Source organism: Halomicrobium sp. HArcht1-1, from assembly GCF_058933285.1.
In genome coordinates, this window is record NZ_JBZYDL010000001.1 from 1,754,597 (window position 1) to 1,866,073 (window position 111,477).

108 protein-coding genes, 1 tRNA gene and 2 pseudogenes (2 of these 111 only partly in view) are annotated in these 111,477 nt (G+C 66.5%); 52 read left to right on the top strand and 59 right to left on the bottom strand.

Annotation, left to right across the window (positions count from 1 at the left end; all coding sequences use genetic code 11):
- The 3 genes in view from AC5FRZ_RS09245 to AC5FRZ_RS09255 are tightly spaced (at most 58 nt apart) and all read left to right on the top strand, a layout consistent with a single transcriptional unit that may run on beyond the window.
- Positions 1-226, top strand: the 3' end of a protein-coding gene (locus AC5FRZ_RS09245; RefSeq protein ID WP_493564439.1) for a pentapeptide repeat-containing protein. Its footprint begins 1,889 nt before the window's first position; 226 of the gene's 2,115 nt are visible here — the last part of the coding sequence; its start codon lies beyond the left edge, outside the window; the stop codon is at positions 224-226.
- Positions 227-284: 58 nt separating this feature from the next.
- On the top strand, positions 285-551 hold the full coding sequence (locus AC5FRZ_RS09250; RefSeq protein WP_170094430.1) for a hypothetical protein: 267 nt from the start codon (positions 285-287) through the stop codon (positions 549-551).
- Positions 552-553: 2 nt separating this feature from the next.
- Positions 554-1,150, top strand: coding sequence for a DUF8108 domain-containing protein (locus AC5FRZ_RS09255; RefSeq protein ID WP_170094431.1), 597 nt, complete (start codon positions 554-556; stop codon positions 1,148-1,150).
- Here the strand turns inward: AC5FRZ_RS09255 and AC5FRZ_RS09260 are convergent, their stop codons facing one another.
- The 3 genes from AC5FRZ_RS09260 to AC5FRZ_RS09270 are packed head-to-tail and all read right to left on the bottom strand — an operon-like array spanning position 1,151 to position 3,900.
- On the bottom strand, positions 1,151-1,618 hold the full coding sequence (locus AC5FRZ_RS09260) for a DUF2617 family protein (RefSeq protein ID WP_170094432.1): 468 nt from the start codon (positions 1,616-1,618) through the stop codon (positions 1,151-1,153).
- The gene (locus tag AC5FRZ_RS09265; RefSeq protein ID WP_170094433.1) at positions 1,615-3,210 is read right to left on the bottom strand and encodes a spermine/spermidine synthase domain-containing protein; all 1,596 of its coding nucleotides are present in this window, start codon (positions 3,208-3,210) and stop codon (positions 1,615-1,617) included. The genes AC5FRZ_RS09260 and AC5FRZ_RS09265 overlap by 4 nt, the downstream gene beginning before the upstream one ends.
- Before the next feature lie 3 nt (positions 3,211-3,213).
- Positions 3,214-3,900: a hypothetical protein gene (locus AC5FRZ_RS09270; protein ID WP_170094434.1), complete on the bottom strand. Its 687-nt coding sequence runs from the start codon at positions 3,898-3,900 to the stop codon at positions 3,214-3,216.
- Positions 3,901-4,036: 136 nt separating this feature from the next.
- Between AC5FRZ_RS09270 and AC5FRZ_RS09275 the strand changes: the two genes are divergently transcribed.
- Complete coding sequence (locus tag AC5FRZ_RS09275; RefSeq protein WP_493564440.1) at positions 4,037-5,806, top strand: MutS-related protein; 1,770 nt, start codon at positions 4,037-4,039, stop codon at positions 5,804-5,806.
- A gap of 93 nt (positions 5,807-5,899) precedes the next feature.
- Positions 5,900-6,208 (top strand): DUF6199 family natural product biosynthesis protein, encoded by a 309-nt coding sequence (locus tag AC5FRZ_RS09280; RefSeq protein ID WP_153553541.1) that lies wholly within the window; start codon positions 5,900-5,902, stop codon positions 6,206-6,208.
- Positions 6,209-6,360: 152 nt separating this feature from the next.
- On the opposite strand, the gene AC5FRZ_RS09285 is transcribed toward AC5FRZ_RS09280, so the two are convergent.
- Positions 6,361-6,669 (bottom strand): hypothetical protein, encoded by a 309-nt coding sequence (locus AC5FRZ_RS09285; protein WP_170095360.1) that lies wholly within the window; start codon positions 6,667-6,669, stop codon positions 6,361-6,363.
- Positions 6,670-7,447: 778 nt separating this feature from the next.
- Here AC5FRZ_RS09285 and AC5FRZ_RS09290 point away from each other — a divergent pair.
- Complete coding sequence (locus tag AC5FRZ_RS09290; protein ID WP_493564441.1) at positions 7,448-8,497, top strand: halocyanin domain-containing protein; 1,050 nt, start codon at positions 7,448-7,450, stop codon at positions 8,495-8,497.
- 72 nt (positions 8,498-8,569) lie between these two features.
- Entirely contained in the window at positions 8,570-9,829 is a 1,260-nt protein-coding gene (locus AC5FRZ_RS09295; RefSeq protein ID WP_372478875.1) for an HAD family hydrolase, read from the top strand.
- Between the two features lie 24 nt (positions 9,830-9,853).
- Here the strand turns inward: AC5FRZ_RS09295 and AC5FRZ_RS09300 are convergent, their stop codons facing one another.
- From AC5FRZ_RS09300 to AC5FRZ_RS09340, 9 genes are all read right to left on the bottom strand, one after another.
- Entirely contained in the window at positions 9,854-10,153 is a 300-nt protein-coding gene (locus AC5FRZ_RS09300) for a hypothetical protein (RefSeq protein WP_170094439.1), read from the bottom strand.
- A gap of 55 nt (positions 10,154-10,208) precedes the next feature.
- The gene (locus AC5FRZ_RS09305; protein ID WP_170094440.1) at positions 10,209-11,252 is read right to left on the bottom strand and encodes a zinc-dependent alcohol dehydrogenase family protein; all 1,044 of its coding nucleotides are present in this window, start codon (positions 11,250-11,252) and stop codon (positions 10,209-10,211) included.
- Between the two features lie 121 nt (positions 11,253-11,373).
- Positions 11,374-11,781: a PIN domain-containing protein gene (locus tag AC5FRZ_RS09310; protein WP_170094441.1), complete on the bottom strand. Its 408-nt coding sequence runs from the start codon at positions 11,779-11,781 to the stop codon at positions 11,374-11,376.
- Positions 11,778-12,008, bottom strand: a complete 231-nt coding sequence (locus AC5FRZ_RS09315) for a DUF7557 family protein (RefSeq protein WP_170094442.1) — start codon at positions 12,006-12,008, stop codon at positions 11,778-11,780. Before AC5FRZ_RS09315 ends, AC5FRZ_RS09310 begins: the two co-directional genes overlap by 4 nt.
- Positions 12,009-12,286: 278 nt before the next feature.
- A tRNA-Glu gene (locus AC5FRZ_RS09320) sits at positions 12,287-12,361 on the bottom strand.
- Between the two features lie 89 nt (positions 12,362-12,450).
- Positions 12,451-13,617 (bottom strand): helix-turn-helix transcriptional regulator, encoded by a 1,167-nt coding sequence (locus AC5FRZ_RS09325; protein ID WP_372478872.1) that lies wholly within the window; start codon positions 13,615-13,617, stop codon positions 12,451-12,453.
- A gap of 151 nt (positions 13,618-13,768) precedes the next feature.
- The gene (locus AC5FRZ_RS09330; protein WP_493564442.1) at positions 13,769-16,840 is read right to left on the bottom strand and encodes an FAD-binding and (Fe-S)-binding domain-containing protein; all 3,072 of its coding nucleotides are present in this window, start codon (positions 16,838-16,840) and stop codon (positions 13,769-13,771) included.
- 218 nt (positions 16,841-17,058) lie between these two features.
- The gene (locus AC5FRZ_RS09335; RefSeq protein WP_493564443.1) at positions 17,059-17,604 is read right to left on the bottom strand and encodes a DUF7504 family protein; all 546 of its coding nucleotides are present in this window, start codon (positions 17,602-17,604) and stop codon (positions 17,059-17,061) included.
- A gap of 13 nt (positions 17,605-17,617) precedes the next feature.
- Positions 17,618-18,202 (bottom strand): response regulator transcription factor, encoded by a 585-nt coding sequence (locus AC5FRZ_RS09340; protein ID WP_170094446.1) that lies wholly within the window; start codon positions 18,200-18,202, stop codon positions 17,618-17,620.
- 201 nt (positions 18,203-18,403) lie between these two features.
- On the opposite strand from AC5FRZ_RS09340, the gene AC5FRZ_RS09345 reads away from it, so the two are divergent.
- Complete coding sequence (locus tag AC5FRZ_RS09345; protein WP_493564444.1) at positions 18,404-18,979, top strand: MBL fold metallo-hydrolase; 576 nt, start codon at positions 18,404-18,406, stop codon at positions 18,977-18,979.
- Between the two features lie 32 nt (positions 18,980-19,011).
- Here the strand turns inward: AC5FRZ_RS09345 and AC5FRZ_RS09350 are convergent, their stop codons facing one another.
- From AC5FRZ_RS09350 to AC5FRZ_RS09360, 3 genes are all read right to left on the bottom strand, one after another.
- Positions 19,012-19,275 carry a DUF5827 family protein gene (locus tag AC5FRZ_RS09350; RefSeq protein WP_153553551.1) on the bottom strand — a complete coding sequence of 88 codons (264 nt, stop codon included), beginning with the start codon at positions 19,273-19,275 and terminating at the stop codon, positions 19,012-19,014.
- 129 nt (positions 19,276-19,404) lie between these two features.
- The gene (sod, locus tag AC5FRZ_RS09355) at positions 19,405-20,016 is read right to left on the bottom strand and encodes a superoxide dismutase [Mn] (RefSeq protein WP_015763492.1); all 612 of its coding nucleotides are present in this window, start codon (positions 20,014-20,016) and stop codon (positions 19,405-19,407) included.
- 157 nt (positions 20,017-20,173) lie between these two features.
- Positions 20,174-21,574, bottom strand: coding sequence for a cryptochrome/photolyase family protein (locus tag AC5FRZ_RS09360; protein ID WP_493564445.1), 1,401 nt, complete (start codon positions 21,572-21,574; stop codon positions 20,174-20,176).
- A 97-nt stretch (positions 21,575-21,671) separates the two neighbouring features.
- On the opposite strand from AC5FRZ_RS09360, the gene AC5FRZ_RS09365 reads away from it, so the two are divergent.
- The 3 genes from AC5FRZ_RS09365 to AC5FRZ_RS09375 all read left to right on the top strand — a co-directional run bounded on the left by AC5FRZ_RS09365 (position 21,672) and on the right by AC5FRZ_RS09375 (position 24,014).
- Positions 21,672-22,463 carry an enoyl-CoA hydratase/isomerase family protein gene (locus AC5FRZ_RS09365; RefSeq protein ID WP_493564446.1) on the top strand — a complete coding sequence of 264 codons (792 nt, stop codon included), beginning with the start codon at positions 21,672-21,674 and terminating at the stop codon, positions 22,461-22,463.
- A 59-nt stretch (positions 22,464-22,522) separates the two neighbouring features.
- Positions 22,523-23,425: a ferritin family protein gene (locus AC5FRZ_RS09370; protein WP_493564447.1), complete on the top strand. Its 903-nt coding sequence runs from the start codon at positions 22,523-22,525 to the stop codon at positions 23,423-23,425.
- Positions 23,426-23,492: 67 nt separating this feature from the next.
- Positions 23,493-24,014, top strand: a complete 522-nt coding sequence (locus AC5FRZ_RS09375) for an Lrp/AsnC family transcriptional regulator (RefSeq protein ID WP_170094451.1) — start codon at positions 23,493-23,495, stop codon at positions 24,012-24,014.
- On the opposite strand, the gene AC5FRZ_RS09380 is transcribed toward AC5FRZ_RS09375, so the two are convergent.
- Entirely contained in the window at positions 24,011-24,292 is a 282-nt protein-coding gene (locus AC5FRZ_RS09380) for a UPF0058 family protein (RefSeq protein ID WP_015763487.1), read from the bottom strand. The genes AC5FRZ_RS09375 and AC5FRZ_RS09380 overlap by 4 nt on opposite strands.
- 84 nt (positions 24,293-24,376) lie before the next feature.
- Positions 24,377-24,595 (bottom strand): ribbon-helix-helix domain-containing protein, encoded by a 219-nt coding sequence (locus tag AC5FRZ_RS09385; protein WP_015763486.1) that lies wholly within the window; start codon positions 24,593-24,595, stop codon positions 24,377-24,379.
- 295 nt (positions 24,596-24,890) lie between these two features.
- On the opposite strand from AC5FRZ_RS09385, the gene menD reads away from it, so the two are divergent.
- Positions 24,891-26,633 carry a 2-succinyl-5-enolpyruvyl-6-hydroxy-3-cyclohexene-1-carboxylic-acid synthase gene (menD, locus tag AC5FRZ_RS09390; RefSeq protein ID WP_493564448.1) on the top strand — a complete coding sequence of 581 codons (1,743 nt, stop codon included), beginning with the start codon at positions 24,891-24,893 and terminating at the stop codon, positions 26,631-26,633.
- Between the two features lie 4 nt (positions 26,634-26,637).
- Here the strand turns inward: menD and AC5FRZ_RS09395 are convergent, their stop codons facing one another.
- On the bottom strand, positions 26,638-27,576 hold the full coding sequence (locus AC5FRZ_RS09395) for a J domain-containing protein (protein ID WP_493564449.1): 939 nt from the start codon (positions 27,574-27,576) through the stop codon (positions 26,638-26,640).
- Between the two features lie 67 nt (positions 27,577-27,643).
- Positions 27,644-28,717, bottom strand: a complete 1,074-nt coding sequence (gene gfo6 / locus AC5FRZ_RS09400) for a D-xylose 1-dehydrogenase Gfo6 (RefSeq protein WP_493564450.1) — start codon at positions 28,715-28,717, stop codon at positions 27,644-27,646.
- Positions 28,718-28,827: 110 nt separating this feature from the next.
- Here gfo6 and AC5FRZ_RS09405 point away from each other — a divergent pair, with 110 nt between their 5' ends.
- Positions 28,828-29,319, top strand: a complete 492-nt coding sequence (locus AC5FRZ_RS09405; RefSeq protein ID WP_372478863.1) for a hypothetical protein — start codon at positions 28,828-28,830, stop codon at positions 29,317-29,319.
- Between the two features lie 86 nt (positions 29,320-29,405).
- On the opposite strand, the gene AC5FRZ_RS09410 is transcribed toward AC5FRZ_RS09405, so the two are convergent.
- The 9 genes from AC5FRZ_RS09410 to AC5FRZ_RS09450 all read right to left on the bottom strand — a co-directional run bounded on the left by AC5FRZ_RS09410 (position 29,406) and on the right by AC5FRZ_RS09450 (position 38,923).
- A complete protein-coding gene (locus tag AC5FRZ_RS09410; RefSeq protein WP_372478861.1) occupies positions 29,406-30,416 on the bottom strand; it encodes a 3-oxoacyl-ACP synthase in 1,011 nt (336 codons plus the stop codon).
- A complete protein-coding gene (locus AC5FRZ_RS09415) occupies positions 30,413-31,609 on the bottom strand; it encodes a branched-chain amino acid ABC transporter permease (RefSeq protein WP_493564451.1) in 1,197 nt (398 codons plus the stop codon). Before AC5FRZ_RS09415 ends, AC5FRZ_RS09410 begins: the two co-directional genes overlap by 4 nt.
- Before the next feature lie 67 nt (positions 31,610-31,676).
- On the bottom strand, positions 31,677-32,714 hold the full coding sequence (locus AC5FRZ_RS09420) for a branched-chain amino acid ABC transporter permease (RefSeq protein ID WP_493564452.1): 1,038 nt from the start codon (positions 32,712-32,714) through the stop codon (positions 31,677-31,679).
- Positions 32,711-33,409 carry an ABC transporter ATP-binding protein gene (locus AC5FRZ_RS09425; RefSeq protein WP_153553563.1) on the bottom strand — a complete coding sequence of 233 codons (699 nt, stop codon included), beginning with the start codon at positions 33,407-33,409 and terminating at the stop codon, positions 32,711-32,713. Before AC5FRZ_RS09425 ends, AC5FRZ_RS09420 begins: the two co-directional genes overlap by 4 nt.
- 1 nt (position 33,410) lies before the next feature.
- Positions 33,411-34,211, bottom strand: a complete 801-nt coding sequence (locus tag AC5FRZ_RS09430) for an ABC transporter ATP-binding protein (RefSeq protein WP_170094459.1) — start codon at positions 34,209-34,211, stop codon at positions 33,411-33,413.
- Position 34,212: 1 nt separating this feature from the next.
- On the bottom strand, positions 34,213-35,628 hold the full coding sequence (locus AC5FRZ_RS09435; protein WP_170094460.1) for an ABC transporter substrate-binding protein: 1,416 nt from the start codon (positions 35,626-35,628) through the stop codon (positions 34,213-34,215).
- A 65-nt stretch (positions 35,629-35,693) separates the two neighbouring features.
- The gene (locus AC5FRZ_RS09440) at positions 35,694-36,395 is read right to left on the bottom strand and encodes a helix-turn-helix domain-containing protein (RefSeq protein WP_170094461.1); all 702 of its coding nucleotides are present in this window, start codon (positions 36,393-36,395) and stop codon (positions 35,694-35,696) included.
- A gap of 169 nt (positions 36,396-36,564) precedes the next feature.
- Positions 36,565-38,127, bottom strand: a complete 1,563-nt coding sequence (locus AC5FRZ_RS09445) for an AMP-binding protein (protein WP_493564453.1) — start codon at positions 38,125-38,127, stop codon at positions 36,565-36,567.
- Positions 38,120-38,923, bottom strand: coding sequence for an alpha/beta fold hydrolase (locus tag AC5FRZ_RS09450; RefSeq protein WP_493564454.1), 804 nt, complete (start codon positions 38,921-38,923; stop codon positions 38,120-38,122). The genes AC5FRZ_RS09445 and AC5FRZ_RS09450 overlap by 8 nt, the downstream gene beginning before the upstream one ends.
- Before the next feature lie 239 nt (positions 38,924-39,162).
- Here AC5FRZ_RS09450 and ppc point away from each other — a divergent pair, with 239 nt between their 5' ends.
- The 3 genes and pseudogenes from ppc (at position 39,163) to AC5FRZ_RS09465 (ending at position 44,192) form a co-directional block, all read left to right on the top strand.
- On the top strand, positions 39,163-41,859 hold the full coding sequence (gene ppc, locus AC5FRZ_RS09455) for a phosphoenolpyruvate carboxylase (RefSeq protein WP_493564455.1): 2,697 nt from the start codon (positions 39,163-39,165) through the stop codon (positions 41,857-41,859).
- 325 nt (positions 41,860-42,184) lie between these two features.
- Positions 42,185-42,919: pseudogene (locus tag AC5FRZ_RS09460) on the top strand (ABC transporter ATP-binding protein); the annotation flags it as partial.
- An 820-nt stretch (positions 42,920-43,739) separates the two neighbouring features.
- Positions 43,740-44,192 (top strand): universal stress protein, encoded by a 453-nt coding sequence (locus tag AC5FRZ_RS09465; protein ID WP_208625800.1) that lies wholly within the window; start codon positions 43,740-43,742, stop codon positions 44,190-44,192.
- Between the two features lie 19 nt (positions 44,193-44,211).
- Here the strand turns inward: AC5FRZ_RS09465 and AC5FRZ_RS09470 are convergent, their stop codons facing one another.
- From AC5FRZ_RS09470 to glpA, 3 genes are read right to left on the bottom strand one after another with little or no spacing between them, the layout of a single operon-like run.
- Positions 44,212-45,597, bottom strand: a complete 1,386-nt coding sequence (locus AC5FRZ_RS09470) for an anaerobic glycerol-3-phosphate dehydrogenase subunit C (protein ID WP_170094468.1) — start codon at positions 45,595-45,597, stop codon at positions 44,212-44,214.
- Positions 45,594-46,862: a glycerol-3-phosphate dehydrogenase subunit GlpB gene (gene glpB, locus AC5FRZ_RS09475; RefSeq protein WP_170094469.1), complete on the bottom strand. Its 1,269-nt coding sequence runs from the start codon at positions 46,860-46,862 to the stop codon at positions 45,594-45,596. The genes AC5FRZ_RS09470 and glpB overlap by 4 nt, the downstream gene beginning before the upstream one ends.
- Positions 46,852-48,570, bottom strand: coding sequence for an anaerobic glycerol-3-phosphate dehydrogenase subunit GlpA (gene glpA / locus AC5FRZ_RS09480; protein ID WP_170094470.1), 1,719 nt, complete (start codon positions 48,568-48,570; stop codon positions 46,852-46,854). Before glpA ends, glpB begins: the two co-directional genes overlap by 11 nt.
- 307 nt (positions 48,571-48,877) lie before the next feature.
- Here glpA and AC5FRZ_RS09485 point away from each other — a divergent pair, with 307 nt between their 5' ends.
- The 4 genes from AC5FRZ_RS09485 to AC5FRZ_RS09500 all read left to right on the top strand — a co-directional run bounded on the left by AC5FRZ_RS09485 (position 48,878) and on the right by AC5FRZ_RS09500 (position 55,456).
- Positions 48,878-51,379, top strand: coding sequence for an extracellular solute-binding protein (locus tag AC5FRZ_RS09485; RefSeq protein WP_493564456.1), 2,502 nt, complete (start codon positions 48,878-48,880; stop codon positions 51,377-51,379).
- A gap of 125 nt (positions 51,380-51,504) precedes the next feature.
- Entirely contained in the window at positions 51,505-53,037 is a 1,533-nt protein-coding gene (glpK, locus tag AC5FRZ_RS09490) for a glycerol kinase GlpK (protein ID WP_493564457.1), read from the top strand.
- Between the two features lie 3 nt (positions 53,038-53,040).
- Positions 53,041-54,126 (top strand): DUF7973 family transport facilitator, encoded by a 1,086-nt coding sequence (locus AC5FRZ_RS09495; RefSeq protein WP_170094473.1) that lies wholly within the window; start codon positions 53,041-53,043, stop codon positions 54,124-54,126.
- Positions 54,127-54,277: 151 nt separating this feature from the next.
- Positions 54,278-55,456 (top strand): Cdc6/Cdc18 family protein, encoded by a 1,179-nt coding sequence (locus tag AC5FRZ_RS09500; RefSeq protein WP_170094474.1) that lies wholly within the window; start codon positions 54,278-54,280, stop codon positions 55,454-55,456.
- Between the two features lie 12 nt (positions 55,457-55,468).
- Here AC5FRZ_RS09500 and AC5FRZ_RS09505 read toward each other — a convergent pair whose 3' ends face one another.
- From AC5FRZ_RS09505 to kdgK1, 3 genes are all read right to left on the bottom strand, one after another.
- Positions 55,469-56,431 carry an ROK family protein gene (locus AC5FRZ_RS09505; protein WP_153553578.1) on the bottom strand — a complete coding sequence of 321 codons (963 nt, stop codon included), beginning with the start codon at positions 56,429-56,431 and terminating at the stop codon, positions 55,469-55,471.
- 141 nt (positions 56,432-56,572) lie between these two features.
- Positions 56,573-58,318, bottom strand: a complete 1,746-nt coding sequence (gene pyk / locus AC5FRZ_RS09510) for a pyruvate kinase (RefSeq protein WP_493564458.1) — start codon at positions 58,316-58,318, stop codon at positions 56,573-56,575.
- Between the two features lie 114 nt (positions 58,319-58,432).
- Positions 58,433-59,386 (bottom strand): bifunctional 2-dehydro-3-deoxygluconokinase/2-dehydro-3-deoxygalactonokinase, encoded by a 954-nt coding sequence (kdgK1, locus tag AC5FRZ_RS09515; protein ID WP_493564459.1) that lies wholly within the window; start codon positions 59,384-59,386, stop codon positions 58,433-58,435.
- Between the two features lie 199 nt (positions 59,387-59,585).
- Here kdgK1 and AC5FRZ_RS09520 point away from each other — a divergent pair, with 199 nt between their 5' ends.
- The 4 genes from AC5FRZ_RS09520 (at position 59,586) to AC5FRZ_RS09535 (ending at position 64,985) form a co-directional block, all read left to right on the top strand.
- Entirely contained in the window at positions 59,586-61,469 is a 1,884-nt protein-coding gene (locus AC5FRZ_RS09520; RefSeq protein WP_170094477.1) for a HAMP domain-containing protein, read from the top strand.
- A 991-nt stretch (positions 61,470-62,460) separates the two neighbouring features.
- The gene (locus tag AC5FRZ_RS09525) at positions 62,461-62,985 is read left to right on the top strand and encodes a hypothetical protein (RefSeq protein ID WP_493564460.1); all 525 of its coding nucleotides are present in this window, start codon (positions 62,461-62,463) and stop codon (positions 62,983-62,985) included.
- 549 nt (positions 62,986-63,534) lie between these two features.
- On the top strand, positions 63,535-63,951 hold the full coding sequence (locus AC5FRZ_RS09530) for a DUF5805 domain-containing protein (RefSeq protein ID WP_153553582.1): 417 nt from the start codon (positions 63,535-63,537) through the stop codon (positions 63,949-63,951).
- Positions 63,948-64,985 (top strand): tyrosine-type recombinase/integrase, encoded by a 1,038-nt coding sequence (locus AC5FRZ_RS09535; protein ID WP_170094480.1) that lies wholly within the window; start codon positions 63,948-63,950, stop codon positions 64,983-64,985. The genes AC5FRZ_RS09530 and AC5FRZ_RS09535 overlap by 4 nt, the downstream gene beginning before the upstream one ends.
- A gap of 232 nt (positions 64,986-65,217) precedes the next feature.
- Here the strand turns inward: AC5FRZ_RS09535 and AC5FRZ_RS09540 are convergent, their stop codons facing one another.
- The 9 genes from AC5FRZ_RS09540 to AC5FRZ_RS09580 form a co-directional block, all read right to left on the bottom strand.
- Positions 65,218-67,092 carry a molybdopterin biosynthesis protein gene (locus tag AC5FRZ_RS09540; protein ID WP_493564461.1) on the bottom strand — a complete coding sequence of 625 codons (1,875 nt, stop codon included), beginning with the start codon at positions 67,090-67,092 and terminating at the stop codon, positions 65,218-65,220.
- Complete coding sequence (locus AC5FRZ_RS09545; RefSeq protein WP_170094482.1) at positions 67,089-68,303, bottom strand: molybdopterin molybdotransferase MoeA; 1,215 nt, start codon at positions 68,301-68,303, stop codon at positions 67,089-67,091. Before AC5FRZ_RS09545 ends, AC5FRZ_RS09540 begins: the two co-directional genes overlap by 4 nt.
- A 112-nt stretch (positions 68,304-68,415) precedes the next feature.
- Positions 68,416-69,423 (bottom strand): GTP 3',8-cyclase MoaA, encoded by a 1,008-nt coding sequence (moaA, locus tag AC5FRZ_RS09550; RefSeq protein ID WP_170094483.1) that lies wholly within the window; start codon positions 69,421-69,423, stop codon positions 68,416-68,418.
- A 128-nt stretch (positions 69,424-69,551) separates the two neighbouring features.
- Positions 69,552-70,196, bottom strand: coding sequence for an alpha/beta hydrolase (locus tag AC5FRZ_RS09555; RefSeq protein ID WP_170094484.1), 645 nt, complete (start codon positions 70,194-70,196; stop codon positions 69,552-69,554).
- A 138-nt stretch (positions 70,197-70,334) separates the two neighbouring features.
- Complete coding sequence (locus tag AC5FRZ_RS09560; RefSeq protein ID WP_493564462.1) at positions 70,335-71,231, bottom strand: phosphoribosyltransferase HisG-related protein; 897 nt, start codon at positions 71,229-71,231, stop codon at positions 70,335-70,337.
- Positions 71,232-71,346: 115 nt separating this feature from the next.
- Positions 71,347-72,543, bottom strand: coding sequence for a hypothetical protein (locus AC5FRZ_RS09565; protein ID WP_170094486.1), 1,197 nt, complete (start codon positions 72,541-72,543; stop codon positions 71,347-71,349).
- Positions 72,544-72,615: 72 nt separating this feature from the next.
- A complete protein-coding gene (locus AC5FRZ_RS09570) occupies positions 72,616-73,449 on the bottom strand; it encodes an MBL fold metallo-hydrolase (RefSeq protein WP_493564463.1) in 834 nt (277 codons plus the stop codon).
- Between the two features lie 52 nt (positions 73,450-73,501).
- Entirely contained in the window at positions 73,502-74,173 is a 672-nt protein-coding gene (locus tag AC5FRZ_RS09575) for a flagellin (protein WP_170094488.1), read from the bottom strand.
- A 442-nt stretch (positions 74,174-74,615) separates the two neighbouring features.
- Positions 74,616-75,014, bottom strand: coding sequence for a YlbF/YmcA family competence regulator (locus tag AC5FRZ_RS09580; protein WP_153553592.1), 399 nt, complete (start codon positions 75,012-75,014; stop codon positions 74,616-74,618).
- 88 nt (positions 75,015-75,102) lie between these two features.
- Between AC5FRZ_RS09580 and AC5FRZ_RS09585 the strand changes: the two genes are divergently transcribed.
- The 4 genes from AC5FRZ_RS09585 to aglJ all read left to right on the top strand — a co-directional run bounded on the left by AC5FRZ_RS09585 (position 75,103) and on the right by aglJ (position 79,187).
- A complete protein-coding gene (locus AC5FRZ_RS09585) occupies positions 75,103-75,237 on the top strand; it encodes a hypothetical protein (RefSeq protein WP_015763443.1) in 135 nt (44 codons plus the stop codon).
- Positions 75,238-75,389: 152 nt separating this feature from the next.
- Complete coding sequence (gene dph2, locus AC5FRZ_RS09590; RefSeq protein ID WP_170094489.1) at positions 75,390-76,436, top strand: diphthamide biosynthesis enzyme Dph2; 1,047 nt, start codon at positions 75,390-75,392, stop codon at positions 76,434-76,436.
- Between the two features lie 125 nt (positions 76,437-76,561).
- Positions 76,562-78,112 carry an ATP-binding protein gene (locus tag AC5FRZ_RS09595; protein ID WP_493564464.1) on the top strand — a complete coding sequence of 517 codons (1,551 nt, stop codon included), beginning with the start codon at positions 76,562-76,564 and terminating at the stop codon, positions 78,110-78,112.
- Between the two features lie 43 nt (positions 78,113-78,155).
- Positions 78,156-79,187 carry an S-layer glycoprotein N-glycosyltransferase AglJ gene (gene aglJ, locus AC5FRZ_RS09600; protein WP_493564465.1) on the top strand — a complete coding sequence of 344 codons (1,032 nt, stop codon included), beginning with the start codon at positions 78,156-78,158 and terminating at the stop codon, positions 79,185-79,187.
- Here the strand turns inward: aglJ and AC5FRZ_RS09605 are convergent.
- Both AC5FRZ_RS09605 and AC5FRZ_RS09610 read right to left on the bottom strand, forming a co-directional pair.
- The gene (locus tag AC5FRZ_RS09605) at positions 79,184-79,513 is read right to left on the bottom strand and encodes a DUF5789 family protein (protein WP_372478840.1); all 330 of its coding nucleotides are present in this window, start codon (positions 79,511-79,513) and stop codon (positions 79,184-79,186) included. The genes aglJ and AC5FRZ_RS09605 overlap by 4 nt on opposite strands.
- 119 nt (positions 79,514-79,632) lie before the next feature.
- Complete coding sequence (locus AC5FRZ_RS09610; protein WP_170094492.1) at positions 79,633-79,989, bottom strand: winged helix-turn-helix transcriptional regulator; 357 nt, start codon at positions 79,987-79,989, stop codon at positions 79,633-79,635.
- A 136-nt stretch (positions 79,990-80,125) separates the two neighbouring features.
- Between AC5FRZ_RS09610 and AC5FRZ_RS09615 the strand changes: the two genes are divergently transcribed.
- Positions 80,126-81,808: a rhomboid family intramembrane serine protease gene (locus tag AC5FRZ_RS09615; RefSeq protein WP_493564466.1), complete on the top strand. Its 1,683-nt coding sequence runs from the start codon at positions 80,126-80,128 to the stop codon at positions 81,806-81,808.
- 8 nt (positions 81,809-81,816) lie between these two features.
- Here AC5FRZ_RS09615 and AC5FRZ_RS09620 read toward each other — a convergent pair whose 3' ends face one another.
- Together AC5FRZ_RS09620 and AC5FRZ_RS09625 are read right to left on the bottom strand one after the other, a co-directional pair.
- Positions 81,817-82,440, bottom strand: coding sequence for an METTL5 family protein (locus tag AC5FRZ_RS09620; protein ID WP_153553599.1), 624 nt, complete (start codon positions 82,438-82,440; stop codon positions 81,817-81,819).
- Between the two features lie 67 nt (positions 82,441-82,507).
- On the bottom strand, positions 82,508-82,762 hold the full coding sequence (locus AC5FRZ_RS09625) for a hypothetical protein (RefSeq protein ID WP_170094494.1): 255 nt from the start codon (positions 82,760-82,762) through the stop codon (positions 82,508-82,510).
- A 156-nt stretch (positions 82,763-82,918) separates the two neighbouring features.
- Between AC5FRZ_RS09625 and AC5FRZ_RS09630 the strand changes: the two genes are divergently transcribed.
- A complete protein-coding gene (locus tag AC5FRZ_RS09630) occupies positions 82,919-83,980 on the top strand; it encodes a S1C family serine protease (RefSeq protein WP_493564467.1) in 1,062 nt (353 codons plus the stop codon).
- A gap of 115 nt (positions 83,981-84,095) precedes the next feature.
- Here AC5FRZ_RS09630 and AC5FRZ_RS09635 read toward each other — a convergent pair whose 3' ends face one another.
- From AC5FRZ_RS09635 to AC5FRZ_RS09645, 3 genes are read right to left on the bottom strand one after another with little or no spacing between them, the layout of a single operon-like run.
- Positions 84,096-84,998, bottom strand: coding sequence for a DNA replication complex GINS family protein (locus AC5FRZ_RS09635; RefSeq protein ID WP_170094496.1), 903 nt, complete (start codon positions 84,996-84,998; stop codon positions 84,096-84,098).
- Complete coding sequence (priS, locus tag AC5FRZ_RS09640; RefSeq protein WP_493564468.1) at positions 84,995-86,173, bottom strand: DNA primase small subunit PriS; 1,179 nt, start codon at positions 86,171-86,173, stop codon at positions 84,995-84,997. Before priS ends, AC5FRZ_RS09635 begins: the two co-directional genes overlap by 4 nt.
- Before the next feature lie 57 nt (positions 86,174-86,230).
- Complete coding sequence (locus AC5FRZ_RS09645; RefSeq protein WP_170094498.1) at positions 86,231-86,710, bottom strand: GNAT family N-acetyltransferase; 480 nt, start codon at positions 86,708-86,710, stop codon at positions 86,231-86,233.
- Between the two features lie 119 nt (positions 86,711-86,829).
- Between AC5FRZ_RS09645 and AC5FRZ_RS09650 the strand changes: the two are divergent.
- Positions 86,830-87,924 (top strand): annotated as a pseudogene (locus AC5FRZ_RS09650) (DoxX family protein).
- 19 nt (positions 87,925-87,943) lie between these two features.
- On the opposite strand, the gene AC5FRZ_RS09655 reads toward AC5FRZ_RS09650, so the two are convergent.
- On the bottom strand, positions 87,944-88,381 hold the full coding sequence (locus tag AC5FRZ_RS09655; protein ID WP_493564469.1) for a type IV pilin: 438 nt from the start codon (positions 88,379-88,381) through the stop codon (positions 87,944-87,946).
- An 83-nt stretch (positions 88,382-88,464) separates the two neighbouring features.
- Between AC5FRZ_RS09655 and AC5FRZ_RS09660 the strand changes: the two genes are divergently transcribed.
- The gene (locus AC5FRZ_RS09660; protein ID WP_493564470.1) at positions 88,465-89,331 is read left to right on the top strand and encodes an eIF2B alpha/beta/delta subunit family protein; all 867 of its coding nucleotides are present in this window, start codon (positions 88,465-88,467) and stop codon (positions 89,329-89,331) included.
- Between the two features lie 196 nt (positions 89,332-89,527).
- Here the strand turns inward: AC5FRZ_RS09660 and AC5FRZ_RS09665 are convergent, their stop codons facing one another.
- A complete protein-coding gene (locus tag AC5FRZ_RS09665; protein ID WP_153553608.1) occupies positions 89,528-89,725 on the bottom strand; it encodes a DUF8106 domain-containing protein in 198 nt (65 codons plus the stop codon).
- 143 nt (positions 89,726-89,868) lie between these two features.
- Here AC5FRZ_RS09665 and AC5FRZ_RS09670 point away from each other — a divergent pair, with 143 nt between their 5' ends.
- The 12 genes from AC5FRZ_RS09670 (at position 89,869) to AC5FRZ_RS09725 (ending at position 102,465) form a co-directional block, all read left to right on the top strand.
- Positions 89,869-90,879 (top strand): mechanosensitive ion channel family protein, encoded by a 1,011-nt coding sequence (locus AC5FRZ_RS09670; protein ID WP_493564471.1) that lies wholly within the window; start codon positions 89,869-89,871, stop codon positions 90,877-90,879.
- 253 nt (positions 90,880-91,132) lie between these two features.
- On the top strand, positions 91,133-91,708 hold the full coding sequence (locus AC5FRZ_RS09675) for a hypothetical protein (RefSeq protein ID WP_153553610.1): 576 nt from the start codon (positions 91,133-91,135) through the stop codon (positions 91,706-91,708).
- The gene (locus AC5FRZ_RS09680; RefSeq protein WP_153553611.1) at positions 91,705-92,352 is read left to right on the top strand and encodes a QcrA and Rieske domain-containing protein; all 648 of its coding nucleotides are present in this window, start codon (positions 91,705-91,707) and stop codon (positions 92,350-92,352) included. The genes AC5FRZ_RS09675 and AC5FRZ_RS09680 overlap by 4 nt, the downstream gene beginning before the upstream one ends.
- A complete protein-coding gene (locus tag AC5FRZ_RS09685; RefSeq protein ID WP_493564472.1) occupies positions 92,352-93,752 on the top strand; it encodes a cytochrome b in 1,401 nt (466 codons plus the stop codon). The genes AC5FRZ_RS09680 and AC5FRZ_RS09685 overlap by 1 nt, the downstream gene beginning before the upstream one ends.
- Positions 93,745-93,927 carry a DUF8120 family protein gene (locus AC5FRZ_RS09690; RefSeq protein WP_493564473.1) on the top strand — a complete coding sequence of 61 codons (183 nt, stop codon included), beginning with the start codon at positions 93,745-93,747 and terminating at the stop codon, positions 93,925-93,927. The genes AC5FRZ_RS09685 and AC5FRZ_RS09690 overlap by 8 nt, the downstream gene beginning before the upstream one ends.
- Positions 93,920-96,781 (top strand): nitrate reductase subunit alpha, encoded by a 2,862-nt coding sequence (gene narG, locus AC5FRZ_RS09695; RefSeq protein WP_493564474.1) that lies wholly within the window; start codon positions 93,920-93,922, stop codon positions 96,779-96,781. Before AC5FRZ_RS09690 ends, narG begins: the two co-directional genes overlap by 8 nt.
- Positions 96,778-97,854, top strand: a complete 1,077-nt coding sequence (gene narH / locus AC5FRZ_RS09700; RefSeq protein WP_170094506.1) for a nitrate reductase subunit beta — start codon at positions 96,778-96,780, stop codon at positions 97,852-97,854. The genes narG and narH overlap by 4 nt, the downstream gene beginning before the upstream one ends.
- Positions 97,855-98,009: 155 nt before the next feature.
- A complete protein-coding gene (locus tag AC5FRZ_RS09705; RefSeq protein ID WP_493564475.1) occupies positions 98,010-98,852 on the top strand; it encodes an ethylbenzene dehydrogenase-related protein in 843 nt (280 codons plus the stop codon).
- The gene (locus AC5FRZ_RS09710) at positions 98,852-99,526 is read left to right on the top strand and encodes a molecular chaperone TorD family protein (RefSeq protein ID WP_372480777.1); all 675 of its coding nucleotides are present in this window, start codon (positions 98,852-98,854) and stop codon (positions 99,524-99,526) included. Before AC5FRZ_RS09705 ends, AC5FRZ_RS09710 begins: the two co-directional genes overlap by 1 nt.
- On the top strand, positions 99,523-100,350 hold the full coding sequence (locus AC5FRZ_RS09715; RefSeq protein ID WP_493564476.1) for a DUF8068 family protein: 828 nt from the start codon (positions 99,523-99,525) through the stop codon (positions 100,348-100,350). Before AC5FRZ_RS09710 ends, AC5FRZ_RS09715 begins: the two co-directional genes overlap by 4 nt.
- Entirely contained in the window at positions 100,347-101,213 is an 867-nt protein-coding gene (locus tag AC5FRZ_RS09720; protein WP_493564477.1) for a HEAT repeat domain-containing protein, read from the top strand. The genes AC5FRZ_RS09715 and AC5FRZ_RS09720 overlap by 4 nt, the downstream gene beginning before the upstream one ends.
- A 1-nt stretch (position 101,214) precedes the next feature.
- Positions 101,215-102,465, top strand: coding sequence for a P-loop NTPase (locus AC5FRZ_RS09725; protein ID WP_493564478.1), 1,251 nt, complete (start codon positions 101,215-101,217; stop codon positions 102,463-102,465).
- 50 nt (positions 102,466-102,515) lie between these two features.
- On the opposite strand, the gene AC5FRZ_RS09730 is transcribed toward AC5FRZ_RS09725, so the two are convergent.
- Both AC5FRZ_RS09730 and AC5FRZ_RS09735 read right to left on the bottom strand, forming a co-directional pair.
- On the bottom strand, positions 102,516-102,809 hold the full coding sequence (locus AC5FRZ_RS09730) for a hypothetical protein (protein ID WP_493564479.1): 294 nt from the start codon (positions 102,807-102,809) through the stop codon (positions 102,516-102,518).
- Between the two features lie 14 nt (positions 102,810-102,823).
- On the bottom strand, positions 102,824-103,348 hold the full coding sequence (locus tag AC5FRZ_RS09735) for a DoxX family protein (protein ID WP_493564480.1): 525 nt from the start codon (positions 103,346-103,348) through the stop codon (positions 102,824-102,826).
- Positions 103,349-103,459: 111 nt separating this feature from the next.
- Here AC5FRZ_RS09735 and AC5FRZ_RS09740 point away from each other — a divergent pair, with 111 nt between their 5' ends.
- Positions 103,460-103,762 (top strand): hypothetical protein, encoded by a 303-nt coding sequence (locus AC5FRZ_RS09740; protein WP_493564481.1) that lies wholly within the window; start codon positions 103,460-103,462, stop codon positions 103,760-103,762.
- A gap of 200 nt (positions 103,763-103,962) precedes the next feature.
- Positions 103,963-105,726 (top strand): methyl-accepting chemotaxis protein, encoded by a 1,764-nt coding sequence (locus AC5FRZ_RS09745; protein ID WP_493565082.1) that lies wholly within the window; start codon positions 103,963-103,965, stop codon positions 105,724-105,726.
- Between the two features lie 9 nt (positions 105,727-105,735).
- Here AC5FRZ_RS09745 and AC5FRZ_RS09750 read toward each other — a convergent pair whose 3' ends face one another.
- The gene (locus tag AC5FRZ_RS09750) at positions 105,736-106,140 is read right to left on the bottom strand and encodes a universal stress protein (RefSeq protein WP_170094515.1); all 405 of its coding nucleotides are present in this window, start codon (positions 106,138-106,140) and stop codon (positions 105,736-105,738) included.
- A 122-nt stretch (positions 106,141-106,262) separates the two neighbouring features.
- On the opposite strand from AC5FRZ_RS09750, the gene AC5FRZ_RS09755 reads away from it, so the two are divergent.
- The 6 genes from AC5FRZ_RS09755 to AC5FRZ_RS09780 all read left to right on the top strand — a co-directional run bounded on the left by AC5FRZ_RS09755 (position 106,263) and on the right by AC5FRZ_RS09780 (position 109,662).
- Positions 106,263-106,502 carry a DUF5816 domain-containing protein gene (locus AC5FRZ_RS09755; RefSeq protein WP_153553626.1) on the top strand — a complete coding sequence of 80 codons (240 nt, stop codon included), beginning with the start codon at positions 106,263-106,265 and terminating at the stop codon, positions 106,500-106,502.
- Positions 106,503-106,593: 91 nt separating this feature from the next.
- The gene (locus tag AC5FRZ_RS09760) at positions 106,594-106,893 is read left to right on the top strand and encodes a DUF7116 family protein (protein ID WP_493564482.1); all 300 of its coding nucleotides are present in this window, start codon (positions 106,594-106,596) and stop codon (positions 106,891-106,893) included.
- Between the two features lie 199 nt (positions 106,894-107,092).
- The gene (locus AC5FRZ_RS09765; protein WP_493564483.1) at positions 107,093-108,022 is read left to right on the top strand and encodes a metal-dependent hydrolase; all 930 of its coding nucleotides are present in this window, start codon (positions 107,093-107,095) and stop codon (positions 108,020-108,022) included.
- Between the two features lie 43 nt (positions 108,023-108,065).
- A complete protein-coding gene (locus AC5FRZ_RS09770; protein ID WP_493564484.1) occupies positions 108,066-108,683 on the top strand; it encodes a hypothetical protein in 618 nt (205 codons plus the stop codon).
- A complete protein-coding gene (locus AC5FRZ_RS09775; RefSeq protein WP_170094519.1) occupies positions 108,680-109,339 on the top strand; it encodes a DUF2238 domain-containing protein in 660 nt (219 codons plus the stop codon). The genes AC5FRZ_RS09770 and AC5FRZ_RS09775 overlap by 4 nt, the downstream gene beginning before the upstream one ends.
- 122 nt (positions 109,340-109,461) lie before the next feature.
- Positions 109,462-109,662, top strand: coding sequence for a dodecin (locus AC5FRZ_RS09780; RefSeq protein WP_015763403.1), 201 nt, complete (start codon positions 109,462-109,464; stop codon positions 109,660-109,662).
- A 3-nt stretch (positions 109,663-109,665) separates the two neighbouring features.
- Here the strand turns inward: AC5FRZ_RS09780 and AC5FRZ_RS09785 are convergent, their stop codons facing one another.
- The 3 genes in view from AC5FRZ_RS09785 to hisD are tightly spaced (at most 43 nt apart) and all read right to left on the bottom strand, a layout consistent with a single transcriptional unit that may run on beyond the window.
- Positions 109,666-110,031: a HesB/IscA family protein gene (locus tag AC5FRZ_RS09785; RefSeq protein ID WP_015763402.1), complete on the bottom strand. Its 366-nt coding sequence runs from the start codon at positions 110,029-110,031 to the stop codon at positions 109,666-109,668.
- 43 nt (positions 110,032-110,074) lie between these two features.
- Positions 110,075-110,569 carry a GNAT family N-acetyltransferase gene (locus AC5FRZ_RS09790; protein WP_493564485.1) on the bottom strand — a complete coding sequence of 165 codons (495 nt, stop codon included), beginning with the start codon at positions 110,567-110,569 and terminating at the stop codon, positions 110,075-110,077.
- Positions 110,570-110,583: 14 nt separating this feature from the next.
- Positions 110,584-111,477: the 3' portion of a histidinol dehydrogenase gene (gene hisD, locus AC5FRZ_RS09795; protein ID WP_493564486.1), read on the bottom strand. Its footprint extends 381 nt past the window's final position; 894 of the gene's 1,275 nt are visible here — the last part of the coding sequence; its start codon lies off the right edge, out of view — the gene reads right to left on this strand; it ends in the stop codon at positions 110,584-110,586.

The following is a 111,477-nucleotide window of genomic DNA, read 5'->3' on the forward strand; positions in this document are numbered from 1 at the left end:
GACGATCCCGGCGATTTCTGGTGCCCCAAGTCTGTTCTCTCCCGAGGGACTGTCGATCCTCTATCGGAATATTCACTTTAGCTACATCACGTTTCTCACTATCGGCTACGGTTACATCGGCCCGGAGGGTGCCGCCGCGAGAGCGATGGCCGGGATGGAAGTGTACGTCAACGTCATCCTCTCGGGGCTGGTGTTGTACTGTCTGATCAAACGCTCAGAGATATAGGGCCCCCGGGGTGCGCTACGGGAAAAGACCTTTTCGAGTCCTCGCCGAACGCTCGATCATGACGGAACGAGTGAGCGGAGAAGACGTGATCGTCGAACACGCAACCGAGGATGTCGTCGTCGAGTCGGCCGAAGATGTACACGTAGACGCCGGTCGCATCGAGGGGAAACTGGTCATCAAGTCGGCCCAGGACGTGATCGTCGAGAACAGCAGTGAGGTCCACGTCGAACAATCCGAAGACGTGACCCTCGATTCCGGAACGGTAGAAGGCGACGTCAACGTCGACAACGCACAGGACGTGTCCGAAGACGACAGTTTCCTCTGAAGATGGGCGGGAACTCCGAGCTACGGGTCGTCGGCACGCGCAAATCCCGGTCACTGGGGGAAGTGGGAGGCACGATCTCCGTCGAGAGCGAGCGCGGATCGGTCGAGTTCACTGCGACCGACGACGTCGTCCTGACTGTCGGCGGCGAACGGAACTCGGTCACGGCACACGGAAGCGGTAGCACCGTCCGTCTCAGTATCGACGGCGACCGAAACAGTGTCTCGATCGCCCGGTCGCTCGACCTGGAGATCCACGACGACGAAGGCGTGGCGAACTCGATCGATCGTCACGGCGAGGAACAGAGCGGCCCCGAACTCGTGCGAACCGACCGAGCGGAGGCCTACGCGGATCTCGGGTTGTTCGACTATACGATGGTGTCCTACCAGACCAACGCCACCGAGCGAGAGTTCTGTCACAACTGCGGCCGCGACGCCGAGACGATCGTCCGACGACACGAAGAGACGGTACTCGCCGTGTTCGGGTTCACCGTCACGCTCGGGGAACGAACGGGGTCGGACGAGTGTCCCGAGTGTACACCCCACGTCCCCGACGAAGACGTGGAACTCACCGAAGCAGAGCGACGCGAGATCTTCCGCTGATCATCCCGTTTCGGGCCGTCCCCCGAGTCGCTCGAACAGGGTTTCGGTAAAGACGGCACAGTCGTGTTCCGGATACGTGTGCCACGTCTCGTAGCCACTGTCGACCGCGTCGACGGCGGTTACTGCACGGTCCGAAAAGTCGTAGCGTAGATCGAACGATCGCGTGGTCGGGAAGCGCTCGATCGGGTCGACGCGGATCTCCGTCGTACACGCGACCCGTTCAGTTTCGTACGAGACGCAGCGAGCGTCTCGTCGGCGAAGGTCGATCGTTCGACTCCCAGTGACGGTTCGCTCGTCGCAGGACGCGATCTCTGCGAACCCGAGCGACTGGGCACGAACGCAGTGAGAGCTACCGATGACGGCAGCGGCGAAATCGACGCCGTCGACGGTCACTGTCGTCTCCTCGTAGACGTTCAGCCGGTCCGGATCTGTGAGTTCGTATCCAAAGTGAAGCAGTTCGTGGTTCATACGTAGCCGATGACGATGTCGTAGTTGGGATCGAAGATGCTGTTTGGCTCGACACCCCGATATCGATCGATCGCGCGCCACTCTCGGCGTTCGTAGGCAGACTGCACTCGTTCCGTTCGAGCGTTTCGTGCTGTTTCGAGTGTCAGTTTCTCGCTCGGGCTCGGGGAGAGCAAGTAGAACTGTTCTCCACGCTCTAACTGTCCGTCCCGATCGAAGTCGCCGTATGTGCTGTAGTCGACGTAGCCACGAAAGCCGGCCTCGCGGACAGTGTTGGCGTAGGCCATGTGGTGGTTCGCAAACTTGTGCCGGGAGTACACCCACGTCGCCACCATCCCGTCGTCGGTCACGTGTTGTCGTAACTGCGTGTAAAATTCCGTCGAGTACAGCGGTAGTGCGTCGTCGGAACGCGCACCTGGCAGGTCCAGCAAGATCAGGTCGTACTGTCGATCTGTCGAGCGGAGGTACGTTCGAGCGTCTGCGACGTGTGTCGTCAGTCGGTCGTACTCGTAGGCGTCGTTGTGGTACTGCTCGAAGAACGGGTGGTCTCTCGTGTAGTTCATGAACTCCCCGTCGATGTCGACGTGGTCGACGGTGACACCGTACTCTCGGAGGTGATCAACGGCGATCCAGTCACCGCCACCGATCAACAGGACGCGTGTCTCGGACCCGTTCTCGAACTGGGACATCGGCACGTCGACCAGTCCCTCGTGGTAAGAATCGACCCACCGGTCACAGAGCTGGACGGCCATATCGAGCCGTAAACACGTATCAGTGCCAGGCACGTCAGTGAGCTGTCGCTCGTACAGAACGGCGTCCTGATACTTGGTGGTGTGGCGTTCGGTCACGTCGACCGACGCCGTGCCGGGCGGATACTCGCTCTCGATCGCCCCCTCGACGTAGAAGTCGGTCAACGAGTCCTCGACCTGCTGCTCGTTGGCCAGCACGCCGGCGTACGTGCCGGTAAGGAGGAGACCGACTAGCAGCAGTGCCTTGCTGCTCTCGGTGAAACGTACTGCGAACGACAGTGCCGCGACGGCGTTGAGCAGGCCCAGAACGACGATCGCGGTGATCAAACCCATCGACGGGTAGAGGAAGAGTGCGTAGACCACCGTCCCGACGAGGCTTCCGAAGTAGTCGACGCCCAGCACCTCGCTGAACGCCGAGCGCTCGCTTGTCACCATCGAGGACAGGAACGGAATCTCCAGTCCAGAAAGCACGCCGACTGCGATAATCGGCAGGTGAGAGGCGACGAGGACAGCGGTGTCTTTCGCCGGAAAGCGAACGTCTGGAACGCTGTTGAGCAGGATCATCACCAGTAGCCCCAGCGGTCCGACGACGGCCAGCAGTACCTCGATCCTGAAGAAGTTCGTCTCCGCTTCGCCGACGTAGTTGTACAGGAAGGCACCGACCCCCAGCGAGAACAGGTACAGGCCGATCGTGATCGAGTATCGTAGGACTGTTCCGCCAAAGAGGACTCGCAGCATCTCCGAGTAGATCAGTTCGTAGACGATGCTACAGAAGGCAACGACCAGCGTCAGGCCGAGCAGGAGCGCTCGATCGGACCGCAGTGACGAACGGAAGTGTGAGAGCACGCGTTACAGGCGCGGTGAAACTTTCCACGGGTTCTCGATCTGGTAGCCCGTCCCCTCTTCGGTGACCTCGAAGTCGATCGCTTCCCAGCCAAAGTCGTGTGTTCCCTGGTCGGCTTCGAGTTTGGACCCGACACGGAACCATCCGGGGCGAACGTTCTCGTAGGTCAGGGTCTGTTTGCTGGGATCGGACCAGGTTTCGTCCCAGTCGACGGGACCCGGTCCTGGTGGATCGTCGGAGTACTGATCGTCGGACCCGAGATACGCGAGCCCCACTCGCTGGTGAGCGGCCTGGTACTGCTCGATCTCGTCACGGTGGTCTTCGCGCCACTCGTCGTCGTCGTCGTCTCCATGGTAGATCGCCCGACCGTGATGGCCGTGCGGTGCCGCCGCGTATCCCCCGGCACCGCGTCCCGTCGCACCGCCACCTCGTCCACCGCCTTTCTGTCCTCGTGCCGTCCCGACTATCGAGCGTCCACTGCCCGCGATGTCGAGACTCGCTTCCACATCTGCTCGTGACTCGACAACTGGCTCCTCGACCAGCGGTACTTCTAACGTCCCGGAGCTGACTCGCAGCTCGTCGAAGACGTCCGATTCTCTGGGAGGGGTCGACGTGGAGCCGCTACAGCCTGCGAGGGAACCAATTCCGGCGAGGCCAAAGACACTCGCGCGGACGAACGATCGTCGGCGCATATTTCACGCACTATCTGTTTGGGACAATGAAAGTTGCGAAAGCAACGCACCACGCGAAAAGCGGTGGTGGCGGCCGGCAGACGGTGGGACCTGCTCGGCAGAAACGACTAAACCCGGCCCCCGACAGGGGACACACATGCGACTGGAGGAATACTGGGGTATCGGGCCGAAGACGAGCGCGCTGCTCTCGTCGGAGCTTGGGGTCGATCGTGCGGTTGCGGCCATCGAATCTGCCGACACCCGCGAACTGACGAAGGCGGGGCTCTCTCGGGGCCGAGCGACGCGAATCCTCAGACGGGCGACGGGAGCCGAGGCGATGGATCTGCTGGCGACCCGCGACACCCGCGACGTGTACAAGGCGCTGCTGGACCTCGCCGAAGAGCACGCGGTCACGGAGCACGCGGCCGACCGAATCCGAGTGCTGACGCCGCTGCCGGACCGGGCGGCGATGGAAGAGCGACTCTCGTCCGTCCTCGACGCGCGCGACGCGTGGGCCAGCACCGACGAGGCGACGCGCGACGACGTGCTGGCGGCGTTCGACCGCTACGACAGCGTCGACGGGGGCGAGCTGTCCGCCGTCCGGACGGCGCTTGCGCTACAGGAGACCGGCGTCGACGACGGGGTGTTCGAGCCGATCGCGACGCTGGAGGGCGACCGACTCGACGACGCGGCGCGTGCGCTGGCCGGGTTGCGGGGCGACGGCGACCGGGTCGGCGACGGTGCCGACGACCAGCTCGACGGACTGCGAGACCAGCTCGGACAGGTGGAGGATCTCGTTGCGACCTCGCCGGAGGTCGTCGAGGAACTCCAGTCCGAGGCCCGCCGGCCCGACGAGTTTCGGGACGCGCTCACTCGCTACCTGACCAGCGAGACCGGCGTCGACGCCGCGCGCGTTCGGGACGCGGTTCCGCAGGAGGCCGCCGACGCACGGGACTTCGTCGAGAGCGCGCTCCGGTCGCTCGCCGGCGATCTCCGCAGTGCGGTAGACGAACGCGAAGCGACCGTCGCCGCGACCCTAGAAGAGGATCTCGCGGCCGCCCGCGAGACCGTCGACGCGGCCGTCGAGGCGGTTGACGACGCCGCGCTGTACGTCTCGCTGGCACGCTTCGCGCTGGCGTACGACCTCACCCGTCCGACGTTCGTCTCGGACCGGGAGACCATCGCCGTCCGTGGCGCGCGCAACCTCGCGCTACAAGACGCCGGAGACGACGTACAGCCGGTGACCTACGCCGTCGGCGACCACGACCTGCCCGCGGGCCGGGAGCCCCCGACCGGTGACCGGGTCGCCGTCCTGACTGGCGCGAACTCGGGCGGGAAGACGACGCTGCTGGAGACGCTGTGTCAGGTGCAGCTGCTGGCCCAGATGGGGCTGCCCGTGCCGGCCGAGGACGCCGAAGTGGGGCTCGTCGACGCGATCGTCTTCCACCGCCGTCACGCGTCGTTCAACGCGGGCGTTCTGGAGTCGACGCTCCGATCCGTGGTCCCGCCGCTGACCGACGCCGGACGAACGCTGATGCTGGTCGACGAGTTCGAGGCGATCACGGAACCGGGCAGCGCCGCCAACCTCCTGCACGGACTGGTGACACTGACCGTCGAGCGCGACGCGCTCGGCGTGTTCGTCACGCATCTCGCGGACGACCTGGAGCCACTCCCCGAGGCCGCACGGACCGACGGGATCTTCGCCGAGGGGCTGTCGCCGGACCTCGATCTCGAAGTCGACTACCAGCCGCGTTTCGAGACGGTCGGCAAGTCGACGCCGGAGTTCATCGTCTCTCGACTGGTCGCCAACGCCGCCGATCCGGTCGAACGCACCGGCTTCGAGACGCTGGCACAGGCCGTCGGCGAGGAGGCGGTCCAGCGGACTCTCTCCGACGCCCGCTGGTCCGAGGGCGACAGCGACGACTGACACTGTCGTCGTCGTTGTTTTATCCGCGATCTCAGGTTCGACGACGATCGACACAGCGGGATATTGACAAGGCAGGGGGCACAACTGTCGGTGATGGCAATCCAAAAGCTGCTGCCGGTAACGTACGCGTGGCTCGTCGTTCAGGGACTGCTGGCGTCGCTGCTGCCCAAGCAGGCGATCGAGCTGAACTCGCGCCTGACGCTCTCGGGGTTCGAGAATCCCGGTGACCTGGAGCCCAAGGCCTGGTACGTCAGAGCGACTCGCGTCGCCGGAGTCGGCATGCTGACCGCCGGTCTCGCCGGTCTGCTGTCGGTGTCTCAGCTGGAGGACGACGACGCCGAGACTGCGGAGTCCACCGAGTCCGCCGACCCGATCGAAGTCGACATCGAACCGGACGACTGAGGCGGAGTATCGTCTGTCCCGGATCGATCGACGCCGCCGCGCGACCGGGCAAACGACGACAACCGTCCGGCTCGTACTGCCGGCTGTCCGTCTGTAACGAATGTTGCGACCCCGTGGTCACAAATATCTCGAAACAGTGACAGCCGGCAGTATCAGGCGTCGTCCGCCAGGACCAGTCCGTCGACGGCGACGACGCCGAAGCCGTCTTCGAGTTTTGCTTCGAGGACCGACGCGGGATCCGTCCCGTCGACCGTCGCGGTCACCGCCACGTTCACGTCGACGCGGATGTCGGTCCAGGTCGGGTCGACGCCAGTGACACGGTCGATCGTCACCGCGTCGACGGCGTCGACACCGGCGAGTACCGCCGCGGCACCGGTTTCGAGGTCTCCGGACTCACCGCGCGGGACGCGCAGTGAGACGCTGGCCGTTGCATCGACCGTGGGTGTCGCTGTCAGCGACATAGCACTTCGCCGCGAGTCGAACGCGGAGCGGCCGAGGGCCGCCTGGTACCGACCAGCGAAGCGGTGATCCATCCGACGGCGTCGAGCGCCAGCGATGCCTCTGTCTGGCACCTGCGGTCGTCGACGCCGAACTGCCGGGCACCACGGCGGTGCCACCACGACGCGGCGTCGTGGATTTGAGCGTCTCACCGGGGGTCGAACCCGCCCGTCAGACCGAACGGTGGTCGACGGGAGTCCAGCACTGTGAGACGAGAGCGCGGGTCACGGACAGACGGGACGCCGCCCGTCGTGACTGTGGAGAGTCCAGAACCGTGGCCCGCGCCGGTCGCCTACGCGGCGATCGATGCGGGCCGACGATCCCAGGTGTCCACGCGAGCGCCCAGCGCCACCGGAATAGGGGACCGCAGTGCCCGGATCGCTGCCCCGGGATTTGCGGCGGACTCGCAGCCGGCGAGGTGTGCGAGCGTGGTGGTTGTGAGCGGATTGAGCATTTGGAACACCGTGGGCCGTCGTTCGTGTCACTTCCTACAGGAGGATATATATTAAATCTTTATCACGAATGGCAGGACGTACCACGGGTTGTGGTACCGCATCTAACGGTACGGAGAGACGGTTGATACTGAGGGTATATAAATAAGTGGGGCGTTCCCGGTGGTTGAAAAGCCGCTGTCCGACTTATGTGTCGGAGACGCTACGGTCGATACATGGCACGAGACGCTCGACACGGAGACTGGGCGACGATCACGAGAGCCGCGTTCGTAGTCGGGGGTGGTGTTCGATGACCGACGCCGACGTGACCCGCCGACGCCTGCTGCAGGGTGCGGCCGGGCTCACCGTCGCGGCTGCCGCCCGTCCCGCAGTCGCGCAGTCCGACGGGCCGGAGTTCGGGGGCTGGTTCGACAACGTGGGCAACTACGACGGCGTGGTCGACGAGACCGGTAGCGGCGAAGTGACGGTCTCTGTCGGCGCAGACGCCAACGGCGGTGCCTTCGGGTTCGGCCCCGCAGCCGTCGAGGTCTCGCCGGGAACGACGGTCGTCTGGGAGTGGACCGGGAGCGGCGGCTCACACAACGTCGTCGCCGAAGACGGCACGTTCGAGAGCGAACTCACGAAAGAGAGCGGCCACACCTTCGAGTACACGTTCGAGGAGACGGGCACCTACAAGTACGCCTGTACGCCCCACCGCTCGATGGGGATGAAGGGTGCCGTCGTGGTCAGCGAGGGCGGCAGCTCTGGGACCGAGACGGCCCAGAGCGAGGAGAGCGGCGGATCGGAGCCGGAGTTCGGGGGCTGGTTCGACAACGTGGGCAACTACGACGGCGTGGTCGACGAGACCGGCAGCGACGAAGTGACGGTCTCTGTCGGTGCAGACGCCAACGGCGGTGCCTTCGGGTTCGATCCGGCGGCCGTCGAGGTCTCGCCGGGGACGACGGTCGTCTGGGAATGGACTGGGAGCGGCGGCTCGCACAACGTCGTCGCCGAAGACGGCACGTTCGAGAGCGAACTCACGAAAGAGAGCGGTCACACCTTCGAGTACACCTTCGAGGAAGCGGGCACCTACGAGTACGCCTGTACGCCCCACCGCTCGATGGGGATGAAGGGTGCCGTCGTCGTCTCGGAAGCCAGTTCCGGTGCCAGCGGTGACGGGGGCGGCGAAAGCGGCGGTGGCTCCGGTGGCTCGGGTGGCGACCCGTTCTCACCGGGTGCCAGCGCGCTCGGCATCTCGCTGCTGATCGCGTTCCTCTCTCCGCTCGGACTGGCTGCGTTCCTCCGACGACGCGGGGCTGACGAGCCAGGCTCGGGCGGTCGCCCACGCGCTGGCGACTGATCGCACGACCGGGCGGGCGTGGCCCCAGCGGCCAGCAGCCACCGTTATCTGCTTCCCGCTCGACGCTCGCGTATGAAGCAGTACGACAGACTCTACCGACTCTACGACGACTTCGATACGGCGTCGTTGCGTGCCTATCAGGAGTTCGTCGACCTCTTTCCGCCGGTCGATTCGCGGGTCGCACTGGACCACTGGCAGGACGCCAGCGACGAACTGGACGAGCGAAAGCGCGAGATCCGGGAAGCGTACCCGACGACTGGCGAACGCTACGCGGCGATCGCGGCGTACCTCGAACGAGATCAGGCCTTTACGGCGCTGGATCTGGCGACCGAGTACGGCCGGCCGATCAACGCGCTCGTGCTCGACGTCGACGAGACGCTGCGCAGTGCCGGGACGACCGACAACGAGATCCCCCGAGAGACGCTCCACCTCCTCGATCTCCTCCACGAGGACGGCATTCCGATCGTCGTCTGTACCGGACAGACCCTGGAGAACGTCAAGGGATTTCTCATCCAGGGGCTCGGCAACGCCTTCGTCCACTCGGGTGACGTGAGCATCGTCTACGAGTCGGGCAACGGCGTGTTCACGCCCCGCCACGGCAGCCAGACCAAGCGGCTGCTGTACGAATCGCTGGACGAATCGATCACGAACGTCTTCGACACCGTGCGTTCGCGGATCCTCGCCGACGCCCCCGACGCCGTCGCACGAGGCTGTCACCTCCAGGGCAACGAGTTCAACGTCACGCTGAAGCCAAACGCCGAGAACGGCACCCGCAAGGCGGTCGAGATCATCGACGACGGCCTGCTGTACCTGCTCGATCTCCTCGGCGAGACGGTCGCGAGCGAGGTCGACGCCGACGTGGACGAGCCCGGCGAGTGGGCGCGGGCGTACTACGCGTCCGATCCCGAGATCCGCGCGGTCATCGAAGACGCGGGCGAGGGACAGGAAGCCAGTCCCGACGAGACGCCGCCTGCCCTCCGGTCGCTGTTCGACCGCATCGACGTGGGGTACTACGAGGGTGACGCCGCGGAGATCGTCAGCCTCGAACTCGACAAGCCGACCGGGGTCCGGGCCGCCTTCGACGTACTCGACATCGACGACCCGTTCGCGCTCGTGATGGGCGACAGCAAGAGCGACCTGCGGGTCATGGAGTGGCTCGAACGAGACGACGCCGGCATCGCCGCCGCGCCGGAACACGCCTCGCGGGACGTGCTCGATCACGTCGTCCGGACGAACGAACTCCTCTTCGACGAGGGCGACGCCGCTGCGGTGCTGGCGGTCGTCTACGGCCTGAACCGACTCGTCACGAGCGCCGACGAGACGGACGCGTGAGCGCGGCGACAGCCGCCCGAACGGTCAGGACTGGGAGTGTGCGGCCTCGACGTGTGCCAGTGCCTCCTCGGGCGTCATCCCGCGGACGCCACAGGAACACGAGCGCAGTTCCGGATCGGTGAGTTCGTCGACTTCGACCGTCCGAGCGCGCTGGAGCCCCTCGTCTGGGTCGTAGTCGTAGTAGAGCCGGTAGTTCACCTGCGTGACGCCCTCGATGCGATGGTCGGCGTCGGGATCGGGATTCTCGATCGCGTCCTCGTGTTCGGCCTGCATCTCCGCTTGCCACTGTTCGAGCGTCGCCTCCGGATCGCGGTCGTCGGTCATACCTCGTCCTCGCCGCGACGCCTGAAAAATCTCCGGCCCGTGTCCTCGTTCGCGATCAGGGCTCGACGAGCACTTTGATCGCGTCGCGTTCGTCCATCGCCCGGTAGCCCGCGGCGATCTCCTCCAGCGAGACGGTCTCGGTGAAGATCGGCGACGGATCGAGCGTCCCGCCGAGCACGTCTTCGAGTAGCTCGTCGGCGTACGCTCGCACCGGCGCGACGCCGCCCCGGAGAGCGACGTTGTCTCCGAACATATCGAAGATGGGCACACCGGCGTCGTCGACGCCGTGGGGGACACCAACGTAGCCGACGGTACCGCCCGGCCGACAGACCTCGACGGCCTGCTCCATCGCGCTGGCGGCACCCACGCATTCGAGCACGTGCTCGGCACCGCCGTAGGTCAGTTCGCGCACCCGATCGACGACGTCGGTGCCGTCGCCGCCGAGCACCGTCTCGGTCGCCCCGAACTCGGCGGCCAGCTCCAGCCGATCGGGGTGGTGTCCGACGGCGACGATCCGGGACGCTCCCAGTCGTCGCGCCGCCAGGACACCACAGAGCCCGACCGCACCGTCTCCGACGACCACGCAGGTGTCGCCCGCGTCGACGCCCGCACTGACCGCCGCGTGGTGGCCCGTCCCCATCACGTCGGTCAGCGGGAGCACGGATTCGAGCACGTCCTCGTCGTCGGCGTACCGATCCGGGACGCGGACCAGCGTCCCGTCGGCGTGGGGCGAGCGGACGTACTCGCCCTGCGCGCCGCCGTTGTCCCCGCCCCAGCTGTCGCCGTTGACACAGGAGGTGTGGAGTCCGCGACGGCAGTACTCGCAGTAGCCACAGCTGACGACGAAGGGCGCGAACACGCGATCACCCGGCCGAACGCTGTCGACGTCGTCGCCGACGGCCTCGACGATCCCCATCGGCTCGTGACCGACGCGTGAACCCGCCTCGCGGTCGCTCTCGCCGCGGTAGAACCAGAGGTCCGAGCCACAGACCGCGGTGTGTGTCACGCGGACGATGGCGTCGCCGGGGGCTTCGATCTCCGGCCGCGGTACGTCCTCGACGCTGATCTCGCCTGGTCCGTCGTAGATGGCAGCACGCATGTGTACTCGCACGGCGACGAGGCCCTAAAGTGGGACGCCTACGCGCCCCCGCACCTGGCTGCGAGGGCCACCTTTCGTCTCGCATCTTTCTCCGTCGCTTCGTTCCGCAGAAGAGTGTTCTTCACCGATACGTTTCGACGGCGACGCCCGGAATGTTCTCGAAGTGGCTGTCGCCAGCGAGCACCGGTTCGTCACGCTCCAGCGCCGTCGCCGCGATCGTGGCATCCCCCTTTCCGATTCCAGGCCCCTCGTCCTCGTCTGCCTCCGCCATGCGTTCCCCGAGAAGGCGTCCCGCGCGACGGGCAATGCTCGGGGTCGTGTCCACCACCGGGTAAGAATCGAGTACGGCTTCCACCGCTCGATGCTCCTGGCGAGTGTTCGCTGCCTTCCCGACGCCGATATAGAGCTCCAAAACGGTCGTCGACGGGATTACTAACGGGACGCTCTCGGCTTCGAGTTCCCGTTCTTTCCTAACGGCGGCGTCAACGTCGTCGATGACATCTAGAACAAAACTCGTATCGACGATCATTCGAAGCGCTCCGCGACCTCTCGAACTTCGTTGCGGTCATCTCGGTCGGCAGCATCGATCGCAGCACGCATCTCACTGACTTGCTCGTCGTCGAAGACATCGCGCAGGTCACGGAGCGAGTGGCCACCGATGAGCCGCTCGACCGCGTCGCTGAACGACTCGTCGTCGCGCTTGCTCGCTTTGATACGCTCGTACACGTCGTCTTCGAGTCGTACCTGATGGGACATCCTTGTTGACAGTGTTGACGTTCAACGGGAATGAAGATTCTGATCGGATGGGTGACAATCCCGACGAAAAGCGCTCTCGACGCCGAGGAGGCTATCCGAAACGGGCCGGCTGCACACTGCTCCAAACGAAACACGATCGGACGAAAACTACAAGACGGGCGGTTCTGTGGATGCTCCGTCAGGGATTCGAACCCGATGCCAGACCTCCCGAAGATCGGTCTGCCGTGATTCGAGTCTGTGTCTGTCGCGTTCGCTCCTCACGTACGTTCGTCGCAGAATGCTCCGTCAGGGATTCGAACCCTGGTCCTTGCCGTGAGAGGGCAAGATGATTGGCCGGACTACACCAACGGAGCGCACCTCAACGTATCGGGGAGATACGTATAATGGTTGCGTTTTGGCACCGCCCTGTGTGGGTTACGCATGCAAGCACGCCCCCTCACCGTCACTCTTCGTCGTCGAACGGCGAGCCGGCGGCGTCGGGTTCGTGGCCGGCGAGACTGATGATGTTCTCGCGGCCGACGCGGAGCTTGCTGATCTCGCCGTCCTCCTCCATGTCCGAGAGGAGCATGCTGACTTTGGACTTCGACCAGTCGGTCTCCTCGACGATGTTGACCTGCTTCATGCGCCCGCCGTTCGATTCGAGGAGCTTGACGACGCGGTCGCTGTCCGAGAGCAGTTCCTCGTCGGGGATCGGCGTCTGGCTGTCCGTCGCCGAAGCGGCTGTCTCCGACGTGGTGTCGGTGTCGCTGGCGGTGCTCGCGGTGTCGCCGGGCAGCGAGACCGAACCGTTTCGGTACGCGATCGCGCTGCCGACGCCGAGCACCAGGATGACGGCCCCGACGATCCAGACCATCGGGTTGTCGGTCCCGCTCGGGAGCGGTGCCGTCGTCTGCGGGCTCTGCGTGTCGTCCTCGGCACCAGAACCGCCAGCGGCGGTCGTCGCGGCAGAACGCGGTTCGAGTTCGAGGTACGGTCGCTGCTGTGCGAATTGCTGTTCGCCCTCCCAGGTGACGCTCTGGCTCTGTGTCAGCGAGTCGGGCTGGGTCTGTGAGGTCGGCGCGGGGTCGACAGTGGTGAACTGGAGCCCCTCACCGCTGACGAACACGATCGACTGGTCCGGCCCGATGTAGAAGTTCTCGCCGAACACGTCGCCGACGACGACCCGCTCTCCGTCGGTCCGGGCGAAGTGCGTCCAGGTGAACGCCAGTGCGATCGTCCCGCGGTCGTCGAAACTCGCCGTGACGTTCGTGTAGGCGTCGCGATCGAACGACGTCGCTGCCATCGGCCGGCCGGTGGCGTTGCGGCCGATCGCAGTCAGGGTCTCGGAGCGACTGACGAAGTTCCGGTACAGGTCCGTCTCCTCGCTCTCGAAGCGCTCGGCGAAGTCCCGAAACTGCCGCTTCTCGGAGTCGTTGGCCAACCGACGGTGGTGCTGGATCGACCAGCGCGCAGAGCCGTTCTCGGTGACCGTGATCTCGAACGTCGTCTGGTCGAATCCGTCGGGCTGGACCAACAGGCCACTCGACCTCGTCTCCTGGGCAGTCGTGACGGCGGCCCCGCTCACGAGCGCGGCCACGAGCAGACACCCGAGGAGGACCTGACGATGCATCTGTCATATACCACCTGAGGACAGAATAAAAACGCTGTGTTGCGCCGAACGCTCGCCCCGACGAGAGCGGAGATTCCGGTCTCGTACGGATGAGCCCCTTCGTGTGGGTGTTCGCTACCTTGCGACGGCAAACCGGTCACAGAACGGAGGGTCAGTCCGCGAGCGCGTCTGCGAGCCGCTCGACGGGATGTGACGGTGATTCGTGCCCGCGTCGATCACCGAGCTGCGTGCGACAGGACGCCCCCGGTGCGACGACGGCGTCGCCGTCGCTGTCCGCGATCTGATCGAAGAGAATCCGTCCGATCGCCTGGCTCATCGAGTAGTGTTCGGCCTCGTAGCCGAAGCTGCCGGCCATCCCACAACAGCCCGAATCCAGCGGGTCGACGGCGTAGCCCGCCCGTCTGAGGACGCCGACGGCATGGTGGTCTCGCGAGACGGCCTTCTGGTGGCAGTGGCCGTGGTAGGTCAGCGTCTCCTCGCCACCGGTCCAGTCGACGCGCTCGTCGAGGCGGAACCGATCGAGGTACTCACAGAGACCGTACGCGTTGTCGGCGACGGGGGCGGCGTCCGAACCCAGGAGGTCACGGTAGTCCGACTGGAACATCACGGCGTCGGACGGCTCGACGAGAACCACGTCCCACCCGTCGGCCACGCGGCCCTCCAGCGCGTCGACGTTCGTCCGTGCGCGCTCGCGAGCCACGTCGACGAAGCCCTTCGAGTGGGCGGCGCGGCCGCTGCTGGTCGCGTCGTCCGGGACGGCGACGTGTACGTCGGCGGCTTCGAGGACGCGGACGGCCGCACGGAGCACGTCGGGGTTGCTGTAGTTGTTGTACGTGTCGGGGACCAGCAGCGCCCGGCGCTGTGCGTCCTCTGGGTCGACGGCGGGGCCGCGCTGGGCGAACCAGTCCTCGAAGGACTCGCGCCGGAAGGTCGGGAGCGATCGCTCGCTCGCGATCCCGACCAGCCGCTCGGCCAGTACGTCACTGCCGGGTGCCCTGGCCAGCCAGTTCGACAGCGGTGCGAGTCGACTCCCCCAGGCGCTGAGGGTCTCGACGTGCGCGAACAGCTTCGACCGGAGGCTCGCACCGTGTTCCTGGTGGGAGGCGTGTTCGACCTCGGTCTTGAGCTTGGCCATGTCGACCTCGCTGGGGCAGTCTTTCGCACACCCCTTGCAGCCGATACAGAGGTCCATGATCTCGTCGACGAACGTCTCGTCTGTCGGATCTGCCGGGAGGTCGCCGCTCATCGCCTGGCGGAGGGCGTTGGCTCGCCCCCGCGTCGCGGTCGACTCCTCGCCCGCGGCCCGATAGGTCGGACACATGACGCCGCCGGTCGTCTCCTGAGGCCCGCGACAGCCCCCACAGCCGTGACACAGCTCGACCATCCCCTGGAACCCGTTCTCGTTGTCCCACTCCATGGCCGGCTCGAACGACATCTCGAACTCGTAGTCGGGATCGAACCGCAGGTCGTCGGTCATGTCGACGGCGCGGGCCCGCGCGGGGACGCCCTCGGGAATCGTCTCGTCGGCCGCGTAGCCACACACCTGTCCGGGGTTCAACAGCCACTCCGGGTCGAAGGCCGCTTTCAGCTCTCGGAACACTTCCCACACGTCCTGTCCGTACAGCTTTCGGTTCCACTGGGTGCGCGCACGCCCGTCGCCGTGCTCGCCCGAGACGCTGCCGCCGTAGGTCGTGACGAGGTCGGTCGCGCCGTCCGCGATGGCTGCCATCTGCTCGACCCCCTCGACCGTCTTCGTGTTCACCAGGGGTCGGATGTGGAGACAGCCAGGACCGGCGTGGGCGTAGAAGCTCGCGAACGTGTCGTTGTCGGCCAGCAGCTCCTGGAACTCGGCGACGTAGTCCGCGAGGTTCTCCGGCGGGACGGCGGTGTCCTCGATGAAGCTGATGTGTTTCGCGTCCGAGGTCCGACCGAGGAGAATCGGGAGCCCGCTCTTGCGGAGCTTCCAGAACCGCTTTCGTTCGCTCTCCTCGTGGGCCTCCTGTCCGTGAAACGCCTCTCGTGGCGCGTCGGTCAGCGAGTCGGCCCCGCTCTGTGCGACGCCGTCGGTACCGACGCTCCCGACCCGATCTGCGAGGAGATCCGCGACCCGCTCTTTGCCCTGCGGGTCGTTCTCGGCGTAGAACTCGACGAGCAACACCGCGCCGGTGTCCGCCGGGAGGAGCTGGTCGACCAGGTCGCCGAACTCCTCGGTGTCGGCGGCCAGCTCAAGCAACACGTCGTCGAGGACTTCGACCGCCGCGGGATCGTGTTCGAGGATCGCCGGCACGTCGGCCATCGCGTCGATGAGGTCGTGATAGGAGAGCAGCGCCAGCGACTTCGTCTCGGGGACCGGCTCCAGCGAGACCGTCGCTTCGGTCACGATGGCCAGGGTCCCCTCGCTGCCCGCGAGCAGCCGTGCGACGTTGACCGATCCGTCTTCGGCCTCCGAGAGGAGGCGATCGAGATTGTAGCCGGAGACGTTTCGCTTGAGGTCGGGAAACGCCGCGGCGACCGCCTCGTGCTCGTCGTCGACGAGCCGTGCGATCGCCCCGTATATCTGACCTTCGAGCCCGTCCCGGTCGGCCCGCGATCGCAGCTCGTCGAGCGTGACCTCGCCGAACGTCGTCACGGTCCCGTCCGCGAGGACGGCCTCGCAGTCCTCGATGTACGCGTCGGTCTTGCCGTACTTCAGGGAGTGTGCGCCCGTGGAGTTGTTGCCGATCGCGCCCCCGAGGACGCTCTTGTCGCCCCACGCCGGATCGGGGGCGAACTTCAGGTCGTGGTCGGCGAGCCTGTCGTTCAACGCCCCGAGGGTGACGCCGACCTGTGCGCGTGCCGTGCGTCCCGCCGGATCGACCGACTGGATCGCGTCCATGTGGCGCGAGCAGTCGACGACGACTGCCTCGTTGACCGCCTGTCCCGCGAGGCTCGTCCCACCGCCTCGCGGCAGGACCGGCGTTCCCCGCTCGGCGCAGTAGTCGACGACCGCTGCCACGTCGGCCGTCGAGGTCGGATAGACGACGCCGATCGGTACCACCTCGTAGGCGCTCGCGTCGGTCGCGTACAACTGTCGCGTGTACTCGTCGAACCGGACCGCCCCGTCGATGCGGTCTTCGAGGGCGGCGACGAACGCGGGGCGCTCGACGGAACCCCCCTCGTAGTCGTAGTCCGCCCGATCGTCGGTAGCCGGGTCCGGCCCACCCCGATCGTGTCGTGTTCCCATATCGGATTCTTCGACCGGACCCCGATTAAAGCACCGGGCCACCGCTCTCGCTGCCGGCTGTCAGCCCGCTCTCTGCTCTCCGGACGGGAACCGAACGGCCGCGACAATCAGAGTTCTTTCCACTCGGAGGGCTGGCTCGTGAGACCCATGACGCGGGCCTGACGGGTGCCGTCCTCCTCGCGGAACTCGATGAGGCCGTCGAACGCCTGCTTGATGACCTAGAGGGTCTGGTCGTCGTGTGCGCCGGAGTCGATCGTGAACACGCCGACGTAGCCCGCCGAGTCCAGTCGCGACGAGAGGATGTGACAGAGCTTGAACACGGTCTTCTTGTCCGTGTACGTCAGCATCGTCGACAGGGAGACCAGCGCGAGCCGTCCCTGGTCGCGCCCGCTCTTGTGGAGCCCCTCCAGTGCTTTCGTGATGCCGATACCGATGCCGGTCAGGTCGCCCGGAGAGTTCACGTGATGGATGTACGCGCCGCTCTGTGCGGCCTCACCCCCGCTGTTGTCGCCGCGGCAGTCGACGACTCCGAGCTGGGAGTCGTCCATCTCGGGTACGTCCGTTCGGAACTCGTCGACGACCGAGCTCGCCTGATCGTTCGTCGTCACGACGACCGCCCCCTCGCCGTTACCCACCCCATCTTTGAGGATATCCATCGCGAGGGCCTCTTTGCCACTCATCGCAGGTCCCGCGACGAGTAGGCTCGTCCCCGGACGAACCGAGTCCAGCGCGTCGAAGTCGAGTACGGTTGACAGGTCGTACATATTCTCTGACAGTTTATTCGTCTTCACCATTACTGAGCCCACGCAACGTTGCGATAAAGTCGGCGTCGTCGCCGATACCACCGAGTGATTCCGAGAGTTCGGATTTTAGTTCTCCGATCTCCTCCTTAAGTTCATCGTATTCGTCGCTCTCTTCCAGCTCCGCGCTGCTCTTGCTCGCTTCGAGCGTCGCTTGCTTCTCGACCAGCGAGTAGTACTCCTGCAGGAGAGTGTCGTACTCCGAGCGTTCGAGCAGGTTCTCCACTGTCTCGTGGAGCTGTTCGCTCCGGATCGGCTTCGAGAGATACGCGTCGAATCCCATCTCCAGAATGTCGAAGTCCGGTTCGACCGCCGTCACCATCGAGACGCGACAGCCGAGATCACGTTCCCGGATCCGCTCCAGTACCTCGTCGCCCGAGAGTCCCGGCATCATACGGTCGAGTAACACGACATCGACGCTGTCGTCGAGTAGGTCGAGCCCTTCGTCACCGTCGTGGGCCATCCGGACTTCGTAGCCGTTTCGGAGCCATAGCTTGTATGTTTCCGCGACGTCCGGTTCGTCCTCGACGATGAGCACGACGGGGCGATCCGATTCAGACATCTATTCTCTACACGTGGTTACTTTTTCATCATACATAGCCCTGTGGGTCTGTCAGCGCGCCGAATCAGCGGCCAGTACGTCAGTTCGGTCCCACTGTGTGGCGGCCATCCTGCGTCCCGATCGAGCCCTCGCGTCTCCGAACAGTGCCTTCCGGCGAGACAGACCAGCACACACAAGCCCGTCGGGCCCGACCTCGATCGTATGATCCGAAACCTTGCACCGTCGAGCGGGGTCTTTACCAGCAACGTCTTTCTCGTCGAGGGCGAGACGACGACGCTGGTCGACGTGGGCAACGACTTCGACGTGGTCTCCGAGGTGCGAGCCGTCGTCGACGAGATCGATCAGGTCGTCCTGACACACACCCACCGCGATCACGTCGGCACCCTCGACGCGGTCCGGGACGCGTTCGACGCGCCGGTCTGTGGCTACGACGACGGCTTCGACGGCGTCGACCGGGCGATCGCCGACGAGGCGACCCGACAGATCGGCGACGAGGAGTACGTGGCGCTCCACACGCCGGGTCACAAGGACGACCACCTCTGTCTCTACGCGGCCGAGGCGGGCGTGCTCTTCGCCGGTGATCTCGTGTTTGCCAACGGGAGTTTCGGGCGGACGGACCTCGAAGAGGGCGACCGATCGCGACTCGTCGAGAGCATCGACCGCCTCCTCGATCTCGTCGACGAGGACCTCGCCGAGATGCACGCCGGTCACGGTCCCAGCGTCACGGACGACCCGTACGGCAACATCGAACTGGCGAGGCAGGCCGCGCGGTTCTGATACTGCCGGCCCCGGCAGTCGAACACGCTCTGTCAGGCCAGCCCGTAGTAGCCCGGCTCGTCGTCGGCACTCGGCTCGGCGAAGACGAACGCGTCGGCGTGTTTGATGAGCCACGGAATGGCCCAGTCCATCAGGACGTTCTCGGTCTCGACGTCGAGTTCCGCTTCGGCTTCCAGCCCCTGGAGGAGGCGACCGATCTCGTAGATCGTGTACATCTCGTCGTCGTCCAGTACCTCCTCTGGCTCGCGAAACTCCAGCGGGCGGAGATCGTCGAACTCGTCTTTCGGTTGTGGCATGGGCGCTGGTTCCGCGCCGCCGTGCGTAAAGCCCTCGAAAGCGATACGCTGTGGTCGACGGCGAGTGTCGCCACTGATCGACGATATCGAAAGAAAGTGCGAAGCTCGGGAGCCCGCCGTCGGGCGACGTTACTCGAAGTGACCGACTGCGGTCTCGTACTGCGACGCGACCTCGTCCCAGTCGACGACCTCGAAGAAGGCGTCGACGAAGCTGCCGCGGTCCGGGCCGTAGTCGTAGTAGTACGAGTGCTCCCAGACGTCCAGCGCCATGATGGGGTGAGAGCCCCAGAGTGCGCCCTGGTCGTGCTTGTCGACCGTGACGTTGCGGAGCTGTTTGGCGACCGGGTCGTAGACGAGCAGCGCCCAGCCACCGGCGGCCGAGGCGGCTGCCTCGAACTCGCCTTTCCAGCCCTCGTAGGAACCGAAGTCCGCTTCGATCCGGTCACGGAGTTCGCCCGACGGCTCGCCGCCGCCGTTGGGGGACATGTTGTCCCAGAACAACGTGTGGAGATAGTGTCCACTGCCGTTGTGGGTGACGTTGCCCAGCGCACCGGCGCTAGATCCGAACTCACCCGACTCGCGGTTCTCCGCGAGGGTCTCCTCGGCGGCCGCGAGGCCGTTGACGTACCCCTGATGGTGGGTGTCGTGGTGCCAGGTGAGTACCTGCTCTGAGATGTGGGGCTCCAGCGCGTCGTAGTCGTACGGAAGTGGCGGCAGTTCCGGATCTGAGTGTTCGGACATGATAAATCTCCTCCATCTTTTGGGTCGGGCGGACGCCTGTTAAACGTTTAGGAGACGCACGATACCACACCGCACGCACGTGCCGACCGCCTGCTGGCCGTTCTCGGCCGGTAATTCGGGTCCCGACGCCGAGACCGTCGGCGACCCGCCGTTGGGCCTAACTCTCGCCGCGAGCAGTCTCGAACATCTCCAGGGCCTGGTCGCGTCGCTCGCTGTGGTCGACGATGGGATCGGGGTACTCCGGGGCGGCGTTGCGACGCTGGGTCGGGCTGAGATCGGGCCACTCGTGGATCACCGACGGTTCGGCGTCGCGCAGCTCGGGCACGTACGTCTTGATGTACTCCGCGTCGGGGTCGTAGCGCTGGCCCTGCGTCATCGGGTTGAAGATCCGGAAGTACGGCTGTGCGTCGGTGCCCGTCGAGGCCGCCCACTGCCACCCGCCGTTGTCGTTCGCGGTGTCGTGGTCCACCAGACGCTGTTTGAACCACTCGTATCCCGCTCGCCAGTCGATCAGCAGGTCCTTGGTGAGGAAGGAGGCGACGATCATCCGGACCCGGTTGTGCATGAACGCCTCCTGGCGGAGCTGGCGCATCCCGGCGTCGACGATCGGGTACCCCGTTTCGCCGTCCTTCCAGGCCTGGAGCGCCTCGGGGTCGTCGCGCCACTGGAGCGGCCGCTCGTAGGACTTGTAGTTGTCCGTGACGACCGACCGGTTGGCAAAGAGGACCTGCGTGTAGAACTCTCGCCAGGCCAACTGCGACTGGAACTCCTCGACGGATTCGCGCCGTTCTTCGTCGTTGGCCGCTTCCGCCGCGCTCGCAGTCCGTTCGTACACCTCTCTGATACCGATCGTCCCGAACTTGAGATGTGCGGAGAGCCGCGACGTACAGTCGTCTGCGGGGTAGTCCCGGCGATCCTCGTACCGATAGATGTCGTCCTCGCAGAACGCGTCGAGGAGATCGCGGGCCGGTTCCGTCCCAGCCGGAGGGAGCTCTGCCTGTGGTTCCTCGAAGCCCAGATCGTCGATCGACGGCAGGGGGTCACCGGACACGTCGGCCAGTTCGTCCGGGCTGGGTGCGTCGTAGGGCTCGTCTTTCTCTCGGTCGTGCCACTTCCGCCCGAAGTAGGTAAACACCGAGTACGGATCGCCGTCGTTGGTCGTGATCTCGCCGGGGCGATGGAGGACCGAATCGGAGACCGCCTCGCGTTCGACGCCCGCGTCGTCGAGGGCCTGTCGGACGGCGATGTCGCGCTCGATGCCGAGCCCGGAGTAGGCTTCGCCCCAGGTCACGCCGTCGGCTCCGAACGCCTCGGCCAGCCGCGGGATCTCGGCCGTCGGATCGCCGCGAGCGATCACGAGATCGCTCCCGCGGTCACGGTACTGTGCCCGCAGCGAGTCGAGGGCGTCCAGCATGAACGCCACACGGGGCGGTGCGGCGTGGTCGAGGACGGCGTCGTCGAAGACGAACACCGGGACGACCGGGCTGTCGGCCGTCGCCGCGGCCAGGCCGGCGTTGTCGCTCGTCCGGAGGTCGCGTCGATGCCAGTGGATTCGCATACGAGACAATCGGCCCGGCCCCTTCTCAAAGGCACCCCTACTCTGTTGGTGGCGACCTGACCAACGCTTTTGGTCGTCCTGGTCGTCGGTGCGGGACATGACCGGAGATCAGGTCCGCGTCGAGATCGCAGACGAGGTCGCAACGATCACACTGAACCGCCCCGAGGCACGGAACGCGCTCTCCGCGGAGGCCGCAGACGAACTCGCTGCGGCGATCGAGACCGCCGAAGACAGCGGGGCACGGTGTGTCGTCCTCCAGAGCGAGGGCGCGACCTTCTGTGCCGGCGGGGACGTGGACGCGATGCTGGAGAGCATCGACCGGGACGTGCCGCCGGCAGAGCGCGTCGAGGTCGTCGTCGGCGCGGTCAACCGCGCGATCAAGCGCGTCTACGACTGCCGGCTCCCGACCGTGGCGAAGATCGACGGTCCCGCCTTCGGGGCGGGTGCGGGGCTGGCGATCGCCTGTGACCTGCAACTCGCGAGCCCGGCGGCGAAGATCAGCTTCGGGTTCCGCCGCGTCGGGCTCGCGGTCGACTCGGGCGTTTCCTACCTCCTCCCGCGGCTCGTCGGGCTCAACACGGCCAAGGAGCTGATCTTCACGGGCGAACTGGTCGACGCCGACCGCGCCCGCGATCTCGGGCTCGTGACCCGCGTGTTCGAGGCGTCGTCGTTCGACGAGGGCGTCGAGAACATCGTCGAGACGATCGCGACGGGGCCGACGGCGGCACTGACGGCCTCGAAGCGACTGGTGAACCATCAGCCCGACTCCTTCGACGCCGCGACGGCGCGGGAAGCGAACGCGCAGGGCGTCGCCTTCTCGACCGCGGACCACGAGGAGGGCGCGCGAGCCTTCGTCGAGAGTCGCGAACCAGAGTTCGAGGGGCGCTGATACCGCCGACTTCCCGAATTCGTCAACGCTTATGTAGAGTGGGGTTTACGACACGACCAATGGCCGACAAGGCGACGTTTCGACTCGCGCTCGATCGGGAGAGCCGATCGGGACGCTACTACCGCAACGCCGTCGAACGACACTGGGACCCCGCGGCGATCGACCTCGACGACGACCGCGGGCCACTCGTCGAAGCACACCCCGCGACCTTCGACCACCTGCGCTCGACCGTCGCGAAGTTCGGTGCCGGCGAGCGCGCCGTCACGGAGGATCTCGCTCCGCTCTCGGTCGTGCTCGACGACGCCGCCGACCAGGCGTATCTCAGCACGCAGCTGTACGAAGAGGCGCGCCACCTCGATTTCTTCGAGCGATACTGGACGGCGGTGATCAACCCGGTCGAGCGCGAGCGCGACCTGCCGGTGAGTTCGCCGACCGAGGACCGGTGGGTCAACGACGCGTACGACGAACTGCTCTCCCGCACGGACGCGGCGATGCACCGACTGCTCGACGACGACACGCCCGAGCACCGCGCGATCGCGCTGTGTCACTACCACCTGACCATCGAGGGCATTCTGGCACAGACGGCCTACTGGGGGCTCCAGCAGAGCTACGGTCCCTCAGAGCCAGCCCTTCCGACGCTGCCGGGCTTTACCACTGGACTGGAACGCATCCGGAGCGACGAGGGCCGCCACGTCGGGTTCGGGATGAGCAAACTCCGCGAACTCGTCGCGGACGGCGTCGATCCACAGCTGCTACACGACACCGTCACCGAACTCCTGGGACTGGTCCAGCAGACGACGACCGACGGACTGGGCGACGGCAGCGAGGAGACGCCGGGCCCCTCCGCCGACGACCTGCAGCACTACGCGATCGAGAAACACACCGAGCGGATGGCACAGATCACGTCTCCCGAGACCAACCTGCCGGACGTGGACACGCTCGTGACTCTCGATTCACCGTGATCCGTGCCGACGACAGCGCGCGCCGAGAGATGCCAACTTCCAAGACCATAACACCGGAATGTGGGATATGAACGCGGACGAATCACCAGACTGGGAGTTCAAGGAACGCGACGTGTTGATCCTCAGAGAGCTGGCCGACGATCCGGAGCTCTCCTCGCGAGACCTGGCCGACATCCTCGAAGCGGACCACGACATCTCGGTGTCACACGTCACCGTCAGCGAATCGATCCGCAAGATGCGCCAGGAGGGGGTCTTCCGCGACACGATCGTCCCCAACGAGGAGTACTTCAACTTCGCGCTGTTCGAGTTCAAGTTCAACCCGGAGCACTTCGAGGACGGCTGGCGCGAGGCTATGACGACGATCCGCGACGACAGACACACGATGTTCTACTTCCTCTCGGACGGGGAGTACCAGTGGAAGTCGGTGATGATGTTCCCGAGCCGGAAAGCGGAGTCACGCTGGATCCACGAGTTCTACAAGGACCACGGACACGTCGTCCAGAACATCCGCAACTCCGTGATACACAACGTCTTGAAGTTCCAGACAGATCCCGAGATATTCACGGAACTCGAACAGGACGGCACTTAGAGCTTGCTCTCGGCGTCTTCCGCGAGTTCCTTCATCCGCTTGCCAACGCGGCCGGCGTCGGAGAACTCGTCTTCGCTCATCGCGGTCGCCAGCGAGTTGCCCAGCACGAAGACGGCGTGTTTGTGTTCGCTCTTGGACTTGTGAACGTCCGAGGGGCGCACGTCGAGCTCGCCGTAGGCGTCGAACAGCTCGGGGTCGACGCTGTCCATCTCGTCGCGGAAGAAACGCATGATCAGCACCATCTGTTCGTGAAGCTCGAGAAGCTCGTCTTTGTGCATCTTGCCACTAGTAGACGGTGCCAATAGTATAAGAATTGCTTGTGAACAGCTACCAGTGGTGGTTCGTCTGCTGAGCGTCGCTCGCTAGAAGACGTACTCGTCGTCGTGACCCATCATCCCGTCGTCCTCGAATCCCCCGGGGTCGTCCTCGTCGTCCATGGGCCCGCTGGTCTTGTAGGCTTTCAACCCGGTCGAGAGGAGATCCTCGATCGCTTCCTCGCGGGTGAGGAACTCGCCTTCTTCGACGAGCTGGGCGATCTGCATCTCGAGGTGTTCCGGGATCGTTATCTCTACCTGTGGCATCGGAACGTACGGAGGTTCGATAGATCCCCTTATAAATCTGGCGGGGCGAGTTACCGAACGTGAGAACAATACTGTGGCTTCCGACGACATAGGTTTTTGATATCGGAATATTTCTGTTGAATGTAGAAAACGACGACGCCCGGCCACGCGGCGGCCAGTAGCCGGCCGATCGATCACGAACGACCCGCCACTTCGTGACGATAGTCACGCTGAAGCGTCCCCCGTCCGTAGGTCGCGCCATGTGTGGAACGGGTCGTCGGGACCGACGCTGGCAGCCGAGCGAGGGTGACCGGCAGTGACCGAGCCAAACGAGAACACGCTCTGGGGACGGGTCATCGTCGAAGAACTGGTCGCGAACGGGATCGAGGCGGTCTGTGTCGCACCCGGTAGTCGGTCGACGCCACTGACCGTCGCGGTCGCACAGCACCCGGAGATACGCGTCTACTCTCACCTCGACGAGCGGTCGGCGGCCTACTTCGCGCTCGGTCGGGCACGGCGGACCGGGACGCCGACGCCGCTGATCTGTACCTCCGGCACGGCAGCGGCGAACTTCCACCCGGCGGTGATCGAGGCCAACCAGTCCCGTGTGCCGATGGTTCTGTTGACCGCCGACCGACCCCGAGAACTGCAAGACAGCGGCGCGAACCAGACGATCGACCAGGAGAAGCTCTACGGCGACGCCGTCCGTCAGTACCGCTCGCTCCCGGAGCCGGCACCGGAGCCGCGTCGGCTCCGATCGCTTCGGACCACCCTCTCTCGGGCCGTCGCGACTGCGACCGACACGCCCGCTGGTCCGGTCCACCTGAACGTGCCCGTCTCGAAGCCGCTCGAACCGACGCCGGTCGAGGGCGCGGTTCCGGACGATCTCCCGGAGCGCGCTCCGGTGGGTGCGAACGGCCGGGACGGGCCGATGGTCCGAACGACCCGCGGCGACAGGACGCTCTCGGCGTCGGAACTGTCCGCGCTCGCCGACCGACTCGACAGAGAGCGAGGTCTGATCGTCGCCGGTCCGTCGAACGGACCCACGCCCGACCGAGACGCGCTGGCAGCGCTCGTCGACGCCACGGGCTTTCCGGTACTCGCCGATCCGCTGTCGGGGCATCGCTTCGGTTCCCACGTCGTCGACCGGCCCATCTGTGGGGGGTACGACTCGTATCTCGACGCCGGGGAGTGGCCCGACCCGGATGTCGTCCTCCGGTTCGGGGCCTCGCCGACCTCGAAGACGCTGCGTCACTGGCTGCGCGACGCCGACGCCGCCCAGTTCGTGGTCGATCCGGCCGGCCAGTGGCGCGAAGCGACGTTCACCGCGACCGATCTCGTCGTGGCCGATCCGACGGGGCTGGCGACGGGGCTGGCCGAGCGACTCGACCGACCGGCCACGGCCTGGACCGAGCGGTTCGAGACCGCAGAGGCCCGCTACTGGGACCTCGCCGAGCGCGCACACGACGAGCAGTTCTTCGAGGGGACGGTCGCCGCGACGGTCGCCAGCGCCGTCCCGGATCCGACGACGGTGATGGTCTCGAACAGTATGCCGGTTCGGGATCTGGATCGGTTCGGACGGCCCCGAGCGGCCGACGTGACCGTCCTGGGCAACCGCGGGGCCAGCGGGATCGACGGGATCACCTCGACGGGGCTCGGTGCGGGCAGCGCGACCGACGACCCGTTGGTCGTGCTCACCGGCGATCTGGCCTACTACCACGACATGAACGGCCTGCTCGCGGTCGGGCGCTGTGACGTGGACGCGACGATCGTCCTCGTGAACAACGACGGCGGCGGCATCTTCCACGAACTCCCTATCGAATCCTTCGAGCCGCCCTTTACCGACCAGTTCCGGACGCCCCACGGGCTGGACTTCGAGCCGACGGGCGCGCTGTACGACCTCGAATACGACCGCGTCGAGGGTCGTGGTGCTCTCGCCGACGCCGTGGCGTCCTCGGCCGGTGCGTCCGGCACGCAGATCGTCGAGTGTCGGTTCGACAGCGAGCGGAGCCATCGGTACCGGGATCGGGTCCACGAGCGCGTTCGCGAATCGCTGTAGGGCGCTATCGACCAACGATCGAATGAGTCAAAAGCGAGAAGCCAAACGGCAGCCAGACGCTCCCGAGCGCGACGATGCCCACGAGTCCGGTCACCGGGACGCCGAGCGCGACGAGTGCGAGGGGCACCAGGAGACTCCAGGTGCCAAACACCAGGACGCCCACCGACGGCTGGGACTGGAGGTAGCCGATCAACAGCAGGGCACACAGGCCGACGGTGGCGTTGACCACCAGCGTGAACGGTGGAAACACCGTGGACGCCACCATGATCGGATAGAGGACGAACGTCAGCGCGGCGAGTGAGAGCGGTGTGTCGGCCACGAACGCCCGCAGCGAGTGGCCGCTCGAACCCACGTCGTGTCTGACGTTGTAGGTCGCCTGACGGCTCGCGGTCCCCGTCTCGTAGATCCGTTCGCGCTGGCGGCTGTCACGGGTCGAGGTACCCGTCGGCCGAGTCCGTCCCGTCGACGCGCCACTGCCGGTCGAGGTGCCCGCCGTCGTCTGTCCGGCCGCAGTCGCCCCCGTCCCCGCGTCGCGTGCGTCTCGCACGCGCTCGCTGGCCGTTCGCTCCCGGCGTCGTCGCTCCGAGGGACCCGCGTTCGTGCCCGCGGCAGTCGACTCGCTGGGACCGTCCGTCTCGCCGTCTGCCCAGCCGGCTTCGCGGGCCGCACGGGCCGCCGCGCCGCGGGCGTCGTGGTGGTGATCGCTCCCCGCCGTGTCCGCGCCGACGTACGCCTCGTGTCCGAGTCGATCGTAGCGGGCGCGCTCGTCGTCGTCGGTCAGCACGTTGCGGGCCTCGATCACGCGCTGAGTGGCCTCGTCGGCGTCGGCGTCGTCGTTGTGGTCTGGATGAGTCTCTTTCAGTCGCTCGCGATAGGCGTCCTCGATGTCGCTCGTGGTGGCATCTGGATCGACCCCGAGCACGTCGTAGAACGTCTCTGTCATCGAGCGAACACGCTTGGGGGATATCGTCGTGTGGTGATATTAACAGTTGTGTCGCGCCGATCCCACGCTACAGCGTCACGCGCTCGCCGGTCCGGGCGGACTCGACGGCCGCGCGGATCACGCGCATGTCGACGACGCCGTACTCGCCGTCTGCGAGCGGTTCGGTGTCGGCCAGGAGGTGGTGGCTGAAGTAGTCGAACTCCGCTTGCATCTGCTGGGCCTCGCCCATCTCCGGGAGGTCGTAGGTCGTGTCGATCCCATTGCGAGAGACGGTGAGTCCGGAGGGCTTCAGGAAGGCCGGCTCCAGCACGAGCTGGCCCTCCGTGCCGGTGACCCGCAAGAATCCGTCCTCGTAGCTGTTCTGACTGGCCGAGATCGACGCCAGCACGTCGTCCTCGTAGACGATCGTCGCCGCGGCGCGCTCGTCCGGCACGTCCTCGAACCCCTCGCTGCCCGAGTACATCGCCGACTGGACCGCTACCGGGTCCCGGTCGAGGACGAACCGCGTCGTGTTGATCGGATAGACGCCCAGGTCGGTGATCGACGCGCCCTGACCGGCGAGATCGGGGTTCAGCCGCCACTGGTCGCGGTCGGGAATCATCTCCAGCAGGCGCTGGGACATGTGGCCGTGGACGTGGGTCGGGTCGCCGACGAACCCGTCGGCCACCAGCTCGCGCATCCGGCGGACGGCGGGGTCCGTGTGCATCCGATAGGCCACCATCAGCGTCACGTCCTCGGCGGCCTCGGCCATCGCCTCGGCGCGCTCGACGCTGGCTTCCATCGGTTTCTCACAGAGCACGTCCTTGCCGTAGCTCGCCGCGGCTTCGACGTAGGGCAGGTGGAGCGCGTTCGGCGTCGCGACGTAGACCGCGTCGTACTGATCCGTGCCGGCACCGTCAGTGAACTCGTCGTAGGTCAGCGCCGTCTCGACGCCGTCGAACTCCTCGGCGAAGGACTCGGCCTTTTCCGCCGAGGAACTGACGACGGTCGTCGTCTCGCAGTGCTCGGACTGCTGGGTCGCGGGGACGGCGTAGTCACGCGTCCACCACCCCAGACCGACCATCGCGAAGCGGACGGTTCCGCTCACGTCGGTCTCCCAGTCGCGTCGCATGAAGTCGTCGAAATACTCGGCGAATGCCATGCGAGTAGGGTCGCCCGCGAGCGAGATAAGTGTGACCTCGACAGCCAGCGTGTGGCTCTACCACGCTCGCGGCCCCGACACTTTTTGCGCGGCCGGCTGTCGTGTATCGTATGTCCCCCAGCCTTCGGTCGGTCGCCCGGATCGTGGCCGCCCTGTTCAGTTCGGTCGTGTTGCTCGCACCGCTGACGTTCGCTCTCCTCGTCGGCGGGGCCGTGACGGTGTTCGATCTCCTCGGCATCGGGGCTCCGGAGCCGCTGGCACTCGTCGGGCCGTTCGTCGCCGGAGCGGTGGCGCTGTGGCTCGCCGTCGAGAGCGCGCTGGTCCAGCTGTACGGCCTCGGGGTGCTCGACCGCGGGCGGCCGATCCAGCGGCGGCTCCGGTACCTCGCGATCGGTGTCACCGTCGTCGCGAGCGTCGTCGCCATCGGTCGCTTCCTCGCGATGACGGTCCCCTGGGCGATCGAGACCGGATCGACGACCGTGCTGGTGCTCGCTGGCGCGCTGGTGCTCGCCGTCGTCGGGACACTCTACCGGACGGTCGCGGCCGCCAGGATCGGGTACGCGCGGGTCTCCCGACCGCGGACGGACGAGCCCCGAGAGTAGCGCGGTCATACTGCCGGCTGTACGTCTGGAAAGCATATTGCGAACCGGTGGTCGCGAACGTCTCGAAACAGTGACAGCCGGCAGTATCAGGCGCGCCACTCCAGCACCGTCGCCGCCCACGTGTAGCCCGTCCCGGCGGCGAGAAAGAGGACCACGTCTCCGTCGTCGAGCCACCCGCGGTTCCTGGCCTCGTGGGTCGCGAGCACCTGGTCGACGCTCTGGACGTGGCCGTACTCCTCCAGGTACAGCTGGTCGCGCTCGCCGAGCCCGAACTGGTCACAGAGGTGGTCGTGGAACGACCGCTTCATGTGGGTGATGGCAGCGAAGTCGACGGCGGCGCGGTCGTAGCCCGAGGCGTCGAGGGCGTCGTCGGCCACCGCGAGGAAGTTCGGCAGACTCACCTCGGCGAGTCGCGCTTTCATCGACTCGTGGTCCGGGACACGCAGGGAGTGGCGACCCTCCTCGACGGTCGTTTTCGAGGGAGGCTGGACGGTTCCACCCGCTGGGACGATCACGTCGCGCGAGAAGCTCCCGTCCGTGATCGCGGCGCTCTCCCGAACCGTCGCGAGGGCGCGCTCTCCGGCGTCCCGTTCGAGGACCATCGCGCTCGCTCCGCTCCCGAAGTTGAACATGAAGGAGGTGTCCGGGTCGTCGTAGTCGACGAGGTCCTCCTCGCGGCTCGCGGCGACCAGCAGCGCGCGGTCGATCGCTCCGGCCGCGAGCTGTGCGGTCGCCTCTCGGATCGCGATCGGCGCGCCGGCACAGAGCGCGTAGCTCTCGCTGGCGTAGGCGTCGCTCGCGCCCAGCCGCTGGGCCACGTCCGCGGCGAGGCTCCAGACGACGTGGTCTTTCAGCTCGCTCCCGTGGTAGCTGACCAGATCGAGGGCCGCGGCGTCGACGCCAGCGTCGTCCAGCGCCCGCCGTCCCGCCTCGACACAGAGGTCGCTGGGCTGCTCGTCGTGCGCGACGCGCTTCTCGCTGACGCCCATCTTCTCGACGACGACCGACTCGGGGATGCCCGAGCGTTCGGCGATCGTCGCGCCGGAGATCGTCGCTTCGGGCAGTTCGACGGCCAGACCGGTCAGGTGGACCGTCATCGGTCACCCCACAGCCGTTCCGGGAGGCTCCGGGCGACGGGTCCGCCCAGTCGCGAGCGGACCGTGCCGACGATGCCGTCGGGGACGTACAGCACGAACAGGACGAAGACGATCCCGACGTAGAGGCTCGCGTGGCCGTTCAGCGCGGCCGTGATGAACCCTTCGACCGTGAGCCCGCCGACGAGTTCGGTCGTCAGGAACGCCTCGGAAAGCGTCTGTTCCAGATACGGGAGCAGGCCGCCGCCCTGACCCCGCTTCGAGAGGAACTCCCGGACGGTCTCGTCGAACAGGTGGCCCCAGAGCGGGCCGGCGAGGGTCCCGAACCCGCCGATAATGCTGGCCAGCAGCGCGTCGCCGCTGGTCAGGAAGTAGAACCCGGACTCGGGGGTCACGGAGCGTTTGAACCCCGCGAGCAGCCCTCCGGCGACGCCGCCGAAGAAGCCGCTGATCGCGAACGCGCCCAGCTTGTAGCGGAAGGTGTCGTAGCCGATGGCCTCGGCGCGTTCCTCGTTCTCGCGGATCGCGACCATGACCCGGCCAAAGGGCGAGTGGAGGATCCGCTGCATCGCCGCGAAGCACAGGAGGACGACGATCCCCACGGCGTAGAACGAGACCGTCGTCGTCCCGAGGGTGTGGCCCGCGAGCGCCAGCGTGTCGCCGGTCAGCGTGCCCAGCGCGACGGTCAACTGATCGACGTAGGGCACCCCGAGCTCGAAGCCGCGGGCTCCGCTCAGCGCGATCCCGTCGCGGGGGTTCGAGCCGACGTAGTCCCAGTCCCGGACGAAGACGTAGAGTACCTGTGCGAAGCCGAGCGTGATCATCGCGAAGTAGACCCCGGTCAGCCTGAACGAGACCAGACCGATCACCACCGCGAGCACCGTCGCGAGGACCGCGCCGACGACGAGTGCCACCAAGAACGGCGTCTCGGGACCCAGCAGTGGGACCTTCCCGTTGGCGATCAGGAGGACGGTGTAGGCCCCGGTGCCGTAGAACGCCGCGTGGCCGAAAGAGAGGTAGCCGGTGTAGCCGCTGACGAAGTCGAACGACATCGCGAACAGCGAGAAGTACAGCACGGCGACCATCGTCTCCATCCGCGGGAGGACGGTGACGGCCACCTCGGCCAGTGGCGACTGGGTGAGGAGGTGATAGATCGCGGGGTAACACGCCAACAGCCCGACGACGACGAGATACACCTGGTGGCGCTCGACGGACGCGATCGGCCAACTGGCCCGGACACGCCGTCGGATGGAGGTGCTGGCGCTAATGGCCCCCCACCTCCTCGACGCCGTAGATCCCCTGCGGACGGACGATCAGCGCCACGACGAGGATCATGAAGATGGCGACCTCCGGGAGCCAGGTCCACTCGACGACGACGTTCTGGAACCACCAGGTCGTCGTCGCGTCGACGAGGCCGACGATCAGCCCGCCCACGACCGTCCCCCGGAACGTGCCGAGCCCGCCGATGATGACGACGACGAACGCCGGCAACAGCGACTCGGCCGCGAGCGGGACGCTCGCTCCCCAGACCGGGTCCCACATCAGGAGGGTCCCGGCGACGCCCGCGACGCCCGCCCCCAGCGCGAAGACGACGGTGAAGACGCGCCGAACGTCGATACCGAGCGCCTCGGCCATCTCGCTGTCCTCGCTCCCGGCCCTGATGAACAGGCCGTATCGCGTGCGCGTGAGGAATCCCCAGATAGCAGCGACCGTCAGTGCGCCGAGGACGATCTCGAACAGCGCGAGTCCGCGCACGGAGACCGGTCCGAGCGACTGGGACGTTTCCAGAAAGGCAGGGATCGTCCCGAGCGCGGCCTGCCACTCCGCGAGGGGCTGGAGGCCGTAGAAGCCGACGACGATCCGGGCCAGTTCTTCGAGCACGAGGGTCACGCCGAAGGTCAGCAGGATCTGGTAGATCGGCGGCCGATCGTACAGCGGCCGGATCAGGCTCACCTCGATGGAGCCACCCAGTGCCGACAGCAGGCCGAAGACGACCGCCATCGCCACGAAAAACAGCGCCAGCCGAGCCCACGGCCCCGTTCCCTGTGCCACTGTCAGGACCATGACGAGGCCGCCGAGGTACGCGCCGATCATCGTCAGCGCACCGTGGGCGAAGTTCAGCACGCCCAGCAGCCCGAAGATCAGCGTCAGCCCGGCCGCGATCATGACGTAGATCGCCGCCTTCGAGAGCCCCCGGAGGACGACCTCTGCGAACGTGCCCGGCCGGACGAACTCGGCGAGACCGTCGACGAATCCCACCTGCAAGAGGGCCTGCTGGGCCAGTTCGAGCGCGAGCGTCATGCCGACAGGTACCTCCTGAGCCGGTCGTCGTCGGCCGACACTGCGTCGGCGTCGCCCTCGTCGACCACCCGTCCGTTGTCGAGGACGTAGAAGCGATCTGCCAGATCCAGCGCCAGCGGGAGGTTCTGCTCGACCAGCAGCATCGTCGTCTCGCTGGCGGCCGCGGCCAGTGCGTCGGCCACGTCCGCGACGATCTGGGGGGCGAGCCCCTCGCTGGGTTCGTCCACCAGCAGGAGGTCGTTGTCCCCGACCAGTCCGCGCCCGAGTGCGAGCATCTGCTGTTGGCCCCCCGAGAGCGTCCCGGCCGCCTGATCGCGGCGCTGTTCGAGGATCGGGAACGTCTCGAAGGCGATCGACAGCGCCTCGGCCACGTCGTCGCCGTCGGGCACCGACACGCGGAGGTTCTCCGCGACGCTCAGCTGCGAGAAGATCCGTCGGTCCTCGGGGATCCACCCGACGCCCATCTCCGCGACCTCGTGTGTCCGGCGGCCGACGAGGTCGGTCCCGTCGTAGGTCACGCTTCCCGACCGCGGGGGCGTCAACTGGAGGATCGAGCGCAGCGTCGTCGTCTTCCCGACGCCGTTGCGACCCATCAGCGCGACCACGTCGCCGCGCTCGACCGACAGGGAGACGCCTTCGAGCACGTGGCTCTCGCCGTAGTACGTCTCGATGTCGGCTACGTCGAGCAGGGCCACGCTACGCGACCCCCTCGGGCTCGCCCGGTTCGTCGCCATCTTCGGTCAGGTCCCCGGTCTCGTAGCCGCCGAGATAGGCCTCCTGGACGGCCGGATCGGCCCGAACGGCGTCCGGTTCGCCGTCGGCGATCACCGACCCCTGGTTCAGGACGACCACGCGGTCCGAGACCTCCATCACGATGTCCATGTTGTGCTCGACGAGCAGGACCGCGTGGTCCCGGGCCACGTCCTCGATGAGCGCGACGACGTCGTCGACGCTCTCGGAGCTGACACCGGCGTTCGGTTCGTCGAGCAAGAGCACGTCCGGGTCGCCGGCCAGTGCGATCGCCACTTCGAGCTGTCGGCCCGCTCCGTGGCTGAGGTTCTGTGCGAGATCGTCGGCCCGCTCGGACAGCCCGACCCGTTCGAGGATATCGCGAGCCGCGGCCAGATCCGCCTCGTAGGCGTCGCTGGTCCGCCAGAACGTCGCCGCGTGGTCGCTGTGGGCCTGTACGGCGACCCTGACGTTTTCGAGTACCGTCGAGGTCGGGAAGACGTTCGTGATCTGGTACGAGCGGTGGACGCCGAGGCTCGCGATCTCGGCCGGCGGCGTCGCCGTCACGTCCACCCAGTCGCCGTCGTGGCGGAACTCGATCCGTCCGTCTGTCGGCTCCAGTGCGCCCGTCAGCAGGTCGAAGAACGTCGTCTTGCCCGCGCCGTTGGGGCCGATCAGCGAGCACAGCTCCGACCCGAGGTCGAAGTCGACGCCGTCGACCGCCGTGATACCGCCGAACCGCTTCGTGAGTCCCCGCGTCCTGAGCATGTTACAACGAGCAGTTCATGTCGTCGCTGTCTGCCGGAATCGTTACCTGGTCCCCGGAGATCCGGGCCAGGGGATCGCCGGGCTGGATGAGCGAGTCCCAGCTGTCGGCCCACTGGTCCTGTGTCGGAACGGGGTTGGCGACGGTCATCTCCGAACGGGCCTGGTTGTTGTACTCCTGGAAGGTGTAGCCGTTCTCGCCTTTCGGCGTGTCGGTGACAGTCATCCCTTTGAGCGCGCCCGTGATGTCGTCTGGGTCCGTCGAGCCGCCCTCGGTGACGGCCTGGTGGATCGCCGACGCGCCCGTGAACGTGCCTGCGGTAAAGAGGTCGGGAACGACGCCGTAGGCGTTCGTGTACGACTCGACGAAGGCGTCGTTGATCGGGTTGTCGTACTGGTTCCAGTGATAGCGCGTCGTGAACGGTCCCAGTCCCGCGCCCTCGATTTTCTCCTCTGTGAGCGGGTCGCCGAGCACGCGCTGCATCGTCTGGCCGACGACGGCGTTCGTGATCCGGGTGGCGAACCCGCCGAAGACGCGATAGGAGTAGTCGCCCGAGAGGAAAGCGCTGAACAGATTCGGGAGCGTCGCGACGGTGAACCCGCCGACGATCCCCTCCGCGCCCGCGTCTGCTGCGTTCTCCAGCAGCCCGTCCCACTCCGAGTACCCCTGGTTGACGAACCGCTCGCCGACGATCTCGATGCCCTCGGACTCCAGCACCGATCGGTAGTTGTTGACGACGGCCCGGCCGAAGCTGTAGTCCGCACCGAACAGGTACACCTTGGATACGTCGGTCTCGGTGGCGACGTACCGGCCGCCAGAGCGGGCGTCCATCGCCGTGTTCTCGCTGGCTCGGTACACCAGATCGCCGCAGGTCTCGCTCTCGGCGGTGATCCCCGCCGACGCCGCCGGCCCGACCATCATCGGGACCGACGACGCCTTCACGACGTTGGTGATGACACGCGAGGCCGCACCCGAGGACGAACAGCCAAAGAGCATGTCGACGCCCTCGTTGCTCACCAGATCCGTCGCGGCCGACTGCGCGCCGTCGGCGGTGAACTCCGTGTCGCGGACGATCAGCTCGTACTCCACGTCGCCGGCCGAGACTGTCGTCGTCCCGGTGCCTACGTCGGTGGGCGGATCGGCGTCGGCCTTGTACGCGAGCCCGGAGAGCAGTCCCCAGAGGCCCTGCTGGCCGTAGTACGCCAGGTCCCCCGAGAGCGGCTGGAGGACACCGATCGAGAGCCGTTGCGAACTCGACTGTGTCGTCGACGTGTCTTGCATGTTTGTCTCCGTGTCGCCGCCGTCGCCACTCGCCTCCGTGTCGCCGTCACCACCGTCGCCGGTACAGCCAGCGAGCGCGACGACGCCCGCACCACCGAGCGATCGGATCGCACGCCGTCTCGTGACAGTCAGGTCCATAACGAATAATGACTAGCTCCACAGCCACAAAGCCACGAAGGTTTACATGTTAACGAGGGCAGGCGCTACTCGATGTCGTCCAGCGCCGTGACGACGCGGTGGATCATCTTCCGTTGCCCCCGACGGAGATTCTTCGAGACCGCCGGCTTGGAGACGCCGAACTCGTCGGCCAGGCTCCCGAGGGTGGCGTCGCGCGGCGTCTCGAAGTAGCCACTGGAGACGGCGGCTTCCAGGGTCTCGCGTTCGGTGTCCGAGAGGTCCTGGCACCCCTCGATCAGCGTCATCGCCGCACCGGCGTTTTGCACCAGATCACCCATCTCCGGGAGGGAGGTGTCGGTGCGCTCGACGACCTCGTACTCGTTGTTCCGGTCGAGCTCCGAGAGGGCGCTGTCGGCCTCGCTACTCGCGTCGAATCCGACGTGCCAGACCTCGCTCCCGTCCTCGATGTAGAAGGGGCCGGTGACGTAGCCGTCGTTGCTCCTGATCGTCGCCATCGCGTCGGTCTCGGCGATGACCGTCCTGATCTGGGCGACGTTGTCGCGCCGCGCTACGAGCGAGCAGTCGTTCATGTTCCCGTGGTCGCGCAGCGTTTCGAGCCCCACGGAGAGCTCCTCTCGGTCGGCCCCCTCCACGACCATTCGCGTCTCTAGCTCCTGCGTTCGCCGATCGAAGTCCCAGTGGACGGCCGAAAAGGTGAGAGCGTGATCTGCCGTCGTATCGATGAACGGACAGTCGTACTGCTCTACGTCCATTGATAGTTCGATCATGCGACGACCTTCCGCCCTATACCTCACGCTAGATAGTGATAAACAATTCCGCCCTCGAAGGTAGTAGGGAGTTGTTACTGTGCTGATACCGTCGCCAGACCGTACTGTCGCCCGCCACAGTCTCACGACAGTCGCCGCCCAGGCGTGGCGACACTCGTCACAGACAGTATCAGGAACTGTATTCGTCAGCGACCGCGTCGCGGTCGATCTTGTCGGGACCGCTGCGGGGGAGCGAAGCGACGAAGACGAGATCTCTCGGTCGTTTGTACCGTGCGAGTCGGCCGTCCAGAAACGACGTGAGCTCTTCGAGCGTGAGCGAGTCGTCGCCGACGACGACGGCTCGGCCGACCTCGCCCCACTGGTCGTCCTCGACGGGCACGACGACCACGTCGTCGACCTTCGGATGGGCGGAGACGGCGTCCTCGACCGCTGCGGGGAAGACGTTCTCGCCCCCACTGACGTACATGTTCTTCTTGCGGCCCTCGATGCTGACGTAGCCGTCGTCGTCGATCCGCGCGAGGTCGCCGGTAGCGAGCCAGCCGTCTTCCCGGAAGGTTGCGGCGGTCGCTTCGGGCCGGTGCCAGTACTCCGTCGCGGCGTGGGGCGACCGGAGGTGGAGTTCGCCGACTTCGCCGCGAGGGAGTTCCGTGCCGGTGTCGTCGACGATCCGCACGTCGACGTGGACGTTCGGGACACCGACGGTGTCGGCCTTCTCGCTGGGCCAGTCGTCGGGCATCGCGAAGTTGTTGGGGCCACACTCGGTCAGCCCGTACCCCTGTGAGAGGTCGACGCCGCGGTCCCACCACGCCGACAGCACCGACTCTCGACAGGGGCCGCCGCCGGACTTGGCGAGTCGCAGCGTCGAGAGGTCGGTTTCGGCCCACCGTTCGTGGTCGACCATCATCCGCAACACCGCCGGGACGGCCACGAGGAGCGTGGCCGACCGCGCCTCGATCAGTTCGAGCACCTCGCCGGGATCGAACTCTCGGGCGAGGACGACGGTCCCGCCCATGTGAAAGACCGGCACCGTCAACACGTTCCACCCGCCGGTGTGGAACATCGGGAACGTCAGCGGCGTCACGTCGTCCGGCCGCAGCCCCCAGGCGGTGACGGTGTTGGTCGCGTTCCAGACGATCGCCTCGTGGCTGAGGACGGTCTCTTTGGGGGTCCCCGTCGAGCCGCCGGTGTGCAAGAACAGGTGTGGGGCTGCCGGCTCCAGCGTCGGCCCGTCGTAGGGGGATCGGTCGGCCGGCAGCGATTCGTCGAGGCGGTCCCAGGTCGTCTCGCCGGCCGTCGCCAGCGAGCGCACCGGACAGTCGATGTCGGCGTCGGCGAGGGCCTCGGCCGCGTCGTCGGCGAACGGCTCCTCGACGACGAGCAGCGACGGGGCCACGTCGTCGAGCAGCGTCCCGAGTTCCGGCGGTGCCAGGCGATGGGAGAGGGGCGCGAGCACGCCGCCGGTCTTGCCCGTCGCGAAGAACAGATCGACGAACTCGGGACGGTTTCGTGAGAGCACGGCGACGCGGCCGCCTGCGTCGGGATCTGCCCCGCCCTCGCGGGTCACGCCGTGATCGGCCAGCAAGCGCGCACAGCCGTTGGCGCGGCGGTCGAGTTCCGCGTATGTGTACTCCGTGCCGCTGGTCGCGTCGACCAGTCCGACCCGGTCGGGCGACAGCGCCCGCCTGCGTGCGCTCCAGTCACCCACCCACCGCTGGGGCCCGTGCTCAGACATCGTCGAGGAACGACTGGAGGTGTTCGTTGACGGTGTCGGCCTGTTCGATGAAACAGAGGTGCGAACCGCCGTCGACGGCCACCAGGCGACTGTGGGGAATCGCTTCGTCGAGCAGCGTCGCGTTCTCGAAGGGGATCACCTCGTCGGCGGTGCCGTGGACGATCAGCGTCGGCAGGTCGATCGCCCCGAGCCTGTCGCTCTCGTCGAAACCGACCGCGGCGGCGCTCTGCCACTCGTAGGCCTCCTCGGAGGGGTCGGTCTCCAGTCGCCACTCGACGATGCGGTCGACGACATCGGACCGATCCTCCCAGAACTCGTCCGTCACGGCCGGGCGCATCTTGTGTCGGATCGTCGCCGCCTCGTCGTACTCCTCGGGGACGTTCAACATCCGCTGCTGGGTGTCTGCCGGAATCGGGACCGCCGCCTCGCCGCCCGGCGTCGTCGCGATCAGCGTCAGCGAGTCGGCCCGATCGTAGTCGAGGACGTACTGCTGGGCGATCATGCCGCCAAGGCTCGCACCCACGACGTGGGCCGTCTCGACGCCAGCGTCGTCGAGCACGGCCTCGAAGTCGCCCGCCATCTGCTCGGTGGTGTACGGCCCCGGCGGCTCGTCGGAGTCGCCCGTGCCGCGGTTGTCCCAAACCAGCGTCTCGTAGGACTCCGAGAGCGCTTCGCGCTGCCAGCGCCACATCCAGGTGCCGTAGCTCAGCCCCTCGACGAACGCGACCGTGTCGGCGTCTGCGGGTCCCGAGCGTTCGTAGGCGAGCGTTACACCGTCGTGCGTGGCAGTCGGCATAGTTTCACTTGGTCGTGATATCCCATCAACATTGACGTTCACGTGTGAACCCTGGCTCTCCACACCGGCGGCCGCCGCGACTGTTCCGTTCGACGGAACGCCCGCTGGCGGTCGATCTGGGATCGAGCCACGACGTTCCGTGGCAAGGCAATCATAAACAATGGACGAATGCTTACAGTGGGACGACAGGCATTTTGACTTTCGCTAGAGTTTTAGGACTCCCCCGAGTCTCCACTGGTATGAATTTGCACGCCAGGGAAATAAACGAGGACGTGCGCGAGCTGGGGGAGCTCCTCGGGGAAGTGATCGAGGCACAGACATCCACCGAAGGGTTCGAGACCGTCGAGAACATCCGGACGTCGTCGATCGACTACCGCCGCGGCGACGCCGACGACCGCGACGACGTCGAACGGACGCTCGACCGTCTCTCGCCGGACATGCAGGACATCGTCGCCCGTGCTTTTACTACCTACTTCGAACTGATCAACCTCGCAGAGGAGCGCCAGCGGGTCCGCGAGATCCGCGAGGGGAGCCAGGAGGGCGTGCTCGAAGACAGCGTCACCGACGCCGTCGAGAAGCTCTCCGATCGGGGAGCAGACCCAGAGACCCTCGAACAGGTCCTCGACGACGTGCTCATCGAGCCGACGTTTACCGCCCACCCGACCGAGGCACGACGCAAGACCGTCAAGGCCAAGCTCCGGTCGGTCGCCAACGACCTCGAAGTGCTCGACGAGGTCCGGCTCACGGACAGCGAACAGGACGACATCGAAGACGACCTCGCCGCTGAGGTCACGAGCCTCTGGCAGACGCCACAGGTCCGCGACCGACGCCCGGAAGTGACCGACGAGGCGCTCAACGTCCAGTGGTACATCGAGAACGTTCTCTTCGAAGTGATCGACGAGGTCTACGACGAACTCGAAGACGCCATCGACGAGGAGTACGACGGCGAGGTCGACGTGCCAAAGCTCTACGAGTTCCGCTCGTGGGCCGGCTCCGACCGTGACGGCAACCCCTTCGTCACGCCCGAGATCACCGAGGAGACCCTGGAGCGCCAGCGAGACGTCGTGCTCCCGCTCTACCGGGACCGCCTCAAGGAGCTGTCGGGCGTGCTGAGCCAGGACGCCAGCAACATCGACACGACCGACGCCTTCGACGACCGACTCGAAGAACACAAGGAAGCGCTGCCCGGCGTCGCCAGCGAGGCCGAGGAACGCTACCCCGACGAGCCGTACCGTCAGAAGCTGAAGCTGATGCGCGAAGGCGTGCTCCGGGTGGGCGACGTTCGCTCCGGAGGCTACTCCGATTCGAGCGACCTGCTGGCAGACCTCCGCGCCATCGCCGACGACCTCCGTGCCAACGACGCCGACGTGATCGCCGAGGCCCACGTCGATCCGCTGATCCGCAAGGTCGATACGTTCGGCTTCACGCTGGCCGGACTGGACATGCGGGACCACCGCAAGATGCACACCGACGCCATCGCGGAGACCGTCGACCGCGAGGGCATCGACTACGCCGACATGGACGAAGACGAGCGCGTCGAGTTCCTCACCGAGGCCATCCTGCAGGACGGCCAGATCGTCGACATGGAAGACGTCGACGGCCTCTCGGACGACTCGGCCCGCGTCATCCGACGGTTCCGCAAGCTGGCCGACTGGCAGCGCGAGTTCGGCGTCGACGCCATCGACACCTACGCGATCAGCTGGTGTGAGGAAGCGAGCCACGTGCTGGAAGTGCTCTTCCTGGGCGACCAGGCGGGTATCGTCGACCTGCCGGGCTACTGCGGGCTCGACATCGTTCCCCTGCTGGAGTCGAAGTACGCGCTCGACGGCGCGCGACGCATCATGGGCACGCTGTTCGAGAACGACGCCTACGAGGCGGCACTGGCGGCCCGCAACGGCGTCCAGGAGATCATGCTGGGCTACTCCGACTCCAACAAGGAGAACGGCTACCTCGCCGCCAACTGGTCGCTGTACCGCAACCAGAAGCGGCTGGCGGCGATCACCGACGACTTCGACGTGGAGATGCGGCTGTTCCACGGCCGCGGCGGTTCGATCTCGCGGGGCGGCGGCCCGATGAACGACGCGATGCTGGCCCTGCCCAACGAGACCGTGACGGGCCAGATCAAGTTCACCGAGCAGGGCGAGGCCATCGCCGAGAAGTACGCCAACGAGGCCATCGCAGAGCGCAACCTCGAACAGATGCTCAACGCACAGGTTCGCTCTCGGTACAACGCCCTCGAAGAGCCCGTCGAAGAGATCCCCGAGGCCTGGGAAGAGGCCATGGAGACCGCCTCTGAGGCGGCCCGCCAGAAGTACGAGTCGCTCCTGCAGACGGAGGGATTCGTCGACTTCTTCGAGCAGGCGACGCCGATCTCGGTGATCGAGAACCTCAACATGGGCTCTCGTCCCGCCTCCCGGTCGGGCGACCGCAGCGTCGAGGACCTGCGAGCGATCCCGTGGGTGTTCTCCTGGACGCAGGCCCGCTGTATCATCCCCGGCTGGTACTCGATCGCGACGGGGCTACAGGCGTATCTCGACGACGGCGGCGACGTGGAGACTCTCCAGGAGATGTACGAGGAGTGGCCGTTCTTCCAGACCAAACTGGACAACGCGTCCCTCGCGCTGGCCCGGACGGACTTCGACATCGCCGAGGAGTACGCCGCGCTGGCCGACGACGACCTCCGAGAACGGATCTTCCCCGACATCCGCCAGGAGTACGAGGACACCGTCGACATCGTCACGGAGATCACCGGCCGTGACAGCCTCCTCAAGCGCGAGTGGCTCGAACAGAACCTCGACCGCCGGAACCCCTACGTCGACCCGCTCAACCTCCTGCAGGTGCGCCTGCTCGCACAGAGCCACCTCACGGAGACCGAGCGCCGGACGCTGCGCCTGACCGTTCAGGGGATCGCCGCCGGCATGAAAAACACCGGATAACGCCTCCCGGTCGACCGGTCGGGGTGCCGTGATACTACCGGCTGTAAATCTGTGACCGATTTCGCCACCCCAGGGTGGCGAAGATCCTCACGACGTTACAGCCGGCAGTATGAGACAGTCGCCGACCGAGACCGCTTTCGACGGAACTTCCGGCTCGGAAACTCTCGTTCTGTTTTTATACTCGACCCCAGCCACCAGTGGGTATGGCTCTCCACACTGGCCGCGAGATCGATCGTGGCATCGGCCGACCGCCCTCCAGCTCTATCGTCCTGCCGACGGTGACGCCGTCGTCAGTCCCCCACGTCGAGCGGAGGGACCGGTGACGATGCGACTCGAACTCGACGGGATCGAGAAGCGGTACGGCGACGAACACGCGCTTCGGGACGTGGACCTCGTGCTCGAACCCGGCGTCGTCGGGCTGCTCGGCCCCAACGGTGCCGGCAAGTCCACGCTCATGCGGATCGTCACGACCGTGCTCCAGCCGACCGACGGGCGGGTCCGCTGGAACGGGACCGACGTGCGCGAGGAGCCACGCGCGATCAGGGACTCGGTCGGCTACCTCCCCCAGTCGTTCGGCGTGTATCCGAGCCTGACGGCTCGGGAGTTCCTCCGCTATCTGGCGGCGATACGGGGCGTCTCGAACGTCGGCGAGCGCATCGACGACCTCCTCGCGCTCGTCAACCTCGAAGCGGCGGCCGATCGTCGCCTGGGCGGATTCTCGGGGGGCATGCGCCAGCGCGTGGGGATCGCCCAGGCGCTGCTCGCGGACCCGGACCTGCTCGTCGTCGACGAACCGACCGTCGGACTCGATCCGACAGAGCGCGTCCGCTTCCGGAACGTCCTCGCCGAACTCGCCGAGGATCGGATCGTGGTGCTCTCGACGCACATCGTCTCGGACGTGGAGGTGACCGCGAGCGACATCGTCCTCCTCAACGACGGACGCGTGCTGGCCCACGAGTCCCCGGCCGCGCTGCTCGACGAGGTCGCGGGTTCGGTCTGGGAGTGGACCGTCGGCGACGACGACCTCGCACCCGTCAGCCGCGACGGTTGCTCGACCGGCCCCGTCTTGCTGGCCGAGCTCCGGATGGCGCTTCGCGGCTATCCGCGGTGGTGGTACGCAGCAGCCGTGCTGGCCGTCCTCGCGACTGCCGTCGCGCCGATCGGTGTCGTCCGCACGCTCGTCGTCCCGCTCGCGCTCTTGCTCCCGCTCTCGGCGTGGTCGGCACTCGGGACGCGCGAACGGCGACACCGCACCACAGAGCTGGTGTTCGTCGGCAGCAGACCGACCCAGCTGCTGGGCGCGACCTACGCGTCCGGCGTCGCGATCGGGCTGTTGGTGTCCGTGCCCGCAGCTGTCCGGTTCGCCCTCTCCGGGATGGACGGCGCGCTCGTGGGGTGGCTCGTGGCCGTCCTGTCGCTGCCGGCGATCGCGCTCGCGCTGGGCGTCTGGACCGGGCGGTCCAAGAGCTTCGAGATCGCCTATCTGACGGCGTGGTACCTCGGTCCCGTGAACGGACTCGGCGCGCTCGATTACGTCGCCGCCCGGCCGTCGACGGCGTCGGCGGGGATTCCAGTCGTCTACCTGGCTCTCACGGTCGTCGCGCTCGGCGCGGCACTCGTGGGCCGGCGACGACAGTAGCTCCCCTTCACTGTTCCCACGGACGCGGGTGAGCGTTCGGACGTATCAGTTTCTGAACCATCGCGGCGTTCGTCACACGACGTGAAGTGTAAGAATTAATCTACGTTTGGCCGTCCGTGGTGGTGTTGGCGTACCGTCTGTATCAGCCACGACATCGCTCCTCGGTCGGTCTCAGCACCCCGCCTCGTCGCTTCGAAGCGGCCACCGAACGCTTTTGTACGATGGCATAGATGTCACGGACATGGCGATAGAGACAGTCATGCTGGCACTCGGACACACCGACAGCGAACGCATCGACGAACTCACCGAGACGGTCATCGACATCGCCGGAGCCACCGGCGCGTCGGTGATTCTGTCGCACGTGTTCACCCCAGAAGAGTACGACAACGCGACCGAACGACTCGACTTCAGCGATCCGGCCGACGCGGACGTCGACGAGGTGACGAGCCGACTCTCGATCGTCCGTGACGTCAAAGAGTCCCTGGAGGACGCGAAGATCGACTACCGGATCACCGGTCGAATCGGCGAACACGGCGCACGGATCGTCGACCTCGCGACCGAGGAAGGGGCCGATCACCTGATCGTCGGCGGCCGCCGTCGGTCACCGACCGGCAAGGCCGTGTTCGGATCGACGGCCCAGCACGTCCTGCTCGAATCGCCGTGCCCGGTCACCTTCGTCCGCGGCGATCACTGATACCGGCGGCTCTCCGCTCTCACTCGACCAGCGCCGCCGCGACCAGCTCGATCGGGTGGCGGATGTCGTAGCCGGTGCCGTGCTCCATCTGCATCGAGCAGGTGGGGCACTCGGTCATGCCGGTGGTGCTCTCGACGTCCTCCATGTGGTCGAACATCTCCTCACCGATGGCCATCGACTTCTCGTACTTCTCGTCTTTCCAGCCGTAGGTGCCGGAGATGCCCGAACAGGAGTCGCCCACGTCCTCGACTGCGACGCCGTCGAGATCGCGGAACAGCTCGACGGCCTGCCGTTCGAGCCCCTGGTTGCGGGCGTGACACGGCGCGTGATAGGCGAACTCTTCGGCGAGTTCGTCCCCGATCTCGGCGTCCTGGAGGGCACCGCGCACGTCCTCGTGGATCCGGAGGTACTCGATGGACTCGAACGTGTTCTCGGCCACGTCTTCGATGCCGTCGATGTCGAACAGCTCGGGATACTCCTGTCGCAGCGCCAGCGAGCACGACGTACAGGAGGCGATGGCGTCGTATCCCTCCTCGACCAGATCGGCCATCGAGGAGACGTTGACCTCGGCGTGGCGGCGGGCGTCGTCGAGCATCCCGTTGGCGAACATCGGCGTCCCCGAGCAGCCCTGTTCGGGCACGACGATCTCGTAGCCGAAGTGCTCGTACACTCGAACGAGGGCCCGCGCGACCTCGGGGGTGTTGTACTCGGAGTAACAGCCGTGGAAGTACGCGACCTTCTTGTCGGCGTCGAGGGGTTCGCCGCGGCGTTCGCGGGCCTCGCGAGCGCGCTCGCGGGAACCGGCAGCGCCGCCCTGAGCGGCCCACCACTCGGAGAACGTCTCCGTCGCGAAGGCCGGGAACTCCCGCTCGCTCGTGACACCGAGAGTCTTCTCCATGACCCAGCGGGCGGGCCCGAAGTTCATCGCGACGTTGGCGATCCGGGGGACCTTGCTCGCCAGCCACGCGGACGTGCGGTAGTTGGCGAGGATCCGGTTGCGCCAGTACTCCGTCGAGAGCTTGCTCATCTGCTCGTCGACGTACTCGCCGCGGGCCTCGTTGTGCATCTGGCTGAGCGGGACCCCCGAGGGGCAGGCGTCGTCACAGCGCATGCAGTTCGAGCAGTCCATGATGGAGTCGTCGATGGCGAACTCGTCGCCGTCGTCGGTCTGCTTGAGCCGCCACTGCTCTGGTCCCTGGAACTTCGGCCCCGGGAACTCGTCGTCGACTTCCGCGACCGGGCAGTTGGTGTCGCAGGTGCTACACTTCGTACAGGAGTCCGCGCCGGGTCGCAGGTCCATCGTCTCCTCGTCGGGGAACACCTGGACCGGCTCGAACTCCTCGCCCGTGTTCGGTTCTGTCGGTTCGAACGACTCCTCCGTCGGTGTGTCAGCTGAATCACTCATGTCAGATCCTCCGTCGCCGCTCGCCCGGCCGCGTAGCCGGTCGCGATCGAGACGCCGCTGCCGGACTTCTCGGCCGCGAAGTCGTAGCCGCCGATCGTCGCCCCAGCCGCTCTGAGGTTCTCGAACTCCACGCTTCCGCTGGCCCCACGTGGCCGCAAGTCGCTCCCGACGTCGACGCCGAAGCGCGCGAAGGCGTGGTCGTCGAAGACGCCGTCTTCGAACCAGTCGTATCGGTCTCCCGGATGCGGGACGTGACAGTCGAAGATCGGCTCTCGCACGCCCTCGCGGTCGCTCTCGACGCCCTTGCTGACCAGCCCGCCCGTCGCGAGGACGTACTGGTCGGCGCTGTAGGGGACCCGAGAGCCGTTGCGTTCGACGACCACGCGTTCGATCCGGTCCTCGCCCTCGTAGTCGACGACGGGATTGCCGACCTCGTAGCGTGCCCCGGACCGGTCGAGCGCCTCGAAGAGACGGTCTTCGAGTCGCAGTCCCGGCAGCGAGGGCGGTCCCATCGGGACTTCGAAGACGGCCACTCCGAGCTCCTCGGCCAGTGTCGCCCTGACGGCGTCGGTGTGATCGTCGCCCAGCACCGCGGGGAAGCCGACGCGTTCGTGGCCGTCGAGGTGGGAGGCGACCCGCTGGGCGAGCGCGCTCCGGGTGTCGACCTTCCGGCCGTCGACCGCGACGGGACTGTTCTGGTCGAGCAGCTTCGCGTACCGAGTGACCTTGGCGTCGGCCTGGAGGTCTCCGGGGAACGTGATCGTCACGCCGTCGGCCGAGAACGGCGCGCCCGCGGCCTCGACGTGACTCGCGGCGAGCGGTGCGTCGAAGTCGACCAGCCGCTCGAAGCCGACCAGGAGCGTGTCCCGGTCGTCGCTTGCGACGCCCTCGGCGGCTCCGGCGGGGTAGCGGGCGGTCGGCTTGACCGTCCCGCCGTGGGTCGGCAGTAGTGCGTTTGTCTCCGTGTGGTCGCCGTGGTAGCCGTCGACGGTCTCGTCGAACAGCGCCATCGCGTCCCGAACCGTCTCGACGCCCACGAGCCGGTAGGGGTGGTCCTCGTGGAGCTCCGGAATCGCGTCGTACGGATCGACGACGACCTCGTCGCCGACGTACCCGAGCACGTCGATCAGTCCGGAGGCCTGCCGGAGCGAGCTCTGTTTGTAGGAGACCAGGCGCACGTCCGCACCCGCGCGGGCGGCCGCGATCGCGCTCGTCACGCCCGCGAGCCCGCCGCCGACGACCAGCACTTCCGAGTCAATCGCCATCTGCGGCCTCCCCGACGGTGTCCGACCCCAGGCGACGATCCGAGCCCGGTCCGCTGTCGAAGGCGGCGAAGTCGACGGGATGGGTCGCCGGGTCGTGGTCGCGGTTCTGCGTCGTCGCGTGCAGTGCGTAGTTGATCATCGCCTGCTGGAGCTGGTTCCCCCAGAGCGCGTGGCGCTGTCCCTTCCACCGTTCCTGTAGCAGGTCGTCCCAGGAGTCCCGAACCGTCGCCTCGTCGAACTCGGGGTGGAGCTCGCCGGCCAGGCGATGGATGCAGAAACCGCCCTGGCAGTTGCCCATCGACGCTCTGGTCCGGATGCGGGTCCCGTTGAGGTCCGCGCCGGCCTGTGAGATCGCGTCCTGTACTTCCGCGCGCGTGACGCCCTCGCAGTTACACAGCACCGGGTTCGGCTCGCCGGTGCCGAGCACCTCCTCGGCCCGCGATCCCAGTCGCTCGACGCTGCGCCGGCCGATCGGCGAGCGCAGGCCGAACTCGTCCATGTAGTCTCGCAGCACCGAGAACTCCTCGCTGCCGGGCAGGGGCACGTCCGCGGTCCGGCAGTCGGCGTCCATCCCGAACTTGGCGACGACGTGGTCGGCGATCTCCTCGCCCATCATCCGGTAGGTCGTGAACTTCCCGCCGACGATGGTCGTCATCCCCGGCAGGCCGTCGCGTTCCTCGTGGTCCAGCAGGAAGTAGTCTCGCGTGATGTCGGTCGGATCTTCGCTGCCCACTTCCGGCGGTTCGTACAGCGGGCGCACGCCCCAGAACGACCGGATCGAGCGCGCGTCGGCGAGCATCGGCACCAGTTCCGAGAGCGTCTCGATCATCTGGTCGACCTCCCACTGCTCTTCCGGGTAGTCCTCCGGGTCCTCGACCTCCTCGTCGGTCGTCCCCAGTATCGCCGTCGTCTCGTGGGGGACGATGATGTCCGCGTCGCCCTTGGGCCGACAGCGGTTGATGACGGTGTCGACCTGCCGGACGTTCATGATCGTCATGACGCCCTTCGAGGGCCGGACGGCCACGTCGAGGTCGGCCATGTCGCCGATCCGGCCGGCCCACGCACCCGTCGCGTTGACGACGTGGTCGGCCCGGATCGTCTCTCGGCCCGACTGGACGCCGTGGACGCGCTCGCCGGACTTGGCCCCGTGTTCGACCTCGACGCCGACGATCTCGCCGCTCTCGACGAGCAGATCGGTGACCTTCGAGTGGGTCTCGATGCGGGCACCGTGTTCCTGTGCGCTGGCGGCGTTGGCGACGACGAGGCGGAATGGGTCGACTGCGCCGTCGGGGACGGAGATCGCCTTGTCGACGTCCGTCGCGAGGTGGGGCTCGCGTTCGCGTGCGCGTTCGCCAGAGATCACCTCCGCGGGGATGTCGCAGTCGGTACATCCCTGTAGTTTCTCTTCGAAGTACGATTCGGAGTCTTCCGGACGCTTGACGAACATGCCACCGGTCATCTCGACGCAGTGGCTCGCGATGTCGCGTAACACGCGATTCTCTTCGATACACTCGCGTGCGCTCTTCTGGTCGGAGACTGCGTACCGGCCGCCGCTGTGGAGCAGTCCGTGCATGCGCCCCGTCGTGCCGTGTGTGAGATTCCCCTGCTCGACGAGGGTCACGTCGGCCCCGCGCATCGCGAGGTCTCGCGCGACGCCCGCGCCGGTCGAGCCACCTCCGACGACGACGATTCGTGGTGTCGATGCCATCTATATTCGGAGTCGTTAGGTCGCCACCCACTTTACTTCACCGACGAACGGACACCGACAGTAAAACTAGTGATCGTTAACACGATTTCGGCGCGTCGTGCGGACGATGCTCGCCGACGCCGACTGTCTCGCTGGCTCTCGGCGCTGCTGATCGGGATACGTCTCCTGCAAACCGGGCGGTACCACCGCTTTAGACGCCGACGTACTATCTTTATCTACCTTATACATCTACCAATAACTATTATATACGTACGGTATGGACCTGCTACGTATCGTATGTTCATCACGACCAGGAGGCGCGTTATCGATGTTTGACTGGCGATCGACGAACTCGACCGAAGCGGAGACGCGCTCGGACGGCGGCGAGGCGGTCGAAGACGACGAACAGGCACGAACGAGACAAGAACTCGAACGGCAACTCTCCGAGGCACGCGCGCAGCGTGACGAAGCGATCGAGGACCGCGAACGGATTCAGGAGACTCTGACAGCGGAACGCGAACGAGCAGAGACACTGGAGCGTGCGATCGAGGATCTGACTTCGGTGGTCGCGGCCAACGCCGAGGGAGATCTGACGGCGACGCCCGGCGACGCCGACGTAGCAGTGGTCTCGGAACTGTACAGTGCCTACCGGGATCTCCTCGCCGAGTGGCGCGACACCGTCGAGACGGTCTCGGTGTTCGGCGAGCAGGTGGCGTCGTCGACCGAGCAGGTCGACGAGCGTCTCGACTCCGTGAAAGGTGCGAGCCGCGAGGTGAGCGAGGCTGTCGACGGCATCTCGTCGGGCTCCCATCGACAGAGCGAGCGGATCAACGACATCGCCGACGAGATGGAGGCCCTCTCGGCGACGATCGAGGAGATCGCAGCGTCGGCCAACGAGGTCGCGACGGCGACCGGCGACGCCGCGGCCCAGGGCGATCAGGCCCGGTCCTCGGCGACGGAGGCCAGATCCGAGCTCGAACAGCTCGCGGCGCGCTCCTCGGAAACCGTCGAGCAGATCGAGCGGCTCAACGACCTCCTGACCGAGATCGAAGACATCGTCGAGTTCATCACCGACGTGGCCGACCAGACCAACGTTCTCGCGCTGAACGCGAACATCGAGGCCGCCCGCGTGGGCGAGGACGGCGAGGGCTTCGGCGTCGTGGCCAGCGAGGTCAAAGAGCTGGCCAGCGAGACGAAGCGAGCGACCGCAGAGATCGAAGAGTCGATCGACCGAGTCCACGAACAGGCCGAGGCGACCGTCGAGACCGTCCACGAGACGAGCGAGAGCGTCGACCGGACACACGACACCGTCGAATCGGTGACCGACGGTCTCGAACGCGTCGTCGAGCAGGTCGAGGAGATCGACACGAGCATCCAGGAGATCGACGAGGCCACCGACAGTCAGGCAGCGTCCACCCAGGAGATCGTCTCGATGGTCAACGCCGTCGGCGACATCAGTGACGACACCGCCTCCGACGCCGAGGTCGCGGCGACGGCAGCCAGGACACAGACGACCGAGCTGGCCGAGGTGTCGACGCGCGTCTCGACGCTGGCCGAGCGGGCCGGCACGCTCGAATCGACGTTCGACGACTACGAACTCGCCGACGAGACCGCGGACGAAGACGCGACCGTCGTGGAGTTCTGGCACGCGATGGGCGGCGAGAAGGGGCTGTTGCTGGAGGAACTGGCCCGCGAGTTCGAGGCCCAGACCGACGGCATCCAGCTCTCGCTGTCGTCGAAGGGGAGCTATCGCGGGACGCTGGACGCGGCACTGACGGCGGCCGAGAACGGATCGCCACCGGCGATCGCCCAGATCTTCGAGATCGGGACCACGCGAGCGCGCGACAGCGGCCAGTTCGTGCCGGTCGAACAACTGCTCTCCCGGGAACACGTCGATTCGCTCCTCGACCCGGTAGCGAACTACTACCGGTTCGACGGGACGTTGCACTCGCTCCCGTTCAACGCCTCGAATCCGGTCCTGGTGTACAACCGCGACGCGTTCGAGCGCGCGGGACTCGATCCCGACCGGCCGCCCGAGACGCTCTCGGCGGTGCGGGACGCCTCGGAACGCCTCGTCGACGCTGGCGTCTCCGAGTACGGCATCACGTTCGCGAACTACTCGTGGTTCGTCGAACAGTGGTTCGCGGAAGCGGACGAGCCGCTGGTCGACAACGACAACGGACGCGCCGGACGACCGACGACGGCGAACCTCGGGAGTCAGTTCGGCCAGTCGCTGTTCGAGTGGTGGCGCGACATGTCCGAATCGGGGTATCACTACGACCCCGGCATCGAGGCGCGAGGCGCTGCCAGAACCGCGTTCCACGACGGAGACGCCGCGATGCTCATCGGATCGACCTCCTCGCTGACGGGGATCGAGTCGGGCGCGACGTTCCCGGTTGGAACGGGGCGATTCCCGGTGCTCGACGACAGGACGGGCGTGCTGGTCGGCGGCGCGTCGCTGTGGGTCGGTGCCGACCACTCGACGGCCGTCCACGACGCAGTCGGCGAGTTCCTGACCTGGCTCACCCAGCCCGAACAACAGCAGCGCTGGCACCGCGAGACCGGCTACTTCCCGGTTCACGAAGGGGCGATTCCGGAACTGCGGGCGGCGGGCTGGTTCGAGGAGAACACCCACTACGCGACGGCACTGGACCAGCTGATGGAAACGACCGACACGATCGGGACCCGCGGAGCGCAGATCGGCCCGTTCGACACGGTTCGGACGATCATCGAGGAGGGCGTCGAACGGCTGTACACCGCGGACTCGACGGCCGAGACGCTGGAATCGATCGACGAGCAGATCGCAGCGACGCTGGACTCGTACCAGTAGCGGTCGTTTCTGCGGGTGATTTACTGACGGTTGGACAGCGCCAGTAACATTTATAATGATCGCCTATGTTGTTTATCGGTAGAGCGGAACAGCAGATAAAGTTCCGCCCCACGGAGTACACAACGATGCCAGACACATACGTCGGTGCGATCGATCAGGGGACGACGGGTACCCGCTTCATGGTGTTCGACCACAGCGGCACCGTCGTCGCCAACTCGTACGAACAGCACGAACAGATCTATCCGGAGCCCGGTTGGGTCGAACACGATCCGACCGAGATCTGGGAGAACACGAAAGCCGTCGTCACTGCTGGCCTCGACGCCGCCGACCTCGATGCCACACAGCTCGAGGCGATCGGGATCACGAACCAGCGAGAGACCACGATCGTGTGGGACAAAGAGACCGGGCGGCCGATCCACAACGCGCTGGTGTGGCAGGACCGACGGACGACCGACCGCGTCGAGGAACTGGAGGAAGCGGGCAAGATCGAGATGATCCGCGAGAAGACCGGGCTGGAGGCCGACGCCTACTTCTCGGCGACAAAGACCGAGTGGATTCTCGACAACGCCGAACCCCTCAAGCTGGAGAGCTCTCGCACGCGCGACCTCCGTGAGCGTGCCCGCGATGGCGAACTCCTCATGGGGACGATCGACTCGTGGCTGATCTACAACCTCACGGGCAACCACATCACCGACGTGACCAACGCCTCTCGGACGATGCTCTACGACATCGAGGGGCTGTCGTGGGACGCGGAACTCCTCGAAGAGTTCGGCGTTCCCGAAGCGATGCTCCCCGAGGTGCGTCCGTCCTCCGACGAAGCGACCTACGGGACCACCGACCCCGACGGCTTCCTCGGTGCCGAGGTCCCCGTCGCCGGTGCCCTGGGCGACCAGCAGGCCGCCCTGTTCGGTCAAACCTGCTTCGACGCCGGCGACGCGAAGAACACCTACGGCACGGGCTCGTTCTACCTCATGAACACCGGCGAGGAGGCCGTCGAGTCCGATCACGGGCTCCTCACCACGATCGGCTTCCAGATGTCCGGCGAACCCGTCCAGTACGCGCTGGAGGGGTCGATCTTCATCACGGGCGCGGCGATCGAGTGGCTCGAAGACGTCGACCTCATCAAGAACGCCGCACAGACCGCGGAGCTCGCCCGCTCGGTCGATTCGACCGACGGCGTGTACATGGTGCCGGCCTTCACCGGGCTCGGCGCGCCACACTGGGACGGGCGCGCGCGCGGGACGATCGTCGGGATGACTCGCGGGACCCGGAAAGAACACATCGTCCGTGCGACCCTCGAATCTATCGCGTACCAGACCCGAGACATCGCCGAGGCGATGGAAGCCGACTCCGGCGTCGAGACGACGACGCTGCGCGTCGACGGTGGGGCCGTCAAGAACAACTTCCTCTGTCAGCTCCAGTCCGACATCATCCAGACGGAGATCTCTCGGCCGGAAGTCGACGAGACGACCGCGCTCGGCTCGGCTTACGCCGCCGGCCTCGCCGTCGGCTACTGGGATACGATCGACGAACTGCGGGACAACTGGCAGGTCGACCGCAACTTCGAGCCCGAGATGGCACCGGAGCAGGCAAACAAGATGTACGGACGCTGGGACGACGCCGTCGAACGCTCGCGGGACTGGGCACAGGAGGAATAACGAATGCTCGAGGTCCTCCTGCAACTGCCGATCATCGACATCACCGCCGAGCGCTTCGCCACCCTGCTCATCGCGGCACTGGCCGGCGGTGCGTTCGGTGCCGCCCTGGGTGCGCTGCCGTCGTTCATCTTCACGGGGTTCGTCGTGTTCCTCGGCGAGGGGATCGCGATTCTCCAGCGAGAGATCGGCAGTCTCCCGGACGTTCCGGACGGCGAGTTGGCCACGGGTATCACCGGCGTCATCGGCTTCGGGATGGTCACCGGCCCGCACGTCGCCTTCGCTGGCGGCGTCGCCGCTGCGGCCTACGCCGGCAAGAAGTACCCCGAGATGGAGCCGGCCGGCTGGGACTACCACTTCGGGAAGAACATCTCCTTCGCTCACGGCACCAAGCCAGACGTGCTGGCGGTCGGGGCAGTGTTCGGTGCCCTCGGGATGATCATCACCCGCGTCATGGGCGGGATCGGCTTCCCGACCGACAACATCGCGCTGTCTGTCGTCGCGACGGCGTTCATCGCTCGCCTCGTCTTTGGCTACCCGCTGGTCGGCAAGGTGGCCGGATCGAGCCTGCTCGACATGTCGCCGTTCGAGCGCGAGGAACCGCGCCGGATGGCCGACGGCGGCGAAGTTCCGGCCGAGCACGAAGGGCGACTGGCGACCGAGCCGTGGCTCCCCCACCAGTACAAGTGGTCGGGCGTCACCGTGATCGGGCTGGTCACCGGCGTCCTGGCGGGCTACATCTGGCTGGAGACCGGGAGCGTCTTCCTCAGCTACGGTATCTCGGCGGCGAGCCTGCTCTTCCTCGCCCTCGGGATCGAGAAGATTCCCGTCACACACCACATGACGCTGGTCGGTGCCGTCGGTGCGGTCCTCGCGGCCGACGTGATCGCGAGCCCGCCGGTGATCCTGCTGGTAGCGGCCCTGTTCGGCGCGATCAGTGCGCTCCTGGGCGAGGTGACCCAGCGACTGTTCTACTCGCACTCGGGCACCCACGTCGACCCACCCGCGATGGCGATCGCGATCGCGATGCTGGCGGTCGGCGTCCTCTACCTGGCGAACGTCCTCCCGAACGCCGGCTACCTCGGACTCTGATCGCCACATCGACAGGAGAGATGGCACAGCTATCCACCCGGTTCGGCCGACGCGCTCGTCGTCCGACCGACGGGGACGACTGGATACCGGACAACCCGGGTCCTTTTAATAGTGTAGACGATATCACTCACAACGCCTCCCAGGATCGCTCATGGATATCGACGCGAGAATAAAACGACGACAGCGCCGGGGCGGTGGCCCTCGATTGATCCAGGACTACGAATCGCTGTCCCCGGTCGCACACATCGACGATCCGTCGGACCGAGGCCCCGTCTTCGAGCGACTGCTCGACCACCTCGATCCGGTGTTCGACGGCCGCTTACCGCCCAACGCCTACGTGTCGGGGCCGTTCGGCTCCGGGAAGTCGGCGATCGTGACGGCACTGTTCTCGCGGCTGGGCCGACTCTCGACCGAACAGCGGTCAGTCATCCACACGAGTACCCGCGCGGCAGCGCCGCCCTCTCCGGAGTTCGTCTACGTCGATCTGCGTGAGACGACGAGTCGGTTCGCGTTCTACCACCGCGTGCTCGACGGACTCGTCGACGACCGGGTTCCCGAACACGGGATCAGCACGTCGGAGCTTCGCCGTCGGCTCCACGAGATGCTCGGAGCCGCGAGCATCGGCGTCGTGATCGCCGTCGATCACGTCGGCGAACAGGGCAGCACCGACGCCGAGGCGCTGATCGACCTCTTCGCGGGGCTGCCCAGCAACGTGAGCTGGCTGGCGATCGGACGAGACGACCCCGAAGAGACACTGTTGACCGAGTACACGGCGACGACGATCCCAGTCGAGCCGTACCGTCGACAGATGCTCGTCGACGTGTTGATGACGCGTGCCTCGGACGGACTCGCTCCCCAGGCGCTGAGCCACGAACAGGCCCGTACGATCGCCGAGTGGGCAGACGGCAACGCACACGACGCGCTGGCGGCGCTGTTTATCGCGGCCGACGACGCGAGTCAACGGGAGGGGACGCGCGTCGGCCAGGACGACGTCGAGGCCGCAATCGAGCAGATCCCACGGCCCTCGGTGTCGCTGGCGAGAGTGCTCGCGCTGCCAGACAACAAACAGCGCGTCCTGCGAGAAGTCGTCGAACTCGATTCGGCCGATCGAGAGTCCGTCACCGCGACCACGGAGGCGATCGCCGCGAAAGCGACCGTCGACCTCTCGCCGGGAACGGTCAAGCGGTACCTCTACGAGATGGCCGAAGGCGGAATCGTCGAACGCGTCCAGTCCGGCCTCGAAAGCGGGAAGGGGCGACCGCCCAGCCGCGTGGAACTGCGCTTTCCACCGGCGGCGTTTCGCCGCCTCTACGATCTGGAACGGGGCTGACCGCCTCGGCGATTACCGCTCGCCGGTGCCGTCGGTGATCGCCGAGGCGAGCGCGCCCATGACGACGATGTCTTCGCCCAGCGTCGTGAGCTTCACGTCCGGGATGTTTCCGAACACCATCTCCGAGAGTTCGTCTCTGATCGGGTCGAGGACGGCGTCGGGGTTGTTCAGCGCCACTGCGCCACCGACGTAGACCACGAGCGGGGCGTACGCCTGGACGACGTTTGCGATCCCGATGGCGTTGAGGTGGCCGACCTGCCCGATGACGTACTGTGCGAAGTCGTCGCCGTCCCGCGCACGGTCGAACACGTCCGCCGCGTCGAAGTCGCCGCTCTCGATCGGGAGCGCCGTCTCCATCCCGTCTTCCGTGTGGAGCTGCATCGCGTACTTCGGGATGTTGTTGCCCGAACAGTACGCCTCCCAGTGGCCGTCCGAGCCACAGCCACACGTCATCACGCCGGCCGGGTCGAGAGTCATGTGCCCGACCTCACCGGCGTTGCCGTCCCAGCCGTCGACGACGTTGCCGTCGACGGCGACGCCGGCACCGATCCCCGAGGAGATCGTCAGGTACACCATATCGTCGGGGTTCCGGTCAGAGAAGAAGCGTTCGCCGATCACCCCGGCGTTGGTGTCGTTGTGCAGATACACGCGTTCCGAGTCGATCAGGTTGCCGACGGGGCCGGTCAGCGGGATCCGACCGATGGAATCCGGGAGGTTCGCTGGTCCCTCGACGATCCCCTCGGCGAGATCCAGCGGTCCGATCGATCCGATACCGGCGGCGACGACGGAACTTGGCGATACGTCGGCGTCGTCACAGGCGTTGCGGAGACAGTCGAGGATCGCCTCGGTGACGGCGATCCCGTTCGGCCCTCGCGGTGTGGCCTGCGTATCTGACCCGAGTTCGCGGGCGGACTCGTCGCCGACGACAACGCGGATGTTCGTCGCGCCGAGATCCACCCCTGCGTATGCGGCCATGATATTGGATGGGTGAACCCTTCGATACTTAACTGCACATATTCACACCGCCGACTGTCTCTCTGTGACGCATTTTCTCGTCTCGGGTGGACAATACGGTAAAGCAGTGACGGCCAGCGATCTCACTGCCGGCTCGTGTCGCTACGAGCGGTCGTCTTCGGTGGTGTCCTCGTAGACGATGCCACGCTCTGCGTCGAGCGTGACCTGCGTTCCGTCCGCCAGGTCCGGGAGTTCGGCGTTGGCGATCATCGGGATCGAGAGCTCGCGCGCGACGATCGCAACGTAGCCCGTCGTCCCGTCGTGGGCGTCGACGATGCCGCCGATCCGTTCGACCTCGCCGTCGAACTCGCCGTCGAAGTCCGCAGCGATCGAGATCACCGCACCGTCGGGCACGTCGGAGAGGTCGCCGTCGGGCACGTGATAGACCGGCCCCGACACCAGCCCGTCGACGACCGAGCGGCCGTTGGCGATCCGTTCGGCCGCGACGTGGACCTTCAGGAGGTTCGCCGTGTTCATCCCTTCGAGTTCGGTCATCATCCCGGAGAGGACGACGACGGTGTCGCCGCCGTCCGCTGCCTCCGTGTCCAGGGCCGCCTGCGCGGCGTTCTGGATGATCGCGTCCGCACCCTGGGTCGTGTACTCCGTCGAGACGGGGATGATCCCCCACGAGAGGGCGAGCTGTCGCCGCACCTCGTCGCTGGGCGTCGAGGCGACGATCGGAATCGACGGCCGGTACTTGGCCGACTTGAGGGCGGTGTAGCCGGATTCGGAGGCAGCGACGACTGCCGAAGCCCCGATGTCCCGGGCGAGGAACCGGGCGGACCGCGCCAGCGCGTCCGTTCGCGTCTCGCCCGCGGCCGGGACCTGTTGCTCGCGATTCTGGTCGTACTCGGGGGCCGACTCGACGTCGCGAACGATGCGGTCCATCGTCTCGACGACGCGGACCGGATTGTCGCCGATCGCGGTCTCGCCCGACAGCATCACCGCGTCGGTGCCGTCGAGGACGGCGTTGGCCACGTCGGAGGCCTCCGCGCGGGTCGGCCGGCGCTCGTGGATCATCGAGTCGAGCATCTCCGTCGCCGTGATGACCGGCACGCCTGCTTCCTGGCACTTGCGGATGATGCGCTTCTGGAAGATCGGCACGTCTTCGAGCGGGCACTCGACGCCGAGGTCTCCACGCGCGACCATCACGCCGTATGCGGCGTCGACGATCGAATCGAGGTTCTCGACCGCGCCGGCCCGCTCGATCTTGGCGATGATCGGGATGTCGATGCCGCGCTCTTCCATCTCGGCCTCGATCTCGTAGATGTCTTCGCCCGAGCGGACGAACGAGGCGGCCACGAAGTCGGGCTCTTTCTCCGCGGCGACGTCGAGTTCTCGCCGATCGTTGTCCGTGACGGCGGGCAAGTCCAGCTCGACGCCGGGGACGTTGACGCCCTTGCGGGCACCGAGTTCACCGCCGTTCTCGACGGTCGCGTAGACGGAGTCGCCGTCGACGCGGTCGACCGTCGTCTCGATCCGACCGTCGTCGAGCAACACGCGATCGCCCGGCTGGACGGACGTGATCGACAGCGAGAGGCCGACGCGCTCTGGCGTCGCCTCGTCTGACTGGACGAACTCGACCGTCGAGCCCTCGTCCAACTGGATCGGCTCGCGGATCGGAGCCGTTCGCACCTCTGGACCCGGCATGTCGAGCATCGACGCGACCGGCCGCTCCGTGGTCGCGTCGACCTCTCGGATTCGGTCGATCATCTCGCGGCGGTGCTCTGGCGTGCCGTGGCTGGCGTTGAGCCGTGCCACGGACATACCGGCCTCGGCGAGACCGCGAATCTGCTCGACCGACTCCGTCGCCGGTCCCAGCGTACAGACGATCTTCGCGCTACGCATCGGGTCGTCCTCCGTCGATTGCAGAGAGCTTCCGAACAACCATACGAGAGCGTACCCGGTCAGGGGATAAGAAGGTTATCGACCAGTCGAATACTGCAGCCTCGACGCAGTGGGTCACCGAGAGATGTCCGCGGTTCCGCCCTCGATGACGGCCGCCACCTCCTCCGGCGTCACGACGGCGATGTCGCCGGGGATCGACCGCTTGAGCGCGGCAGTGCCGGCGGCGTACTCCAGCGAGGTTTCGACGCTCTCGCCCGCGACGTACTGCGAGAGGAAGCCGCCCACGAAGGAATCGCCGGTGCCGACGGGGTGGGCGCTCGTCGCCTCGAACGTCGGCTGTTCGTGGATCGTCCCGTCGGCGACAGCCAGTGCCGGCTCGGACCCGCGCGTGAGGATCGTCACTTCGAAGTCGAACTCCTCGGCCAGTCCCCGGGCGATCGACGCCGCCTCGCCCGTGCGCCCGAGCACGTTCTCGGCGTCTCGCTGGGCGACGATCAACACGTCGACGTGGGGGAACAGCTCCGTGAGCGTCTCACGGGCGACGTCGGGCTCCCAGAGCTTCGACCGGTAGTTCACGTCGAAGCTCGTCAGCGTGTCGGCGTCGGCAGCCGCTTCGAGCAGCGTCTGTGTCGTCGCCGCCAGGGTCTCGGACAGTGCTGGGGTGATACCCGTGGTGTGAAACGCCGACGCCGAGCGGATTCGATCGACCGGGAGCTCGTCCGGCGTCGCCGTCGTCACCGCCGCGTCGACCCGGTCGTATATGACGTTGTTCCCGCGTGGGGACTCTCCCGATTCGAGGTAGTAGGTCCCCTGTCGCCCCTCGTCGCTCCAGACGATGTCGGTCTCGACACCGTGGCTCGCGAGCTCGCCGGTGACCCGCCGGCCGACCGGGGAGTCAGGGAGCTTCGACACCCACGTCGCGTCCAGGCCCAGCCGCTGTGTGGCGACTGCGACGTTGCTCTCTGCACCGGCGGCGCGAACGACGTACTGGTCTGCGGTTTCGATCCGTTCGTCGCCCGGCGGCGACAGCCGGAGCATGGTTTCTCCGAAGGTAACGAGATCCGTCATATAGGAGCGTCAACTCGCCCCCGGTATAAAATCCGCCGGATTCCCGAGTCGGGGGCCGACACTGTGACACACTCCAAAGGCTTTTGTATTCAAATAATACACACAAACCTATGCGAAACAGCGACGTGTCGCCAGCGGATGGCACAACGACGGGCGTGCCCGTTCGCGGCGAACAAGCTCTCACTGGTGGTGGGACACGATGAGCGACACAGAGTCGTCTTCCGAAGGCATCGTCCAGAAGATCACGCCAAACTTCATCAGGCGGAGCTTCGCGCTGAAGTTCGGGCTCGTCCTGCTGGTGATGGGGCTGTCGGTCGGCATCATCGGGTTCGCGGCGACCGAAGAGGTCCGGACCCAGACACAGGACAACGTCGAAGAACAGTTCCAGAACACGGCCGTCCAGCAGAGTGACATCGTCGAGCAGTGGGTCACACAGAACAAGCTGTCGACGAAGCTCATCTCGAATCAGGATCAGTGGGGTGACGACGAGACGGATCTCGAACTCGCTCTCGAAAACGAGCTGTCACGGCTGCCGGCCGACGCCAGGAACGTCCACCTGCTGGAGACGACGCCGTCGGGGTCGTCCGTCGTCGCCAGTACGAGCCTCCGTGCGGACTCGTCGGCGCTGTCGGCGAACCTCCGGTGGACGTCCGAGATGGAGCGCAGCGACGCCAGCCAGGTGCTCGTCTCTGACGTCTACCGCGACAGCCAGGACAGTGCATCGACGATCGGATTCGCCAGCCCGGTGCCGGCCTCCCAGAACCGCATCCTGGTCGTCGAGTACCGACTCGACGAACTCGCCGATTCGATCAATCCGGCCGAAGACGAGTCCGCGCGATTCACACAGGTCGTGGACAGCCACCGAACGGTCGTCGTCGACCAGGCCTACGCCGGCAACAGCGACCGAGAGGGGATGACGCTGTCGACGTACCCCGTCCAGCAGACGGTCGACGACGCGAACGCGCTGCGGGGCACACAAGAGAGCGCCAGCGTCAAGACGGCGATGGCACCCAACGGCGACCTCGGACTGAACGAGGAGTACACCGTCGGCTACGCGCCGGTCTCTGGAACTGACTGGGTCGTCCTGACCCACGCACCGTCCTCGACGGTGTTTGGCTTCGTCGAGGACGTGCAGCTGTACGGCCTGATCGCGACGGCCAGCCTTGTCGTCTTCATCGGCGGCATCGGTGCGGCCCTCGGCTGGAGCACCTCGTCGTCGATCGATACGCTCACCCGGAAGACCGAAGAGATGCGGGAGGGCAACCTCGACGTCGAACTGGACACGTCACGGATCGACAACATCGGCCAGCTGTACGACGGCTTCGCCGACATGCGTGACGCGCTCAGAGAACAGATCGACGAAGCCGAGCGCGCACGCAAGGAAGCGGAAGTTTCGCGCGCGGAAGCCATGGAGATGAGCAACTACCTTCAGGAGAAAGCCACCGATTTCTCCGTCGCCATGGAGCAGACCGCGGGCGGGGACATGACCACGCGAATGGAGCAGGACGGGGAGAACGAAGCGATGGACACCATCGCGAGCGAGTTCAACGCCATGATCGAGGAGTTGGAGAAGACGACCGGCCAGCTCAAGAGCTTCTCCGACGAGGTCGCGGAATCCGGTGACGTGGTGTTGCAAAGCGCCGAGTCCGTCCGTGACGCCTCCGAGCAGGTCGCCGAGTCCATCCAGAAGATCTCCGACGACGCCTACGAGCAGAAAGACCAGCTACAGACGATCTCCGAGGATCTCGACGAACTGGTCGAGACGCTCGAAGCCCTCGAAGCAGAGCAGCAAGCGGTCGACCTCGGTGACTCGCTCACCCAGTTCCGCGCCGTCGCGACCCAACTGCAGGAGGCTGCAGACACCAGCGAGCAGATGATGTCCGAGTCCGAGACCGTCGCCGGTGCCGCCGAGGAACAGGCCGCCGAACTCAACGAAGTGTCCTCGCGTGCCGAACAGCTGAAACGGTACGCTCGACCGCTCGGGGACATCCTCGACCGCTTCGAGACGGAAGCCGAACACGAGTTCGTCTTCTCCGGCGGACCGTCACAGACGACGCGTACGCAAGAAGAGAGCGAAGACTGACGACGCGGTTCCGTATTCTCCCGATCCGTCGTTTCGGTGCTGCCGTCGGGACCAGCACTTCTCGGCCTGACTGATACGCTGTCGTGTTCTATCGCTGGCTTCGTCTCCCTCGTGAGACGGGCGGGCTGGGACGACGCCGCGAATCGTGCGTCTCGAACTTCGGCACCACCGCCACTCTCGCCGTCTACGAGCGTCGGCGACGTTCTGAACTGGTCGCTCGACTCGCTGCTGGACTGACGTGCCTCTGAGACGTACTGTTCACTGCCGTTCGCACCCTCATTGCGTATAGCACTATGCGATTTATTTGTTCCACTGTGGCCACCTCCGACGGGCGGAAGTGACAAAAAACACCCACGCACAGCGACCGAAAGCGAGCAACGAGGGGAAAACGCCAGCGCCAGCATGACATCCACGGCCCGCTGCCGGGCAGCACCCGACGAGGACGGCCAGGTGCCCGTCGAGAGACCAGCGATAGGCTCGCTCGCACCGATCACCGCGGTACTGATGTGGCGTCGAGATCCGTCGCCAACCGCCACGCTGTAACGACGATCGACTGTGCCAGACAGCGGTGTCCAAATAGGGGCTGACCGAAGCAACTGGAAAGCACCGCAAGCCCACGCTGGGTGGACCCTCACGGTGTCGCCGGCCGATGGAACCGCGGCCCTTGCAAGAATTTCGCCGATACCTGTACGCGGCCGCAGCGCCGTTCGAACGGGCTGAGGAGCGGAGTCCTGGTGCAAGCACGCAGAGCGTGGTTCGAGAGGGCCGACGGCTCTTCCCCTCGACAGTGAGTCGCCGGACCGCAAGCGCGAGGGCGTCGGCGTCTACGAGTCGGCAGAGACCGCGGCTTCTCTGAACACGACCTTCCGGACTGCCGGTACATTCGTTATCCCGCCGCCTGTCGCTCGAATACTGGCTTCGCGGGCTTCGCCCGAACGCCGGTCGAGAACGCTCACTTCGATCGAGCCCCGCTACAAGCCACACACCGACCATGACGACAGACACGCCTTCTCCGGAGGTCGAATCGATCGTCGACTACGAGCGCCTTGCTGCGGACGATACGATTCCGTATCACGAGCAGCGAGACGTCGTCGACGCGGCAGTCGTCGAACAGGTGAGAGACCTTCCAGACCTCGCTTGCGTGGGCATCACGAACCCAGCGGGCGAGCTGCTTCTCCGACGGCAGACAGACACCTGCTCGTGGAAGCTCCCCGTCGAGAACGTGGCACCGGACGAAGAGTTCACGACTGCGATCGTCGATCACGTTCGGGCGACGATCGGCTTCGAGATCGGGCTGACGGCGATCGAAGGCATCTGGCAGGTCACCGTCGAAACGGACGACGGCGAACAGACCGCGACTCGGGGATTCGTCACCGTCCGCGGTGTCCCCCTCTCGGGAGAGTACGACCTCACCGCCGTGGAACCCACTGGTGAGTCGGTCCACGCAGCCGAGTGGTTCGACGAACTGCCCGCGGACGTCGACGCAGTTCCGGGCACTGACGTATTCTTGGACTGAGTGGCGGCGTCGAAGGGCGTCCGTCTCTCGGGACTGCTACCGTCGGCCGCAACACTGTGAACGGCTGGACGGCCACGAGGCCGAGATGACTGCCGACGGATACAGTCGGTGTGGACTCCCGGCTGTCGAGTGTCGCCGCGACGGGCAGCCGTCCAGTTTTCCATTCGGTCGTCGCTTACTTCGGACACAGAGAACGCTCAGAGCCGTGAGCGATCGGCACCGTAAGAAACCTCGTCCGACGCGACCGGTCGTGCAAGAGACACCTGCGTCGCAGAGTCTCCCCTCAGTCGCGGTGCTCCGACCGACGACAGTCGGCACCGTCCACAGCGAGCGGCCGCTGCTGACCAGATCGACTGGCGCTGTCGACGGATTGTGTTGCTACTGAGAGGGGAGTATTTATTTGTGTATATGATCTCCGCCGGGATCTGAAGTCATATACACAAATAACATACCTCAAGACGGCCGTTATAGGATGTCAGTACCACAGATAAGGTCATTTATCTGTGGGTGTGAGTTAGATTGATGTGGCTGGGAAGTGACGAGACCGACATGGCACGTGACGGCGACGTCGACACCTCCCGAGCGAGGATTCAGTCCTACGTTCCGACCTACCAGAAACAGGAGTGGCAGGCACACGCCGACGAACTCGACATGAGCCTCAGCGAGTTCGTCAGATCGATGGTACAGGCCGGGAGGCGTGGTTTTACCGTCGACTCGGTCGAAGACGGGTCGTCGACAGTGGAGAAATCCGGTGAAGGGGAACAATCGGACGCTGACCCCCAGGGTCAGCGTCTGGAAGACCGGGTTCTCTCGACCCTCGCCGACGGCGACAGCTACGAGTGGGACGAACTGGTCGCCGCAGTGACCGACGATATCGAAGCGCAACTGGACGAGACGCTACAGGAACTGCAAGCGCGCGACGAGATCAGATACAGCGGGCGCGAGGGAGGGTACGTCAAGAAATGAGCTCCGACACCGACGCCGTCGACGCGAGCGAGGACCCCGTGGGCTACTTCTTGGACGATATGACCTACCACGGGAAGACGGATCGGACGCGGGAGTACTACGAGCGCGTGCTCCGGGAGTTCGAGTCCTTCCTCGACAGCGGAGCCCGGCCGGTAGGACTGGGCGAAGCGACCCACCGGGACTGCATGGCGTACGTCCACGGGCTCAGAGACGAGCAGAGCGACTCGACCGTCGCGACGTACGCCTCCTACTTGCATCGGTTCTACGCGTACATGAACCAGGTCGGAACCTTCGAGGAGAACCCGATGGCGCTGGTGATGGAGGAGATGGACGAGACGATCGACACCGACCCCCAGCGCCGAGAGATCCCGATCCCGGCGATGCGGTCGTTCGTCCAGGACATCGACCACCCCATGGAGCGAGCGGTCGTCGTCACCCTGTTGAAGACCGGGATGCGTGCGGGCGAACTGTGTAACCTCGACGTTCGTGACCTGCATCTGTCCGAGTGTACGGTCACGGCGGGGACTGCGATTCGACCACAACTCGAAGAGCGCCCCGACTCGCTGTTCGTCTCGGCCGAGCCGGCGCGTGGCGCGGTCGTCAACGGCGAAGAGCGGACGGCCTCGAACAAGCGAAAGCGGGACACGACGATCCCCGTCGACGCGGAGTTGGGCGACGTACTCGAACGATGGTTGGCCGTCCGCCCGGATCCGAGATCGACCGCAGAGCCGCTGTTCACGTCGACGAGCGGAGACTGGGGGAAGCGACTCACGCCGGATATGGTCCACCACGTCGTCGAACGCCACGCACGCGACCGCGGCTGGTACCAGGACGGCGGCGACGCGGCCCAGAACGTGACGCCTCACTACTTCAGACACTTCTTCACGACACACCTCCGCGATCGAACGGGTGATCGGGGGATCGTGAAGTACCTGCGCGGCGACGTAGCCCAGGACGTGATCGATACGTACACCCACGAGTGGGGCGACCGCGTTCGCACCGTCTACGACGAACACGTGTACGATATTTGTTAACACTTATTGCCATTTTGTCGGCGACGCGGCGGCAGCTCGCAGACACGTAAACTGTATGCCGCTATATCAATGGTTGCGGTACAGATCGCACTCACAGGTGGGGAAACTGCCGGAGTGCGAGAGCACGAGGAGAAGAGAGCGATCGCGTGTCGGCGTCATACTGCCGGCTGTCCGTCTGTGAAGAGTTTCGCGACCCGTGGTCGCGATCGTGAAACAGTGACAGCCGGCAGTATCAGTCGAACCCGGCGAACTCCGAGCGGTCGACCGCGTCGATTGCCTCAGCGAGTCGCTCGACGGCGGGCTTGTCCCGACGGTCCGGCGTTGTGAGTACGCGGACCCGCTGTCGGCCCAGCGAGACGAAATCGAGTTCGAGCGCCGTCGCAGTCTCGCGAAGTCCGAGACCGGCGTCGGCGTCTCCGGCGGCGACTGCGCGTGCCGGGCTCTCGTCGCCGCTGGTCGTCAGGTCGTACCCAGAGATGTCGGCAGTCAGTTCGCTTCGAGTGACCTCGCGTTCGTCTGCGAGGGCGTCGAGATGGGCGTCGAAGCTGGTACGCAACCCGAATCCGGTCGCGAGATTGACCATCGATCCGTCGCCATCGATCAGCGACGGGACGCCTTCGATTCCGTCGGGATTGCCTGCGGGGACGACGAGTCCCCACTCGCGAGTCCAGCCGCCCAACTCGACGGCGTCCGCCGACTCTCCGGTCGGGCCAGCGGCGACCACCACGTCGGGGATACCCGCACGCAGTCGCCGCAGTGCCTCGTGCGTCCCGACCGGGAGAAAGCGGGGGTTGTCCAGCCCGTCGAGGAGCTGGGAAACCACGGGATCGGAGTCGCCGGCACACAGCACCGACGGAGGCCGAACGTCGGGCGAGAACAGCTCTACCGTGACGGCTTCGCCCGCGTCGAGGAAGGCCGTGTCGGCGGGCACGGTCACGGTTCCGTCCGCGTCGACGAGACTCGTCGTCGCGCCGCTACCTTTGTCGACCGGGTAGACGAGCAGGTCGCCGTCGCCGTTCTCGACGAGGCCGGCAGCCAGCAGCCGGCGGCGACCCTCTTCGGAGCGCTCCCGGACGACCATCTCGCCGGTGACGGTCGCGGTGGCGGGTTCGGGGAGGCCCGCAGCGTCGCGGATCTGCGGTGCGACGAACGTCCGGAAGATCGTCAGCGCAGAGACCGGATAGCCCGGCAGGCCCACGTACGCCGCGTCGTCGAGTTCACCGACCAGCATCGGCTTCCCGGGCTTGATCGCGGTCCCGTGCAGGAGGAGCGTCCCCTGGGCTTCGACGACGCTGTAGATCACGTCGACGGCGCTGGCGCTCGTCGATCCCGACGAGAGGACGAGATCACACTCCGTCGCGGCCCGCCGGAGCAGTCGCTCCATGGCCTCGTAATCGTCGCCGACGTGGGGGTACAGCTCCGGCGCGCCGCCGGCCTCCGCGACGGCCGCGGCGATCGTGTAGCTGTTCACGTCGTAGATCTGTCCGGCCTGGCTCTGGAGGGGTTCGCCCGGACGGACGAGTTCGTCGCCCGTCGAGAGGATACCGACCGTCGGCTTCGCCCGGACCGGCACCTCGTCGACGCCGAGCGCGGAGAGGAGTCCGATCTCGCGGGGAGTGAGCCGCGTTCCGGGGCCGAGCGCTCGGGTCCCTGCCGCGATGTCTGCCCCCGAGAGCATGATGTTCTGGCCGGGCGTGACTGCGGTTCTGATCTCGACGCCCTCGTCGGTCGTCGTCGTCCGCTCGACGATCACGACCGCGTCGGCACCGTCGGGCATCACCGCGCCGGTCGAGACCTCGACCGCCGTTCCGGGTTCGACCGAGACCGTCGGTCGCTCACCGGCGTGGACCGCGCCGGCCAGCGAGAGCGTCACCGGGCTCGCCTCGTCGGCGTCGAAGGTGTCCTCGGCCCGGACCGCGTACCCGTCCATGCTCGCCCGATCGAACCCCGGCACGTCCAGCGTCGCGTCGATGCGCTCGTCGAGGACGCGCCCGCGAGCTTCGTCGAGGGGGACCGTCTCGGCCCCGGGATCGATGTCGAGGCCGTCGACGACCTCGTGTGCGCGCTCGGGCGTCGCGAGGTCACGGAACTCCTTGCGGTCGCTCACGGCGACCACTCCCAGTCCTCGACGGCGACAGTCCGACCCGCGTCGTACCCCTCGCTGTCTTCTGGAACGACGACCCAGCCGTCCGCCAGCGCGACACTGGAGAGGACGCCGGCACCGCTCGCTCTGGTCGGTGTCGCCGTCTGCTCGTCGCCCTCGCCATCCAGCCGGACCCGGACGAACGAGCGCGTCCCGATCTCGCTGGCGACCTTTCGCTCCAGTCGGGCCTCCGTCACCGGTGGCTCGCGCTCGGGGAGGTGTGCGAGCGTCTTGAGGGCCGGCCGGAGCAGCTGGACGGCGTTGACGATCGTCGCCACCGGGTAGCCCGGCAACACGAGGATCGGCGTCTCCTCGACGCGGCCGACGGCGACCGGGTGGCCGGGCTTGAGCGCGACGCCGTGGACGGAGACGGACCCGAGATCGTCGACGACCGCCGGCAAGAGATCCCGCTCGCCGACCGAGGAGCCGCCGGTCGTCACGATCAGGTCGTGGTCGAGGTCCCGCTCGATTGCCCTCTGAAGCGCTGCCTCGTCGTCGGTGACCACGTCGCGGTACGTCGGTTCCCCTCCCCACCGCCGGACGTACTGAGCGACGGTCTGGCCGTTCGTCTCGACGACTTCGCCCGGTTCCGGATCGGACTGGACGAGTTCCTCGCCCGTCGGGACGACGCTGATCCGCGGGCGCTCGAACACCTCGACGGTCTCGACCCCGAGTGCCTTCAGCAGTCCCAGATCGGAGGGCCGGAGCTGGTGGCCGGGATCGAACAGGTGCTGTCCTTCCGCAACGTCGTCACCGACCGGCCCGACGTTCTGGCCGCTGGCGACGGCGTCGAACACCTCGATCCACCCGTCGTCGGCCTCGACCTGCTCGACCCGTACGACCGCGTCGGCACCCGACGGCAGTTCGCTCCCGGTGTGGACGCGGCGGGCGGCGTTCGGACCGACCGACTCCGATCGCTCCAGTCGGACCGGCGACCGGCGTGTCGCTCCGAACGTGTCCTCGGCCCGGACGGCGAAGCCGTCCATGGCCGCGCGCGGATAGTGTGGCACCGGCCGCCGAGCCGTGTGTTCGCTCGCGAGTGCCCGGCCGTCGGCGTCCGCGATCGGCACGTCCTCAGTTCGGGACACCGGCGACAGCGAGTCGAGCAGTCGCTCGCGGGCCGGTCCGAGCCGCGTCTGCTCTCTGAATCCGACGCCCCGAGGGTCGTCTGTCATACTCGAACACAGGCCGCCAGAGGGCAAAAAGCTACGACTTCGCGAGCCCGCCCGCACGGCGTTGGGCCGGACGCCGTCCGGTCGACCGGGCAAACGGCGACCGGAGTTCGGATCAGTCCTCGGTGTAGGCGTAGGGGGCGCGGTCGCCCTCCTCGTCGCGGTACTGCTCGTTGCGTTCCCAGCCGTCCTCGGTCTCGACCATGTACTCGCCGTAGTAGGGGACGCGGGCGGCCACGGTCGCCCGGAACGCCTCGCGCATCCGGGACTTCGTCTCGCCGATCGACCGGAGGTCGTCGTTGCGGTTCAGACAGCCCTTCAGGTAGCCGTCGTGGGTGAGTCGCACCCGGTGGCAGTTCGCACAGAACGTCTCGTTGCCCACCGGGTCGACGATCTCGACCATCCCTTCGCGGTCGCCGTCGTCGCTCGCGACGAAGTACCGCCGCCGGTCGTGCATCTGGCGGTGCTCGATCCGGTCGGCCTCGTCGGACAGCCAGTCGTGAACGCGATCGATGTCGATCGCCCACTCCGGGTGGCCGGCCAGTTCGGGCATGTACTCGATGAGCTGGAGGCGAAGCCCCTCGTTCTCGACGACGTGATCGACCATCTCCGGGACGTATCCCGCCGTCGGCTCGAACACGACCATGTTGATCTTCACCGGGGCGAGTCCCGCGTCGACCGCCGCCTCGACGCCCTCCAGCACTCGGTCGTACGCGCCGCTCTGAGTGAGTTCGGCGAACGCCTCCCGGTCGAGCGCGTCCTGGGAGATGTTGACCCGTTCGAGTCCGGCGTCGACGAGTTCGGTCGCTCGCCCGGGCAGGTAGGTCCCGTTCGTCGTCAGCGACACCGTCATCTCGTCGGGCGTCCGTGCGACGATCTCCGCGAGGTCCTCTCTGAGTAGCGGTTCCCCGCCGGTGAACTTCACCGAGTCGACGCCGAAGTCGGCGGCCACTTCGAGGAAGTCGACGACTCGATCCGTCGAGAGTTCGTCGTCCTGGGCCGCCAGTGGCCCGCGCGTGTCGCCCAACCCCTCGTTGTGGCAGTAGACACAATCGAAGTTACACCGATCGGTCAGCGAGACGCGGACGCCCGAGACCTCGCGACCGAACTCGTCTGACAGCATTCGAGTTGAGACAAGGCGTTCGAGACTGATAAGTGACGTTGGTCACCGGTACGGGATCGTTCCCGCCCGGTGGGAATCCCACCGGCGGCGTCGTACTGTCGGCTGTCCGTCCGTGAGAGCCAACAGTATCAGTCCGAACCCGCAAGCGTCGACAGCAGATCGACGACGTACTCGACCTCGTCGTCGACGATCGTGTGGCCCATTCCCTCGTAGAGTCGCGTCTCGACGGTGGCTCCGAGGCGCTCGAACACGTCCGCGGACTCGGTGACGCGAGTCTCCGGAATGTGCGGGTCGGAGTCGCTACAGCCGAAGAAGGCCGGCGTCCCGTCGAGTTCTCCGTCGTGGTCGAAGTCCATCCCGAGCGGTCCGATGAGTCCGCCGCTGAAGGCGACGAGTCCACCGTACGCGCGGGGGTTCCGGGCGACGTACTCGCTGGCGAGACAGGCACCCTGGGAGAACCCCATCAGGACGATCTGCTCGTGGTCGAGGCCGGCTTCGAGGGCGCGTTCAATTGTGTCCGCGACGACGCCCAGTGCGGCGGTGAGATGGGGCTCGTTGCTCTCGATCGGGTCGATGAAGCGGTTCGGGTACCAGCTCCCGCGCTGTGCCTGCGGTGCGAGATACGCGACGCCGTCGACGTCGATCTCGTCTGCGAGCTGGAGGAACCCCTCGGCTCTGGCCCCGCGGCCGTGGATCATCACGACGGCGACGCTGGCGTCGTCCAGCGGAGTGCCCGCGGTGTGGACCGGCTGATCGGCGTGTGGCTCACTCATCTGTCGGCCCCGGCTGTCCGTGTCGGCGTGATGCTGTGTCGTGACATGGTGGTGGTGCCGTCGCGGTGACGGACGTACGACGACGTAGGTCGCCGAGGGCCAAAGGTCTGTGCTGACACCGATGTCACCGCAGGGCCGCTACTGGAGCGCCAGGACGGACTCGTCGGGCGCAGTGAACAGCTCCTTGACCCGATCGACGCCGTCGCCGACCTCCGAGCGGTTCTCCAGCAGGACGGTCTCGCTGGGGAACAACTGTTCTCCCAGTTCGAGCCCGTGGTCGCGGGCGGTCGAACCGGTCACAGTGAGGTAGACGCCCAGCCCGGCCTCGGCGATGGCGGCCTCCTCTTCCTGTCCGTTCTCGGGGTAGACGAACTCGATGTCTCGCAGGGCGTCCGTGCCGATGACGGCCTCGACCAGTCGCTCGTAGCGCGGCGAGATACAGAGTTCGCCCTCGTAGGCCGAGAGAAACTCGCGAGAGAGATCATAGGGGAGCGACTCGCGCACCGCCGGGGTTCCGAGCAGCGTGTGATACACCGTATCGCCCATCCCGGTGACGACGCGAACGTCCGTGTCGACCGGATCGATCCGCTCGTTGATCGCTGCGATCTCGGTCAGGGGGTCGTCCCGCAGCTGTACGACCTCTTCGAGAACGAGGTCGGCACTGTCAAAGCCCAGCGCGAACTCGTGTTTGCGCAGCGACCGGAACGGCTCCTCTCGGCCGACCAGACGCAGGTCGATCCCGTCGACCGGGACCGTCAGGCTGTCGAAGACGACGCGTCGGGGCATCCCCTCGCGGTCGTCTCGCAGGAGCGTGTACTCGGGTCTGGTCGGATCGTCGAGGTCGCTGTACGCCCCGAGACGATCGTACACCGGCGCGTCGGGTGTGGCGTCGTCCTTGGTGATGGCCTTCTCGTAGCGCAGCGTCGAGATCACGTCGTCGGCGATCTCGGTGAACGCTGCCGTCGTCGCCAGCCGTTCGAGCACGGCCTCCAGCGGGCGACCCTTGCGTGGAACGGCCACGCTGATCGTCGTCATTACGATGGCACAGACGATGGGAGAGTAAAACGAGTCCGGTTTCACACCGGCGTGTGTCTCCGTGTCGAGACGTTCGCCGCTCCGGAGTGAGCGAAACGGAAGGCGGCCAGTCGCGTCAGTCGCCGCCGCCCCCGATGACCGACGAGAGCTGTTCGCGCCACTCTTTGAGTTCGGCGATCTCCTCGTCGATCTCTTCGATCTGGCTCTCCACGCCGGCGTCGGCCATCTCCTCGCGGATCTCTTCGAGGTCGTCCTGGACGCCTTCGAGGGTCGACTCCAGCTCCGATACGTCGTCTGTCACGTCGTCGACGCTCTCGTCGATCTGCTCGACGCCGTCGGCGAGTCCGTCGATCTGAGCGCCGTTCTCGGCGGCCGTCGACTTGACCGACGCCAGCTCGGACTCGAACTCCTCGACCTCGGAACGGAACTGCTCGACCTCGGACTCGAACTCGTCGATGAGCTGTTCGCCCGTCCCGTTCTCGTCGAGGAACTCTTCGAGTGCGTCGGTGTACGCGACGACGTCGGAGACGTCTTTCTGGAGCTTGTCGATCCGAGCCGTCACGGAGCCGTCGTCGCTCGCGAGGTCGAAGGCCTTCCGGAGGATCTGGACGTCTTCCTTGCGGACTTCGTTGTTCCGGAGTTCGTTCGCCATCGCTGCGACGAGACTCCCGCCCTCGACTTCGACGCTGCTTGCGGTCCCGTTGTTGGCCGCCTGCTGGGCCGATTCCGCGTCCTCGGCTGCCTCCTCGGCGTCGCCGTCTGTCTCTTCGGGAGCGCGTTCGGTGGCACCGCGCTGGTGACCCTCGTTGTTCGGGTCCTTCAGATCGAGAGTCTCGATGTCCTCGTCGTCGGACTCTTCGAGTCCCGGAACGCTGTCGGCGTCGCCGCTGATCACGTCTTTGACGGCGTCGGACCCTTCGCCGACCAGTTCGCCCCCGTCGTCTTCCAGCGGTGGGTCGATGCGGTCGATCCGGGGTTCGGTGAGGAACTGCTCGACGTTGTCGGTGCCGGTCGCACGGATACCGTACACCGTCGTGTACTCCGAGTCCGCTTCGAGTTCACGCTCGAACGCGATCTCGTCGTCGTCGATCGTCCAGAACTCGCTCCCGTACTCCGGGTGAAAGCCCAGATCCTCGACCGCCACGTCCTCCGGAACCACGTCGGTCAGCCGCACAGTCACCGGTTCGGTCCGACTGGACGCGAACTTGAACGCGATGGCAGGCACCGGGAACTCGTCGGCCTCGTACCGTTTGGTGACGGTCACCCCATCGGAGGCCACAGTAATCTCCTCGTACGCCTGAGAGTCACTCATGTCTCGAATAGCGTCGAGCGAGAATATTAAAGATACGTATTGCCTGGCTTATTACTTCTGTGAGCTGGCAATTTATCCCAGGTCGATCCGGTCGCCGATCTCGACGATGTCGAGGGTCGCCGGAGCGGGGAAGCTGTTGACGTGGTTGTGCAGCACCGTCGGCTCCGTCGTCATGCCCTTCCACATGTCCCAGTGGGTCGGGACGAGCGTCTCAAGCTGGAGTTCGTTCGCGGCTTCGACGATCATGTTCTCGTCGTTGTACCACTTCGTGCGTTCGGGTTCGCGGGTCTCCTTGTCGGGGATCATCCCGACGGTGCCGAACGCGAGGACCCCCACGTCGATGTCGTAGGACTCGCCGACCGGCTCGAACGCGCCGGGCCGCGCGTCGCCGCCGTGGAAGAAGGTTCCAGCGTCGTGTTCGAAGACGTACGAGACGGGGTGGTCGGCGTCGGGGTCGTTGGCGGGTTCGACGTGGACCGTGAGGTCACCGACCTCGAAGGTGTCCCCTTCACCGATCTCGCGGAGCTGGTCGTCGTCGACGTCCCACGCTTCGGTCCAGTTTTCGTCCGAGACCACGTCGTGGCTCGCGTCGGTGCCGTAGAACGTGGCTCCCGTCCCGGCGAGGATCGGTGCCTGGCTCGGGCCGTGCGTGTGGTCCGTGTGTTCGTGGGTCGCGAGGACCGCGTCCGCCTCGCGCACGTCGTCGGGATCGAACGGGATCGGGATCATCCGGACCGTCCGCGGCGGATCGCCGATACCGAGATACGGATCGACGTAGACGACCGCGCCGCCGCTGGACTTGAGCACGAAGCCGTTACAGCCCAGATACCAGATCGCGAGTCCGTCGGGATCCGCGTCTTCGACCGCGCGAACGAGCCAGTCGCCCCAGTCGGAGTCGACAGTCATGGTTGCACGTGTCGCGAGCGGCCGCTAAGTCCTTGCGGAAGCGGGCGACGGCCTAGAGCGAGACGGCGGACTTGCCCGAGAGGGACTCGGGCACGACGACCGTGGCGGTGGTCTCGCCGCCGGCCTGGGTGGTCAGCCTGATCTCGGCGGACGATCCCTCGGTGAGGTCGCCGCTGACGAGCTTCCCGTTCAGGTCGTCTTCCTCTTCGCTGCTGGGAACCGAGTCGGTCTGGAACCTGATGATCGCCCGGTCGGCCTGGTCGTTGAGGGCGTTGCTGTTCGAGATCGAGCCGTCGTCGTCCTGCAGCGTCGACGTGATGAATCCGGCGTCACCGCTCGATCCGCCCGATCCCTCGGCCGCCGTGTAGCTGAGGACGTTGTAGCTGCCGCCCGACGAGACCCACTGGGCAGTCGTCGTCGACAGGTCCACGTTGCCCGAGCCCGGCGCTCGCTTGACGGTCACGTCGACCGTCGTCACCTCGAAGCCCTCGCCGTCTTTCACGATGTCAGTGCCGGCGATGTCGACGACCTGGAGGCGGTTGGTCACCTGCTGGCTGCTCTGTTGGCCGCTCTGTTCTGCGTTCGTCTGGAGAAAGCCCGCGGTGTTGATCAGTACGCCCGCCGCGATCGCCGCGACGAGGACCATCGCGATGAACACGATCAGCGTCCCGATCCCGACCTGACCGCGGTCACTCGCTCGCTCACGTTGCCCACTCTGTTGCATCTGAATAGTACTCGCTCCGCTTGTCTAACGGTGGCCACTACTCGGTAATAAGACTACGCGCCGAATTATCAGGTTCTGTATTCGGGAACTGTAGCGGGTTTCAGAGGCCTCGAATCCACCATCGACGCTGGAAGTAGCTAATCCAGATGGCTTCGACGAACGCCGACGGCAGCGGATTTCGCGACTCATTTCAGACACTGATAGCTCGAATGGCGGCGGACTCCGGACGACGACACCGGAGGTCCAGCCGACGATACTGGCGGCCCGTCGACGCGCTACTCGCCGGCCGTCGGTCGGCGTCGTCACTCCGGGAAGAAAGCGGCGACGAGAAGTGACCGCGAGCCGCGGCGTGGAGCCGGTTCCCATCCCGTCCGGTGCCGGGCTGTCCGTCAGGAGTGGCACCGTCCGGGGCGGCGACACCCCGAACCGGCGGCCAGTCGGGTCAGTCCTCGCAGCAGCCGCCGGCCTTCTCGCCGAAGTCGACGACGAGCTGCTCGGAGACGACTTCGTTGAGTTCCTGGAGGCGCAATTCGAGTTCGCTTTGCAGTTCGAGGTACTCGCTCATGACCGGCAGGTCGTGGAGTTCCTCCTGTGCGGCCTGGAGCTCTCTGAGCGCTTCCTGGTCGGCCTGTCCCGTCTGGCGTGCGAGCATGAACTCCTCGCGGATGGACTCGAACTCCTCGATCTTCTCCTGGGCCTGTTCGTCGTTCTCGACGGCCGCTTTGGCTTCGGCGAAGCGCTGGTACACGGGTAGCTGTGTGATCGCGTCGCCGAACTCGGCGGCGATCTCTTCGACGTGGCTGTCGACGGCCGGATCGGAGGTCTCGGACTCGATACTCATCTCTCCACCCTTGGTGCTGGCCGCCTAAAGAGTTGCCGAACCGCCACCGGGGGAGCAGGCTTTTCAGGGTAGAGCGGCAAGTCAGTGTATGGCATTGACACTCGTCGGTGGCGCGATGCTCGCCGTTCTGGCCTTCGGATTCGTCGCGTTCGGTGACCGGATCGCAGATCGACTGGCGTCGGTCGACGACGCTACACAGGAGCTTCTCCTCGACGAGTCCTGATACTGCCGGCTGTCGGTCTATCGCACGTCTCGCCACCACGAGTAGCTCCGCGACGAACAGCGGGTCGGCCACAGCGGAGACAGTGTCCGCACGGCCGGCGACACCGTCTGGAAGCGCGCTTGTTATACGCGCCGAGGCGCTATCCCGGTCCAATGAGTCAGGACCGCAGCGAGGGGGACCTCCGGGCGACTGGGCTCGCTCTCAAGCACGACCGCGAGTGGGACTACGAACTCGACCGCATCGTCGAGGAGGTCGCCGACCGCGACGCAGAGACCGTCGGACTCCAGTTCCCGGAAGGGCTGAAGCGCCGCGGACCGGCCGTCGCCGACGACCTCCGGGACGAACTCCCAGACGACACGCAGGTGATGATCTCGGGCCAGCCCTGTTACGGGGCCTGTGACCTGGACACGTATCTGATGCGCCGGACCGACGTGTTCGTTCACTTCGGCCACTCCCCGATGAAGGAGTCGGACAAGATCATCTACGTGCCGCTGTTCTCGAACGTCGACGTGTTCCCGATCATGGAGCAGGCCCTCGAATCGGAGCTTCCCGCTCCCGACGAGGACCCCGAAGTCGGGCTCGTGACGACGGCCCAGCACATGAACAAGTTCGACGAGATGCGCAGCTGGCTCGAAGAACGCGACTACGAGGTCCACACCCGCAAGGGCGACGAGCGACTGACCCACGAGGGACAGGTGCTCGGGTGCAACTACGCCAGCGCCGAGGTCGACGCCGACCAGATCCTCTACGTCGGCGGTGGAAAGTTCCACCCGCTCGGGCTGGCGATGGAACACCCCGACAAGAAGGTCGTCATCGCCGACCCGGTCAACAACGCCGTCCACGTCGCCGACACGGAGAAGTTCATGAAACAGCGGTACGCCTCGGTCCACAAGGCGATGGACGCCGAGCGATGGGGCGTCATCTTCTGTACGAAGATCGGACAGGGTCGCTGGGACCAGGCGACCGAGATCGTCGAGAACAACGACGACGCCTACCTCATCACGATGGACGAGGTGACGCCGGACCGCCTGACGAACTTCGGGATGGACGCCTACGTCAACACGGGGTGTCCGCGGATCACGACCGACGACGGCCCGCAGTTCAAGAAGCCGATGCTGACGCCCCAGGAGTACCGCATCGCCATCGGCGAGGAGGATCTGGAGGAACTCGCCTTCGACACCTTCCACGGCACCTGGTGACGCCGTCGGCCGTCCGCGACGATCGTCGCGGCTTTTTGCCACGAGTCCTCGCACGACAGTGACGGCTGTGGTGGCGAGGTCTCGGCCGCCAGAGGATTGAAGCGGTGTCGTGCCCACTAGCTGGCATGGACCCCGAGGGCGGTGACGAGACAGCCGACGCGTCGACGCGTCACCTCGAAGCGCTACAGGACCTCACGTCGGCGATGGCCGACGGGGACGGAGCCGTCGGAGAGCGCATCGAGCGCGTCCTCGAAGTCGGCTGCCAGCACCTCGGGTACCCGAGCGGATACCTCTCGGCGGTCACCGGCGACGAGTACGAGATCGCCGTCGCGGCCGGCGAAAACGCGGCCGACGCCGTCGGCGACACGTCGCCACTCGCCGAGACGTACTGCCGACACACGCTATCAGACGGCGGTCTGTACACGATTCTCGACGTACGTGAGAGCGCGCCGGACGATCCGGCCTACGACAGGTGGGGCCTGGAGACGTACGTCGGCGTTCCGATCGAGGTCGACAGCGAGACTTACGGGACGCTTTGCTTCGGCGACGCGTCGAACACGAGATCGACACTGGATCCCTGGCAGGAGGTGCTCCTCGACACGCTTCGGCAGTGGATCGAGTCGGAACTGGAACGCGAGCAGATCGCGTCGCTGCGGGACCGCAACGAGCGACTCCTCGAAGCGACGTTCAACTCGCCGAACGTCTTCGTGGGGATCCTCGACCCGGACGGAACGCTGCTCCGTGCCAACGAGACGGCGCTCTCTTTCGCCGGGGTCGACATCGACGACGTTCGTGGCCACCCCTTCCCGGAGACGCCCTGGTGGAACCACGACGAGGAACAGCGGGCGCAGTGTCGCGACGCGATCGAGCGAGCCGAGGGCGGCGAGACCGTCGAGTTCGAGGGAACACACGTCGGGGCCGACGGCACTCGCATCAAGACGGCCGTCACGGTCCGGCCGGTGTACGACGACGGAACCGTCTCGGAGATCGTCGCGGAGGGGCTCGACATCACCGACCTGAAAAACGGGAAAGAACAGATGGACTTCTTCAACGGGATCCTCCGACACGACATTCTCAACGGGATGAACGTCGTCCGGGCGCGGGCCGAGCGGCTCGAATCCGAGCTCGACGGGGAGCTCAACGACCACGCACAGACGATCCTGGAGTGGAGCGACGACATCGTCGAGCTGACCCAGAAGGTCCGCTCGGTGCTGTCGACGCTGTCCGAAGACGGCATGACAGACCCGGAGCCGGTCGATCTGCGAGCGATGCTCGAAGCGGCGGCGACTCGGCCGACGAGCGCGGACCAGCACTGCTCGGTGTCGATCGACGTGCCGGCCGTGACCGTCGCTGGCGACGACCTCCTCGACGACGTGTTCGCCAACGTCCTTCTCAACGCCGTCGAGCACACCGAATCGTCGCCGTCGATCGAGGTGACCGCGACCGAGAGCGCGGAGACGGTGCAGGTCCGCATCGCGGACGACGGCCCTGGAATCCCGCCCGAACGGCGACCGTCGGTGTTCGAACGCGGTGCCCGGCGAAACGGGTCGAGTGGCACCGGGTTCGGGCTGTACTTCGTGGACGTGATGGTCGACTCCTACGGCGGCTCGGTCTGGATCGAAGAGAGCGACCGAGGTGGGACCGCCGTCGTGATCGAGTTGCCCCGTGCCGAATAGCTCACCAGTATATATTTGAGTCCACGCGCTGGACAGGCCAACAATGGCCGACCGAGACGACGTGTGCGTTCTCGTCCCGACGTACAACGAGGCGGCGACGATCGGCGACGTCGTCGCCTCGTTCGTCGGACAGGGGTTCGAACACGTACTCGTGATCGACGGCGGTTCCGACGACGGCACGCGCGAACTCGCCGCCGAGGCCGGTGCGAGAGTCGTCGAACAATCCGGCACCGGCGAGGGGTCCGGAAAGGGCCAGGCCGTCCGTGAAGCGCTCGACCGCTACGTCGAACAGCCCTACGTCCTCATGCTCGACGGCGACGCCACCTACCGGCCCGACGAGGCCGACCGACTGCTGGAGCCGCTGTTCGACGGGCGCGCAGAGCACGTCATCGGGAACCGCTTTGCAGACATGGAGCCCGGTGCGATGACCCGACTGAACCAGATCGGCAACGGGATCATCAACACGGCGTTCTCGGTGATCCACGGCCGGGATCTGACGGACATCCTCTCGGGCTACCGCGCGTTCACGCTGGAGTCGGTCAGGCAGTTCGACCTGACCGCCGACGGGTTCGGGATCGAGACGGAGATGGCCGTCGAGTGCGTCAAACAGAGGGTTTCGACGACGGTCGTGCCGATCACCTACCAGACTCGTCCGGACGACTCGGAGACGAATCTGGACCCGTTCAGCGACGGTGCGGTGATCATTCTGACGCTGTACCGGATGGCAAAGACGAACAATCCCCTGTTCTACTTCGGGAGCGTCGGCGTGGTGAGCGCACTGTCCGGGGTGGTGCTGGCGATCTACGTCGCCTACGAGTGGTTCGTCGTCGGCGTCTCCCACGAGGTGATCGCGCTCGTCGCCGCCTCGGGGCTACTCTTTGGCATCCAGTTGCTCATGTTCGGCGTGCTCTCGGACATGATCGTCGCGCTGAACCGCGAACAGACCCGGCGGCTGAGCGAGATCGCACGCCAGGTCGGCGACGAGTCGACCGCCGCCGACGTAGCCGACGACGCGGAGCCGAGCGCGGAAGGAGAATCCGACGGGGAGCGGGCCAGTTCGACCGGCCGCCCCTAGAAGGGGACCAGCGCCCGAAGCTGCGAGAGGAGACTGTTGCTCGTGGCTTCGCGTCGGGCCTCGAACACCGGATGGAGGGTGTTGAGCAGTTCCTGCTCGTTCTCGAAGGTCGTCTTCGGGACCTGTTCGAGCGCCTCCGCGACCGTGATCGAGTGGCCCGTGGCGTCGAAGGGAACATCGCGGTGCCCGATCTCGGCCCGGAGCGTCTGTTTGTCGGTCGGATACTCGATATCGGCGTCGCTCAGTGTTCCGTCGAGCGCGGCGATACCGAACTCGATCGCGTCCGGTTCGTCGCCGTCGTCGTCAGCCGGTGGCCGGACTCCCATCGAGTCAACAGTGGTACTTGCAGGTGGAAAAAGCTACGCTGTCGGGCCGCTCTCGTGTCACACGGTTTATCGTCGCCACGAGGGAGACAGTCACCGAGAAACCGCGACGAGAATCCGTCTCACTGCGTCTCGATCTCCGGCGTCGCGACGGCGTCGTCGAGCCACTCGTCGGCCCAGTCGCCGATCTCGTCGAACACCGGCGCGAGCGCCTCGCCCTTCTCGGTCAGCGTGTAGTAGGTCGCGACCGGCGCGGCCTCCTCGACGCGCCGGTCGACGAAGGAACGGTCCTGCAGGTCGTCGAGGACCCGCGAGAGGGTGCGGGAACTGGTGCCGGTCTCTCGCTTGAGTTCGTTGAACCGTTGTTCGCCGTCGAGCAGTTCGTACAGCACCGCCAGCCGCCACTTCGATCCGATCAGGTCGAACGATTCGACGACCTGGCAGGTCTCGTCTGGCTCCGGGGAAAACGTGGATGACATCGTTGGCTCTCACGCTTCCGTTGTCGCCAGCGAGATATATAGGTTCGGTTCCGAACCAGGTAACAGAGTGATACCCGATTTCTGATTGCTACCGGTCGCCGCCAACGATAAGCCACAGCCCTCCCATGGTCGGGACATGCTACCGGGCCCGATGGATGCGGTTCCGTCGTGGCTGCCCCTCAGGACGCTGACCGTCCTCCTCGCCGCCGTGGTCTCGCTGGGGGTCGCACTCGTCGCCAGCGATCGCACGGCTCGGCGACTCGGCGCGCTCCGTCGGCGTCTGCTGCTCGGCGTTCCGTGGGGCACCGTGCTCACGATCGGCGCGGTCGCGCTCGTCTATCTGTTCGTCCAGGGTGGCATCGAAGACCCCAGAGATCCGCTGGTGATCCCGTTCCGATCGTGGTCGTATCGCTATCCGCTGGGCATGGTGACGGCCGCGTTCACACATTCCAGTCTCGGCCACGTGACGGGCAACCTCGTGGCGACGGCGGCTTTCGGCTCCGTCGCCGAGTACGCCTGGGGCCACTACCCCCGAAAGCGAGGCGCTCACTCGTTCGGATCGGCGCTGACGAACCCGTTCGTCCGAATCCTGATCGTCCCCGCTGGGGCGCTCGTCGTCGGGCTGTTCACGTCGCTGTTCGCACTGGGACCCGTCGTCGGGTTCTCTGGGGTCGTCTTCGCCATCGCGGGCTTCGCACTCGTCCAGCGCCCGCTGATGGCACTGCTTGCCCTGCTGGCCGATCAGGTCCTCGGATTCCTCGTCGTCGCGGTCCAGACTCCGCGCGTCGTCGCCGTCCCGCGTCCCCGCGTCATCACACCGTGGTGGGCCAGCATCGCGATCCAGGGCCACGCTATCGGAATCTTCGCCGGCATCTTGCTCGGGTTCGGACTGCTGTACTACCGGGACCGCTGGCCCGACCCGACGCGGCTGTGGTTCGGGCTCCTCGTGTTCGCGGAGTTTCAGGGACTGTGGGCGCTGTACGTCCCGGAAGGAAACGGCCGCTTCGTCCTGTTTCGGTGGCTCGGCGCGGCGGTCGTCTTCGTGCTGACGGCCGTCGTCGTCGTGGGCACCTGGGATGCCGACGAGCGGGCCGGCTCGCGGCTGGACTGGATCGTCGAGCGCCGACTCCCCGAATCGACGGCGGGAGTCCACACGGTCGGACTGGCCGTCGTCGTCGTCCTCTTGGTCGGGCTGAGCGGCGCGGCGATCCCGTACAACGTCGCGCCGATCGGCGACTCGCCGGCCCCACAGCCGACGGTCGAAGTCCGGGACTACACCGTCAGCTACGGCGAGGACGTGCCCGACGGCTACGTGCGGAGCGTCTCCCTGCCGTTCGTCGACGATCCGACGGCGATCAACACCAGCGGCGTCGTCGTCACGAGCCAGCGACGCCACGTCTGGCAGACGGTCGTCCTCGAATCCCAGCTCCAGAACCGCGGTTTCGCGACCGTCGACGTCGGCGGCGTCGGCTGGCGACGGAACGTCCACGTCAACCGCACGGGCTGGCGACCGGCCGGCAACGACAGCGTCTACAAGGTGTACCTCAGGCCGGCCGGCGACGAGCGGACGCTCGGCTACACGAGCGAGTCGCGCCGAGCCGACCCGGTCGTCGCCGGCCGGAACGTCACGCTGGTCCCGACCGACGAGGGGTTCGCCTTCGCGGTGTCCAGAGAGGGCCGTACGCTCGCCACCGCGTCGGTGCCCGGCCGGAACCGGACGACCGCCGCTGGAGGGCTCACCTTCCGGCGCAACGGCTCACAGGTGTTCGCGAGCGGCGAGGGGACGCGCGTCACGATCGCGACCCGCGAGGCGGCGTAGAACGGCGACTACCACTCGATCCGGTACACTTCTGCGGTGACGGCTCGCGACTCGTCCTCGTGGTGGTCGAACTGGCGCGGGATCTCGAACTCCGTCTGGTAGGAGTCGGTGACGGTGCCGCCGTTGTCGGCCGCGAACGAGCCGACGAACTCCTGGCTGCCCTCGTTGTGGATGGAGTACGAAACGTCCGCGATCGCGGCCGTCGTCTCCAGGAACGCCCGGTCGGCGTGTTCGTTGCCCGACTGGGCACCGAACGGCGGGTTCATCACGACCGTCGTCCCGTCCCGATCCGGGCGCAGTGGCGCGTTCTCGGCGTCGCCCCGGACCCAGGAGACCGACGTGGCCGACGCGACCTTCCGCTCGTTGTCCCGAGCGGTCCGTAGCGGTGCCGGATCGACGTCGAGCCCGACGGTTCGCTCGGGGCCGCGCAGCGCCGCGCCCAGCGTCAGCATCCCGGTCCCACAGCCCAGGTCGACGATCGTGCGATCCTCGATGTCTCCCCGGAGGTCGGCGAGGTGGATCAGGTGGGCCGCAAGCTCCGGCGGCGTCCGATACTGTTCGAGCGGGGCTCGCGGATCGTCGAATCCCGCCACCACGCCGAGTTGCTGGGCCAGCGCTCGCTTGGTCGACATTGCCGGCTACTACTGGGGAGACGTTCAAAAGGTTAGTGACTGGTCGGATGGTCCCGGCGCGATCCCGTCATTGCACCGTCGGCTTGCCTCGCGCGTGTTTGATCCAGCGGTCCATCTGTTGGTTGAGACACCAGAACAGGACGACCATCATGGCGGCAAACGCAAGCAGGATCACGACCGCGAGCGCGACGGGATTCCGAGCCGGCAATCCCAGGAGCAGTATCAGCGACGCGACGAGCACCATCTCCAGTGCACAGCGGAGCCCGGCAAACAGGAACGGTGGATGCGGGACCGACGAGAGTTCGCCGCCTGATTCAGACATGGCTACGGGTACGGTAAACCGCTACCTCAAGCTTGTGTCCGTTTCGTCGACAGGTCTGGGACTCGCGGCGGCTCCGGTCGGCCGTTGTCTCCATCGGCCAGAGCGTGAAACGTCGTCTGGCCGTGGGTTTATTCGACCGCCGCCGATAGTACGCCCATGGACGATCAGCAGACGCGTCGTGGCGTGTTGGGTTCGATGGCGGCGGCCGTCGGTGCCGGCGTCGCGGGCTGTCAGGCACCCACACTGGACACGGCCGCCGGTGCCGAAGGGCAAGCGGCCAGCGACGGCTACAACGCCGTCTACGAGCAGGTGGTCGACTCCGTCGCGACGGTCCGTACGTACACCGAGAACAGTCGCGGCGGGCAGGGGAGTGCGTTCGTCTACAGCGACGACTACCTCGTGACCAACGAACACGTCGTCGGCGACGCCGACGAGATCTACGTCCGCTACCGCGAGTCGGGCTGGATCGAGTCCGCCGTCGTCGCCGTCGACGCCTACAGCGATCTGGCCGTCATCGAGGTCACGGACAAACCGGCGAGTGCCACGCCGCTGCCCTTCGTCGAGGCCGACCCGGGCGTCGGAACGGAGGTGGTCGCCATCGGCAACCCCTTCGGGCTCTCGGGCTCCGTCTCGGCCGGGATCGTCAGCGGCGTCGACCGGACGCTCCCGGCGGCGAACGGCTTCTCGATCCCCGACGCCGTCCAGACAGATGCGGCGGTCAATCCGGGCAACAGCGGCGGCCCGCTGGTCACGCTCGACGGGACGGTCGTCGGCGTCATCAACTCCGGCGGGGGCGACAACATCGGCTTCGCGATCTCGGCGGCCCTCACCCGCAGGGTCGTCCCGTCGCTGATCGACGCCGGGGCCTACGACCACTCGTACCTCGGCGTCCGGCTGACCGATCTGACGCCGCCGATCGTCGAGGCCAACGACCTCCAGACGGCCGAAGGCGTCTACATCGACGAGGTCGTCACGGACGGACCCGCCGAGGGCGTCCTGGAGCCGTCGGACGGCGAAGACGTCGTCAACGGCGTCAGAGTCGGCGTCGGCGGCGACGTGGTCGTGGCGATGGACGAGACCCCGACCCCGTCCCGCCAACACCTCTCCTCGTTTCTCGCACTGGAGACGACGCCGGGGGACACGATCGCCGTCGACGTACTCCGTGAAGGGTCCCGAGAGACGGTCGATCTCACGCTGGGCGAGCGACCAGATATATAGTCGTACGGATTCTCGTCGATCGTTCCCGAATCGACTCCACGACTGCGTACGGTCGGCCTGGCGAACGGCGATAAGAACCCGTCTCAGTCGAGGCAAACGGCGACAGGAATCCGTCTCAGTCGAGGCGTTCGGCGGCGTCCCGATCGACCAGCGGCGCGGCGTTTTGCTCGGGGAGCGTGACCACGTCGTCGGTCGAGAGGTCGTACTCGCGCTGATCGATCCCGAAGATCTCGCCGACTTCGTCCGTGATCCGGACCGTCGCGCGCTCGATCGTCGGCGTCGCCGGCTCGTCGCCGGTGTCGGGCGCGTCCGGCGCGGTCGGCCCCGCGTCGTCGGACGGGGGCGACGGTACCGTACCGCCGTCGGAGGCCGGCGACTGCTCGCCGGCCAGGGGGTCGTCCCGGCTGGCTCCGCCTTCTGGCGGTCCGTCCGGCGGCGCGTCGGGCGGCAGGTCGACGCTCTCGTCGCTGCCCATCAGGTCGGCCGCTTCGATCGTCGTCGGCTCGTCGCTCGACGGGGGATCGGTGGGCGGCTCGGGTTCCGGTTCCGCCCCGGCGTCGTCGGGCTCGGACGACACCTCGTCTGTGGGGCTCTCGTCGACTCCCGCGTCCTCGACTGCGTCGGGCGTCACGTCGCCAGCGAGCACGTCGAGGACGTGATCGCGGTTGCTCTCGATGGCGCTGACCAGCGTCTCGAAGAGGTCCCGTTCCTCGCGGGTCAGCCCCTCTTCTTCGGCCGGCATGTCGGCGGCGGCCAGCGACGCCATCTTGACGATCTTGCCGACGCGGCGCTCGTAGATCGCTTCGACCGTCGACTCCGCGGTGTTGATGTCGTCGGTCAGGCGGTTGACCTCCGGGGCGTCGAAGGGATCGTCGGCCCGGTCGGCCACGCTGTCGCGCTCCTCGCGGAGCTGCTGGATGAACTCCCCCGCGTCGGCGTAGAACGACTCCCGCAGCTGCTGGAGGCTGTCGGTCTGGCGCTCGCGGGACTGGACTGACTGGAGTTCGTCGAGATTCATTCTGGGCCTTTCTCGGCACGGCCGCGGGCCATCGCGAAGACGCCCACGTGCTCTGGGTAGGTTCCAATGCCCGGTTCCAATGTAAAGCTGTCGCCACCGAGTTCGACCGGGCCGCCGTCAGTGACTTCGATCGTGATGTCGTGGCCGCGGAAGGTCTCCGGGACGGCGTCGACCAGCGGATCGAAGCCGTCGATGGCGTCGCGCTCGATACGCTGTACTTCGAGACCGCTGCCGCCGTGGAGGCTGCCGGGCAGGCGGATCAGGCGGTTCGTGTCCGTCGTCACCGGCTCGTCGATCGGCGCGTTGTCCATCGCGACGATCTCGGTCATCAGCGGCTTGGCGATCTGGAAGAAGGCCGGATGCACGTCGATGTTGCCGGCCGCGAGCTGGTCGTAGTTCTGGCGGGCCGCGCTGAGTGCCGCCGTCGCCTTCCCCTCGCCGATCCCCTCGTACTCTCTGAGGCGCTCGATCGCCGCCTCCTCGTCGCGTTCCAGCAGGTCGTCGACGACGCTCATCACGTGGCGGTGAGCCCGGCGACTCCACCCGCCTTCGGTCGAGAGCGTCCGCTTCTGGGCCGGCGAGGACCGCCCCGCCGTTCCGGCCACGGCCTCCTCGTCGACGAGCTGTTCGAACTCCAGCCCGATCCCGCGAACGTAATCGACGATCTCGCGGCGCGCGTCCCGTTCGAGCTGCTGGATGCCAGCGTCACGGACGTGGACGTGGTACCCCCGGCCGCCGGAGAAGACGACGGTCAGGTCCTCGAAGCCGAAGTCGTTCTCCAGGAAGTCGAGCAGTCGGAGCAACGCTTCCTTGCACTTTGCGAGCATCTGTGCGTAGCTGTCTTCGCCGAGTTCGACGGCGGGCAGGTGATCGGCGTCGAGGTCGAACACCAGATCGGACGACCGCCACTCCTTGGCGCTCATCGAGGAGGCGCTGGGGTCGCGATACCGGCCCGCCGAGAAGTAGACGTGCTTGGGCCGCTTGCGCTGGAGGAACTCTCCCAGCTCGCCCAGATCCAGCAGCGAGCGGTGTCGGACCATCGTCTCGCCCGGCCCGTCGGTCCAGGGGATGAACCCCCACTCGCGCTCGTTGGCGTCCGGCGGCGGCGTGAACTCGCTGCGGCGATAGTGGTCGCCGAAGCGTCCCCGAAGGTACGCCTGCGTCCGCTCTTCCATCTGAACACGTCTTTGCAGACGGCCATCAAAGGCATTGCGTTCGGTCCGCCGGTGGTGTCAGCCACGCAGGAGATTCGAGAGCTTCTCGCGGATCGAAGCGTCGCCGAGCTTGAGGTAGTAGGCGTCACCGCCGTCCTCGTAGTAGTTGTCGATCTCGCGTCGGCGCTCGAACCCGAGGTGTTCGTAGAACGAGATCGCCGCCTGATTGGTCGCACGCGCGTGACAGGTGACGCTCCCGTAGTCCTCCGAGACGCGGGCGATGAGTCGCTTGCCGAACCCGTGGCCGCGGTACTCCTCGTCGACGGCCAGAAAGAGGATGTAGCCGTCACTGCGGACGGCCGCGAAGCCGATGAGGCGGTTTCGGGAGCCGTCGACGTAGAGGTAGACCCGAGATCGGCGGTAGGCGTCGCTGAAGAACCCGTGTCGCTGTCTGAGGACGCCGTCACGCTCCCGGATCCGCTCTTTGAGCTCCCAGGCGGCATCGACGTGATCGTCGTTCCCGCGATCGACGATCCGCGATTCGACGTTGACGCTCACTGTCCCCAATAGCCCCCAGGAAAGTATAATTTTACCGGTCGGGTTTTTGACACCGGGACCACAGGACTCGGCCAGACTGTCGGGGTCAAGGTTAGGCGTCGCCGGCCCTAACAGTGTGTATGACGTTCTCGAAGGTCCCCCGTGTGGCACTCGCGCTGGTCGCGCTCGCAGCCATCGCTCGACCGGCCGCCGCGCACGTCGACTACGTGACCGATCCGACCGGTGATACGATCGACGCGATCGCGTTCGTTCGCGAGACACTCGCGGACCCGATCAACGCAGCGCTGTTCGTCGGTAGCGGTGCGATCGGGGTCGTCGGGCTGGCGCTGTACCTGCGCTACCGTCCGCGTGTCGTCGATATCGAGATTCTCCGCGCCAAGCTCGCGACCTACGAGGACCTGATCCCGTGGATGTTGCGCTTGAGCCTGGGGCTGCCCCTCGTCGGTGCGGGCTTTCAGGGGTACCTGTTCGCACCGACGGTGTCGTTCGATCCCGCCGCGAATCCGCTCGTGCGTGTCGTACTGATCGGTATCGGGTTCTGACTGCTCTTCGGCCTCGGCACGCGAATCATGACCGTCCTCGGGATGGGACTGTACGTGCTGGCACTGGCCATCAGTCCCGACGCGCTGCTGGCATTGGAGTACGTCCCCGGCTTCGTCGCGCTGTTCGTCCTCGGCGGCGGCCGCCCCAGCGCCGACGACATCCTGCTGGACATCGCCTCGACGGAGGGATCGATCTACGGGCGCATCGACCGGTTCCACCTGCTGAAAGTCTGGCTCGACGAGGTGACGGCCCCCTACCGCCGGTACGTCCCGACGGTGCTTCGGGTCGGGCTGGGCGTCTCCTTCGTCTTCCTCGGCGTCACGCAGAAACTCGGCGACCCGGCGCGGTCGCTCGCGGTAGTCGAGAAGTACGACCTCACGGCCGTCGTCCCGGTCGATCCCGGCCTCTGGGTGCTGGGTGCTGGCGTGCTGGAAGCCGCCGTCGGGCTCGCGCTGATCGTCGGCCTGCTGACGCGGGCCAGCGCCGGGGTCGCCTTCCTGCTCTTTACGGCGACGCTGTTCGGCCTGCCGGACGATCCCGTGCTGGCACACGTCACGCTGTTCGGGATGGCGTCGGCACTGGTGACGCTCGGGAGCGGCCCGCTGTCGCTGGACCGACTGCTCGGCGAGGAGCCAGCGGGCGACGCGGACGCGGTGTCGGCGACGGATTAGCGTTGGGTCCGGGAGAGAGTCATTGCTCCGACGGCCACTCGTCGAGCGTGGTCCGGTTGCCCTCGTAGACGTACTGCACCTCGATCTCCGTCGAGGAGGTGACCGGCGTGCCGAAGGCGTTGTTCTCGCTGAGCTGGACGATGTCGCCCGGACCGACGGTCGTCGTCTCGTTCGTCCCCGCCGCTGCCGCCCAGGTCGTGTCCTGGTCGGCACCGACGAAGTGGATCTTCCCGGCTTCGAGTTCGTCGCCGCGGTCGTGGGTCACGATGAGCGTGTTGCTCTGCTCGATGTGATCGTAGGTGAAGTTCGCCGACGGCGGGCCGGTCTCTTGGCTGTCTACGATGAGGACGTTCAGTCCGACCGAGGCGGTCACGACGACGGTGATGCCGACCAGAATCGCGACGCTCGTGCTCTCCGAGATCGCTCGCTCGTCCAGGGACGACCCGATCGACACCATAGCCAGTGGATGGTGCGTGTCCGCAGTTAAATATGATTCGGCGATGGGGAAAGCCCTTGGTGGCGGGGGTCCGAGCCACGAGCATGATCGACGAGACCGTCGAGGAGATTTCCGAGATGCAGACCCACAGCTCCTCCGTCGTCGCCGTGAAAGCGGCGAGAGCGCTGTCGGCGCTCGCCGACCGCGAGTTCCCGACCACCGAGGAGTACGTCCGGGCGCTGGAGCGAAACAGCAGCGCACTTCGACGCGCGAACCCGTCGCACGCGTCGTTGCACACGACCCAGCGGGCGATCGTCGAACGCGTCTCCGGGGCGGCCCTCGACAGCGTCGCGGACGCCAAAGCCGAGACCGACGCCGCGATTCAGGCCGTCGTCGAGCAGGTCGAGGCCGGCAAAGAACGGGCCGCAAAGCGGTGTGGCGACCGCCTCGATCCGACTGCGACGATCCTCACGCACGACTACTCCTCGACCGTGATCGAGAGTATCGAGCGTGCGATCGAGACCGCCGACGGAGAAGTCGACATGACGGTGTACGTCACGGAGGCACGCCCCCGGTATCTCGGTCGCAAGCTGGCTCGATCGATGGCGGGGATCGACGGCGTCGACGTGCGTCTGATCGTCGACAGCGCCGCCGGCCACTATCTCTCGGAGTGTGACCGCGTGCTCGTGGGCATGGACTGCATCGTCGACGACACGCTGTACAACCGCGTCGGGACGTACCCGATCGCGGCGGCCGCCGCCGATCAGGGCGTTCCGGTGACCGTCGTCGGATCGGAGTCGAAGCTGATCGACGGCGGCTTCGCGTTCGAAAACGAGTTCCGTTCGGTCTCGGAGGTGATGCGAGAGCCGGCGGAAGGGTTCTCGATCGAGAACCCGGCCTACGACGCGACGCCGACGCGTCTCCTCGACAGCGTCGTCACGGACGAACGCGTCGTAGAATACGACGAGTGAGACCGGCGGCCGTCTGTTCGCCGAGGGCGTCACCACTCGGGGCGGCGAGATCGGTCACGGTCGCCGGTGGCAGTCAGTGAACTCCGGTTTCATACTGCCGGCTGTAACTTCGTGAAGATCTTCGCGACCGCAGGGTCGCAACATTCGTTACAGACGGACAGCCGGCAGTACGAGACGCCCGGCGAAACGAGGCGGACTACCGCGTCGCGACCGTCGAACGGCAGTCGGGACAGACGAGTTCGCGCTCGTCGGCTGTGGCGTGGACGATCCACTTCTCGTCGGCGGAACTCTCGAACTCGCAGGTCGGACAGAAGAGCAACGACTTCCGGCGACCGGTCGTCGGTGGCGGTGCCTCTGCACTCGCTGCAGTGCAGCGTGAATCGATACTGGTCATCGACTGTGGCTAGCTGGTGGACGGTCAAATACCTGTCGGCTAATTGTTTAATTGTTCCTGTAGTACGGTATCGTGGCGCGATAACGACTGTCGTGGTCGGGCGCTACGCAACCCTTTTATCCGGAGACGCGGATTGGACGAGCATGACGACCGGTGGTGTCTCGGGGGCCCAGAGCGGGACGGCGACGCCGACGCCGACAGCGTCGCCGACCGGGACGCTCGAATCGCCGGTGCCCTACGAGATGTTTCCGGGCGTGCCCGACTGGATACTGGATCTGGGTGCGGTGGTCGTGGTCCTCGTGGTGGCGTACTTCGCGTCACGGCTCGTCGTACTCGTGTTCGGTCGACGCATCGCGCGGCGGTTCCAGCGCCCGAGTCTGACTCGGACCGCGATCAGGGGAATCCGGGGCGCGGTGTTCTTGATCGCTCTCCTGTCGATCCTCCGCATCTACGGGCTCAAGCTGAGCGACATCTCGCTGTCGGTCGCCGTGTTCTCTGCCGTGGTCGGTGTGGTGATCGCACCGGTCGTCGGTTCGATCGTCAGCGGCGTCTTCCTGCTCGCGGACCAGCCCTACGAGATCGGCGACATGATCGAACTCTCCGACACCGATACGCGGGGCTTCGTCGAGGACATCACGCTCCGATACACGAAGATATTCACACTCGACAACACGTTCATCGTCATCCCGAACGGGACGATCCGGGAGCGAGACGTGGTCAACTACTCCGCAGAGGACCCTCGAACGCGCCTGCGACTCGACATTACGGTGACCTACGAGGGCGACCTCGACGAGGCCAGGCGGATCGTCGAACGGTCGGCTCGAAACGTCGACGCCGTCATCGAGGGCGGGCCCGACATCCGCGTCGGCGCGGCCAGATACCCCGCCCCGCCGACGTGTTACATCAACAGCTTCGCCGACCACGGCGTCCAGCTCACGCTCCGATACTGGGTCAAAGAGCCCTACAAGCTGCTCGCGACCCGCTCGAAGGTCCAGACGAACGTCTGGGCCGCGCTGGAAGACGCCGACGTGGAGATCGCCTACCCCCACTCGCATCTGCACTTCGACGACACCAGCGGCCAGATGCGGGTCGCGATGGAGGAGGGAGCGCCCGACGCCCCGTCACCCGACCCCGACCGCGACGGCCCACCGTGACGGCGACGACGATCCACACGAGAAGTCGTTAAAAAGGCAGGCCGAATACATTCGCGCTCGTTCCTCGGCGACAGGAAGTGCGGTGTCGGTTTATATTTGTCAGCTACCCAGGCGCGAGTATGGACAGACGTGGCACTGCACACCCAGTATCTGTGCCTGCTGGTGGCTCTGAGGAGAGACTAGCACAGCCACCGGCTGCACGTGTACAGCACGTCCATCGGACGGGCGCAACGAGAGGAGTGGCGAGGGGACGATGAGGCGCAACACGATCCTGATCGTCCTGTTGATCGCCGCGGTGTTGCTCCCGATGTGGTACGTCTCGCTCCACGGAGAGCCGCCGTCGGAGGAGATCGCGATCGACGAGAGTGTCACCGACATCCGTCCCCTCGACGGCTTCGTCGACACGCCGAACAAGCTCTCGCCCAGTCAGGTCGGCGTGATCGTCTGGGTCGGACTGTTCGGACTGCTGGGGGCGCTGACCGCGGTCCACCGGTTCATGAACGACGCCGTGCGGCCCCCGGACGACGCCGAGGCGGTCGCGGACGGCGGGACGGTGTCGTTACCGTGGCTCGAAACCGACGAGCGCTGGATCGTCGAGTACCACGACGCGACCGACGCCATCGAGGGGCTGGTCGCGATGGGCGGGCTGACCGTCCTCGCGATCGTGTTCGCCGCGCTGTTTACCGGCGAGTACCTGACGCTGGCTCGAACGCAGTACTTCGGCGTCTACGCCGCCGGGATGTTCCTCTCGCTGGCGCTGTCGACGGTCGCCTACTACGCCTGGTTCATGCCACACATCGAAGTCGCAGAACACAGGGGGCACGAATGATGGACTACCCGAAACCAGACGACGACGGAGACGACGAACAGTGTCCGTGTGCTGGGAGCGCGAGCCAGCCGAGCATCTTCACCGACGACCGCGCACAGCTCCAGCGGCGCGACTTCGCGAAGGTCCTCGCGACGACCGGCGGACTGACCGCCGTCGCGAGCCTCGCCGCGCCGCTTGCCGGCCTGACGCAGGTGTTCGAGCGCGGATACAGCGGCCCGATCTACTCAGACGGGATCAACCTCGTCGACGGAGACGGCGAGCGAGTCACCGAGAGCACACTGTCGGCCGGCGAGCAGATGACGGTGTTTCCCGAACCGCGACCGGGGATCGAGGACGCTCCGACGCTGCTGGTACGCTTCTCGGAGGACGACTACGGCGGCGACACGAACATGGCCTTCACCGTCGACGGCTACGCCGCTTACTCGAAAGTCTGTACGCACGCGGGCTGTATGGTCTCGAACCGAGAGGGGAACACGCTCGTCTGCCCGTGTCACTTCGGGAAGTTCGATCCGCTGTCGGGTGCCGCAGTGACCGACGGGCCGCCGGGTCGAGCGCTGCCACAGCTCCCGATCACGATGACCAGCGAGGGGGAGCTCGTCGCGACCGGAGACTTCGAAGGGACCGTCGGTCCCGGAGGTGAATGATGTCCCGAGCGAAGCAGGTCTACGACTGGTTCGACAGCCGACTCGACCTGAAGAACGGCCAGACGTTCCTCGGGAAGGCGTTCCCGGCCGAGGACTCGTTCCTGCTGGGGGAGGTCGCGGTCTTCTGCTTCCTCCTGTTGATCCTGACCGGCGTGTTCCTCGGCTTCTTCTACGAGCCGTCGACCAGCGCCGTCCAGTACGACGGCAGCGTCGCCCAGTTCCAGGGCGAGGAGATGCCCGAAGCGTTCGTCTCGGTGCTACACATCACCTACACCGTCCCGTTCGGGATGTTCATCCGGCGGCTCCACCACTGGGCGGCCCACCTCTTCGTGGCCTCGATCGGGCTCCACATGCTCCGGGTGTTCTTCACCGGGGCCTACCGCAACCCGCGGGAACCGAACTGGGTCGTCGGCACCGGGCTGGCGGTGCTCGCGATGGGGGCGGCCTACACCGGCTACGCGCTGCCGTTCGACGAGTTCGCCGCGACGGCGACGGGGATCGGGTACAATCTCACGGTCTCGGTGCCGTTGATCGGTGACTTCCTCGGGGAGATCATCTTCGGTGGCGAGTTCCCCACGAGCGCGACGATCCCGCGGCTGTACTTCCTGCACGTGCTCGTGATCCCGCTGCTCATCCTGGGTGGACTGGCCCTGCACATGTTCATCCTGATCCGCCAGAAACACACGGAGGCACCTCGCGAAGACGACGTCGAGACCGGCCGCGAGGCGATCGACCGGGAGAACGACGACGTGATCGTCGGGCTCCCGGCGGTCCCCAACCAGGCCGCGGTGTCGGCGGTCGTGTTCTTCCTGACGGCCGCGACGCTGTCGCTGCTGGCCGGCCTGCTGCCGGTCCACAACGTCGCCGAGTACGGCCCCAACGACCCCGCAGCCACGCCGGAGCTCATCATGCCGGACTGGTTCCTGATGTGGGTCTACGGCTTCCTGAAGCTGCTGCCGGGCATCGCCGTCGACCTCGGTCCGATCCACATCAACAGCGAGTTCCTCGGCGGGATCGTGCTGCCCGGTCTCGTCTTCGCGGCGATCCTGGCCTGGCCGTTCGTCGACCGGACGCCGGAGGTTCACTTCACCGCCGACCCGCTCGACCGGCCCTGGCAGACCGCCGTCGGCGTCGCGGCGGTGGCGTTCGTCATGATCGCCTCGATCGCGGGGATGAACAACATCCTCGCGAACCAGGTGCTGGACGTCTCGACCAGCGTCGTCAATCCGATCCTCGCGGCCGCACTGTTGCTCGTGCCGACGCTGTTCGGGATCGTCACGTACCTGCTGTTGCGCGACAGCGATCCCGCGACGCCCCCGGAGTCGGACGGCGAAGACGTTGCGGCCGACGGCGGACCAGGCACGTCCGACGCGGCCGATGGGGGTGGCGACAATGACTGACGTTGCCGCCCTCTCGGAGCGACAGTATCGACTGCTGGACACGGCGAGCAAACTGCTCGGGCTCGGACTCGTCGCGCTGGGCCTCGAAGCCGGTGGCTCGACGCCGACCGGGTTCGCGCTCGCCGCCGTCGGCGCTCTCTGTGCGACGCTTACGGTGTTTCTGACTCATGAGTGAACACGACATCGACGACGACCGGTGGATGGACAGCTCCGGAATTACCCGACGCGACTTCGTCCGCGGCCTCGGAGCCGCCTCGATCGTCGGCGCGACCGGTCTGTCGTTCGCCGACGAGGAGATGGACGGGCTGCAGGCGGTCGACGACCCGATCGGCTCGTACCCCTACCGCGAGTGGGAGGACCTCTACCGCGAGGAGTGGGACTGGGACTCTGTCGCCCGGTCGACCCACAGCGTCAACTGCACCGGCTCCTGTTCGTGGAACGTCTACGTCAAGGACGGGCAGGTCTGGCGCGAGGAACAGGCCGGCGACTACCCCGTCATCGACGCGGACCTCCCAGATCCGAACCCGCGGGGCTGTCAGAAAGGAGCCTGCTACACGGACTACGTCAACGCCGACCAGCGCGTGCTCCACCCGCTGCGCCGCACGGGCGAACGCGGCGAGGGCCAGTGGGAACGCATCTCCTGGGACGAGGCACTGACCGAGATCGCCGACCACGTCATCGACGAGGTGCAGGCGGGCCGGTACGACGCCATCTCCGGATTCACCCCGATCCCGGCGATGAGCCCGGTCTCGTTCGCGTCGGGCAGTCGCCTCGTGAATCTGCTTGGCGGCGTCTCTCACAGCTTCTACGACTGGTACTCCGACCTGCCGCCGGGCCAGCCGATCACCTGGGGGACCCAGACGGACAACGCCGAGTCCGCCGACTGGCACAACGCGGACTACATCATCGCCTGGGGATCGAACATCAACGTCACCCGCATCCCCGACGCCAAGTACTTCCTCGACGCCGGCTACGAGGGGGCGAAACGCGTCGGGATCTTCACCGACTACTCCCAGACCGCGATCCACACCGACGAGTGGCTCGCGCCGGAGGGCGGCACCGACACGGCCCTCGCGCTGGGGATGGCCCAGACGATCGTCGACGAGGAGCTGTACGACGAGGCCCACCTCAAAGAGCAGACCGACATGCCGCTGCTCGTGCGAGAAGACACCGGGAAGTTCCTCCGGGCTGGCGAGGTCGGTCTCGCGGCGGACGCCGACGATCCCGACAAGGTGTTCGTGATGGTCGACGAGGACGGGGAACTCCGCCGCGCACCCGGCTCGCTCGGCGAGCGCGACGGCCAGCACGACCCCGAGGCGAGCATCGAACTCGACTTCGATCCGCAGCTGGGCGTCGAGCGAAGCGTCGAGACCGACGACGGCGAGGTGGCGGTCCGGTCGGTCTGGGAGAACCTGCGTGAGGAACTGTCCCAGTACACGCCCGAGTTCGTCCACGAGGAGACTGGCGTCGGCGAGAACACCTACCAGCGCGTCGCCCGCGAGTTCGCAGACGCCGACGCGGCCAAGATCATCCACGGCAAGGGCGTCAACGACTGGTACCACAACGACCTGGGGAACCGGGCGATCCAGCTGCTCGTGACCCTGACCGGGAACCTCGGCGAACCCGGCACCGGGCTGGATCACTACGTCGGTCAGGAGAAGATCTGGACGTTCCACGGCTGGAAGGCACTCTCCTTCCCGACCGGCAGCGTGCGGGGCGTGCCGACGACGCTGTGGACCTACTTCCACGCCGGCATCCTCGACAACACCGATCCCGACACCGCCGAGAAGATCCGCGAGTCCATCGACGAGGGCTGGATGCCGGTGTACCCAGAGGAGCGCGAGGACGGGTCCCGGCCGGACCCCTCGACGATGTTCGTCTGGCGTGGCAACTACTTCAACCAGGCCAAGGGCAACGTCGCCGTCGAGGAACAGCTCTGGCCGAAACTCGACCTCGTCGTCGACATCAACTTCCGGATGGACTCGACGGCGATGTACGCCGACATCGTCCTGCCGGCGGCGAGCCACTACGAGAAACACGACCTGAACATGACCGACATGCACACGTACGTGCACCCGTTCACGCCCGCGGTCGAGCCGCTGGGCGAGGCCAAGCCAGACTGGGAGATCTTCCGCCTGCTGGCCGAGAAGATTCAGGAACGAGCCCAGGAACGGGGAGTCGAACCGGTCGCGGACCGATCTTTCGACCGCGAGATCGACCTGACGACGATCTACGACGACTACGTGCGCGACTGGGAGACCGACGAGGAGGGGGCACTCGAAGACGGCCGCGCGGCCTCCGAGTTCGTCCTCGAACACAGCGAGGAGTCCAACCCCGCGGACAGCGACGAGCAGATCACGTTCGCCGACACCGTCGAGCAGCCCCAGCGTCTCGAAGCGGCGGGAGACCACTGGACCTCCGACATCGAGGACGGGGAGCCATACGTCCCCTGGCAGGACTACGTCCAGGACAAACAGCCCTGGCCCACCTTCACCGGCCGCCAGCAGTACTACGTCGACCACGACTGGTTCCTCGAACTCGGCGAGGAGCTACCGACCCACAAGGAGGGGCCACAGGACACCGGCGGCGACTACCCCCTCTCCTACAACACGCCCCACAGCCGCTGGTCGATCCACTCGACGTGGCGCGAGAACACGAAGATGCTCCGGCTCCAGCGGGGCGAACCGACGGTCTTCCTCAACCCCGAGGACGCGAGCGAGCGCGGGATCGAGGACGGCGACACCGTCGAGGTGTACAACGACATGGGCAGCGTCGAGGTACAAGCCAAGATCTACCCGTCCAGTGACCCCGGCACGGTCCGACACTTCTTCTCGTGGGAGAAGTTCCAGTACCCGGGCCGAGACAACTTCAACACGCTCGTCCCGATGTACATGAAGCCCACACAGCTGGTCCAGTACCCCGAGGACACCGGAGAGCACCTCTACTTCTTCCCGAACTACTGGGGGCCGACGGGCGTCAACAGCGACGTGAACGTGGACGTTCGCCCGGCGGGAGGTGACAGCCAATGAGTTCGAACACCCAGAACGACGACGGAGACGAGGACACTCGCATCACCGTCGCCGACGGCGTCGACCACCAGGTCGCGATGGTGATGGACCTCAACAAGTGTATCGGCTGCCAGACGTGTACGATCGCCTGCAAGAGCCTCTGGACGGAGGACGGGGGCAGCGAGTACATGTACTGGAACAACGTCGAGACCAAGCCCGGCGAAGGCTACCCGCGAGGCTGGGAGGACTCCGGCGGCGGCTGGCAGTCCGAGGACCACTCCGAGCGCCAGACCGGCGAGATCCCCGACCGCGAGGACTACGGCCGGGCCTGGGAGTTCAACCACGAGGAGATCATGTACGAGGGCAGCGACGAGCCGCTGCGCCCCCGCGACGGCGCGGAGTGGGGGCCCAACTGGGACGAGGACGAGGGGGCCGGCGAGTACCCCAACAGCTACTACTTCTACCTCCCGCGGATCTGCAACCACTGTACCCACCCCTCCTGTGTCGAGGCCTGCCCGCGGTCGGCGCTGTACAAGCGCGAGGAGGACGGCATCGTCCTCGTCGACCAGGATCGCTGTCGGGGCTACCGCTACTGCGTCGAGGGGTGTCCCTACAAGAAGGTGTACTACAACACCGTCTCGAAGAAGTCCGAGAAGTGCATCTTCTGTTACCCCCGCATCGAGGGCGAGGGACCGGACGGCGAGACGTTCGCGCCCGCCTGCGCCGAGGAGTGTCCCCCGCAGCTCCGGCTGGTGGGCTTTCTCGACGACGAAGACGGACCCATCTACAAGCTCGTCGAGGAGTACGAGGTCGCGCTCCCGCTGCATCCGGAGTTCCAGACCCAGCCCAACGTCTACTACATCCCGCCGTTCGCCCCGCCCCAGCACACCGACGAGGGCGAGTCGGTCGACGTGGACCGCATCCCGCGCCAGTACCTGCGAGAGCTGTTCGGCGACCGCGTCGACCAGGCACTGGACACGATCGAACGAGAGCGCCAGCGGGCGAGACAGGGCGCTGACAGCGAACTCATGGAGATCCTTCAGGACAAGAATCCGGCCGAACAGTACCGTCTGGAGGTGTTCGAAGATGACTGACAGAGCGAAGCGACGGCAGTCATCTTCGAGCTCGGGAGAGCTCGCTCTCCCGGTGTTCGAAAGACGAGCGAAGCGAGTCTTTCGGCGGTCGACGATGCGTAGCGAAGTGAGCAATCCTCAGGCTCGGCAGAGCTTCGCTCTGGAGGTGTTCGAAGATGACTGACGGAGCGCAGCGACGTGCCCTCGCCGCGGCGGCGCTCGTGGCGACGCTGGTGGTCGTCTCGACGGTCGCGACGCCGCTGGCGAGCGCGCGGCCGGCCCACGAGATCCCCGTGGTCGAGAGTCCCGACGGTCCACTCGACGGACCCGACGCCGACGGCTGGGCGGCGGTGCCCGCCAGTGACGTGCCCCTGACCAGCGCGCCGTCGAGCGTGCCACACGCCGACGACACCACGATCGAAGCGGTGAACGTACAGGCGGCGACGACCGACGACCGGCTCTACCTCCGTCTGGAGTGGCACGACCGGACCAGAGACGAGAGCGCCAGCGACGTGCGGGCGTTCGCCGACGCCGTCGCCGTGCAGTTCCCGGCCAACCGCAGCGCCCGGCCGCCCATCGCGATGGGCGGGCCAGACAACAGAGTCAACGTCTGGTACTGGTCCGGCGACACCGGCACCCAGGAGCTACTGGCGGGCGGTGCCGGCTCGACGACGCCGTTCGAGGAGCCGGCGATCGACGCGACGGCCACCCACGAGGGGACCGGTGAGAACGCCACCTGGACGGTCGTCTACTCGCGGCCCCTCGACGCGACCAGCGAGAACCGGACCGCGATCAGCGACGACGGCGACCTCGACGTCGCCTTCGCGGTCTGGAACGGCTCCAACGGCGAGCGTGCGGGACAGAAGGCGGTTAGCGAGTGGTACTACTTCCCGATGAGCGGTGGGCCGGGCGGACCGCCCTACCAGACGCTGCTGTGGACGCTGGCCGGGCTCGCGGTCGTCGCGGTGACGGCCGTCACCGCGTTCGGCGTCTACCGAACGGGAGGGGGCCAGAGCTGATGGCGACCACCACCGACTCTCCCGACGATCTCGACGTGGACGCAGCGGCCCGAGCGACGCTGTTCCGGACCCTGGCACACGCCTTCCGGCATCCCGACGAGGCGTTCCACGAGGCCGCCACAGAGGGGACGCTCGACGCCGACATCGAGGCGTGTGTCGCACAGACGACGCTCGACGTGGCGGCCCCCGACTGTACGACCGACGACGACTACGAGACCCTGGCGGCCCGATACAACGACATCTTCGAGCTGGGGTACAGCGAGTACACGGACCGGACCGACGGCTCGCTCGACGCACGGGGACCGCCGGTGCCGCTGTACGAGTCGAAGTACCGGCCGGATCGGTCCTGGAATGACGTGAACCTCGATCTGGCGCGGGCCTACGACTACTACGGGCTCGCCATCGATCAGGACGATCGAGACAACCACGACGCGCTGGCCTACGAGCTGGAGTTCGCGGCGTTTCTCGCCCGCCGCGAGGCCGCCGTCGACGAGAGCGCAGCGGCCGCCCGGCTGGACTTTCACGACCGCCATCTCGGGCACCTCGCGGCCGGCGTCGCCGATCGCCTCGCCGACGAACCCGGAACCGGCGTGTACGGCCGCCTCGGGCAGTTCATGGAGCGAGTCGTCCGCGCGGACCGAAACGACCTGGCGGCACGGCTGGAGGGAGCATGACCGCGAGCGAGATCGAGCGGCCCGCCGTCGCGCGTACGGTCCCGGCCCGTCGGCGAACGGTCGCAATCGTCGCGACCACTGTCGTCGCGCTCGCAGTCGGCGCGCGGTTCGTCTCGGCGATCCTCGTCAACGCACCGGCGGGACCGGCGACGCTCCCACGGGAGCCGATCGCGGGCGCGACCACGGGACTGGCCGCACTCGCGGCGCTGTGGCTCGGCGCGAGCGAAGACGATCCCGTCGCGGGCGTCGGTCTCCTCTTCGTCGGCGTGTTCGGACTGCTCGCGGCCGCCGTCGGCCTCGCCACGCCCGCGGCCGTCGCCGTCGCCACGGGGACCGGCGTCGTCGCGGTCGGCTTCCGCCGTCGACTCACCGTCTGGACGGGCGCTGCGACCGCGTTGCTCGTCGCGGCCGTCGCAGTGGCGCTCGCGGCCGGCTTCGGCTGGCCCGAACTCAGACCGCTCGGTTCGACGCTCGCACTGCTCGGGATCGCCGCGACGCCACTGTACGCTGGCGCTGGCCCGCGGGCGGTCGGGGTCGGCGCGGGCGCGTTCGCCGCCGTGGTGGCCGTCGGCCTCGCGAATCCGTTCGTCGCGGGCGCGACCACCCTCGTCGGCAGCGGCGTCGTGGGCACGTCGCTGGTCGTCGTCGGGCTGGCCGTCGCTGGCGCGGTAGCGGCGGCGAGCACGGCGCTCCGAGAGCGGCGCTTCGCCCTGCTTGCCGGCATCGCGTTGCTCGCCTTCGCTGGCGTGCCGGCGACGCTCTCACGAGCCGTCCCGTTCGCGCTCGGGATCGCGACGCTGCTCTCGCTGGAGGTGGGGCGATGACCGACGACGAGTTCGAGCAACACCGCGAAGCGGAGCCCGACCCCCAGCTCGATCCCGAACGGAGCCCCGGACGCCACGCCGACATCGACGCGCTCGAAGACATCGAAGTGAGCCGCGACGACGTTACCATCGGCGAGGCGACGCCGGCCGAGCTGGCGGCCGCCGACACCGAGCCGGTGGAGGGCGACGATCCCAGCGAACTCCTGGCCGATCTGGAGGCCGACAGCGCGATCGACCGACGGCGGGCCGCGCTCGCGCTGAAAGACCGGGCGACGAGCGAGACGATCGTCGCGGGACTGGCCTACGCCGCGACCAACGACCCGGACGACGACGTGCGCCAGTTCGCCGTCGAGGCGCTGACCGCCCACGGGACCGACGCCGGCTCGGGGACGGAGACCGGCGAAGCGGCCGCAGCGGTCGCGGTGGAACTGCTCGACGATCCCGACCCGTGGGTCCGCTCGGAGGCCGTCGTGGCGCTCGACAACCTCGACCGCGACGCCCACGAGTCCGACCTCGAAGCGGCGGTGTTCGACGACCACCACGCCGTCCGCCGGAACGCGGCCATCTCGCTGTTCAAGCTCCGGGGCGAGGCGATGGCCGACCTGTTGCTCGAACAGAGCCGCGACGACAGCGAGCGCGTCCGCGAGTGGGCCGCACATATGCTCGGCGGCGTCGACGAGGACCGGGCCCGCGACCGCCTGCGGGAGCTGACGGACGATCCCGCGACGGTGGTCCGACAGACGGCCGAACGCGCCCTGGAGGTCGAGCCGAGTCGCTTCCGCCGCCAGTTCGGCGGCGCGCTGGAAAACGACAGTCGCCTGTTGCCCGGCGAGGACCGCCTCAACAGGATGCCGGATCTCTAAGATGACAGATACGAACACAGACACTCTGACCGATCGCGTCGAAGCGGCGTTGCGTGCGGTGCGCGACCCACAGGCCGACCTCTCCGTGTTCGAGGCCGGCTTCGTCGAGAACGTCGTCGTCGACGACGGCGACGTGACCATCGAAACTGACATGACCGCACTGGACGGCGACACGGCGAACCAGGTCGTTCAGGCCATGCTACGCGCCGTCGACGACGTGGCCGGCGTCGGAGGCGTCCACGTCGAGCGGACGACACCCTCCAGCGACGACCGGGCGAGCGTCCGCGAGTTCGACCACGTGATCGCCGTCGCCAGCGCGAAGGGCGGCGTCGGCAAGTCGACGACGGCGACCTACCTCGCCTGTGCGCTGGCGGCCGACGACGACGTGGCGCTGTTCGACGCCGACATCCACGGCCCGAACGTGCCGGAACTGCTCGACGTGAGCGGGCCGGTCCAGTCCAGCGAGGAGGGCGATCCCCTCCCCGTGTCGGTCGGCGGGCTGGACGTGATGAGCGTCGGCCTGATGGAGTCTGGCGCGCCGCTGGCCTGGCGCGGCGCGATGGCCCACGACGCGCTGGACGACCTCTTTACGAACACCGCGTGGCGCAACGACGACGTGCTCGTGATCGACCTCCCGCCGGGGACCGGCGACGTGGTGCTGACGACGCTCCAGGAGGTCCCCGTCGACGGCGTCGTCGTCGTCACCACGCCGTTCCACGCCAGCGTCAGCGACACGAGCCGCACCGTCGAACTGTTCCGGGACAACGACGTGCCCGTCCTCGGGACCGTCGTCAACATGGCCGAGTACGTCTGTGACTGCTGTGGCGAGTCGAACGACCTCTTCCGAGAGGAAGCAGTCGGCGATCTCGATGCGACCGTCCTCGCCGAACTTCCCTTCACCCACGACCTGCAAGGGACGCCGACGCCCGGCGACGTGCCAGCGCCCGTGGCGGACCTCGCCAGCGCGGTCGACGCCGCGATCGACACCGCCGACGAGGTCGACGTACCGGACACCGCCGTCGACATTCGCGGCCTCGCGCCGGACGAACGGAAAGCGCGAGTGCGCGAGCGATTCACCGCGCTCGACGGCGGCGAGCCGTTCGTCCTCGTCAGTGATCGGGACCCGACGCCGGTCGGGAACTTCCTCGGCCGCCTGGCCGACGCTCCACGGGCGGCGTTCGATCCCTTCGAAGTGCGCCGAGCGACCCCCGACGACTGGGTACTGGAGACGATCAGGCCCTCGACAGAGTAGCTGTCGCTCGCGAGAAATCAGTTCGGCGGCAGCGAAACGAAGAGGAGGGCTCAGTCGGCGGTCATCTCGGCGCGGTCGGCGGCGTCGGTGGCCATGGGCGTGGCGAGCTTGTAGGCACCCCAGACGGCCAGCACGAGCAGCGCGGCGATGACGATCCCGGTTCGCAGCGTCGGGTCGAGCAGCGGCGTCGCGATCACGTCACCGGCGTCGTTGGTCAGTGGGGCCGGGCTGTAGGGTTTGCCCGCCAGCAGTTCCAGCACGCCCATGACGACGATACCCAGCACGAACAGGGCACCGCTCAGTCCCAGCGCGATACGGTCGACAATCGTTGTGGTGTCAGTCATTGTGTGTCACCTCGTTAGCCGAGGATGTAGCGTAGTTTCGGGTGGCGTTTGACCAGCTTCGTCTGCTCGACGATGGCGTCGAGTCCGTAGTATCGGCCCGCGCCCAGCACGAGCACGGTCATGAACAACAGCAGCCCCATCAGGTCGCTGTTGACCAGTCCATGGCCGAACTCGGCGTTGCCGATCCAGAACAGGGTCATGAAGGTGACCCCGCCGATGGACGCCAGCCGCGTCAGCAGGCCCGCCATCAGCGCCAGCCCGATCAGCGTCTCGAACAGCGGCACGCCGGGCGCGATCAACCACGCCAGGTTGTTCCCCATCCAGACCGGGATCGGTCCCAGGGCTGTGCCCGTCATCTCCTGCATGTACATCGGTCCGTAGCTGTAGGCCAGCCCGTCCTCGATGAGCTTCGTCACGCCCGCGTGGAAGAACCACCAGCCCGTGATGACCCGCAGCAGGGCCAGCCAGTAGCTCGTCAGCGGCCCGTCTAACTCGAGCTCGAAGTTCGTCGCCAGGGGGTTTGCCGTGTTGGTTGCCATAATCTCTCCCTCACATGTACGAGTTGGCGGTGATACGGGATATAAGAGGACGCGTGTTCCCAGCGGGTGAAAACCGCTCTCAGATTCCGAGAGCGAGTGAGAGCAGTCGGTGTGACTGACGATCTCTCAGTTATGAGGGATATGACACATGTCGAATCTCTCGGTGTACGACCGGTGGACGACGAATCGATTCGAGCGTTCCTGCAGAGTCGTGGCGTCGGCGTCCTCGGGCCGATCGAGCGAGTGCCAGAGAGTGAGCAGGACGGTATCGACGACGACCTGTCCGACGGGTGGCGGCCGGCGGTGTTCGAGGCGGCAGTGTCCGACGGCGGGACCGCCGTGTATCGACTCGACATCGAACGACAGGATGGTTTCGAGCAGAGTGGTCTCTCCCCGGGAGACGCCAACGAGTAGCGACTCCTCGCGGGGTCGCCGTTGTCCGGCGACGCCGGGGCGCGCCGTCGTGTCCAGCCGGAGACCAGTATCGATTGTAATATCTGGATCTCGTGCGAAAACCACGAAGAGTGTGATTAAATCGACTCTATATGATGTTTTCAAAAATTGAGAACGACCCGGTCCTTTGACCTTCGTCGTCGTCGATGTCTCGCACACCTATGCTCTCGACGTTCGTCGGTTGGTACAAGCGCCAGATACGCAGGTCATTGACACTCGTCGGCGTAGACAAGTCTCTGGAACGAAAGATCCTCGCTGCCGTCGCGATTCAGTTCGGTGTCTCGCTGACGCTCGTCGTCGTCTCGCTGTTTCTCTCGGGGATCGCGCAGTTCGCGCTGACGATCGCTCTGTTGCTCGGTGCGGTGCTCGTCTTCGTGAACACGATCTTCATCACGAGAGAGGACATCGTCGACCCTATCACGACGCTGGCGGACCGCGCGGACGCGATCGCCAGCGGGACCGTCGACATCGACGTCCCGGACAGCGACCAGCCCGACGAGATCGGAACGCTCGTGTCCTCGTTCTCACGCGTGCACGGCTACTTCGACACCGTCTCCCGGCAAGCAGACGCCCTCGCTCGTCAGGAGTTCGACGCGGCCGCACTGGACGAAGAAGTGCCCGGACAGATGGGCGAGTCGCTCGATCGCATGGCGGACAATCTGGAGCAGTACACCGACGAGCTCCAGCAGATGACCGACCGGCTCGAACGGCGGTCGGAGAATCTCCAGCAGCTCGTCGAGACGTTCGGAGCGGCGGCCGAGCGAGCAGAGGCCGGAGATCTGACGGCGCGAATCGACGCCGACGAGATCGACGGCGACGAGGCGCTGTTCGACGAGGTCGTCACCAACTACAACGATCTGATCGCGAACCTCGACCAGACGGTCGGTGACGTGACCGACTTCGCCGCGTCGGTCGCGACGGCCAGTGATCGCGTCGACGAGAACATGAACGAGGTCGACAGGGCCAGCGAAGAGATCGCGGCGTCCGTCGACGAGATCTCGACCGGCGCGACCAGACAGACCGAGCGCCACGAGGACGTGGCACGAGAGATGAGCAAGCTCTCGGCGACCGTCGAAGAGATCGCAGCGACGGCAGACGAGGCCGCACAGACGGCGAGAGACGCCGCAGAGCGTGGCGAGAACGGCCGCGAAGACGCGATCGAGGCGCTGGACGAACTCGACGAACTGGAGTCGAAGATCGACCACATCGCGACCGCAGTGGCGGACCTCGGAGAGCAGATCGCCGCGGTCGAGGAGATCGTCGACGTGATCACCGAGATCGCCGAGCAGACGAACATGCTGGCACTGAACGCCTCGATCGAGGCCGCGCGGGCCGACGGCACCGGGGACGGGTTCGCAGTGGTCGCTGACGAGGTGAAGGCCCTGGCCGAGGAAACGCGCGCGTCGGCCGACGAGATCGCCACGCTGGTCGAGTCGGTGAGCGAGGAAGCCGACGAGACGGTCACCGAGGTCAGAGCGATGGACGAACAGGTCGCGAGTTCGACGACGACGATCGCGGCAGCACTCCGAGACTTCGAGGAACTCGTCACCGTCGTCGGCGAAGTCGACGACTCGATGCAGGAGATCTCCGACGCGACCGGCGAGCAGGCGAAGACGACCGAAGAGGTCGCGAAGGTGGTCGACGATCTGACCGCTGTAAGCGAGCAGACCCGCGACGAGGCCGAGCAGGCTTCAGCGGCGGCCCAGCAACAGACCGAGACCGTCGAGACCGTCTCGGAGGACATCGGGACCGTCGCGGACCGCGCCGACGAGTTGCTCGGGATGTTGCGCTCGTTCGAGACGGAGACGACGGCTCAACAGTCCGGCAGCGCACGCTCTCCCGCGGTCCCGGACGGTGGCCGTCCCGAAGCAGCGACGGAGGATCGTTCCGTGACGGAGAACGGCGAGAAGCCCGCGAATCGATAGCCCGGTGAATCACTCGATCGGTGCGGTGACGATCTCGCAGTCGAGTTCGTGTCGGAGGAAGTCTCCCACGTCGGTCTCGTCGGTGAGCCGCCGGACCATCGAGCGCCAGCGACCGGCCTGTTTGCGTCCGATCACGACGAGGTCCGCGTCCAGGCTGACGACCTCTTCGAGGATGGTCTCCTCGACGAGGAGGCCAGACGCGACGGCGTATCGGGTCCGTGGCAGTCGCCCGAACTCCGACTGGACGGCGTCGCGCAACTCCGCTCGCGTGACGCGGCGACCGTTCTGGTAGAGGTTGACGTGCAGGACCGTCAGGTCGGCGTCGCGTTCCTCGGCGACGCGAATCGCCGTCTCCAGGGTCGTTCGCGAGTGCCCGGACAGCGGGTACCTGACCGGGACGACGACGAGAGTCATGTCGTGGTGGATAGCACGCTCGCTCGTACAAGTGTTGTGCTCTGCTGTGGAGTGGTGTCGCCGTCGCTCGGTCGACCCACGGGAAGACAACGTCTATACCCGTGCCGCGCCCACCTCTCCCTATGGAACGACACGACAGTCCGGACGGCCAGGCGCTGTTCGTGAACCGGTCGGAATCGGAGATCGGTTCGAAGGGGCCGTTCTACGTGGTGTACAGCGACGACGAGGGGACGACGCGCTGGGGATACTTCTGTTCGAACTGCGAGAGCGTCGACAACGCGATGGACGCGATGGGGCGAGTGCAGTGCAACGAGTGTGCCAACGTTCGCAAGCCCGACCAGTGGGACGCTGCCCACGAGTGAGCGGCTGACCACAGACAGCCGACGACCGACTATTGTCGGATATCCGGACGGTCAAAATACTTAAGACATGTGCCGTGGTATCGGTTGTCAGATGGCGGCCGTAACCACCTCGCTGGCCGATCAGGCTTCGTCGATTTTCGCAGACCTCGGGTACTCAGTGTCGCGTACAGACGACGAACTACGAGCGGAGCGCAAGTGGCGCGTCGTCCGCGTCACGTGTTCCGCACCCTCGACGATCCCGACGGACGGGCGTCACCGGTGTTTCGTCACCGAGATGGAGGACGCGGTGACCACCTATCGCCGGCTCTCCGTGGAGAGCCCGTCGTACGACTGGGCCGTCCTCGGCGTCGACGACGACGGCGAGTACGCGGTGTATCGTCCCTCTACCTGAGACAGACGGTTGTAGAGCCGTCTCAGATCTGTCTCAGACCCACCACGCAGTCGTGTGGCCGACCGGATGAGCGTCTCCGGCCGTCCGTCCGAGCCTCGACGGGGGCAACTGCGCGCCTGGCACGACGAGCGGCCAGTGCCGAGAGACGTGCTACCACGGGCGCGAGACACTTATACGCGCTCACGGTCAAACACAGCGTATGTTCGTGGGTCACGGCGTCGCGGCGTTCGCGCTGGTCGGAGCCGTGGCGCTGTCTCGCGAGATCGACAGCCACCGGGCGCTCCAGCTGGCGATCGTCGCCGGCCTGTTCGCGACGCTCCCGGATATCGACATCCTCTATGGGCCGCTGGGACTGCTCAACGGCGTCTCTGGCGTGTTCGACGCGACCGACGCGTTCTGGTCGACGGGGAACGTCGTCCATCGCGGTCCGACCCACTCGCTGGTGTTCGGGACGAGCGCGGCGGCCGCGTTCTCGCTGTGGCGTCGGTCGAGCGCGGGCCGCGTCGTCGCTGCCACCGTGCTGGCCGGGCTGGCAGTCCTCGCGACCGCGACGGCCGGCTCGGTGGCCGGTGCGGTCACGGTGCTGTTCGGCGTCGGTGGTCTCGTGATCACCCAGTTCGCCGCTCGCCGGGGGCTGTCGTCGGGTGCCGTTCTCGCGACGGCGCTCGTGGGGCTCGTCACACACCCGTTCGGGGACCTGTTCACCGGCGAGCCGCCGGTCTTTCTGTATCCGCTGGACGTCCCGGTCGTCACGGAGCGGATCGCGCTCGCGGCCGATCCGACCCTGCACCTGCTCGGGGCCTTCGGGATCGAGCTGGCGACCCTCTGGCTCGGGCTCCTCGTCTACCTGCGCCTGACCGGTCGGGCGGGTCGACCACAGATCGACCGCAAAGCCGTCCTCGGGCTCTCGTATGCCGGTGCGGCGGTCGCACTGCCGGCCCCGACGCTGGAGGCGTCGTACCAGTTCGTGTTCACCGTCCTGGCGTTCGGAGTGCTCGGAGCCACCCAGCGTCAACTGTTCGGCAGACAGCTCCGGGCGGTCGACTGGCCCAGAGCGTGCGCGACGGGACTGGCCGCGGTGACGGCAGCCGCGCTCTCGTATCTGGTCGTCTACCTCGCGGTGCTGTGATCGGTCGACACTGTTTCAACCGCGGACGACATGGGGGCCAAACATGAGTAGCGACATCGGGCGGCTCCTCCGCCACCAGCGAACGAACGCCGTCCTCTCGTGGCTGTTGATCGGGTTGCTCGTGATCGCGATCGCGACGAGCGTCTGGCGTGATCGGCTCTGGTGGGCTGCCTTCGCGCTGGCCGTCGTCGCGCTGGCGGTACTGCCACCCGTCCGCTTTCGGAGCTGGCAGACCACCCTCCCGTGGGAAGTGACCGGTCTCGCCGCCCTCCCGGTGCTCGGGCGGGCCTACGCGACGGTGCCGGTGACCGGCCAGGTCGCGACGTATCTCTCCGTCGCGGCGATCTCGCTGGTCGTCGTCGTGGAACTCCATCTCTTTACCCCGGTCCGGATGACGGACGGCTTCGCAGTTGCCTTCGTCGTCGTGACGACGCTGGCGATGGCGGGTGTCTGGGCCGTCTTCCGGTGGTCGGCAGACATCCTGTTGGAGACGACGCTGCTGTTGAAGCCCGGCGTTCCCGAGGCAGAGATCGAACACGCGCTGATGGTCGAGTTCGTCGCCTCGACGGTCGCCGGTGTCGCCGCCGGGCTGATCTTCGCGTTCTACGTGCGCCGGCAGGTCGAGGCGACCGAACATCTCCCGCCAGAGGTGTCGCGATGAAACTCAGAGACCGCATCGGCGTCTCGGCGTCGGCACAGCGACGGCTCACACGCCTCATGCAGCTGTCGCTGATCGGGATGCTCTTTATCGGGATCGAACGCGGTTCGACCGGGATCATCGTCAACACCGGCATCGGGCTGCTGGTCGCCCAGCTGCCGGCCGTCCTCGAACGGGACTACGAGATTCCGCTCGACGCCGGACTGACGCTGTGGATCACCGGTGCCGTCTGGCTCCACGCGCTGGGCACGGTCGGCTTGCCCGGCGCAGAGGCGAACTTCTACGCGACGATCTGGTGGTGGGATCACCTCACGCACGCCCTCTCGTCGTCGATCGTCGCCGCGGCGGGGTACACGACGGTGCGATCGCTCGACCAGCACAGCGACGGGATCCACATTCCGCCCCGGTTCATGTTCGTGTTCATCCTCCTGTTCGTGCTCGCGTTCGGCGTCCTCTGGGAGGTCATCGAGTTCGCCGTCAGCACGGCCGCCGCGAGTGTGGGCAGTGCCCCCGTTCTCACGCAGTACGGACTGGGAGATACGATGCTGGATCTCGTCTTCGACACGATCGGTGCCGTCGTCGTCGCAGTGTGGGGAACGGCGTACCTCACCGACGTGGTCGGCATCCTCTCGGAGACGCTGGACACGCGATCGACCTGACACTGCGGTAGTGTTCAAACAAGCCGCTTCATCTTCCGACTCGTAGACACCGAAAGCCCTCGTGATCCCCCACGACACCGGGTGGTCCCGGCCTTTATCACTGGTGGCTGTGAACGATGAACATGGTCTTCAAAAAGATCACGCTGATCGGAACCAGTGCCGAGAGCTTCGACGACGCCGTCGACGACGCCGTCGGCCGCGCGGAGGCGACGCTGGACAATCTCAAGTGGGCAGAGGTCGAGGAGATGGGCGTCGAGATCGCAGGCGTCGAGGGCCGCGAATACCAGGCCGAAGTCGAGGTGGCCTTCGAGCTAGAGGAGTGACGATCAGGTCCGGAACGACTCGCCACACCCACACTCGCTCTCGACGTTGGGGTTGCGAACGTGGAACCCTTCGCCCTGCAGTCCGCCCTCGAAGTCCAGCACGGAGCCCTCGATGTAGTTGAGGCTGGACTGGTCGATGAACACGCGGAGACCGTGGTGTTCGTACACCTGGTCGTCGGGCTCGGGCTCGTGCTCGAAGCGCATGCCGTACGACAGCCCGGCACAGCCGCCCTGCTGGACGAACAGCCGAAGCCCCGCCTCGTCGACGTCCATCTGTTCGCCCTCCATGAGATCGACGGCCTCCGCGGCCGCCGGCTCGGTCACGTCGATACCTGTCCCCCCGGGGTCCGCGTCTACGGTACTGCTCATACGGATACAGTTGCTCCCGAACGTGTTAACAGTGACGCCGGGATCACAGCGGCTTGCGATAGACGTGTTCCTCGACCGCGGTCGGGCCGAACGTCGTCGTCTCCGTGGTGACGTACTCGAACCCCTGTCGCTCGTAGAAGCCGATTGCTCGCTCGTTGCCGGCCAGAACGGTGAGTCGGAGCGACACCGCCGACAGCCGGCGGTCGACGGCAGCGAGCAGTTCGCTCCCGATGCCGTTGCCCCACAGCAGCGGCTCGACGTAGAGCCGCGAGAGATAGTACGTCTCGGGTGGGTCGTCCGGTTCGACGTTGACGTAGCCACGGACACGGCCGCCGCGGCGTGCGACGAGGAACAGGCTGTCGGGATCGGTGATCTGCTCGCGGAGCCGTTCGGTCGCGTACCACTCCTCGACGACGGCGGCGAGCAACTGCTCGTCGAGGAGTCCGGCGTAGGCCGCCTGGAAGCTCCAGTCGGCGACCCGCTGGATCGCGGGGAGGTCCTGGATCGTCGCTCGTTCGATCGGTGTCGCGACCCTCATCTGGGAGTGGGCGCTCAGGCGTCGTCGAATCGCTTGCGGACGCTCTCGGCGTGGGCTTCGAGCCCTTCGGCCTCCGCGAGCGTGGTGATCGTCGACTCGATGTCGGCCAGTGACTCCTCGGAGAGGCGCTGTACGGTCGTCGAGCGCAGGAACGAGTCCACGGAGAGCCCGCCGGTGACGCGTGCGTGACCGCCCGTCGGTAGCACGTGGTTCGGTCCGCTGGCGTAGTCACCCGCCGCCACGGCGCTGTAGGGGCCGAGAAACGCCGACCCGGCCGAGGGGATGCGGTCGAGTATCGACTCGTCGTCCTCGGCGACGATCGAGAGGTGCTCTGCCGCGTACTCTTCGGCGAACAGCACGGCCTCGCTCATCGACCGCGCGAGGAAGACGCCAGAGGCCGCGTTGTCGAGGGCACCGCGGATCACGTCCGCTCGCTCGCGCGTGCCGGCCTGGCTGTCGACGGCCGCCGCGACGGCCTCCGCGAGCCCTTCGTCGTCGGTCACGGCGACGACGGAGGCGTTCTCGTCGTGTTCGGCCTGGGCGACGAGGTCGGCGGCGACCAGTTCCGGATCGGCGCTCTCGTCGGCGACGATCATGATCTCGGAAGGGCCGGCCAGGAAGTCGATCGCCACGTCGCCCCGGACGATCGACTTGGCGGCGGTCACCCACCGGTTGCCCGGCCCGACGACCTTGTCGACGGCGTCGACGGACTCGGTCCCGTAGGCGAGTGCGGCGATCGCCTGCGCGCCGCCGGCCTGGTACACCACGTCCGCACCGGCGACGTGGATGGCCGCAAGCGTCACCGGGTTGATCTCCTCGGCGGGCGGGGTCGCGACGGCGACGTGTTCGACACCGGCGACCTTCGCCGGGACGACGCCCATCAGCGCGCTGGAGGGGTACGCTGCGGT

Excerpts from the sequence above, each read along its gene's own strand:
- AC5FRZ_RS09250 (WP_170094430.1), top strand. The coding sequence starts at position 285 with ATGACGGAACGAGTGAGCGGAGAAGACGTGATCGTCGAACACGCAACC.
- AC5FRZ_RS09255 (WP_170094431.1), top strand. The coding sequence starts at position 554 with ATGGGCGGGAACTCCGAGCTACGGGTCGTCGGCACGCGCAAATCCCGG.
- AC5FRZ_RS09260 (WP_170094432.1), bottom strand. The coding sequence starts at position 1,618 with ATGAACCACGAACTGCTTCACTTTGGATACGAACTCACAGATCCGGAC.
- AC5FRZ_RS09270 (WP_170094434.1), bottom strand. The coding sequence starts at position 3,900 with ATGCGCCGACGATCGTTCGTCCGCGCGAGTGTCTTTGGCCTCGCCGGA.
- AC5FRZ_RS09275 (WP_493564440.1), top strand. The coding sequence starts at position 4,037 with ATGCGACTGGAGGAATACTGGGGTATCGGGCCGAAGACGAGCGCGCTG.
- AC5FRZ_RS09280 (WP_153553541.1), top strand. The coding sequence starts at position 5,900 with ATGGCAATCCAAAAGCTGCTGCCGGTAACGTACGCGTGGCTCGTCGTT.
- AC5FRZ_RS09285 (WP_170095360.1), bottom strand. The coding sequence starts at position 6,669 with ATGTCGCTGACAGCGACACCCACGGTCGATGCAACGGCCAGCGTCTCA.
- AC5FRZ_RS09290 (WP_493564441.1), top strand. The coding sequence starts at position 7,448 with ATGACCGACGCCGACGTGACCCGCCGACGCCTGCTGCAGGGTGCGGCC.
- AC5FRZ_RS09295 (WP_372478875.1), top strand. The coding sequence starts at position 8,570 with ATGAAGCAGTACGACAGACTCTACCGACTCTACGACGACTTCGATACG.
- AC5FRZ_RS09300 (WP_170094439.1), bottom strand. The coding sequence starts at position 10,153 with ATGACCGACGACCGCGATCCGGAGGCGACGCTCGAACAGTGGCAAGCG.
- AC5FRZ_RS09305 (WP_170094440.1), bottom strand. The coding sequence starts at position 11,252 with ATGCGTGCTGCCATCTACGACGGACCAGGCGAGATCAGCGTCGAGGAC.
- AC5FRZ_RS09310 (WP_170094441.1), bottom strand. The coding sequence starts at position 11,781 with ATGATCGTCGATACGAGTTTTGTTCTAGATGTCATCGACGACGTTGAC.
- AC5FRZ_RS09315 (WP_170094442.1), bottom strand. The coding sequence starts at position 12,008 with ATGTCCCATCAGGTACGACTCGAAGACGACGTGTACGAGCGTATCAAA.
- AC5FRZ_RS09325 (WP_372478872.1), bottom strand. The coding sequence starts at position 13,617 with ATGCATCGTCAGGTCCTCCTCGGGTGTCTGCTCGTGGCCGCGCTCGTG.
- AC5FRZ_RS09330 (WP_493564442.1), bottom strand. The coding sequence starts at position 16,840 with ATGGGAACACGACACGATCGGGGTGGGCCGGACCCGGCTACCGACGAT.
- AC5FRZ_RS09335 (WP_493564443.1), bottom strand. The coding sequence starts at position 17,604 with ATGTACGACCTGTCAACCGTACTCGACTTCGACGCGCTGGACTCGGTT.
- AC5FRZ_RS09340 (WP_170094446.1), bottom strand. The coding sequence starts at position 18,202 with ATGTCTGAATCGGATCGCCCCGTCGTGCTCATCGTCGAGGACGAACCG.
- AC5FRZ_RS09345 (WP_493564444.1), top strand. The coding sequence starts at position 18,404 with ATGATCCGAAACCTTGCACCGTCGAGCGGGGTCTTTACCAGCAACGTC.
- AC5FRZ_RS09350 (WP_153553551.1), bottom strand. The coding sequence starts at position 19,275 with ATGCCACAACCGAAAGACGAGTTCGACGATCTCCGCCCGCTGGAGTTT.
- sod (WP_015763492.1), bottom strand. The coding sequence starts at position 20,016 with ATGTCCGAACACTCAGATCCGGAACTGCCGCCACTTCCGTACGACTAC.
- AC5FRZ_RS09360 (WP_493564445.1), bottom strand. The coding sequence starts at position 21,574 with ATGCGAATCCACTGGCATCGACGCGACCTCCGGACGAGCGACAACGCC.
- AC5FRZ_RS09365 (WP_493564446.1), top strand. The coding sequence starts at position 21,672 with ATGACCGGAGATCAGGTCCGCGTCGAGATCGCAGACGAGGTCGCAACG.
- AC5FRZ_RS09370 (WP_493564447.1), top strand. The coding sequence starts at position 22,523 with ATGGCCGACAAGGCGACGTTTCGACTCGCGCTCGATCGGGAGAGCCGA.
- AC5FRZ_RS09375 (WP_170094451.1), top strand. The coding sequence starts at position 23,493 with ATGAACGCGGACGAATCACCAGACTGGGAGTTCAAGGAACGCGACGTG.
- AC5FRZ_RS09380 (WP_015763487.1), bottom strand. The coding sequence starts at position 24,292 with ATGCACAAAGACGAGCTTCTCGAGCTTCACGAACAGATGGTGCTGATC.
- AC5FRZ_RS09385 (WP_015763486.1), bottom strand. The coding sequence starts at position 24,595 with ATGCCACAGGTAGAGATAACGATCCCGGAACACCTCGAGATGCAGATC.
- AC5FRZ_RS09395 (WP_493564449.1), bottom strand. The coding sequence starts at position 27,576 with ATGACAGAGACGTTCTACGACGTGCTCGGGGTCGATCCAGATGCCACC.
- gfo6 (WP_493564450.1), bottom strand. The coding sequence starts at position 28,717 with ATGGCATTCGCCGAGTATTTCGACGACTTCATGCGACGCGACTGGGAG.
- AC5FRZ_RS09405 (WP_372478863.1), top strand. The coding sequence starts at position 28,828 with ATGTCCCCCAGCCTTCGGTCGGTCGCCCGGATCGTGGCCGCCCTGTTC.
- AC5FRZ_RS09410 (WP_372478861.1), bottom strand. The coding sequence starts at position 30,416 with ATGACGGTCCACCTGACCGGTCTGGCCGTCGAACTGCCCGAAGCGACG.
- AC5FRZ_RS09420 (WP_493564452.1), bottom strand. The coding sequence starts at position 32,714 with ATGACGCTCGCGCTCGAACTGGCCCAGCAGGCCCTCTTGCAGGTGGGA.
- AC5FRZ_RS09430 (WP_170094459.1), bottom strand. The coding sequence starts at position 34,211 with ATGCTCAGGACGCGGGGACTCACGAAGCGGTTCGGCGGTATCACGGCG.
- AC5FRZ_RS09435 (WP_170094460.1), bottom strand. The coding sequence starts at position 35,628 with ATGGACCTGACTGTCACGAGACGGCGTGCGATCCGATCGCTCGGTGGT.
- AC5FRZ_RS09440 (WP_170094461.1), bottom strand. The coding sequence starts at position 36,395 with ATGATCGAACTATCAATGGACGTAGAGCAGTACGACTGTCCGTTCATC.
- AC5FRZ_RS09445 (WP_493564453.1), bottom strand. The coding sequence starts at position 38,127 with ATGTCTGAGCACGGGCCCCAGCGGTGGGTGGGTGACTGGAGCGCACGC.
- AC5FRZ_RS09450 (WP_493564454.1), bottom strand. The coding sequence starts at position 38,923 with ATGCCGACTGCCACGCACGACGGTGTAACGCTCGCCTACGAACGCTCG.
- ppc (WP_493564455.1), top strand. The coding sequence starts at position 39,163 with ATGAATTTGCACGCCAGGGAAATAAACGAGGACGTGCGCGAGCTGGGG.
- AC5FRZ_RS09465 (WP_208625800.1), top strand. The coding sequence starts at position 43,740 with ATGGCGATAGAGACAGTCATGCTGGCACTCGGACACACCGACAGCGAA.
- AC5FRZ_RS09470 (WP_170094468.1), bottom strand. The coding sequence starts at position 45,597 with ATGAGTGATTCAGCTGACACACCGACGGAGGAGTCGTTCGAACCGACA.
- glpB (WP_170094469.1), bottom strand. The coding sequence starts at position 46,862 with ATGGCGATTGACTCGGAAGTGCTGGTCGTCGGCGGCGGGCTCGCGGGC.
- glpA (WP_170094470.1), bottom strand. The coding sequence starts at position 48,570 with ATGGCATCGACACCACGAATCGTCGTCGTCGGAGGTGGCTCGACCGGC.
- AC5FRZ_RS09485 (WP_493564456.1), top strand. The coding sequence starts at position 48,878 with ATGTTTGACTGGCGATCGACGAACTCGACCGAAGCGGAGACGCGCTCG.
- glpK (WP_493564457.1), top strand. The coding sequence starts at position 51,505 with ATGCCAGACACATACGTCGGTGCGATCGATCAGGGGACGACGGGTACC.
- AC5FRZ_RS09495 (WP_170094473.1), top strand. The coding sequence starts at position 53,041 with ATGCTCGAGGTCCTCCTGCAACTGCCGATCATCGACATCACCGCCGAG.
- AC5FRZ_RS09500 (WP_170094474.1), top strand. The coding sequence starts at position 54,278 with ATGGATATCGACGCGAGAATAAAACGACGACAGCGCCGGGGCGGTGGC.
- AC5FRZ_RS09505 (WP_153553578.1), bottom strand. The coding sequence starts at position 56,431 with ATGGCCGCATACGCAGGGGTGGATCTCGGCGCGACGAACATCCGCGTT.
- pyk (WP_493564458.1), bottom strand. The coding sequence starts at position 58,318 with ATGCGTAGCGCGAAGATCGTCTGTACGCTGGGACCGGCGACGGAGTCG.
- kdgK1 (WP_493564459.1), bottom strand. The coding sequence starts at position 59,386 with ATGACGGATCTCGTTACCTTCGGAGAAACCATGCTCCGGCTGTCGCCG.
- AC5FRZ_RS09520 (WP_170094477.1), top strand. The coding sequence starts at position 59,586 with ATGAGCGACACAGAGTCGTCTTCCGAAGGCATCGTCCAGAAGATCACG.
- AC5FRZ_RS09525 (WP_493564460.1), top strand. The coding sequence starts at position 62,461 with ATGACGACAGACACGCCTTCTCCGGAGGTCGAATCGATCGTCGACTAC.
- AC5FRZ_RS09530 (WP_153553582.1), top strand. The coding sequence starts at position 63,535 with ATGGCACGTGACGGCGACGTCGACACCTCCCGAGCGAGGATTCAGTCC.
- AC5FRZ_RS09535 (WP_170094480.1), top strand. The coding sequence starts at position 63,948 with ATGAGCTCCGACACCGACGCCGTCGACGCGAGCGAGGACCCCGTGGGC.
- AC5FRZ_RS09545 (WP_170094482.1), bottom strand. The coding sequence starts at position 68,303 with ATGACAGACGACCCTCGGGGCGTCGGATTCAGAGAGCAGACGCGGCTC.
- moaA (WP_170094483.1), bottom strand. The coding sequence starts at position 69,423 with ATGCTGTCAGACGAGTTCGGTCGCGAGGTCTCGGGCGTCCGCGTCTCG.
- AC5FRZ_RS09555 (WP_170094484.1), bottom strand. The coding sequence starts at position 70,196 with ATGAGTGAGCCACACGCCGATCAGCCGGTCCACACCGCGGGCACTCCG.
- AC5FRZ_RS09560 (WP_493564462.1), bottom strand. The coding sequence starts at position 71,231 with ATGACGACGATCAGCGTGGCCGTTCCACGCAAGGGTCGCCCGCTGGAG.
- AC5FRZ_RS09565 (WP_170094486.1), bottom strand. The coding sequence starts at position 72,543 with ATGAGTGACTCTCAGGCGTACGAGGAGATTACTGTGGCCTCCGATGGG.
- AC5FRZ_RS09570 (WP_493564463.1), bottom strand. The coding sequence starts at position 73,449 with ATGACTGTCGACTCCGACTGGGGCGACTGGCTCGTTCGCGCGGTCGAA.
- AC5FRZ_RS09575 (WP_170094488.1), bottom strand. The coding sequence starts at position 74,173 with ATGCAACAGAGTGGGCAACGTGAGCGAGCGAGTGACCGCGGTCAGGTC.
- AC5FRZ_RS09580 (WP_153553592.1), bottom strand. The coding sequence starts at position 75,014 with ATGAGTATCGAGTCCGAGACCTCCGATCCGGCCGTCGACAGCCACGTC.
- AC5FRZ_RS09585 (WP_015763443.1), top strand. The coding sequence starts at position 75,103 with ATGGCATTGACACTCGTCGGTGGCGCGATGCTCGCCGTTCTGGCCTTC.
- dph2 (WP_170094489.1), top strand. The coding sequence starts at position 75,390 with ATGAGTCAGGACCGCAGCGAGGGGGACCTCCGGGCGACTGGGCTCGCT.
- AC5FRZ_RS09595 (WP_493564464.1), top strand. The coding sequence starts at position 76,562 with ATGGACCCCGAGGGCGGTGACGAGACAGCCGACGCGTCGACGCGTCAC.
- aglJ (WP_493564465.1), top strand. The coding sequence starts at position 78,156 with ATGGCCGACCGAGACGACGTGTGCGTTCTCGTCCCGACGTACAACGAG.
- AC5FRZ_RS09605 (WP_372478840.1), bottom strand. The coding sequence starts at position 79,513 with ATGGGAGTCCGGCCACCGGCTGACGACGACGGCGACGAACCGGACGCG.
- AC5FRZ_RS09610 (WP_170094492.1), bottom strand. The coding sequence starts at position 79,989 with ATGTCATCCACGTTTTCCCCGGAGCCAGACGAGACCTGCCAGGTCGTC.
- AC5FRZ_RS09615 (WP_493564466.1), top strand. The coding sequence starts at position 80,126 with ATGCTACCGGGCCCGATGGATGCGGTTCCGTCGTGGCTGCCCCTCAGG.
- AC5FRZ_RS09620 (WP_153553599.1), bottom strand. The coding sequence starts at position 82,440 with ATGTCGACCAAGCGAGCGCTGGCCCAGCAACTCGGCGTGGTGGCGGGA.
- AC5FRZ_RS09625 (WP_170094494.1), bottom strand. The coding sequence starts at position 82,762 with ATGTCTGAATCAGGCGGCGAACTCTCGTCGGTCCCGCATCCACCGTTC.
- AC5FRZ_RS09630 (WP_493564467.1), top strand. The coding sequence starts at position 82,919 with ATGGACGATCAGCAGACGCGTCGTGGCGTGTTGGGTTCGATGGCGGCG.
- AC5FRZ_RS09635 (WP_170094496.1), bottom strand. The coding sequence starts at position 84,998 with ATGAATCTCGACGAACTCCAGTCAGTCCAGTCCCGCGAGCGCCAGACC.
- priS (WP_493564468.1), bottom strand. The coding sequence starts at position 86,173 with ATGGAAGAGCGGACGCAGGCGTACCTTCGGGGACGCTTCGGCGACCAC.
- AC5FRZ_RS09655 (WP_493564469.1), bottom strand. The coding sequence starts at position 88,381 with ATGGTGTCGATCGGGTCGTCCCTGGACGAGCGAGCGATCTCGGAGAGC.
- AC5FRZ_RS09660 (WP_493564470.1), top strand. The coding sequence starts at position 88,465 with ATGATCGACGAGACCGTCGAGGAGATTTCCGAGATGCAGACCCACAGC.
- AC5FRZ_RS09665 (WP_153553608.1), bottom strand. The coding sequence starts at position 89,725 with ATGACCAGTATCGATTCACGCTGCACTGCAGCGAGTGCAGAGGCACCG.
- AC5FRZ_RS09670 (WP_493564471.1), top strand. The coding sequence starts at position 89,869 with ATGACGACCGGTGGTGTCTCGGGGGCCCAGAGCGGGACGGCGACGCCG.
- AC5FRZ_RS09675 (WP_153553610.1), top strand. The coding sequence starts at position 91,133 with ATGAGGCGCAACACGATCCTGATCGTCCTGTTGATCGCCGCGGTGTTG.
- AC5FRZ_RS09680 (WP_153553611.1), top strand. The coding sequence starts at position 91,705 with ATGATGGACTACCCGAAACCAGACGACGACGGAGACGACGAACAGTGT.
- AC5FRZ_RS09685 (WP_493564472.1), top strand. The coding sequence starts at position 92,352 with ATGTCCCGAGCGAAGCAGGTCTACGACTGGTTCGACAGCCGACTCGAC.
- AC5FRZ_RS09690 (WP_493564473.1), top strand. The coding sequence starts at position 93,745 with ATGACTGACGTTGCCGCCCTCTCGGAGCGACAGTATCGACTGCTGGAC.
- narG (WP_493564474.1), top strand. The coding sequence starts at position 93,920 with ATGAGTGAACACGACATCGACGACGACCGGTGGATGGACAGCTCCGGA.
- narH (WP_170094506.1), top strand. The coding sequence starts at position 96,778 with ATGAGTTCGAACACCCAGAACGACGACGGAGACGAGGACACTCGCATC.
- AC5FRZ_RS09705 (WP_493564475.1), top strand. The coding sequence starts at position 98,010 with ATGACTGACGGAGCGCAGCGACGTGCCCTCGCCGCGGCGGCGCTCGTG.
- AC5FRZ_RS09710 (WP_372480777.1), top strand. The coding sequence starts at position 98,852 with ATGGCGACCACCACCGACTCTCCCGACGATCTCGACGTGGACGCAGCG.
- AC5FRZ_RS09715 (WP_493564476.1), top strand. The coding sequence starts at position 99,523 with ATGACCGCGAGCGAGATCGAGCGGCCCGCCGTCGCGCGTACGGTCCCG.
- AC5FRZ_RS09720 (WP_493564477.1), top strand. The coding sequence starts at position 100,347 with ATGACCGACGACGAGTTCGAGCAACACCGCGAAGCGGAGCCCGACCCC.
- AC5FRZ_RS09725 (WP_493564478.1), top strand. The coding sequence starts at position 101,215 with ATGACAGATACGAACACAGACACTCTGACCGATCGCGTCGAAGCGGCG.
- AC5FRZ_RS09730 (WP_493564479.1), bottom strand. The coding sequence starts at position 102,809 with ATGACTGACACCACAACGATTGTCGACCGTATCGCGCTGGGACTGAGC.
- AC5FRZ_RS09735 (WP_493564480.1), bottom strand. The coding sequence starts at position 103,348 with ATGGCAACCAACACGGCAAACCCCCTGGCGACGAACTTCGAGCTCGAG.
- AC5FRZ_RS09745 (WP_493565082.1), top strand. The coding sequence starts at position 103,963 with ATGCTCTCGACGTTCGTCGGTTGGTACAAGCGCCAGATACGCAGGTCA.
- AC5FRZ_RS09750 (WP_170094515.1), bottom strand. The coding sequence starts at position 106,140 with ATGACTCTCGTCGTCGTCCCGGTCAGGTACCCGCTGTCCGGGCACTCG.
- AC5FRZ_RS09755 (WP_153553626.1), top strand. The coding sequence starts at position 106,263 with ATGGAACGACACGACAGTCCGGACGGCCAGGCGCTGTTCGTGAACCGG.
- AC5FRZ_RS09760 (WP_493564482.1), top strand. The coding sequence starts at position 106,594 with ATGGCGGCCGTAACCACCTCGCTGGCCGATCAGGCTTCGTCGATTTTC.
- AC5FRZ_RS09765 (WP_493564483.1), top strand. The coding sequence starts at position 107,093 with ATGTTCGTGGGTCACGGCGTCGCGGCGTTCGCGCTGGTCGGAGCCGTG.
- AC5FRZ_RS09770 (WP_493564484.1), top strand. The coding sequence starts at position 108,066 with ATGAGTAGCGACATCGGGCGGCTCCTCCGCCACCAGCGAACGAACGCC.
- AC5FRZ_RS09775 (WP_170094519.1), top strand. The coding sequence starts at position 108,680 with ATGAAACTCAGAGACCGCATCGGCGTCTCGGCGTCGGCACAGCGACGG.
- AC5FRZ_RS09780 (WP_015763403.1), top strand. The coding sequence starts at position 109,462 with ATGGTCTTCAAAAAGATCACGCTGATCGGAACCAGTGCCGAGAGCTTC.
- AC5FRZ_RS09785 (WP_015763402.1), bottom strand. The coding sequence starts at position 110,031 with ATGAGCAGTACCGTAGACGCGGACCCCGGGGGGACAGGTATCGACGTG.
- AC5FRZ_RS09790 (WP_493564485.1), bottom strand. The coding sequence starts at position 110,569 with ATGAGGGTCGCGACACCGATCGAACGAGCGACGATCCAGGACCTCCCC.